Raw genomic sequence first — 107,292 nt, forward strand, 5'->3', positions numbered from 1 at the left:
ATGGCGGATACGCTCGGCGCCGGCCGGCAGCAGCCCGGCCATCACATGGATATGGCGATTGCCGAGGACCTGGGCGTAGTCGATGGCCTGGGCGATGGCGCGGCGGAATTCGGCTTCGCGCCCCGGCAGGCTGGCCAGGCCGCGCTCGCCCTTGTCCCAGTCGCCGGGCGCGGCATTGAACAGCACCTGGCGCAGGCCGTGGTGGTCCAGCCGGGCCTTCAGTTCGGCCGCAGGATAGGCATAGGGGAACAGGTACTCCACGCCCTCGAAGCCGTCCGCGGCAGCGGCGGCGAAGCGCTCGAGGAAGTCGTGCTGGGGATAGAGCATGCTGAGGTTGGCGGCGAAGCGAGGCATCTGGCGCTCCTGGCGGTCGGGGGTTGCGGCGAGCCTTGCACAGCGGAGCGCGGTGACGCCAGCCGTGCGTCGCATGAATCGTTTCAGCTGCCGGGCGGGGGGCCTCATCGCGGTGCAGCCCGCGCGGGACGGGATGCCGACGGTTCCCACGCGAGCCCATCCCCCGCATAATTGGCGCCTTTCCCTGGCCTCTTGCCGGAGCTACCCCTGCCGATGTCCACCCCGCCTTTCCGCGTCGCGCTCAATGGCTATGGCCGTATCGGCCGCTGCGTCCTGCGCGCGCTGCACGAGCGCCCGGAACAACTGGGCTTCGAGATCGTCGCGCTGAACGACCTGGCCGACCAGGCCAGCGTCGAGTACCTGACCCGCTTCGACTCCACCCACGGCCGTTTTCCCGGCGAGGTGAGGGTCGATGGCGACTGCCTGCACATCAACGGCGACTGCGTGAAGGTGTTACGCAGCCCCACCCCGGAAGCCATCGACTGGCAGGCGCTGCGGGTCGACCTGGTGCTGGAGTGTTCCGGCCAGTACACCAACCGCGCCCAGGCCGAGCGCTTCCTGCGCGCCGGCGCGCCGCGGGTGCTGTTCTCGCAGCCGATGGCGAGCGAGGCGGACATCGACGCCACCATCGTCTACGGGGTCAACCAGCAGGACCTCAGCGGCCGCGAGACGCTGGTCTCCAACGCCTCCTGCACGACCAATTGCGGGGTGCCGCTGCTCAAGCTGCTGAACGAGGCGATCGGCCTGGAATACGTGTCGATCACCACCATCCACTCGGCGATGAACGACCAGCCGGTGATCGATGCCTACCATCACGAGGACCTGCGCCGTACCCGTTCGGCGTTCCAGTCGGTGATCCCGGTGTCCACCGGTCTGGCGCGCGGCATCGAGCGTCTGTTGCCGGAACTTGCCGGCCGCATCCAGGCCAAAGCCATACGCGTGCCCACGGTGAATGTCTCGGCGCTGGACATCACCCTGCAGACTTCCCGCGACACCTCCGCCGCCGAGATCAACCGGGTGCTTCGCGAGGCTGCCGAAAGCGGCCCGCTGCGCGGCCTGCTGGCCTATACCGAGCTGCCGCACGCCAGTTGCGATTTCAACCACGACCCCCATTCGGCCATCGTCGATGGCAGCCAGACCCGCGTTTCCGGGCCCCGCCTGGTCAATCTGCTGGCCTGGTTCGACAACGAATGGGGATTCGCCAACCGTATGCTCGACGTCGCCGGACACTACCTGCGCGCCGCCGTGCCTGATCAACAAGTACCCAAGGACTGATTGTCATGACCGTGTTGAAGATGACTGACCTCGACCTCAAAGGTAAGCGCGTGCTGATCCGCGAGGACCTCAACGTTCCGGTGAAGGACGGCCAGGTGCAGAGCGATGCACGGATCAAGGCCGCCCTGCCGACCATCAGGCTGGCCCTGGAGAAGGGCGCGGCGGTGATGGTCTGCTCGCACCTGGGCCGTCCGAGCGAGGGCGAGTTCTCCGCCGAGAACAGCCTGAAGCCGGTGGCCGAGTATCTGTCCAAAGCCCTGGGCCGCGAAGTGCCGCTGCTGGCCGACTACCTCGACGGCGTCGAGGTCAAGGCGGGCGACCTGGTGCTGTTCGAGAATGTGCGCTTCAACAAGGGCGAGAAGAAGAACGCCGACGAGCTGGCGCAGAAGTACGCCGCGCTGTGCGACGTGTTCGTGATGGATGCCTTCGGCACCGCCCACCGTGCCGAGGGTTCCACCCACGGCGTGGCCAGGTTCGCCAAGGTCGCCGCCGCCGGCCCGCTGCTGGCCGCCGAGCTGGACGCGCTGGGCAAGGCCCTGGGCAACCCGGCGCGGCCGATGGCGGCGATCGTCGCCGGCTCCAAGGTGTCCACCAAGCTCGACGTGCTGAACAGCCTGGCCGGCATCTGCGACCAGTTGATCGTCGGCGGCGGCATCGCCAACACCTTCCTTGCCGCGGCCGGTCACAAGGTCGGCAAGTCGCTGTACGAGGCCGACCTGGTCGAGACCGCCAAGGCCATCGCCGCCAAGGTCAAGGTGCCGCTGCCGGTGGACGTGGTGGTGGCCAAGGAGTTCGCCGAGAGCGCCGTGGCGACCGTCAAGGCCATCGCCGAGGTCGCCGACGACGACATGATCCTCGACATCGGCCCGCAGACCGCCGCGCAGTTCGCCGACCTGCTGAAGACCTCGAAGACCATCCTGTGGAACGGTCCGGTCGGGGTGTTCGAGTTCGACCAGTTCGGCGAGGGCACCCGTACCCTGGCCAACGCCATCGCCGACAGTGCGGCATTCTCCATCGCCGGCGGCGGCGATACCCTGGCGGCGATCGACAAGTACGGCATCGCCGAGCGGATCTCCTATATTTCCACCGGTGGCGGCGCGTTCCTCGAGTTCGTCGAGGGCAAGGTCCTGCCGGCCGTGGAAATCCTGGAGCAGCGCGCCAAGGGCTGACGCAGACGGGGCAAACCATTCGCCGTCCTCGGGGGTCACACCCTTGAGGACGACGAAAAAAGGAGGTGCCCCATGCGAACCCTGACCCTGCCGCTCCTGCTGTTCTGCCTGGGCCTGGCCGCCTGTGGCGGCGATGGCGGCCGACGCCCGAGCACCTGCGAGGTGATCAGCCCGCCGGACGTGATGGTGCCGACCGAGGAGAATCGCCAGCGGGTCGAGCAGCAGAGCAGCGGCGACCCGACCGCCGGACAGAAGCCGGTGGAATGCCCGTAATCGTTTTCCGCCAGTTTCTACGGAAAGGGCTGGGGATTCGGCGGCGTACGCAGTAGCATTGCGCCTTTCCCGTGGCAGGCGAGGCCAGGCGGCCGCCGCGCGAGCCGCTTGCGGCCCGGCGAGGCGCGGCGGTGCCTTGCGCACGGATGGAGGATGCAACATGAACTACCCGCGTTTCGCCCTGTTCGGCGGCCTCGCCGCCGCGGCCCTGCTGGCCGGCTGCTCCGGCTCCTCCGGCAAGCCGGGCGGCAGGGACTGGACCCGCTGGACCTGCGACAGCAAGGCGGTGATCGAATGGCGCTATATCGACGGCAGCAAGAACATCGTCGACCTGCGCCTGAAGGACGAGGACGACGTGGTCCACCACCTGGAGCAGGAACCTGCGGCCGTCGGCGCTTTCTATAGCGACGGACGCCTGGGCTTCCACCTGGAGAACGACGAAGGCCTGGTGTACTGGGTCGAAACCGACGACCTCATCGGTCGCGGTTGCAAGGCGCGCTGAGTAGCGCCGGCAGGGGCGCGGCGCCGTGACCGCTCCTCGCAAGGAACTTGAACCGGGCCTGCCCCTGCGGCAGGCTTCTGAATCACTGAACGACCCCGCGATTGGGAGATACGAGAACCATGGCACTCATCAGCATGCGCCAGATGCTGGATCACGCCGCCGAATTCGGCTACGGCGTGCCGGCCTTCAACGTCAACAACCTCGAGCAGATGCGCGCCATCATGGAAGCGGCCGACAAGACCGATTCTCCCGTGATCGTCCAGGCTTCCGCCGGTGCTCGCAAATATGCCGGCGCACCCTTCCTGCGCCACCTGATCCTCGCCGCGATCGAAGAATTCCCGCACATCCCGGTGGTCATGCACCAGGACCACGGCACCAGTCCCGACGTCTGCCAGCGCTCCATCCAGCTGGGCTTCAGTTCGGTGATGATGGACGGCTCCCTGCGTGAAGACGGCAAGACCCCTGCCGACTACGACTACAACGTCCGCGTGACCCAGCAGACCGTGGCGTTCGCCCATGCCTGCGGCGTGTCCGTGGAAGGCGAGCTGGGCTGCCTGGGTTCCCTGGAAACCGGCATGGCCGGCGAGGAAGACGGCGTTGGCGCGGAAGGCGTGCTGGACCACAGCCAGTTGCTGACCGACCCGGAAGAAGCCGCCGACTTCGTGAAGAAGACCAAGGTCGACGCCCTGGCCATCGCCATCGGCACCAGCCACGGCGCCTACAAGTTCACCAAGCCGCCGACCGGGGACACCCTGTCGATCCAGCGCATCAAGGAAATCCACGCGCGCATCCCGGACACCCACCTGGTGATGCACGGCTCTTCCTCGGTACCGCAGGACTGGCTGGCGATCATCAACGAGTACGGCGGCGAGATCAAAGAGACCTACGGCGTGCCGGTCGAGGAAATCGTCGAGGGCATCAAGTACGGCGTGCGCAAGGTGAACATCGACACCGACCTGCGCCTGGCTTCCACCGGTGCCATCCGCCGCTTCCTGGCGCAGAACCCGAGCGAGTTCGACCCGCGCAAATACTTCGCCAAGACCGTCGAGGCCATGCGCGACATCTGCATCGCCCGCTACGAAGCCTTCGGCACCGCCGGCAACGCTTCCAGGATCAAGCCGATCTCCCTGGAAGGCATGTTCCAGCGCTACGCCCGCGGCGAGCTGGATCCGAAGGTCAACTAAGCGCCTTCGTTCGAACGGGAGCCCCGCTGGTCGGGGCTCTTGCACATCCGGCCGAAGGAAAATCACATGCGCCGCTGGATCCTGCTCCTGCCCTTCCTGCTGCTGGCCGGTTGCGCCGGCCTGCACGCGCCGTCCCGCGATGCCGTCGAAGCCCCGGCGCCGAGCGTGGCGCGCGATCCCGCCGATCCGCAGGACTGCCTGGCGCGCAGCGACTGCACGACCAAGACTTCGCGCACCCTGCTGTTCGTCTTCGACTATGCAGAGGCCGGCGGCGAACTGGTGGTGCGCGACGGTCGCCGGCTGGAAACCCCGCCGGCGCCGCCGCGCTCCACCTGGCCGGCGTTGCGCATCCAACTGGCCGAACCGGTCAACGGCCGCTTCGAATTCGCGAGCCCCTGCCTGCGCAGGAGCGGCAAGGGTTGCCGCTACAGCCAGGCTATGCTGCTGAAGGTCTACCGCAGCTACCTGGCCGGCAAGCCTTGCTCGCTGCTCAGCCCGCGCGCGGTGAAACGCTGCGTCGACCCGGCGGCGACCGCCACGCGGCGCTGAGTCAGGGCTGCAGGTCGAACAGCGCCTTGCCGTCCATGTCGAACGGCGCCGAGAAATGCTCGTGGACCACCCTCCACTGGCCATCCTGCTTGCGGTAGCCGGCGCTGACCCGCATCCACGAGGAGTGCGGCTGGCCGTCCGGGCCGGTGCCGCCGCAGTGGCAGAGGTAGTGGGCGAAGGCGACCTGCTGGTCGGCATGGATCTGCAGTTCGGCGATATCGAAGGTCATCGGCCCCTTGCACATCTCGGTGCAGGCCTGCCAGTGCTCGCGGTAGGCGTCGCGCCCCTTGAATTGCAGTTGCAGGATGGCGTCGAAGGCGACGATGTCCTCCGCGTAGTACGAGACGATGCGCGGCACGTCGCTGGCGCGCACGGCGGTTCGCCAGTCCTCGATCAGTTGGCGGATGGCGCTGACTTCGTTGTTCATGGCTGACTCCTTGTTATGACGGGGGGACACCGGCGCATGCCGGAAACGTTTCCCCCTGGTCGTCGGACGGGGCTCCGGATCGACAATAACCCCTGCCCGGCGATCCGCCCGAAGCCCCTGACCAATGGCTGCGAGCCACGCCGCTCAAGGCGTGTGGCCGTTCGTCGGATGCCTCGGGAAAAGTCCGCTGTGCTATACCCGGGCTTTCCCTGCCGCCCAGGAGGCCTGCCATGTCGTCCGTACATACCGCCGCCCAGCAAGGTTTCAGCGCCGAGGCCCGGCGTTACGCCGAGGGGCGGCCCGAGTACCCGGAAGCGCTCTCCGGCTGGCTGCGCGATGCCCTTGGCCTGCGTCCGCAAACCGTCGCGGTGGACCTCGGCGCCGGCACCGGCAAGTTCACCCGCCTGCTGGCCCATACCGGCGCGCGGGTGGTCGCGGTGGAGCCGGTGGATGCGATGCGCGCCCAGCTCGCCGAAGCCTTGCCGCAGGTCCGGGCGCTGGCCGGTAGCGCCCAGTCGATTCCGCTGGCCAACGGCTTCGCCGACGCCCTGGTGTGCGCGCAGGCCTTCCACTGGTTCGCCAGCGAAGAGGCGCTGGAGGAAATGCGCCGCGTGCTGACGGCGGAAGGCAGGCTGGGGCTGGTGTGGAACGTGCGTGACGAGTCGCTGGACTGGGTCGCCGAGATCACCCGCATCATCACCCCCTACGAAGGCGATGCGCCGCGCTTCTACAAGGGCGACTGGCGTCGGCCGTTCGAGCGCGCGCCCTTCGGACCGCTGCGACTGTCCACCTTCGTCCATGAGCATGTCGGCCCGCCGGAGCAGGTGATCGTCTCGCGCTTCCTTTCGGTGAGCTTCATCGCCGCCTTGGCGGAGACGGAAAAGAACGCCGTGGCGACGCAATTGCGCGAGCTGGTCGCCAGCCACCCGGCGCTCAAGGGGAAGGAGCAGGTAGCGCTGCCCTATCGCACCGAGGCCTATCTGGCCGAGGCGCGCTAGGCGTACTGCCCCGCCGCGTAGCCCGAAGCCCAGGCCCACTGGAAGTTGAAGCCACCGAGGTGGCCGCTGACGTCCAGTACTTCGCCGACGAAATACAGCCCCGGCGAGCGCTGCGACTCCATGGTCTTCGACGACACTTCGTCGGTGCTCACCCCGCCCAGGGTCACTTCGGCGGTGCGGTAGCCCTCGGTGCCCGAGGGCGTGACCCGCCAGGCCGAAAGCTGCCCGGCGATACTCGCCAGTTCGGCCGGGGTGTACTGCTTCATCGGCTTGGAGGCGAACCAGCGGTCGGCCAGCAGTCCGGCGAGCTTCTTGGTGAACAGCTCGGCGAGCAAAGTCTTCAGCTCGCTGTTGGGACGCTCGCGCTGTTGCTGCGCCAGCCATTCGCTGGCGTCGTGGTCTGGCAGCAGGTCGATCTCCAGGGTATCGCCCGGTTGCCAGTAGGAGGAAATCTGCAACATCGCCGGGCCGCTGAGGCCGCGGTGGGTGAACAGCAGGTTCTCGCGGAACACTTGGCCGTTGCAGCTCACCCGGCAATCCACCGAGGTGCCGGAAAGCTCGGCGCACAGCTCCTTCAACTGGTCGGTGATGGTGAACGGCACCAGCCCGGCGCGGGTCGGCAGCACCTCATGGCCGAACTGGCGCGCCACCTGGTAGCCGAAACCGCTGGCGCCGAGGGTCGGGATCGACAGGCCGCCGCTGGCGATCACCAGCGACTCGCAGCGCATCTCGCCGGCGCTGGTACGCAAGCGGTAGCCGGCGTCGTCGCGGGCGATCTCTTCGATCGAGGTGTCCAGCAGGATTTCCGCTCCGGCCTCGGCGCATTCGCGCAGCAGCATCTCGAGGATGTCGCTGGACTTGTTGTCGCAGAACAGCTGGCCGAGTTTCTTCTCGTGGTACGGCACCTGGTGCTTGGCCACCAGGCCGATGAAGTCCCACTGGGTGTAGCGGGCCAGCGCCGACTTGCAGAAGTGCGGGTTGCGCGAAAGGAAGTTGGCCGGCTCGGTGTACAGGTTGGTGAAATTGCAGCGCCCGCCACCGGACATGAGGATCTTCTTGCCGGCCTTGTTGGCGTGGTCGAGCACCCGCACGCGGCGCCCGCGTCCGGCCGCCGTCATCGCGCACATCAGCCCGGCCGCGCCGGCGCCAACGATCAGCACATCTGTACTTGCCACTGTCCCACCCCGCTCATCGGAAACGGCGCGCATCTTACCCGAAGCGGCGGCCGGCCGCCGGAGCTCCCGACGCGGTACACTGGGCGTTTTCCGCGAACCGCCGGACCCGCGCATGACCCCGCTCAAGTATCTCCAGGCCTACCCCGCGTCGCTGCAGGACCAGGTCCGCCAACTGATCGCCGAGAACCGCCTGGGCGAGTACCTCGAGCGGCGCTACCCGGGGCGTCACGATGTGCAGAGCGACAAGGCGCTGTACGCCTACACCATGAGTCTCAAGCAGGAACACCTGCGCAACGCGCCGGGCCTGGACAAGGTGCTCTACGACAACAAGCTCGACGTGGTCCAGCGTGCCCTCGGCCTGCACACCGCGATCTCGCGGGTGCAGGGCGGCAGGCTCAAGGCGAAGAAGGAAATCCGCGTGGCCTCGCTGTTCAAGGATGCCGCCCCGGAGTTCCTGCGGATGATCGTCGTCCACGAACTCGCCCACCTGAAGGAAAGCGAGCACAACAAGGCGTTCTACCAGCTCTGCCAGTACATGCTGCCGGACTATCACCAGTTGGAGTTCGACTTGCGGGTGTACCTGACCTGGAAGAGTCTCTGACGCCCGGTTACGGCGTTCCCAGCGCCACACGGCTCTCGCGGCGCAGGCGCGCCACGGTCTCCGGCAGTTCGCGCATGTGCTCGACGATGGCGATGGCGCCCAGCTCGCGCAGTACATCGGCGTGCCCGGCGGGAATGTGTCCGGCGCCGACGAAGCCGATCACCCGCATCCCCGCGGCGAGGGCGGCGCGGGTGCCGGTGCTGCTGTCTTCCACCACCAGGCAGCGCTCGGGCGCGACGCCGAGCAGGCTGGCGGCGTACAGGTAGACGTCCGGCGCCGGCTTGGGCAGGGCGACCATGTCGGCGCTGGCCAGGCGCTCGCCGATCAGTTCGCTGAGCCCGGCGCGCGCCAGCGAGCGCTCCAGGCTATGGCGGCGGCTGTTGGAAGCCACCGCGACGGGCAGGTCCAGGGCCAGCAGGGCGTCGCGGGCGCCGGGGATGGGCTGGACCTGGGCGACCATCTCCTCGCTGCGCTGGCGCACCTCGCGGTTGAAGCTGTCGGGGATGCGCAGGCCGAAGTGCTTCTCGACCCGATCGAGGATGTCGCGGCTGGTCAGGCCGAAGGTGCCTTCCAGCAGGCGCTGCAACTCGTCCAGCGGCGCGTAGGCGCTGAGCGCCTCGTACATCACGCGTTCGGCGATGACCTCGCTGTCGACCAGGACGCCGTCGCAATCGGAAATCAGTGCGTCGATGGGGTGGGGCATGGGCTACCTCGCTGCGGGCGTGGGCGCAGGGCGCCGGAGTGGGAGCGAGGCATTCTAACCCCGGGCAGGGGCGGGAAGGGAAACCGGGAAGGGAGAACGCCGGGCCGTGCGGCCCGGCGGGAAGGAATCAGGCGATGCCTTTCGGGTTCTGGCCGTACTGGTTCTGGCCGGCGTCGCTGTCCTTGGCCAGCAGGTAGATCAGGTACAGGCCGACGATCGGGATCAGCGCGATCAGCATCCACCAGCCGCTCTTGTTGATGTCGTGCAGGCGGCGGGCAGTCACGCCCAGGGCCGGCAGCAGCACGGCGAGCGAGTAGAGGTTGGCGATCGGCAGGAGTTTTTCACTGATCAGGCCGAGCACGACGCTCAGCGCGACGGAGATGATGATGTTCACCAGGGTGAACATCCAGTATTCCTTGCGACGGGCACGCCCGTTGAAGTCGAAGTAGTGTTCCTTCACGCATTTCAGAAACCATTCCATGTTTGCCTCCTGGGCGTACTGGTAAAGCGGGAGAGTGGGTGCCGCGACAAGTACCCCCGCGCCTCCTTGCCGGGAAAGCACAGTGTAGCCGTACTGTCAGTGAATTCGTACAGGATGTTGCGAAAATCATTCACATTGCATAGCAGCGGATCGCCGAAATGTGCGCCGGTAGCGCTTTCAGCGAGAAGCGTCGGCCTGGCGGCGGAAGCGGCCGGGCGATTCGCCGAAGGCCTGGCGGAAATTGCGGGAAAATGCCGCCTCCGACTGGTAGCCGGTCTCGGCGGCGATATCCAGCAGGCTCATCTGTGTCTGTCGCAGCAGGCCGCGGGCCTTTTCCATGCGGATCCGGGTCAGCAGGCTCCATGGCGAGGTGCCGGCCAGGGCGGAGAAGGCGCGGACGAAACTGGCCCGCGACATCGCCGCCTGTTGCGCCAGTCGTTCCACGGTCCAGGCTTGCTCCGGGCACTCCAGCATGACCTGCAGGGCCCTTCCCAGACGGGCATCGCCGAGCAGGCCGAACAGGCCGTCGCCGAGCGGCTGGCGATCCAGGTAGGCGCGCAGGGTCAGGGCGAACAGCGCGGTGGCCAGCGCGTCGATGATCGAGCGGGCGCCGCTGCGGGTGCTCTCGGCCTCCTGGCGCATCAGGGCGATCAGCGCGCGCAGGGGCTGCTGGGTCGATTCGTCCATGTGCACCAGCAGGCGCTCGGGAAGAGCGCCGAACAGGCTGGCACCGGCGTGATAGCGGTAGCTGCCGCAGAGCATGTCGAGGGCTTCGCCGGGGCCGTTCAACTGGTACAGCGGAATGCTGCCCTGGCGCTCGACCGTGGGTTCGCAGGGGGGCGCCGGGCTGTCGCTGCGCAGCAGGTGCGGGGTGCCGCGCGGCAACAGGATCAGGTCGCCGGGGTGCAGGTCGAGGCGACTGCCGTCGAGGAATTCGCAGTGGCAGGTGCCGGCCATGACGATATGGAAGGTCGCCTCGCCGGGCACCGCCTGCGGGTGCTCCAGCGCCCAGCTGCCTTGCAGCTGGCAGCGCTGGTCGAGACGGCCCTGCAGGTTGGCGAGCTGGATGAGCCGGTCGAGTGGGTCCATGGGATGAGCCGATCAGGTCGAAAGTAGAGACGCATGGGCAGGCGTCGCGGGCCAGACTGGTCGAGACTGGTAACCCGACGCGCCACTCCCGGCGCGAAAGCAACGGAGAATATCACCATGCTGAACAACTGGACCGAGTTCGTCCCCGCCGTGAAGAAAGCCTTCGGCGCCCTGGGCAAGCAGCACCCGAAGATGCTCGCCGCCTACGGCGCGCTGGAGGAAGCCAGCGCCGAGGGCGCCCTGGACGCCAAGACCCGCGAACTGATTTCCATCGCCGTGGCCATCACCACCCGTTGCGACGGTTGCATCGGCGTACACACCGAGGCCGCGCTGAAGGCCGGCGCCAGCGAGGCGGAAATCGCCCAGACCCTGGCCACCGCCATCTCCCTGAATGCTGGCGCCGCCTACGTCTATTCGCTGCGCGCGCTGGAAGCCTACGACCAGTTCAAAAAGTGAGACCGTACAGGCGCTGCAGGTAGAACAGCAGCGCCAGCCAGCCCGCCAGCGCCAGCCAGCCGAGCACCAGCAGGCCCCGGCGCAGCAACGCCGAGGGTCTGCGGTGGAGCAGGTCGATCAGGCCCAGCACGCCGCCGAGCAACAGCGTGCCGAGCAATGCCTGGGCGTATCGGGCGAAGCTCGGCGACAGGGCCTCGTCGCCGTGCGCCGCGTAGTTGTACAGGTTCCAGGCGCAGATCAGCGCCGTCGGCAGCAGGCTCAGCAGGGCGCCGAGCCAGCGCCCGCGCACATGCAGGAGAAAGCCGGCGAGCAGGCCCACCAGCCCGGTGCCCAGTGGCAGAAGGGCCAGGCCCTGGCTGAGGTAGACCAGGTCGGCACCGTCGGCCAGCGGCAGCGGCGTGACGAAACGGTAGCTGCCGCTGGCGCAGAGCAGCACCGAGAGCAGCAGCAGGGCGTAGCCCGGCAGGTACGGCCAGAAGGCGGGGCGCGGGGACAGGTCGGACATGAAGATTCCTTGCGGGACGACCGCTCGCATGAGCGTAGGCGCAAGCGTACTGCCGCGCGCGGCGAACGGCGAGTGCCGTTGCGGTTGAACCCTGCGCGATCGTCGGGAGTCAGTCATAGGGTGACGCGAAAGAACGCCGGCTCATACGCCGGATATCGTATCGATCCCTGGACCAAGGAGTTCCGTGCATGGACCTGATCCGCATCCTCATCGCCATCCTCCTGCCGCCGCTGGGCGTATTCCTGCAAGTCGGCTTCGGCGGCGCCTTCTGGCTGAACATCCTGCTCACCCTGCTCGGCTACATCCCGGGCATCGTTCACGCGGTGTACATCATCGCCAAGCGTTGAGGCTCCTGCTCAGGCGTAGTTCCATGGCTCCTTCGCGGTGAAGTCCCGCCACGGGTCTTCGCCGTGGAAGGGACCGACATAGAGCACCTCGCCGCCCCTGACGATCCATTCCATACCGTGTTCGCGATCCCATTCGCAGTTCAGCGACAGGTGGATCACCGGTTCGTCGCCGTGTTCCGGGTCGGGTACGATCAGCTCGCCCGGCTCGACCCGTGCCAGCACCGCGCGCGCCGGCGCGACTTCCTCCGCAGGCTCGCCCAGCCGCTCCAGGCGCGCGGCGCGGTAGCGCAGGCTGGCGGCACAAAGCCGCTCGACCACGGCGTCGTCCAGTTCGTCGAGGGCGCGGGCGCAGCGCCAGGCATAGGCGTCGTCGGCCTCGTTCTCGATGAACAGGCTGATATAGCGCCGGTACAGGCGCCAGTACACTTCGCCCATGTTCGCCTCGTCCAGGTTGCGGATCAGTTCCATGCGCGGTCTCCTGCTCAGCAGTGTTCGGTGAGGGCGATGGCGCGGCCGTCGCCGAAGCCGTCATGCACATGCAGCCACAGCGGGACCGGCCAGGCCCAGCCGCCGGCCTTCCACCAGCACTCGGCGAACCAGGTTTTCGCCGTATCGGCGAGCAGGTCGACGCCGCCGAAGCCGGCGGCGAAATAGGCCTCGTCGAAATCGGCAAGCGCTCCCAGGTCGAGCGCCAGGTCCAGCGCCTTGCCGGGAAACAGGCGCGGGTCGCTGGCATCCACCCGGTTGCTGGCGCCGCGCAGGTACAACCAAGCGTCCGGTGTGTCGCGGCCGTCCTCGCCGAGGAACAGCTGGACCTCGCCGTCGCGCACCCCTTCCTCGAGCGTTTGGCGGAGCAGTTCGCGCAGGCGCTGGATCACGCCCGGCGCGGCGCGCTGCAGGTCGCGACGGTAGCGCTCGCGGAATTGTTCGGGGCTGAGGCCGAAAGGAATCATGGGCGTTTCTCCGTCATTCGGGTAGACAGGGCCCGGCTTCCAGCCAGGCCGCCAGGCTGGGTGCCAGGGATTCGAAGCAGTCCGGCGTCAGCGCGCCCTGATCGACCAGGAACAGCGCCTGCCGGTGGTCGTCCAGCGCCATCATCACGGCGCGGCCGCCGCTGTCGTCGCCGATGGCCAGGTAGCCGGGGCAATAGAGATCGGTCTCGAAGGTCCGGTTGCGTTCCAGCAACTCGTCGGCGGCGTAGAGCAGCAGGCCCGGCTCGACGAGACGACCGCCGTGCTGCTCCAGCGCGGCGACGAAGGCAGCCGGCAACGGTCGTCCGAGCCAGGCTTCGAGGGCATCCAATTCAGGCTTCATCGGTTTCGTCCTGGGCGAACAATGCATGACGGCGGGCATGGGCCAGCAGGCGTTCGCCAAGCGCATCGGCCAGGGCGTAGAAGCGCGTGTCCAGCGCATCCAGGGCCGCTTCGCAGTTGCGGTCGGGTTCATCGGCCCAGGTCGGCATGCGCAACTGGCGTTCGGCCTGGGAGACTGGCACCGGAGCGTCGCCGAACAGCAGGGCGGCGGCTCGCTCCAGCAGGGCCAGGGCGTCCTCCGCCTCCAATTCGCGCAGGCCCGCGCGTGCCGCCTGGTAGTGGTCGCCGGAGGAGTTGCCGAAGTACTGGTCGAAGCCGCCGTTGTGCACTTCGCCGCTGAGCACGCTTACCGCGTAGTAGGTCCGCTCGGCCGGCGACAGCCCGGCGAATCCCTCGCGGCCGTCGTAGACGCGATTCACCAGTGCGCTCCAGCACAGCGTCTGCGGACTCGCCAGGTAGCGCCGTCGGTCCTCGTGGAAACGCTTGCCATCCTCGATGTTCTGCCGGTAGCCGCCCTTGCAAGGCATGCACAGTCCGTCGTTCCTCGCCGCCGTGGTCGGGAGGATGAGATGGCCGCAGGCGCGGCAGGGAAGGCGGTCGGTCATGAGCGGTCCTTGCTGGTGGAAGGGGCTCATTATTGCGCAGGTGGGTGGCAGGTAGGGCGGGAGTGGGATTTCGGCCTTGCATACCGGAAGCACGGCATTGCTCGCGGGCACGGCCGAACCCCTGTCCCTTCAGGGAGAAGGCGGCGCGAGGTCTGGCTCGGAGCCAGCGCCACCGCGCCGCGCCAGTCCCCCTTTATCTACGGCTCAGGGAAACGGCCACGCCGGCGACCCCTGGCTCATGTCCAGAAGCTTCACCGTGCTGTATTCGTTGGTCCGGTTGTTGGCATAGAAGAACGCCGGCTGCTCGGCGAAACCGTAGGCCGCCACCTGCGCCTGGGCCGTGGCCGAGGTGCGGATGCCCCACAGCGCGAAGGTCGGCCGCTGGTCGCGCTGGGTCAGCCAGGACAGGCCGATCAGCAGGTTGTCGTTGCCGTCGGTGCTGCTGGCATCGCCGCTGTTGCCCGGGCGCTGCGCATAGGTGCCGTAGCCGAGGGCGGCCTTGCTGGCGTCCCAGTTGGCCTTGTCCACCTGGCGCTGGTGCAGGTAGAGCAGGGTCCAGATATCCCAACCCTGCAGCGGATCGTTCTTCAGGTCGGCCCAGTAGTGCACCCACTGGGTATAGAAGGCCATTCGCTCGCCGTTCAGCGAGTAGGTACCCGGGTCGTTCCACAGGCGCTTGTACACGCCTTCCAGCGGGTCCGCCTCGGCGCGCCCGGCGACGATCAGGTTGTAGGCGTTGCGGTAGTTGACCCGGGTATCCTCCAGGTTCTGCCCGAACTCGCGGAGCACCCGCCAATCCTTGTGCAGCGGGAATATCTGGTTCGACACCTCGCCCGAGCGGCCGCCATAGACCTTCAACCGGTTCACCTGCAGGTTGTGCCCCAGTTCGTGGCTTTCGCCCCAGCCGCGCGGGTTCAGGCCCCAGGTCTGGTCGTAGGGGTTGCCGCTGCAACCGCCGCCGCACTGGGCGTACTGGTCGACGTTGATGTGCTGGGTGCCAGGCAGCTTGTGCAGGGCCTCGCTGTCGCAATCCCAGCCGCGCGCCGCGCATTCCTGCCGGATCGCCGGAGTCTTCGCCTGGTTGGGAATGGCGAAGCCGGCCAGGGTGTAGGCGTCGTCGATGAACACCTCGTTCAGCTCGCGGATGAAGCGCTGGATATCGCCGCCGTAGTCGTTGTCGATCGAGCCGCGGACCTTCTCCACCTTGGCGTGGACCTCCACCGAGCCGCTGCGGATCTCCAGCCAGTCGGCCTGGTCGGCATCCAGCGCCTGGATGAAGTCGGCGATGGCCTGGCTGTTGTCCTCGCCCGGCTTGATGTCGAGGAACGGCTGGCTGGCCGCGCCGGATACCTTGACGGTCACCGTCTGCCCCGGCGTGGCGCCGCTGTAGACCAGTTGCAGCAGGCCGCCATAGGGCGACACCAGGACCACCGGCTGGCTCGCCGGGAGCTTGATGTCCGGGCTCTTGAGGAAGCGCGGGCGGTCGTACTGGCGGCTGTTCCACAGTCGTGTGGAACCGGTGCGCTGGGTGTTCAGGCCGACCGCCAGGCTGGCCTGGCCGGCATCCTCGACGCGGATGCTCAGGCGCTTGCCCGGTGCCGCCATGCGTCCGATGGCGGTGGAACCCTGGGCCGACGGCAGGGTAAGGGTCAGGGTTTCTTCGCTGCTCGATACCGGCATCGACTGCTGGCGCTGGCCGGCGTAGCTGCCCAGCTCCTTCTGCGCCGCGCCGGCCTCGCGCACGTAGCCGACGATGGCGTCGGCGACGAAGGCTTCCTGGAAGCGCGCCGCGTCGGCAGCCTTGTCCATGGGGTAGCGGACGTTCTGCCGCACCGCGTCGGCCCACAGCAGCCAGAGCCGCAGCGAGGTGGTGCCGGGCACGGCGAAGAGGTTCTGGGCCTTCTGGTTGTAGGTGTCGAAGGCGCCTTTCAACACGTCCACGCGCTTGCTGAAGTCGTTCAGCCCCGGCACGTCGTCGCAGCTGGTACGGCCAACGAAGGTCGTGCACTTCGACCAGTCGTAGTCCGTGCGCCAGCTGCCGTCGACGATCTGCTGCAGCAGCGCCGGGTCCTGGCCGTAGGCGCTGGCCAGCTCAACCGAGCGTGCCCGGGTCCGGCTACCTGGCACCTTGTCATTGTCCCAGTAGTTGCCGCCGTAAGGGCCTTCCTGCAAGCCCAGTCCGGCGAGGATCTGCTGGCCGGTGGCGTTCTGGCCCCAGCCGCTGGTATGCACGAAGAGGATCGGCAGGCCGGCCTGCAGGCGTGCGCGCACCGTGCTGCTCAGGTTGCCGGCGCTGGCACCGTTGCCGAGCACCAGCAGCTTGCTGGAGCTGGCGCAGTTGGCATCGGTCAGCGCGTTGCAGGCGGCGTCCGCCGGTTGCAGGCCGGCGCTCTTCAGGCCGTTGAGGGTGGAGGTCTTGTCCACCCCGACCACGCTGATCTTGAAGTCCGGGGCCGTGGCCACGTCCGGATCGCCATTCACCAGCCACTGCACCGCCCGTTTCAGTAGCGGCGCATGGGCGGCATTGGTCCCGCCCAGTTGCGTGAGTACGTTGCTCCCGTAGGCCAGGCCGCGACCGCCTGCTTCCAGGCTCAGGCTGGCCAGCACGCGTCCCTTGTCGCCGACCAGGAAGGGCAGCGTGCTGTCCGGGTTGGCCGGCACGATCCACTGGCTGGAAGCACCGGGAGCGTAGGCCTGGCTGAGGTCCTGGTAGAGACCGTCGAGCAGTTGCGTGCGGCTCTGGCGAATGCCTTCGACCTGCCGTTGCAGGCGCAGGGCGACCAGGTGGCTGTCGGTCAATTGCGAGGAATCTCCGCTGACCAGCGCCGCGTCGAGGATCTCTTCCTGGGTGGCCGCCTGGGCAGACAGCGCGCCCGCCAGGCAGACGCCGGCCAGTAGCGCACGTTGGCGTGTCGTGGGTGAGCGACTCATGTTCTCTCCTTGCCGTGAGGGATATGCAGTGGTGGACAGGCTCACTTCTGGCGCTGTTGGCCCGCGAAAGGCGCGCGGATTGTTATGGGGCGCCGGGTATCACGTCGAACAGGGAATGCGCCTCGGGCAGTGCCGGGAATACGCGCGGACGACCCGTTGCGTCGAACGAGTCAAGGCGAGGGGAGCATGTTGGGAAAGGTGGAGAAACTATCTGTTCTAGTTGTTTTTGAACTGCGTCTGATTATTTGGATTTTATTTTTATCGATTGTTCGAAGCGCTCTGGAACAGGTGCTCCAGCGTTTCCTGTGACGAAACGATCCAGACTTTGGTTAGGGGCTTGGAAAATACCGAGGATGTATTCCAAAGCTGTCGGTAGAGTTGGAAGTTGCAGTTTCATGAAGGTTTAGGTACTTCGAAGTTACCGCGTTGGCGATGGAGTCGATATCGTCCGCACTTCGGAAGTTTCCTGATAAGCGCGCCTTCCTGACCTGGGCGACTATCGGGCTGTAATCCATTTTCTTCCTTGAGCCGAGCTGCTTGATGGAGAGGCGAGCAGGCGTGCCGAAATCCAGATGCCTGGCACTTAGCCGATAATGGCCAATTGCTTTCGAGTGCTCAAGGGGATCGCGACCATTGTCCTATAGCACGATGACGCATCAAGGGCTGATGAGCCCGGTGCAGGCGCTCAGCGTGCTATCTGGTAACGGGTGCTACGCCCTCCGCCGGGCAGTCGCTCGATGCAGCCCTTTTCCAGCAGGTCGCTCAAGTGACGGGTTGCGGTGGCTTTGGATACCTTGGCCACGGCTTGGTACTGCGCCGCGCTGATACCGTTCTCGAAACCCTTTTCGCCGCCATCGAGCAGGCGGTTCAGCACTTTGATCTGCTCAGTCGATAGGGTTTGGCTGCGGTGGGCCTGCCAGAAGCGCGCCTTGACCAGCACGCGGTCTATACGGGCAAGGGCTTGCTCCAGGCTCTTGAGCAAGGTTTCGAGAAACCACTGCAGCCACTTGGTGATATCCAGCCCGCCTTTCTGACTGGCTTCTAGGATGTGGTAATAGCCGGCGCGGTCGTCCAGGATGCTCGCAGACATGGCGTAGAAGCGAATGGCTTGCTGCTCGCCCTGAGCCAATGCCAGATCGGTGATAGCGCGGGTGAGGCGACCGTTGCCGTCGTCGAAGGGGTGCAGGGTCACGAACCAGAAATGGGCGATACCGGCGCGCAGAAACGGGTCGAGGCTGGCATCGCGGCGGCTGCTCTCGAACCAGGCGAGAAAGTCCGCCAGTTGCGCTTCCAACCCTGCGCGGGGAGGGGCTTCGAAATATACGGTAGGGCGGTCTATCCGACCCGAAACTACCTGCATGGGCTCTTCGCCGCGCAGTGCGCCGATGTGTAGTGGTCGAGCCAGAAGTTGGTCATCGGTGGGGAATAACCAACTGTGCCAGGTGAACAGTCGTTCTTCGTCTAGCGGCTCTTGATGTGCGTGGGTGGCGTCGAGCAGCAGTTCCGCCAGGCCTTCGGAGCGAGAGGTGGTTCGACCTTCTTCGTGCAATCCCAGTCGCCGTGCCAGTGATGAGCGCACCGAACCGACATTCAGTTGCTCTCCCTCAATGGCTGAAGAGGTGACGATGTTCTGCAGCATGGCATCCAGGCTGCTCTGCACTTCGGTGTCACTCCCCACGGCATCGAGCATTCCTAACAAACGACCCTGAGCCTGGCTACAGGAGCGCAGCAGTGGTGCAAGCGCTCCGGCTTGCCAATTGAACTGCGGCCAGTCGGGCTGCTGCCAGATCCAGAGTGGGTCGTTCATAAGGGATATTCATCTTGAGCCGATTAGAGAGCCTATTCGGCTCATTTTATGAGCCGATAATGCCAACTATTCGGCTCACTGTCTAATTCTCAAACGGGGTTGATAGCTTGATGAACATGCCTGTTCAGGGTGACTGAGTCAGCTAAAGCGCCTGTTTCAGCACTTCAGAAACCTTGTGGACAGAGGTCGGCCGTACCCCTTGGGCATCGATAAAATTTGGTGCAGGGACATGTAGCTCTCGGGCTACAAAATGGGGGCAGGTCACATGCGCTCGGAGCCGCAGTGCTGGATGTACACGCCGCGTACCATCTTGTCTTCGGTGCGGCGTGCCCAGTCTTCGGCGTCGCGCTTGGTGCGGAAGGTTTTTTCGTTGGTTGGCCAGCCCGTTTTGCGGACCACGGGAAGGGCCATCAGGTAAGGACTCCAAAGGCAGACTGGCGAACCAGTACTGTACCGATCTTGTACCTTTTGGCCATGGAGCCGTTTATGAGGCCACTACCCTAGAAAGCACAAAGCCGCGCAGTGCGCGGCTTTGAAGGTGGTGGGCCCACACGGACTCGAACCGTGGACCAAAGGATTATGAGCCCGAAATCAAGGCGCATCCCGTCGTGGAAAATGTAGGAATAACAGGTTCTTACGGGATATTTTCTGCCCATTTCCGGCAATGTTACCGGTGGCTGTGGACGTAATGTGGACACGCAGGAACTGTACCTGCTTCATTCCTTCACAATTCCTTTCACAGTGTGAAACGGCTCCTGGGCTCTCCAGGCCCAGCAGGGGCGCGTCCTGGGAGCCTGGTTTCATCTCACTCCGGGTTTCACGATTTCCACGACACACGGCTCGTCGGCGGGAGGGGGATAAGTGCGTTTTCACGAAGATTTTTTGGGGAAGATTGATTTTTCTGTAATATGCTTTATTGGCTTTAGCTTTGGGATGCATAAATAAGTTTTCAGCTTTTGAAGGTAGGAACATGCCTGTTTGTAATTTGTGCCTAAAGGAAAGTGAGCTTTCTCAGTCCCATATTATCCCTAGGGCTTTTTTAAAAAGGCTTAAGAAGAACTCGCCGCAGCTTATAAAAATTCGGGATGCTCCGGGGGTTAAGCCAGTAAAAGAAAATGCTGACTGGAAGGAAAGGCTGTTGTGTGGTGAGTGTGAAGTGTTTATTAATAAGAGTTATGAGCACGGGCAGATTTTGTTTCTTAGGGGAAGGGGTAATGTTTCTAAAAGTCATGATAAAATAACTTTTAGAAATTTTGACTTTGAAAAATTTTATCTATTTCTGCTTTCGATCCTCTGGCGTGCTTCGATCTCAAGTCATGAGGCGTTTGAGGTTGTAAAGCTTCCTCCGGAACTACAAAATGTCTTCCGACTAGCGCTGTTGAATAGAGAGGATAAGATAAATAATTCTGTAAGGATTTCGGATGTTTTAAAGATAGGGATTGTAAGAATAACAAATCGTCCTTATATGACGGAGGAAGAGACTAAGTCTATTATCTCTCACTTCAATTTGAGGCATTCGGAAGAGGGGCATATTTATTATTTTATGGTTGAAGGATTTTTGGTTTCATATTGCTGGCCAAAAACAAGTAAAAGTGAGTTTCCTAGAGATCTTGGAGTGTTCAAGGATAGCTTTTTTCTACGTATGCCAAAGATTCAGGTTGAGAAGTCTGCGGTATTAGCGGAAATGTATAATGGGATGATTTCGAAGGCGATAGAATTTTCTACAGAACTTTGGTGATGTGAGCCCGCCATCTAGTGGGCTTTTGCTATGCGGTGATCGGCTTCAGTTTCGCGGCCAGGTTGGCCGCCTGGGCCGCGTCGGCGGTGAAGTCGCCTGCGTTCGTGGGGGGCCCTGCAGGCGGGTGGACGTGCCCGGCCAGTTGGGTGTTCATCTGCTCCACCAGGTCGAGCAGGTCGCACAGCACTTGCAGGACGTTCACGCCCGCGGATCCGACCCAGGTCGTCGGCGCCTGCAGGCGCTGGGCGACGGCCGCCACGCTCCGGCGCATTCCCTGGATACGTTCGTCCATGTCGGCGCCGATGGTGGCGTTGTAGCTCTGGCCGGCGACCAGGTTGAGGTCGCGGCCGGTGCCCAGGTGCAGGTCGTCCACAGCGGCCAGGCTTGCGGATCCGCCGGATAACAGCTTGAGCGCACCCAGCGCCTCGATCCGCTTGACGCCGCCCACCTGCTCGGTCGCGTGGTCCTCGATCTCGACTCGGCTACCTTGGTAGCGCTCGACGTTCTCCAGGGCCTCTACCTCGCGCTCCATGGCCTGATCGCGGATCCGCCCGTCCGTCTGCCTCGTCCAGTTCCCCGCGCCGTCTACGCGCTGCAGCGCGGCTTCGCTGTGCTGCCACAGCTGATCCTCTTTCGGCAGCTTCGGCAGGCTCTGGCCGTGAGGCAGGATCTGCAAAATGAACGGCTTGTTCGGCATGCCGTAGGCGAAACCCAGCACCACCATGGTGCCTTCCTCGGGGAACGCCAGGAACCCGCGTTCGCCGCCGCCGTTGGGCAGGGGCAGCGGTACGCCAGGCATGGGCGGTAATGTCGGGTCGGGCTCGCCGTTGGCGTCCAGGACCTCCAGGTCTACGGCGTAGCGCGGGCGAAACTCGTCGCAGATCCCGTTTGCCGCCGGCGGATCCGCCACGGCGGTGACGCGGGCGAAGCGCGGCAGGTGGTAGCCGCCGGAGAGTTCGGGGAATTGACGCTCTACGATGCGGGTTACGGCTTCTTCCATTTGATGGCCATCTGAGTGCCGGTGAGCGTCACCGAGGTGATGCGCTCGCCCTGGTTGATCGTTGCCCCGGGACGGATCCCGGGGAGTGCTGCGATGACAGCGGACTGCCGCCCCTGGTAGCTGTCGAACAGCTCGGCTTCCAGCTGGATGGGCGCCCGGGCGCCCCAGTAGCTGTCCGTCCAGCTGCCGGCGTAGACCTCGCCGTTGCCCTGCTGATGCCAGACGAAATCCGGGATCTGGAACACCTGGGCCAGGCTGTCCATAGCCTGGTAGCCGGCGGCGAGCGAGTAGAAGTAAGGGGCCTTCGTCCTGGAGTAGTCGGCGTCGGGGACGCGGAACGAAAGCCCGGTCTGGCGGCACACGTCCTCCAGAACCTCGCGCAGATCCACATGGCGTAGCCCCATGGGCAGGGGCTGGGCCAACACGGCGGCCAGCTCGCGGCAGAACAGGACCTGTTCCGTCGCGTTCGCCGCGCTGCAGCGCTCGACGTAGCCCAGGAAGTGCCGCTGCAGCGGGCGGTCGTTGTAGCCAATGTCTAGGGCGACCAGGCCGCGTACCGGCTCCGCCGCCGGCGCCTTGATGGTGAACGACGCCCGCCCGGGCGTGCGCAGATCCAGGCGGACTTCGCTCTGGACCAGCGGCACGGCCTGGCCGTTGATGGTGAGTACCTGGTGAAGTTTCATCAGGCGCCCCCGATGGCATCGTCTACGCGCTGCAGGATCTTTTCGAACCCGGTCAGCTCTTGGCCTGACTTGCCGTCGCCGCCGGCGGCGGGATCCGCGACCGGCGCGCCGGCGCCGACCTGCTGCTGGACCGGTTTCCCGGGCCGGCGCGTCTCCACGCGCTCGGGGTTGGACAGCTGTTCGGTCAGGGTGAACTGGATCCGCCAGGCCCGCAGAATGTCATCTTCCCGGACACTGAGGTTGTCGCTGAACTGAACCTGGCGCACGCCGAACGCGGCCGCTGTCTGGTTCACCACCCGATAGGTGTGCAACTGGCCGCCGCCGGCGGTCGCCTCGGCCATCCGCACCAGCTCGACCAGGTGCACCTGGTCCACGTAGGGAATCATCAGGCTGACGGTCAGCCCCTTGGGCTTGAAGCCCTTGTGCGCCTTGGCCGTGTTGCTGGTCTGCCCGGACAGGTCAGCGCTTTCGATCCGCAGATTGGCCGTCACCTGCAGGCCCTTTCCATGGACCTGCTGGCCATCGAGGAGCAGCGTCATGGATCCAGCCCCACCAGCTCGCGCACGAACGCCAGGCCGGAGAGGGAGCCGACCAGTGCCAGGCCGGCGCACAGGACCCATTCGTGGCCCGGGGCCTCGCCCTGGAGCAGTTGCCGGCGCAGCTCGACGGCATTGCCCGGGCCGACCAGGCGGGCCTGCATCGTGCCGTCCGCCACGCCGTTGGCCAACTGCTCGCGCAGCGCCTGCAGTGCGTTGTCCTTGCTCGCCTGCAGTGCCTGCTTGCGCTGCGCCAGGGCGCCCAGCTCGGCCATGGGCGAACTGTCGGCGGTGTAGCCCTCCAGAACCGCCAACTGGCCGGACAGGCTCTGCTGGGCGGCGCGGGTGATGGTGCAGCGATCCAGCGGCAGGTCCTGCCAGCGCGGTCCGGGCGTGGTCCTGGGCATGATCCACTTTTCCAGTTCCAGGCGGGCCAGGCTCGCGGCGCGGCGCTCGGCGCGCTGCAGGTCAGGGACCGGCAGCAGGGCATTGAAGCGGGCCAGCGTCGCGGCCAACTGGTCGTAGCGGGTGCCGAGGAACAGCAGGACCAGGGCGTACTGTTCCTGGTCGTCGCGCTGCGGCTGCAGCAGCTTGTCGGCCAGTTGCTGCAGCAGGTTCGGCGCGGACAGGAATCGCTGGTTGCCCTGGCCTTGGCCGACGCCGGCGAGGAACGGCGTTACCGCGAGGCACGCCGGTACCTCGCCCAGTGTGCTGGCCATGGCGCTGCGCCCGGCTGTGATGGCCGCCTTGGCGGCGCCGGCGACCGGCCCCGGGTTGGTGGTGGCCAGGTCCTGGAGCCCGCGCAGGCGCTCGGCGGTGCCCGCCAGCTCGCCGCTGGCGAGCTGCTGGGCCGCGCCCAGGTCGTCCAGCCAGCGGGTCGTCTGTGCGGGCCAGCGCATGGTGACGGGTGCCCATGTCATGCCGGAATGCTCCAGGTGATCGCCTCCAGGCGTTCCAGATCCTGGGCGGCCAGGGCGGCGTCCAGTTCGTCCTGCAGGCGCTCGACCTGCTGCTGGCCAGCCTGGCGATGTTGCACCAGGTCCACGCCGACCTGGCGCAGTTGATTGGCCGTGTGGCGGCGCCACTCGCGGTTCTGCTCGCCGCCGGCGGCGCACGGATAGTCGGCGCTGATGCCCAGGGCGGCCAGGCTGGTGACGTTCATCTGATCGCTCAGGCTGCTTGCGTAGAAGTGCGGGTTGCCCAGGGCGCTGGAGTAGAAACCGCCGTCCAGGAACGCCTGGCCGGCGGCGCGGATCTCCAGGGTCTTCCGCTTGTGGGCGGCGGCGAGCAGGCCGGGCAGATCGTCTACCCAAGCGCCGTCCTTCCAGACCTGGTTCGGCCCGGGCTGCTGCAGGGTGTAGCCCTCGGGGAGCGGTTCCAGGCCCTGCAGCACCAGGGGCGAGCCGTCGCGGGTGCTGTAGGTGGTCACGCCGTCGAGCCAGTCCACCAGCTCCCAGTCGGATCCCGTCCAGCGTGCGCGCTTGCCCTTCGGCTCCTTCGGTGGGGCCAGTTGCACGCAACCGGCGGGAATCAGGAACACGCCGGGCTCCAGAGGCGATTCATCGGCGTCGGTGGGGCCGACGTACAGGCCCAGGGCGTTGGTTTGGTAAACGGTCAGGGTGGTCATGGGGGCGGGGGCCTCAGTACTTGATACAAATGAGGACGGAGACGTTACGCGGGCGGGCCTCGCTGCCGCCGCTGGACTCGACGTAGATCGTGTGGTTGTGGGTGCCTTCGAGTGCGGCGACACCAGTGACGGCGTGGGTGTGATCACCGGCAACGTCTGTCGTACTGTTGGACGCATTCCCTACCAGCGTTGCCAGGCGTGTGCCGCTAACCAGTGCGGTGGCGTTCACCGAAGCAATGCTGTGGCTGTGCGCGCCTGCTGCCGCAGCGGTCCCGGTTACGGTGTGCGTGTGGCCGCCATTGCCGCTACTGCTCGCGCCGTGGGTATGAGCCAGGTTCTGGCTCGACTGGAGAGTGCCCAATTGGCGCCCCAGGTCGAGTCCCCGACCGTCGTCCAGTGCGCGCAAAAATTCGCCGCGATAATCCGGCAGGTTGAACGTCGTCGATCCATCTCCCGCGCCGTAGTAGGTTCCGATAGTGGCGAACAGAGCGGCGTAAGCGGTACGGCTGACGGCGGCGCCGTTGGCCTTCAGGTAGCCCGCCGGTGGGCTGTACATGGCGAATGCCACGACGGCGCCGGCGGGTACGATGGCCTGGGGGTTCAGGTTGCCGCTATGCCAGATTTCCAGGAACGGGGCCCAGGTGTAATTGCCAGAGCGGAACATCAGTTTGTTTTCGGGGCTTTGCCCAAAAAACAGTTGCGACGCACGGGTTTCTCGCTCGCTGTAAGCGAACGTCGCGACGACGCCGTAGCTCATGCCGAAGATCTCGGGAACGTATTCGGTCGCCGGGGTGAACTTGGTAACGGATGATTCATAGATGTTCACTGAGGCGGCGACCGGACTGTCATTCGTTCCCCAGCCGAATGCGCCGACCTCGAGGAGGTCGCCGGCGTCGGTGCCGACGTCTCGCCGTGCGGCAGTCCCCAGGCTCTTGGCAAGGTCGTCCAGATCCTGGGCGGCCCGGAGCTGGACGGCCCGGGTCGCCTTCGTCGTGGCCAGCACGTCGCCGCGATCCAGGGCCGGGTCGTCGCTGATCGCGTTCGGGATCTTGTCCAGCCCGACGTCCGTCTTTGTCGTCGCCCGGGCGCGCAGCTTCGGATAATCGCCGACCTGGGCGGCCCAGTGATCCACCAGCGGTCCGGTGATGGGTTTCGGCAGGCGCCGGTCGGCCACCAGATTGCCGCCGGCGTCGAGATCCGCGAGCGGGACCAGGTAGTGACGGACGCCGGCGCTGTCGGTGTAGTCGGTCTGGTTGGTGCCCCAGGCGATGGACCAGGACGCCACGACGTCGGACTGGCTGCGCTGCAGGCGCACATCGAGCCAGGCCGTGTTCGGCAGCGACGGTGCGGCGATACTGACGTCCTCCGGCGCGTGAACGCGGATTCCCTCGACGTAGGCCAAGCCCGCCTTCAGGCGGTAGTTCGTGCTTGCCTTCTCCAGCAACAGACCGGTCGAAAAGAACGTACCCCGGCCGAACATATCGCGATTGGCCAGGCGCTCGCGCTCGTCGATCCCGGCCAGGCGGACGGTGAAATCGTGCTGCCAGGTGCTGGCATCGATCGTTATCCCGGTCAGTTCCTGGGCACCGTCGAACGCCACCAGGAAGTTGCGCGTCACGTTGTTGCCGATCTGCAGCGGCGGGCGGTTCTTGCGCTTCTGCTGGACAGGCACGTATGCGACCGCCAGCAGGACCTTTTCCGCCGTCTCCAGGCCGATCCAGTTCCAGTCGAAGTCGCCCACGTCCGAACCCATCATGAGGCTGTAAACCACCTGGTTGGGGTTGACGTAGCCGGCCTGGGTGACGGGCGCAGTGTGGACGATCTGCTGCGCCGGCGGCAGGGCCGCGTCGCGATCCACAGGGCTGGTGGGATCCAGCCCGGGGACCAGGGCGAGCACGAAGCGGCTGACCTCCAGAATCTTCTTTTCGCCCAGCTTCTGGGCAATCAAGCGTTCGCCGGCGGCGGTAATGCGTGCCATGTGTTCGGCTCCTAAAGGGTCGCGACCAGGGTCTGTTGGTCGTCGTTGAAATCGACGGCGACGACGTGCAGCGTCACCGGGGTGATGGTCTGGAAGTCGTAGCGGCGGCAGGTGCGCCCGTACTGTTGCACCAGGACGCGCAACAGCTCGGGATTCGCGGACAACTGCGAGTCGGTCAGCGTCAGCAGCACGACGTCCCAGTCCCGACCGGGCATGCGCTCCTCGATCTCGACATAGCCGACGCCGAGGCGCTGCAGGATCCGCTTCACGCCAGCGACGGAGCCGGCATCCACGGCGTTGACGAATGCGTGCTTCACGCGCAGCCGGTAGAGGGGTTCCGGCTCGCCGCGAAACCGGCTGATATCCCGCTGCCAGGCGAGCAGATCCAGGATCGTGAGGTGGCAGGTTTCCGCGTCGAGCTGCAGCAGCGGCCAGCGCAGCCAGCCCTCGGCCCGCTCCCACCAAGCCTGCGCGGCGCGGCGCAGCTTGGCCAGCTCGGGGCCGTCCAGCCAGAAGGGCAAGTGCAGCTTAATCATGGGCGACCACCTGCAGGCTCTGGAGCCGGGGGATATTCAGCTGCGACAGAATGTCGGTGTTGTCGAAGTGCAGGGACTCCAGGCGCGGGAACTGCTCGTGCAGCTCCTCGGCCAGGCGGCTGAAGCTGAAGCGCGACTGCGGGTAGGTCAGCGTCGGCTGGTAGTCGCTGGCCGTGCTTTCGCGGAAGGCGGCGCGGATGAACTGCTCCACCTGGGTTTTCAGCTCGGCGCGCTGCTCGATGCTGAGGTTAGCCCGGGGCCAGATCTCGACGCGCACCTGGTGCAGCGTCTCGGGCATGACGAACACCTGGAGATCGTCGCCGTGGCCGTGGTTGCCCTGGTCGCGGATGTAGGCGTTGATCTGCTGCAGGTACTCGTCCGCCGGCACGCCGGCGTCGAACAGCACGAACGCATTGGCTGAGCCGGGGCCGCGCGGGGCGCCGTGCTCGAAATAGACGCCATCCGGGCGCACGCCCTGGAACCCGGAAATCATCGCCCGATACACGGCGTCGGTGTGGTACTGGTTGACCGCTGAAAACTGGTTGCGCACGCGCAGGCGCAGCTGGCTGTCGGGCTCCGAGTCGGCCCCGGGCTGGGTCAGCCACCCATCCGGGTTGACGACTTGGACGATGCCGGGGACCGGCACGGGGAGAATGGCGTAGTAACCGGGCGCCAGGTTGAACCCGCTGCCCGGCTCGACGGCCTGGACGGGGATGGCCACCTGGGTCTGTCCATCGTTGAACAGCCCCGGCTGGGTTGTCTCCAGCTCGTAGACGTGGCCGTTGATCGCGGCGGATTGCACCCGCGTGCCGGCGGGCACTTCCAGCGTGCTGGCCGGCGCGGCGCGGGTGAACAGCAGCGAGCCCAGGGCGCGGGTCGCCGGCTTGCGCTCGACGTCCACTGCCCAGGCCAGCATGTCGAGCCAGGCGCCGCCGGCAGTCTGAACAAAGAAGTTCGGCAGCACGGTGCCGGCGACGAACTCCAGCAGGGCCAGGACCGGCTTCGTCACCAGCGCGGTGACGATGCGCCAGAACGGCGAATAGGCGCTGGTGTTGGACAACAGCGAGCCCTGGGCCTCGACTTCCTTTTCCCACGCCTTGCGCAGCTCGGCTTCGGTGGTGGGGATGCCGGCATCGCGCAGTGCGGCCTTGAAATCTACAGTCACAGCGTTACCTCGATTGCGCCGAATTCAACAGTGGTGGCCGTGACCAGGTAGCGGCCCGGCCCCTCTTCGATAATCCGTACTGTGCCCGGCACCAGGCGTTCGTCGGACTCCACCAGCAGTTCCAGCTGCTGGATACAGTCACGCTGCCTTAGCCGGCTGCGCTCGGCGACCAGCGTGACCAGCAGGCCGCTTTCGCGGATCAGGTGGGCGATGTCCTGAGCGATGCTGGCCCGGTCGTCGACCAGCCGCGGCTGGTGGGACGGGTCCAGGTCCAGGTCGTTGCCGACGATCAGGAGATCGATATAAAGGGCAGTCATCCGGCCATCTCCAGCAGCCCTTCCAGTTCGTGCGGTGTCAGCGGCTTGTCCGTGCGGATCTCGACTTTCTCGATGTGCGTCCCTCGGTCGGTGCGGTTGCTGTTCTGGATCGTCTGCAGCAGCCCGCCGCGCGGCACGCTTGCGGGCTGGCTGGGGCTCAGGCTCGGGATCGCTCGGTTGATCGCCTCGCGGGCGCGCTGGGCGGCGTCCATCCGTTCTGTGGCCACTGGCGCCGGCGGGACGGTGGCCTGGGGCAGCGCCTGCAGCGCTGGCACGTCCGGCAGCGGTGCGACCTGGGGCAGCAGGACCAGCGGCTGCGCGGGGATCCGTGGCGCGGTGGCGTGCTCGAGCACGGGCGCGACCGACTGCTGCAGCGCCGGCAGCTCGGCCGGCTGAGGTGCTGCCGGCAGATCGCCAAACTCCGCGTCGATGCTCACCCCGGGAATCAGGTTCAGCAGCTGGATCAGGCCGCGCAAGGCCTTGCCCAGCATGCCCAGCGGGGTCAGGTTGGCCAGCACCTTGAGCAGCCCGCCCCAGGCATCAGTGGCGCCGGCGGTGCTTTCGCTGAGCAGGCCCAGCGACTGGGCGAACTTCACGCCCATGTCCCACAGCTGGGCGAACTTGTCCCACAGCAGGCCGAGCAGCGCGCCGAGGATCCGGAACAGCAGCACCACCGGCGTGACCATGATGACGATGGCCTGGAACCAGCTGGTGTCGCCGAACGCCGCCCGCAGCTCGTCCCAGTAGACGATTGCGCCGACGACGGCGGCGGCCAGGGCGATGAACGCCAGCACCAGCAGCGCGACGGGGCTGACCAGGACGGAAAACAGGCTGAGCAGGCCGCCCAGCACGGTCAGCATGCCGGCGGCCGCGACCAGGCCGAGCACGCCGAGGGTGATATAGCCGAGCCAGCGAGCGATGTTCGGGAACATGACAAGCCAGCGCTGGAACGTGTTGCCAGCATCGCGCAGGCCTTCGATCAGTGGGTTGAGTACCGGGAGCAGGACCATCCCGAAGGAGATCCGGATATTCTCGATCACGCTGTCGAGCTGCTGCCAGGGATCGACCATCGCCCGCGCCATCTGCTCGGCGCGCTCCATCCCCTTCACTTTTCCCAGCTGGTCCAGGTTGTTGGCCAGGGCGCCGGTGTCCTTCAGCAGGGTGACGATCATCCGCGCCGCCTCGCCGCCAAACGCGCCGGTGATCGCGTCCAGGTCGCTCTGCTTGGTCAACTGGCCGAACTTCACCTGCAGCTTGTCCAGGATCTGCATGATGGGCAGCAGCCGGCCGCCGGCGTCGGTGAACTTCATGCCCAGCTTGTCCTGGGCGGCGCTGACGTTTTCGAAGAACGCTTTGTAGAGCCCGCCTGCCTCGCCGCCTTCCATGGTCTGGCTGAGCGTGCCCAGGACCGCCATCTGCTCCACCAGGTCGGCGCCGGCGGCCGAGGCGCCAATGCCCACGGCCTTGAATGCGTCGTTCATCTGCGCGCCGGACGTGCGGAACAACTGGACGGCGCGGGCGGTCTGCCCGGTCAGTTGCTCGACCCACTTTGCCCGGCCCATCGCATCGGCCTGGCCCTGGAACAGGCCGTACATGGTGCCGATGTAGGTCGTCATGGTGTCGGCGTCGGCCTTCGTGGCCTTGGCCAGCACGTTGGACGCGCTGGTGATGCTGGCCAGCTCGCTGCCCACCAGGCCCTTGATGGCGCCTTCTACCTGGTAGGCCGAGCGCACGAACGCCGAGGCGTGTTCGCCGTAGTTCGCGGCGAACTCCATCGACGCCTGGTTCAGCTCGTCCAGGGCGTCCTGGGCGACGCCCAGGGACTGGATCTCGCCCAGGGCGCCGGTCTGCTCAAGCGCCGGGGCGAGCGATTGCCGGAATGCCATCAGCGAGCCGACCACGCCGGCGATGCCGGCGCCCACCTGCATGAACCCCCGTTTGCCGACCTCGGCCACGTCCATCAGGCTTTTGCTGACCTTCGCGGCCGGGGCCGTCACCTGGTCGATCAGGCGTAGCACAAAGTCGAGTTTCGCGGTGCTCTTGGTGCTCATGTGGTGGTCCTAAATCAGCCTTTCAGGGCCTTGGCGATGCCGTTTGCCACGGCGATTTCCATCCGCCGCCAGTGCTCGTCCTCCAGCCACTTGGCCGTGCCCAGGTTGTCTGCCGTGGGCGCGGCGCCAGGTAGCCAGCGCTCGGCCAGGGCCATAAGTTGGCCAAGGCCGTCGTCGGTCAGTCGCTCGGCTCGGTCGAGCGCTTTTTTACGGTGACTTCAACGTCGGGGGCGTACTCCTCGAGGAGCGCGCCGGCGAGCTTCATGACCGTCATGGGGTTGGCCAGGTGCGGGCGCAGGGACGCCAGTTGCTCCTGCTTGACGGTGCTGCGCAGGAGGTTGTTCGACGGCGCGACCTTGTTGTTCTGGGTCACGGCGTTGAAATAGCGGGTCACGTCCGCCGGGGTCAGGGTGAACAGGAATTCGGTGTCCTGGATCTCCAGGGTGATTTCGGTGCGTTCGGTCATTGCGTGGATCCTTGGGGTTGGGTGGAAAAGGAGCGGGAGCAGCTGCGGGCATAGTCCTGCAGGGCCAGCACCATGCGGCGGGTCAGGGCGAGATCGTCGCGGAGGGCGTAATAATCCTGTCGAGCCGTTCTATCGAGTTCGGCGGCTCCTGCAGCAGCCAGGCCGGCGGCGCCGGCATCGGTGGGCACAGGGGCGGGGCAGGTGGCCTTGACGTGCAGCCGCTGACGGCCAGCGTCAACAGCAGCGCGCAGGCGCTCGTTCGCGTTGCGTTCATCGTTCAGTTCCTGGGTGTGCTTGAGGTCGAGGGCATCGCGGGCGGCCAGCAGCTCGCCGGCGACCTGCGCGGCCTGCTGCAGCCCGGCGACCTCGCGGCGGGCGTCCTGCAGGTCGCGGGATGCCCGGTCGTTGGTGCGCTGCAGACAGCCGCGCTCGATCAGCAGCGCGACAAGGCAGGCGACCAGGGCGAGTAGGACGCGGCTCATAGACCGATCTCGCACAGTTCGCGCTCTGCTGCGCGCCGGCGAACCAGGCCGCCGAGCTTCTTCCCGCCGGCGTAGACCCAGCGCGACAGCTCGGCGCAGGCGCCGCGCACGTCGCCGGCGTTGAGCTTGCGCAGCAGCGTCGAGCGGGCCAACTGGCCTTCGCCGACGTTGTAGACGAACGAGCCCAGGGCGGCGCGGCGGGTGTCGGGCAGCGGCACCAGGACCTGGCGGTCCACGGCATCGACGGCGCGCTGCAGCTCGCGTTCAAGCAGTGCATCGCACTCGGCCGGGGTCGCCCTGTCGCCCATGCGCACGCCGGCGGTGATGCCCTCGCAGATCGTCGGGATTCCCACTGGGTCCAGGTAGGCCACCAACGAACGCCCCTCGAACGGCGCAACCAGGGCGGCGGCCAGTGCCAGCACGCCGCCGCCGGCGGCCAGCTTGGGCGGCAGCTTCATGGCATCACCCCGCGCAGTAGGTGTGGTGCGACCATCTGGATAACGGCCCACAGCGCGCTGGCGACGCCCAGTGCCCAGGCGATCTTCCGGCCCAGGCCGTCTACGGTGACGGCCAGTTTCTGCTGGCCCTGGTTCAGTTCGTCGAGCTGGTCGGTGACGTGCTCGAACTGTTGTTCCAGGCGGGTCAGCCGGGGCGGTACGTCGCGGTTCAGGCGCTCGACGTCGGTCAGGCGGTGATCGATGACGGCCATGTCACGCTCCAGTTTGCCGAGGCGGCCGGCAGGCGTAGTGCGGTTGCCCATCAGCGGCCCCCTTTCTCGAAACGGGCCTGGCACGGCGTGCAGCGGATGATCCCGCCCAGGGCGCGGCGCGCCTCGGGGATCTGCTCGCCACATTCCTGGCAGTGGGTCAGGCTCGGCCCGCTGGGCCGGACGCGCACCTGGTGCGCCTGCAGGGCCAGTTCGCGGTCCTGCAGCTCGCGGGCCTGGGCGCGGTCGAAACAGTCGGCCATCAGCGCAGGTCCTCGGTTTCGCTGGCGTCCAGATACGGCACGCCGTTGATGCGGATGAAGTCGGGGCTGGTGACGTCGAAGGGCACCTTGTGGGTGGTCTTGCTGCCGCCCTTGGGGTCGATATCCAGCAGGCTGGAAACCTTCAGCTTGCAGCCGAAGGCCTCTACGCGGACTTCGCTGTCGCCCGCCTTGGCGTAAAAGAGGGAATCGACCGGCTCCAGCTTGCGGAAACTGCCGGCGCGCTTGGCCGCCTCGATCAGCAGGGCGAAGTTCGCGGCGTCCAACTCGTATTCGCCGCTGGCGGTCACGTCGCCGTCTACGAATCCATCCGGCACGCCACGGGTCTGGGCTACCGCGCTGTTGTCGGTGATATCCAGGGTCGCCTTCTCGACGTGGACCTGCAGGTCCCCCAGGGTGATATCGAAGTTCATTCCAGAGATGCGGGCCACGGCTTACTCCTCGTCGCCGCCGGACAGATCCAGCGCGATGTTTGCGGTCAGGGTTTTCGGGCAGTTGTAGGGGCGGACCCGGATGAACGCCTCGATCTCGGTGCGGCTCTTCCAGGTCAGCACTACGTCACCGTCCAGCGGCGGCTGGATCTCGCCGGGGAACACAAGGCCGGCAAAGGTGGTGCTGCGGCTCATCTCGCGTAGCGGGCGCATCAGCGCCGAGGCGGTGGCCGCCATGCTCGCGGGGGTGTTGTTCACGCGGCGATCCGCGACACGCTGAATCAGCAGGATCCGCACGCGGCGGGCGGCCTTGTCGGCGACGCGCAGGTTCTCCACGACGTTGAAGTCGCTGCCCGGGGCGTCGAGCATGTTGCCGTCACCCCAGAACACGCCCGGATAGTCGGGGTAGGTCTGCGGGACCGAGTAACGGGCCTTGTCCAGCTCGGCCAGGGTCGCCATGTCCAGCGGAACGCCGTCCTTGTCCTTGGGCGTCTCGCCCAGGGCGAGCACGGCGCCGGTGGGGACGCGCATGGGACTGTCCGCGATGCTGGCTTCGTCGGTGGCCAGGCGCCCGGCGAGGACGCCGAGGTTGTTGCCGTGCAGCTGCGGCACGCACAGCACGCGAGGCGCTGCCAGATCCGCGACCAGGGCGCGCGCCTGGCTCAGGTAGGTGGCCCAGTCCTGACCCTCGACCAGGCCGGCAACGGCGGCCATCACGAACACGCGGCGGCCGTAGCGGTTGCTCAGCTCCACAGCGGCGGCGTGCATCTCCTGCAGCTCGGCGGCGGTGGCCACCGGACGGGTGATGACCACCGCCTCGACCGACACGCCCTGCTGTTGCGCGGCGGCCAGGGCGTCCTGCCAGCGGCCGTCGGCGCCGATGGGCGCCGCCATGCACGCCCAGCGCGGGCCACCGTTGGCGCGTGCGGCCGCGATCTGGCGTTTCAGGTCCGCGTCCGGGATCCCCAACTGAACGTCCAGGTCGGACTGGGTGTTGAGGGCCAGGAATTTGCCGACGTTCTTCGACGCCGGGCCGATGAAAAGGAAATAGCGTTCGATAGCCGTCACTGGGCCTTGGCCGAGGTTGAGGTTATTGACGCTGACGCTGCCTAGAGCCATGTGGGGCCTCGTTATCGGGGTGAGTTCAGGATTTGTTCCAGGAGCTGGGCGACCAGACGCCCGGTTTCGTCCTGGGTGATGCCGAGAAACGTCCGCTTGGGCAGCGTGATTTCCCAGCTCTGTGGCCCGGGCTGCTCGTCGCGCAGGACGCGGATCAGCAGCCCGGCCTGGAGAAACCCGACGTGCTCCTGGATCCACGGCACGGACGGGCGCGACAGCCCGCGCTTGCCGGCCTGGCGCACGCGAAACCCCAGCCGGCGCAGGCGCTTGGCCTGTTTCTCAGTGCATGCTTGGTTCGGCTGGACGCGGTTCCAGCGGCGCATCTGCGCGGCGGTGCGGCGCTCGGTGTAGCCGTCCTGGTGCTGCCCGGCGATATGGCCCATCAGGCCGTTCCGCCAGCCCAGGACGCCCTGGTCGGCGTTCAGTTGGGTGACGTTCAGGTGCTTGGGCTTGACCAGGCCCGCAAGCATCTTGCGGCGGCCCTTGCGCTTTCGCGGTTCAAAGGGCGTACCGTCCGGGCTCTGCTGGCCGGAGACGTTGCGGCGGGCCTGGGCGCGTACGCGCTTTAGCGCGTTGTTCAGCAGACGCCGGCGCAGCTGCGGCGGCAGCGTCGCCAGCGCCAGCTGGGCACGCACGCCGAGCAGGCCGCGCAGGTCGAGATTCAGCGGCTCAGCCATGGCGCACCTCGCCATGTTCGGCAATCCACAGATCGAACGGCACGAACGCCCAGCGCCGGCCGAACGCCTCGATCTCGCCGGCGGAATCCTCTGCCAGGTGGACCGGCTCGACGAACTCCACGGCCAGCTCGACGTCGGCCAGGTCGCGGTCCATCTGCTCGACGTCGAACACCGGATCCGGCAGGCCGTCGCGGTCGGGGTCGTTGTTCTCAAGCCAACTGCCGACCAGCGCCATCAGGCGTGCGGGGTGGTCTGCCAGCCGCTCCAGGATGATGACGGCGCGATAGCGCATGTCGCCCAGGCGCAGGCCGCGTTCCTCGGGCTTCCAGACCAGAGCCAGGTTCACCTGCTCGGCGAACGAATCCAGCTGCTCGGCGGGGACCAGACGGCGTTCGATCAGGTACGCGGTCAGGGCGCGCAGCTTGTTCATATCAGATCAGCTCCGCCGTGATGCGCGACCGGCCCTGGATCAGGCGGACGGCCTGCTGGCTGTACGAAAGGAACAGCTCGCGGGTCTGTTCGGCTTCTTTCGCCAGGTTCTCGGCTTCGGGACGGCGGTTGACCGTTGCGAACTGGCCCAGCAGCTGAGCCTTGGCGCGGCAGTAGACGGCGCGCTTGTAGTGCGCCACGTACTCGGCGCGATCCGGCAGCACCTGCGGATCTGCGGTTTCCAGCCGAGTGACCCCGGCGGTCTGCCAGGCGCGCTTGCGCTTGGCCAGGTCCTGGTTCACCTCTGCCCGGGCGGTGGTCACGCCGTCCACCAGCAGATCCAGCAGGTATTCCGCCGGCATGCGGTACAGGCGCTGGAACTCGGCGACGTCCAGGTCCGGCCAGAAGCCGTCGTTGGGGATGGCCTGCTGGATCACGTGGGTGGGTTTGCCGGAAAAGCTCATGCGTGACACTCGAATAGGGCGGGGCTGACGCCTTCGGGTTGAGCGGACTACAGGTAGCCGTCTCGCCTGGGCGCGCCCCGCTGCGGGGGGTAGTCGGTTATGGGGTGGGCGGGGGCTCGTCGCCCTCGTCGCTCTGCTTTGCCGCCTCGGCCTTGGCCAGCGCCTTGGCGGCGGCAGCGCGGCGGGTGCCGACGCCGATTTCCGGATACAGCTCCACGGCTCGGTCCAGGTGCTCGATGGCCTGCGCCCATTCCTCGTTGTCCATCGCCAACTGGCCCAGGAGCTTGTGGTAGCGGGCGGGGATCCGCTCGAACAACTGCCACTGGCCGTCCACCAGCGGCAGCAGGTTCGAGACGTAGGGTTCCGGCGCGCGGCCGGCCTTGTACTCGGCTTCGGCCCAGTCGATCACCTCATCGGCGACGAACGTCTGGACGTCGCGGCGCTTGAACCGCTCGGGCATCTCCTGGCCATCCCCGATGGCGAACAGGGCCAGTTCCAGGCCGGCTTCGAACTGCACAGTGTCGAACAGCCAGACCAGCACCTGGACCAGGACCGGATTCGGGTAGACCAGGCCGGCGGCGCGGTAGCGCTGCACATAGTCCAGATACTTGGGCAGCAGCTCGTCGCGCTTCAGGCGCTGGCGTTCCTCGCGGCTGTTGATCGCGCTGATGCGCTCCAGGTCGCCATCCAGGGCGGTCAGCATCAGGGCCAGGTGCTTCTGCGCGTTCGCTGGGCTGTTCAGGGCCTCGCTCGGGTTGTAGGCCGGGACGGTGGCGGCACCAGCCGCCACGCCCTCGGCCAGAATCCGGCGCTTGTGGGCCAGGGCCAGGCTCACGGCGCAAGCTCCACGGAATCGGATTCCAGCGCAGCGAACTTGCCCAACTGCTCGATCACGTAACCTTCATTGCGACCGTTGTAGTCCTCGACGCGGGAGCGCTTGGGGTTCTCCAGCAGATGGCGCCGCCAGCTGGTGTCCTGGAAGTAGATCGACAGGTTGTCCCAGCTCGTGACCATGATTCCCTTGACCGGGAAGAACGGCACCAGGAAGGACGGCAGGCCGCCATAGGTGGCGATCACCTGGGCTTCCTCGATCCGCTCTTTCTCGGTCGGGGTCTGCCCCTGCGCGGCATACAGCTTGCCCTTGTCGTATGCCAGCAGGTCGGAACCGATGATCGCCACCAGGTCGCCTTCGTCACGGAACACAGGGTCGATCATCTGCTTGACGTCGTGCACAGCCGCGTCGAGGTTGGCATAGTCGCCACCCTTGCCAATAACGATTTTCTTGGCCGGGTCGGCAGATTTCAGCACCTGTTCCGGGATCAGCTCGCGGGCCAGTTGCAGCCAGCCTTTGTTCACGTCCTGGAGCATCGGGAATTGCTGAAGGTCGGTCTGCTTGGCCGCATGGGTGCCGTGGAAGCCGATCAGGATCCGGTCCAGGGCGATGCGGCGCTGAACCGCCGCCAGGTAGCGGTCGGCAAAGTCCGGGAACTTCGCCCAGCTGTCGATGGTGGCGAACTTCAGGGCCACGTCCGTTTCGGTGTGGAAGAGTTCGTATTCGTTGTTCTTCAGGTCCAGCAGGTCGCGGGGCTCGCGGTCCTTGGTGCTGGTGTCGGTGCGGCTCGACGCAGGTCCGTTCAGGCCCAGCAGAACCTTTTCGCCCTTGATCTCGCTGACCGGGACGACGTTGATGCGACCGAGGAAGTCGGCGCGCTCGGTGATCTGGTCGTTGAGTTCCTGGGCGTGGGTGGGCTCCACTGCGAAGGTGCGGGCGGTGTCGTGGACGTTATAGGCCTCGGCCATGTCCTCTTGGAGTTGCTGGTACTGCGCCTGGGCGCGTTCGCTGAGGGCTCCCATTAGCGCAGCCCCTTACCGCGAGCCTTGGCGGCGGCGCCAGTGGTGCGCGGGATCTTGCGCCCCTGGGCGGTGTTGAGCAGCTTGGCCATGGTGTCCTGCAGCTCATCCATGCGGGCGCTGAGTTCCTTGGTTTCCTTGCCTTCCTTGCCCTTCTTGCGCTTGAAGTCGCGTTCTTCGTCGGCCTGGTCCACCACGTCCTGGACGGCGGCGCCAACGGCATCGACTTGTTCCTGGGTGTCGCTGGTGTCCACGTCTTCGACGACGGGTTCGATCACTGCCTGGAGCCCGGCCAGGATGATAACCAGTTGATCGTAAAGGGCCTTGAGGGCCTTGGCGGTGGCTTCATCCATTGGTTCTACCTCGTCGGATGATGGGTTTTCGGTGGGGGTGTTGGGGACGCTGAAGAGCTTGAACACGCGGGTTAGCGAGGCGATCAGGCCGCGCACCTCGGGCGCGGTCGCGCCGTCGTCTTCGCGCAGGTTGCTGAGGGGGTGGGAATTGGTGAAGAAGCGGACGCCAGCGCCGTTGGGGCGGCGGCGGGAGAAATACAGTTCCTGGGTGCGGGTGCTTGCCGGCTCGTCGGTGACGGCCATCCCGGAGAGGTAGCAGCGGCCGGAATTGCGGAAGTTCGGCCAGATCTCGATGCTGGAGAACAGACCTTTGCCCTGGTCGTTCAGGGCCAGCAGGTCGTCGTTCGGGCGCAGGCGGGCTTCCAAGCTGACCTGGCCGGGCTCAAGTTCCGGGTCGTCCTTTGCTTCGACCAGGCGCACTTCGTAGACCGTGCCGTGGGCGCCCCTCCAGCGATCATGTTCGGCCCAGATCGTCGCCGTGTAGAAACTGCGGTCGTAGGTTTCCGCGCAGTCGCGCAGTTCCTGCTCGGTGATGACGCGCCCGTCTACGGTGTCGCCGCTGACGGCCACGCGCTTCCACGGTGAAACAAGGGAACGGGGCATTCGTGGTGCTCGGTTGGTGTCGTTGAGCGCCACGATAGGGAGCGGAGAAGGGCCAAGAAAGCGGATCCACTGCGCGTTCCTGCGATCTGATTTCGTTAGTAAAAACAGGCAGTTGCGGAGCGCGTTAGGGCGATTTTCGGCGCATAGACTGCGCCCCATGTCGTACTCAATCGAAGTGAAGGAAGCCGCCAAGCGGCTGTATCTCCGGCGGGCGAAGCCGAAGGAGATACAGGCCCAGCTGGGCCTGCCCAACGTCCGCATCGTCTATTACTGGATCGCCCGGGGCGGCTGGGACGAACTGCTGACAGATGAAGAACCCCTGGCCGCGATCAGCCGGCGGATCACGCTGATTGCGGAGAAGCCTGGGGCGTTGTCGAAAGCAGACCTGGACGAACTGGACCGACTGACCTCGATCCGCGAGCGCCTGCAGAAGCAGGCGGCCAGGCCTGCGCCGTCACCTGCAGGCGAGCCCGCACCGGAAGCCCGCGCCGAGCGCGGCCGGGAGCGCGGCGAGCGTCCGCCACGAGAGGGCAAACGCAAGCCCAAAAAGTTGAAGAATGACGTCTCCGGCGTGACCGAAATCGACTTCCTGGACAAGTTCACGTCGCGGATGTTCGGCTACCAGCTGGAGCTGTTCGCGGCGAAGAAGAATCCGCTTACGGCGCGGATCCGCCATATCCTGAAGTCGCGCCAGATCGGGCTGACTTACTACTTCGCCGCCGAAGCGTTCATGGACGCGGTGCTGACCGGGGACAACCAGATTTTCCTGTCCGCGAGCCGCGCCCAGTCCGAAGTGTTCCGCAGCTACATCGTCGCGTTCGCCGCGCAATGGTTCGATATCGAGCTGTCCGGCAATCCCATCATCTTGAGCAAAGACGGCAAGCCGTGGGCGGAACTGCGGTTTCTCTCGACGAACAGCAACACGGCGCAGAGCTACCACGGCCACGTCTACATCGACGAAGTGTTCTGGATCCCCAATTTCCAGAAGCTGCAGACGGTGGCCAGCGCGATGGCCTCGCATGCAAAGTGGCGCCTGACGTACTTCTCCACGCCCAGCGCAGTAACGCACCAGGCGTACCCGTACTGGACCGGCGAGGAGTTCCGCAACAGCAAGCGCGGAAAGAAGGCCGGGCCGTGGCCCAGCGAAGCGCAGATCCACGCCGGCGCGTTGTGCCCGGATGGGCAGTGGCGCAAGGTCATCACGATTCAAGACGCCATCGCCGGCGGCTGCAACCTGTTCGACCTGGAGCGCCTGCAACTGGAGTACGACGAAGAGCGCTTCGAACAGCTGTTCATGTGCAAGTTCATCGACAGCACCCAGGCTGCATTCGCCTTGGCCGACCTGGAGCGCTGCTATTCCGACTTGGGCCTATGGACCGACTACGACCCGGACAGCCCGCGGCCGTTCGACAACCGCCCGGTCTGGCTCGGGTATGACCCCAGTCGAACCCGCGACGACGCGACGTGCGTTGTCGTTGCTCCGCCCCTGGAGCCGGGCGGCAAGTTCCGGATCCTGGAGAAGCACAGCTGGCGGGGGACGTCGTTCACGCATCAGGCAAAGCAGATCGAGAAGCTGTGCGAGCGCTTCAACGTCCAGCACATCGGCATCGACATTACCGGCGTCGGTTACGGGGTGTTCGACCTGGTGAAAGACTTCTTCCCCCGGGCTACTCCGATTCACTACAGCCTGGAGGCGAAGAACGCCCTGGTGCTCAAGGCCCAGGACGTGATCCAGGGCAAGCGCATCGAATGGGATGCCGGTTGGACCGAGGTCGCGGCGGCGTTCCTGTCGATCAAGCGCGGCACCACGGCCAGCGGCCTGATTACCTACAGCGCGTCTAGGACTGAGGCAACCGGCCATGCCGACGTCGCATGGTCGATCATGCACGCGCTGGCTCATGAACCCCTGAACACCAACAAGCGGCGGCGCAGCCGCTATTCCCTCAGCAGCTCGACACAGGCGACCCATGGCAAAGCGAAAACCACGGCAGCAGGCACAACAGCGCAACGGCGCGCGCGCGTTCTCGTTCGGCGCACCGGAACAGGTGCTGACACAGAATATCGGCGAGTACCTGGGCGTCTTCGCCAGCGAGTGCGGGCGGATCTACCTGCCGCCCGTGTCGCGCCAGGGGCTGGCCAAGCTGCTGCGTGCAAACCCCCATCACGGCGCCATCGCACCGTTCAAGCGCAACCTGCTGTTGCGTGACTTTCTCCCGTCCCTTGGGCTCAGCGTGCAGACGATGCGCTGTGTAGGCCTGGACCATATGGTGTTCGGGGAATGCTTCCTGTACCTGCGCGAGAACATCGCCGGCCAGGTCCTGGAGCTGGAGCACCTGCCGGCGATCAACATGCGTTGCCGATTGGACGGCGGGTACACCATGTTACTGCCGCATGCTGAGGAACTGGAGTTTGACCAGGACGAAGTGCTGCACCTGAAAGAATACGACGTGGAGCAGAACATCTACGGGATACCCGACTACTTGGGCGGGCTCCAGTCGCTGCTGTTGAACGAAGCGGCGACACTGTTTCGCCGGCGCTACTACAGTAACGGCGCCCATGCCGGATATGTGTTCTATACGAACGACGAGAACTTGTCGGAAGAAGATGAAGAGAATCTGAAACAGCAGATTGCGGCAAGTAAGGGAGTCGGAAACTTTCGCTCTATGTTCGTCAACATCCCAGGCGGCTCTGAAAAGGCGATCCAGATAATCCCGGTCGGCGATTTCCAGGCGAAGGACGAACTGGAGAAGGTCAAGAACATAACTCGGAATGATGTTATCGCCGCGTGGCGAATGAACCCGGCGCTGGCGGGAATTATTCCGGAGAATAGCGCTGGATTCGGTGACATTGAGAAGATCGACCGGGTGTACATGAATAACGAGATTCGTCCGATCCAACAGCTGTTCCTTCAGGTGAATGAAGTGCTGCGGGAGGATCGCCGGATTGCGTTTAAGGAACCTGTATCGGGCTAGCTGTTATGGCAGAATGGGTTCCTATAACGGAACCATGGGGGCGAAATGCGAGTTTATTGCAAGGTGTGCGGAGAGAAGGCGCGGATTGCTACGCGAGAGGACATCACCCCGGAGTTCGCCAAACTCTATTGCCAGTGCCTGGACGCGAAGGGCTGCGGGCATAGGTTCGTCATGAACCTGTCTTTTTCGCATACCTTGGTTCCGGCGGCGGAGCCTCTGGACCGGCTGCTGTTTGACCGGCTCCGGGAGTTACCCCGCCACCTGCAGGTTGAGCTATTTAATCAGCTCGGGGCCTTGCGGTCCTGAACCAGGAGCGTGGACGCGGTATCGTTCATGCGTTGGTCTAGCCACTCCATGACGATCTGAGCGCCCAGCCGCTCTTCCACGCCTAACTGGCCATGGCAAACGGCAGCACCAATAAATTTCATGACATACCTACTATCGTCCAGGCCTTCGCGGATTGACGTTAGGTTGACTGTCTGAAATTCCATGAAAACAACTCCCTTACTGCGTGTTTTCCTAACTTTACTTTTATGAAAATTACATAGTCAAGTGTGAGGGAGATAAGCGGAAAAGTTAGAATTAATGTAGTATGTCTGATGATTTTTTCTTTAATATTTTCGCGTCAAGATTGGGGCTTTTATGGCGAATTTATTCGGTAATAGAGTGCCGTGAGGGCTGAAAGGTTCTAAGGGTTGGGGATGGTTTTTATTTTATGTTCGTGATTTTGGATTGCTATGTTTCATATTCTTGAGGTTAGCGGCTTCTGCTTATTTTGATCTCGAATACAACTATCACTATAGATAGGGGGTAATAGGAAAGGGCGCCGAGGCGCCCTTTTCTATTTGGCTACTGCTGTTCCCCCCATCCCTCTTGGTCGTCGAGTCCGTCAAAGCGCACAACGCCGAAGCGTCGAGCGCCGACAGGATCCTGCAGGCCCACCAGGAACTCGCCTTGCGGCAGGGGCACTTGGACCACGCCCAGGCCGGTAAAGTAGTTCAGGACGCCGGAGGCCTCGAAGATCACGAAGCTGGGCGGTAGGCCTAACTGGGCCTGGGCCTGGCGGTTACGCTCCGGGCTGACGTTGAATACCTGTCGCTCCTGGACGTGAACGGGGGCGCCGTTGCTCATGCTTTCTTCCTCCTGTGCTGGTCGCAGATCGCCGTCCTGGTGGTGACGAAACCGCCCCGGTCGCAGTGGTGGACGGCCAGTGTGGCCGCACCTGGACAAGCTGCTGCCGGGGCTTTCTCGGTGCGCAGGTAACAGCAGTTGCCGCACTCCGGGCGTTCGTTCACGTCCTGCCAGCGCAGCGCGTAGCGTTTCTGTTCTTCCAGAGTGCCGTGGCGGTCAGCTTTCATGCGGGGCCACCCTCTGCCATCAGCTCGGAACGGCGCAACTGGGCGCGGGCATTGAGCCAGGCGCGGCAGTCCCCCGGGGTGCTGCTGCAGAAAACTGGAGGCCGCCCGGGCTTGGTGAATTTCAGGTGCAGCCGCTTGGTCTGCTGGACGGCGTAACCCATTGCCCTGGCCAGCTTGCACAGCTGGCGGATCTCGTCGTTACGAACGCGCATCTGCGACCTCCCGGACGTGCCGTCCGCCTTTGAACAGAGTGCGCCGGCCGCAACAGTAGGGATGCGGCGCATCCTTCGTGATTAGCACCAGGTGTGTCTGTCCGCAGTCGGGGCAGAGGTGGCAAAAGTGGGTGAACTCGCCGGGCACCAGCTCGATTGTCTGGAAGATCCAGCGCTGGTCCAGATGCTCCCGCAGTTCCAAGGTCTTGGGGTCCATGCCCAGTTTCTCGGTCAGTCGCTCGGCGGCCCGGCAGGCGTTTTCGGTGCAACTGGCTGTCTGCTTATGGCCCTTCGCCCGGGCAACATAGGTGCCGGTCGAGAAGCGAACGCTGATGGTGAGCGTATTGGGCCGTGGGGTGGTAGTCTCAGCGGCGCCGCCGCCTTGGGTTGCTACTGTCATTGGTGTGTCCTCGGTTGGTGGTCGGCGTCGGGGAGCGGCAACTCCTCGACGCCTCTTCTTCATGCCGTCAGGCGTTCGGTTTGCGGGGCGCCCACATGCTGCTCAGCAGAGCCCAGACCAGGCGGCCGTCCGCGTCCTTTTCCACGCGCTGGCGGACGTTAAGCCGGCCTGCATGATCGACGGCGAGGATCTGCAGGCAGGCATCCAGTTGCACATGCTCCAGGCGGCGCAGATCGTTCAGGTTGAAGGGGTGTCCGGCTCCGTCGTCCAAAGCGAGCAGGAAGCGTCCGATCACGCTGCCCTTTTCGGTGTGACACAAGGCCGCTGGTACCAACTGTTTCAGCGCGGCGGTGGTGGCTCTCTCGATTAGAGCTGTCACCAGTACGGCTTCCAGGGTCTGGCGTGGCGTCTGTTCGTTCTGCATAGTGCTTCTCCTATCTCAGTTGCTTGGGGTTTCGCGGTGGTGGGCCAGCAGGCCGACCACCACCTGGAACACTTCATTTCCGAGTCTGCAGGCGGCCAATTGGCCGAACTCCAGACCCACTTCCTGACTGAGCCATGCCGACCGCTTGAAGCCGGCCAGGCTGAGCATGGTCAGCAGCAGTACCTGGCGGGACGTGTCCAAGGTCCGAAAGGCCTTGAGCAGTTGCGGTAGGTGCGCGTCCTCGATCACGGGTATTTCCCAATGCCTCGCCGGTGGTAGTTGCAGCAGCGGCAGGCCCAGCAACTTGGCGCCACGCCGCCAGCAGTGCAGAAAGTCCTGGTGCGCGGTGGTGCTTGCCAGGTCGAACGGGCCGCAAACGCGGGCCAATTCATGGGTGAGCGGTTGGCTTGCGTTCATTCCTGCGGATCTCCTTCTGTTGCTCGTTCAGTCGCTTGCGCATGTCTTCGCGGTATTCCTCCGAGTGCTTCGGATCGGCCAGCCATTCGGTGATCTCTTCGCGCCTCCAATGGCGCAGAACGTGGCGGGCCAGGCAGTCGCGGCGGTATGCGATATCGGCGGGCAGGCTCATGCGATCCCCCGTAAGAAGGTCTGCGGCGCGTACTCCCCCGGAACGTCTGGAAGGAGTGGAAGGCCGTGGCGGCGGCACCTCTGGAACCCGCGTGGTTGCTGGGCTGATTTTTTTGGGGCTCCTTCCACCTGGGGTGGAAGGTGGTGGAAGGTTGTTGCATGCCGGTAGGGCTGTAGGCCACGCGGCTCTAGGCCTCCAGCCGACTCTGCCGAAAAGCCCGAAAGTGGAAGGTTGATGGAAGGTAGTGGAAGGAAAAACCTTCCAGGGCCTTCCGCTGGTACGCGGCTTGCTTTATCGGTGTAACTGACTGTATTCATTGAACTATTCCTATTCCTTCCAGATATTCCAGATATTCAGGGTGAGTACACAGAAAGCCTTTCCACTCACCCACGAACCCATCCCGGAAACTCTCCAGGCCACGGAAGACTGGCTATCCAGCCCTTTTGAAGATCCAGCAGTTGATGGAGCGCTGTTCCAGGCGGGAATGGCACTTGCGAGTCTCGATGAAGGTGTGCGTGCGGCTTTGCCTCAGGTAGCGTTGGAGCAGGGCCGTAGGCAGCACCTCCTGGCCGGCAGCGCGGCAAGCCTGCTGGAAGTGGTTCAGGTTGACGGCGATCAATCCCTTTTCCGTGCTGTGGTTCAGCGTCTCGCGGATCTCGTGGTGGGTTTCGCCATCGCTGTCCGTCACGGTGACGGTCTGCTCGTTGAGGTAGTGGTAGATCTGCCAGAACTGGGCGGCGGTCTTGTTCTCTGCGGTGCAGCTCTGTTGCCGATCTAGGGCGCGGGCCTCCAGATGGCGTGCCAGGGATTCCAGATCACGATCGGTCCAGGCCGGGAACAGCGATTGAGTGGCCTTGGCCGCCGCCATGACCTGGGCGTGGCAAAGCACGATCCGGCTGTGACTGACGCCGCTCTGGGACATGAACCGCTGTTCGTAGTGAGGAAAGGCCTCGAAATAGCGCTGCAGCCAGGCGTTCTCTTGGCACAGAACAGCACGCAGGTAGCCCGCCAGTTGCTCGACCGGGATAGCTTTCAGGCGGTCGGCCAGGGGCTTGAGGTCGGGGCTATGGTGGTCCAGCGTCATGTGCAAATAGACGATCCTGGTCAGGATCGCTTCCGAGCCGTCCACCATGGTGTTCTGTGAGATACAGACCGCCCCCCGGAAAATCAGCGCCTCCGTATCGCTGTTGCCCGACTTCACGCCGGTGACACGCAGCTTGGCGTTATGGTCGAACAGCGGTTTGATTTCATCCCAGCTGTATTGCTCAGTCAGGGTGCGCCCCATGGCGTCGGTCTTTTCCCGGTCGGACTCTAGGAGCACCACGGGCATGTTAGAGACGGCAGACATGGCGCGGAGTAGACCGATGCCGGATGCGCCGTTGCCGCTGGGCTTGATGCCTTCCTCGTCCTTGCGGCCAATCAAGCGCCAGAGGAACCGAAGCAAGGTGGTCTTACCGGACCCGGCGACGCCGGTCAGTTCCAGGAAAGGCCAGGAGGACTGCGCGCTGCGGATCTGCTGGGCAAACAGGGTACCGGTCCACCAGGACAGCGCCGCCAGGCCGTTGAGGCTGAACACTGCGCGGAAGTCTGCGAACCAGGACGGGTCGAAGGCCTCGCCCTGGAAGACGGGGTAGCTACGCGCCGAGGTCTTCAAACCGTCGCCGCCAATGTCCAGAAAGCCATGGTCGTTGGTCATGATTTCCTTGCCTTTGTGGAAGCCGAAGGAGGGGTAGCAATAGGCGCCAGTGGCTTCGTCGTAGCCAATGAAGGGCAACGTGCGAACGGTGCTGGGGTTGCGTAGCCACTCGCTTTTGAGCATGGCCAGCACCCGTTCGCCGCCTTCGAACATGCCGCCTGGGGTGCGCTCCAGTAGAGCTTTCGTGAAGCCTCGCGGCTCGGTTATCGCGCTCGGCGGCAGCGGCTCTTTGCAGTTCAGGCGGGAGTTCGGGAAGTCGAACTGGAAGAAGTAGCGCTGCTCGCCGGTGATCGCATCGCGCTCGATGTATTCGAAGCGCGGGACACAGTTGGCCACCTGGCTGATGGTTGTGTGTTTGGCGAACTCGGGCTGGTGTCCGTCCACGTCGTCGCCATCCAGATCTTTCTGCAACTCGGTGAGGTTCACCCGGGCCGAGTACAGGCAGTTGTCGAACTCGACCAGGAAGAACGGGCGCGGTCGCTTGATGTACAGCAGATAAGCCTTCTTCATCGGCGACGTGGCGCAGAACAGCCGGCCCCGGTAGCACGCTTCCTGCAGGAATGCGTCGTCCAGCTGGCCGTCGCGGTACACGTCGTCCCAGTCGCGCTTCTTCCCGTCGGCCCGCTGCCCGGCTAGGGCTACCCAGCCGATTTCCCCTCGCTTGCGGATCCCTGCCAGGTACTTAGGAATCACTGCATGGGCAGCTGGGTCATCATCCAGGGCGATGATCCAGGTAATGAGTTTCCCTTTGTTCTCTTCGAGGATTCGCCACGGGAAGTTGTTGGCCGAGATCGAGGCGATCACCTTATAGCCGGCGAGCCACAGCGCGATGGCGTGGAAGATCCCTTCCACGATGTACACCCGGTCGTTCTTCTCGTAGGTCTGGCCAGTTGGCTCCCAGCCATCGCCCTTGTACGTCATCCCTTTGCGGATCCCGGCCTTGTCGCCTTCGTTCGCGGCCACGGCGCGGGCGTCGATGATCCGTTCCCAATAGCCATTGCAGAGCGGGAAACGCACTGTGTCCGCCCAGGATCCGTTCGCCATCGGCCGGCGGCCCTGGGTGTACCAGCCCGCGATCTTGGAAATGTCGAAGCCGCGGCTGCGCTGCAGGTAGGCGTCGGCGGTGGCGTTGGGGTTCTCCGGCGTCGAAGGGAAGCGCTCGCTCAGATTCTCGAAGAGGTGGCGGTAGCGTTCGCGGGTTTTCTCTTCGTAACCACACTGGTTCAACCGGTTGCATTTCAACTGGTAGGGCTTGCTCTTGCTGATGTACAGCGAGCGCTTGCCGCAGCCCGGACATTGCCCTTTGTTCAGGTACTCGTCCGAGGCTTCGTGCGGTTTGAAGTCCAGTTCTCTGTCGTTCTCCAGGGCCGGGATCACGTCCTGGCGGTAGATATCTTCGAACTGCTCTTGGGTGCTGCGTGCGGTCATTGCCGGCCCCTTACTGCTTACCGGCCTTGCCGTTCGCTTTTTTCTCGGCGCGTACCCGTTGCGCCTGCTCGGCGGCCTCCATGGCCAAGTCGATCATGTTGATGAAAACCGTTCCTTTGGCTTCGCCTGGCCACTTTGGGCGGATCAGGAATTCGCCGCGCTCGATCTTGTTTCGCACGGTGCGTTCGTTGAGGCCAGCACGCCTCGCAAACTCGTTTGGCGTCACATACGGCGTGTCGATGGTGATCTGCATTCTGCTAACCTCCGCAGGGATATTTTCGGAATAAGTTCCTTACGCGGAACCTATGTTGGTTCCTTAAGTGGAACCTGTCAAGAGAGGGGAAGAATGGATTTGCCAGCGAAGTTCAAGGCGATACGTGCCAAGGAAAAGCTCACTCAGGCGGAGTTCTGTGCCTTGGTGGAGATCAGCATCAGCAGTTGGAAGAAATACGAGGCATCCATAATCGACATGGGGGCCACTCCCCTCCTGAAAGTCACCAATCACCCCCGTTTCCTGAAGTACACGCTGTGGCTGATGACAGGGACCACGGCTCCAGCGTGCGGCCAGGTGAGCCCGGAGTGATCCCGTGACGATCAGGAAGCTGGACGATGGCCAGTGGCTTGTGGATTGCCGGCCCGAGGGGCGCTATGGCCCCAGGATCCGGAAGAAACTACGGACCAAGAACGAAGCACTGAACTTTCAGAACAGGATCATGGGCGACGGGGCCCGGGGCGAGTTCGAGAAACGCCCGGCCCGCGACGAACGCCGGTTGTCTGAGCTGGTGCGGCTGTGGTTCTCATTGCACGGCCAGAACCTGAAAACGGGGGCCGAGCGGCTGCGTCTGCTGGAAGCGATGGCCGAGCGCATGGGCGATCCGAAGGCCTACCGGTTCGATGCGGCGATGTTCGCGCAGTATCGCGCCGAGCGTGCCGAGGGCCAGCACGTTCGATCCAGCGTCGGCAGGGGCCGGCGCAAAGGGGCGGCGGGTAAGGGCGTCGGTGCAAACACTCTGAACCATGAACTGGCCTACCTCAGCGCCGTTTTCAGCGAGTTGAGCCGGCTTGGTGAGTGGCGGGGTGACAACCCGCTGGCCAGCGTGCGCCCGCTGAAGTTCGACGACGCGGAGATGGTGTGCTTGGAGCTTGACCAGGTTGATGCGCTCCTGGACGAACTCAACACCCGGGACTCAGCGGCGGGGCTGATCGCCGAAGTCTGCCTATCCACGGGGGCGCGCTGGGGTGAGGCCGAGTCCCTGCAGGTGCGCCAGGTGCATGGCGGCATGGTGCATTACAGCCGCACGAAGTCGAGTAAGAACCGCTCTGTCCCGATCTCCAAAGACCTAGAGCGCCGCCTGTTGGCCGCGCTGCCATTCCGGAGCGGTTACAACACGTTCCGCCGGGCTGTTGAGGCTGTTGGATTGGATCTGCCGGAAGGGCAGCTTACACACGTCCTGCGGCACACGTTCGCGAGCCACTACATGCGCAACGGTGGCGACATCATCACGTTGCAGCGGGTCCTGGGCCATGCCTCGCTACAGATGACCATGCGCTATGCCCATTTCAGTCCTGGCCACATGGCCGAGGTGGTCCACCTGCACCCGCTCGCTGGACGGTGTGGACCTTTTGTGGACCAAGGTGAGGAAATGAAATCGGAAGGAGGGGCTATTTCGGTGGGCCAGAAAGGCGAAAGCCGCGCAGTGCGCGGCTTTGAAGGTGGTGGGCCCACACGGACTCGAACCGTGGACCAAAGGATTATGAGTCCTCTGCTCTAACCGACTGAGCTATAGGCCCCCAGAAGGTCGGCGGATTATACCGGCGCTTCGCGGGGAGCGCCAATCGGCTGGCGCGGTTTGAGGAACTTGCTGGCGAACAGCTCGGCGGGCAGCGGCGGGCTGAGGACGAAGCCCTGGATCTGCTCGCAGCCTTCGTGGGTGAGGAAGCTCTGCTGGCCCTCGGTTTCCACCCCTTCGGCGATCACCGTGAGCTGCATGCTGCGGCCGAGGGCGATGATGGCGCGGGTGATGGCGGCGTCGTGGGGGTCGTCGGGAAGGCCGCGGATGAACGACTTGTCGATCTTCAGGATATCCAGCGGCAGGCGCTTGAGGTAGCTGAGCGAGGAGTAGCCGGTGCCGAAGTCGTCGATCGCCAGTTGTACGCCGAGATCCTTGAGGCCGCGGAGCACGCCGAGGGCTTCCTCGGTCTGGTTCATGATGAAGCTTTCGGTGATCTCCAGTTGCAGCCGCGAGGGCTCCAGGCCGGACTGTGCCAGCAACTGGCGGAGGCGCTCGATCAGTTGCGGCTGGCCGAGCTGGGCGCCGGCGAGGTTCACCGACAGCGGGCCGAACGGTGCGTGCAGCTTCTGCCAGTCGCCCATCTGCTGGCAGGCATGTTCCAGCACCCAGTCGCCGAGGGGCAGGATCAGTCCGCAATCCTCGGCGAGGGGGATGAAGCGTTCCGGGGAAATTTCCCCGAACAAGGGGTGGTGCCAGCGCACCAGCGCTTCGGCGCCGACCAGCAGGCCGCTTTCCAGGCTCAGCTTGGGCTGGTAGTAGAGCAGCAGTTCGTCGCGTTCGAGGGCGCGACGCAGTTCGGTTTCCAGGGCCATGCGTTCGGTGGCCAGGAAGGTCAGCTCGCGGGTGTAGTACTCGATGCGGCTGCGCCCGCGGGACTTGGCGCGGTACATGGCGGCGTCGGCGTTCTTCACCAGGGTCGGCGCGTCGTCGCCGTCCTTGGGGAACAGGGCGATGCCGATGCTGGCGCTGACGAAGAACTCATGGCCATCGGCCTGGAATGGCGCGGTGAAGGCGTTCAGCAGCTTGCGTGCGACATGCTCGGCATCGCTTTCCTGGTGCAGGCCGGGGAGCAGGATGATGAATTCGTCGCCGCCCAGCCGGGCTACGGTATCGACATCGCGCAACTGGTCGCGCAGGCGCTCGGCGATGGCCTTGAGCAGCAGGTCGCCGGTGGGGTGGCCGAGGCTGTCGTTGATGTGCTTGAAGCGGTCCAGATCGATGAACAGCACGGCGCCGGGACGGCTTTCCTCGCGCGCCTCGTCGAGGGCGTGGTCAAGGCGGTGCTCGAACAGCAGGCGGTTGGGCAGGCCGGTGAGCGGGTCGTGGTGGGCCTGGTAGTCGAGCCGCGCCTGGGCGTACTTGAGGGTGGAGATATCGGCGAAGACCCCGACGAAATGGGTGATCTCGCCCTGCGGATTGTGCACCGCGCTGATGGTCAGCCACTCGGGATACAGCTCGCCGGTCTTGCGCCGGTTCCAGATCTCGCCCTGCCAATGGCCCTCGCGTTCCAACTGGTTCCACATGGCCAGGTAGAAGGCACGGTCGTGCTGCCCGGAGGAGAGCAGGCGCGGCGACTGGCCGAGGGCTTCCTGCTCGCTGTAGCCGGTGATCTCGCTGAAGGCGCGGTTGACCGCGGTGATGCGCTGGCGGGTATCGGTGATCATCACCCCTTCGGCGGTGCTTTCGAAGACGGTGGCGGCCTGCTGCAACTTTTCCTCCATGAGCTGGCGCTCGGTGACGTCGCGGGCGATGGTCAGCACGCAGTCCTCGCCGCCGATGCTGATCTGGTGGGCGGACATTTCGCATTGGCGGATGCTGCCGTTGCGGATCAGTACGGGGGCGGTGAAACCCTGGGTCAGAGTATGGTGGCGCACCAGCGACATCAGGCGCTTGCGGTCCTCGGGGTCGACCCACAGGCCGAGTTCGAGGGTCGAGCGCGAAGTGACTTCGTCGCGGCGGTAGCCGGTGAGGCGGCTGAAGCCTTCGTTGACGTCGATCAGCGTGCCGTCCTCCAGGCGGCTGATCAGCAGACCGTCGGGCGAGGCGTGAAAGGCGTTGGCGAATTTTTCCTCGGAGATCCGTAGCAGCTCCTGGGTCTCCAGCAGGCGGGTGATGTCGCGGATCACCACCACCAGCGCCGGGCGCTGGTCGAGGGTCACGTGCTGGGCGCTGAGCAGGGCACTGAAGGTATCGCCGTCACGGCGCCGCAGCGGTACCTCGAGGTTGGCGAGGTTGCCCTGGGCGAGTTTTTCCAGTACCTGCGGGCCGAGCCCGGGGGCGCCCCAGATGCCCAGTTCGGTGGCGGTCTTGCCGAGAGCCTCCGTGGCGGCGATGCCGATCTGCTGCTCGAAGGTGCTGTTCACCGCGAGGAAGCGGCCATCGGCGCCGTTGGCCAGCACCACCATGTCCGGGCAGTGGTGGAACACCGAGGCGAATTTCTGCTCGGACAGGCGCAGGGCCTGTTCGGTGTGCTTGGTCTCGGTGATGTCGATCATCAGGCCGCGCAGGAGCAGCTCATGGCCCTGCCCGATCAGTGTGACCAGGTCGCGGATCCACACCACCCGGCCGTCGGCGGCGAGCATCCGGTAGTCGAAACTGTGGTCGCGGCCGGCCTGGCTTTCGCTCAGGCAGTAGTCGATGGCGTGTTCGGCGTCGTCGGGGTGCAGGGTGCGTTGCCAGAAGCCTGGCTCCAGCCACTCGGCCAGGGGATAGCCGAGCAGGCGCTCGGCATGTGGCGAGACATAGGTGAAGCGGTTTTCCGTCAGGCGCATCTCCCAGGCGATGGCGTTCAGGCTCTCCACCAGGCCGCGGTAGTGCTGCTCGCTGTCGCGCAGGTCCTGTTCCAGCTGGCGGCGCCGGCTTACCTCGCGGCGCAGGCGGCGGTTCATGGCCAGCAGCACGGCGACCGAAACCAGGATCAGCAGGGCGACAGGAATGCCGTAGCGGGCCAGCGCGCCCCAGGCCGGCCGCCGGTCGAGCAGGCCGCCGACCCAGGGCGCCTGGAGCCGATCGATTTCCTCGGCGCGGAGGTCGGCGAACACCTTGTCGATGATCCCGGCGAGGATCGGCTCGCCGCGCGGCACGGCCATCGCCAGTTGGTAGCGGTAGGGCGTCTCGCCGCTGATCTCCAGGCCGCTGAGCTTGAGCTGGCGCAGGTTCCACACGCTGGAGGCGAAGTCGCCGACGAACGCGTCGGCCTGGCCGGTGGCCAGCGCCTGCAGGGCGGCGGCGACCGACGGCAGCGGCAGCAGGGTGAGGTCCGGGTGTCGGGCGACCAGTAGCTCGTGGGGGGCGTAGTGATCCACCACCGCGACCTTGAGCCCGTAGAGCTCGTCGATCCGTTTCGGCAGCGGCCCGTTCTTGCGCGCCAGGATGATGATCGGGAAATCCAGGTAGGGACGGGGGAACGTCAGGTATTCCTGGCGTTCCGGAGTGGCCATGATGCCGGGCAGCAGGTCGAGCCGGCCGGCCCGGGCCTGCTCGAGGACCTGTGTCCGGCTCCTTGGCTCCACAGGCGTCATGCTGACCCGCAGGCGCTCTTGCAGCAGGGCGATGTAGTTGGCGGCCAGTCCTTGGTAATGGCCCTGGGCGTCGCGGAATTCGAAGGGCGGCCAGGAGGTGCCGATGCCCAGGCGGAGCTCCGGATGTTCGGCCAGCCAGGCCCGTTCCTCGGGCGAGAGCGTGAGGGCGGTGGCCAGCCCTGGCCAGCAGCAGGCCAGACACAGGAGGAGCACGGCCTGCAGACGCTGCATGAGGCGGTCTCGCGATGGAGGGGGGTATAAGCGGAAGTGTAGACGCCGAACGGCGAGACGAGCGGCAAAGAAAAACCCCCGGCTTTGCGGGCCGGGGGTTCGTTCGTCACTCGTCGAGGAAGGAGCGCAGGTGCTCGCTTCGCGAGGGGTGGCGCAGCTTGCGCAGCGCCTTGGCTTCGATCTGGCGGATCCGCTCGCGGGTCACATCGAACTGCTTGCCGACTTCCTCGAGGGTATGGTCGGTGTTCATGTCGATGCCGAAGCGCATGCGCAGCACCTTGGCTTCCCGGGCGGTGAGGCCGGCGAGCACTTCGCGGGTGGATTCCTTGAGGCTCTCGCTGGTCGCCATCTCGATCGGCGACTGCATGGTGGAGTCCTCGATGAAATCGCCCAGGTGCGAGTCTTCGTCGTCACCGATCGGGGTTTCCATGGAGATCGGCTCCTTGGCGATCTTCAGTACCTTGCGGATCTTGTCCTCAGGCATGTCCATGCGCTCGCCAAGCTCTTCCGGGGTGGGCTCGCGGCCCATTTCCTGAAGCATCTGGCGGGAGATGCGGTTGAGCTTGTTGATCGTCTCGATCATGTGCACCGGGATGCGGATGGTGCGTGCCTGGTCGGCGATCGAACGGGTGATCGCCTGGCGGATCCACCAGGTGGCGTAGGTGGAGAACTTGTAGCCGCGACGGTATTCGAACTTGTCCACCGCCTTCATCAGGCCGATGTTGCCTTCCTGGATCAGGTCGAGGAACTGCAGGCCGCGGTTGGTGTACTTCTTGGCGATGGAGATGACCAGGCGCAGGTTGGCCTCGACCATTTCCTTCTTCGCCCGGCGAGCCTTGGCTTCGCCGATCGACATCGCGCGGTTGATTTCCTTGATCTCGGCGACGGTCAGCTCGACTTCGCTTTCCAGGGCCGCCAGCTTCTGCTGGTTGCGCAGGATGTCGTCGCGCAGGCGCTCGATGGCCTCGGCGTACTTCGGCTTGCTCTTCAGAACGCTGTCGACCCACTTCTCGTCGGTCTCGTGGTTCGGGAACAGGCGCAGGAAGTCGGCTCGCGGCATGCGCGCGTCACGCACGCAGAGCTGCATGATGGCGCGTTCCTGGGCGCGAACGCCTTCCAGGGCGGAGCGCACGCGGGCGACCAGGGCGTCGAACTGCTTGGGCACCAGCTTGATCGGCATGAACAGCTCGGCCAGGCCGGTCAGCTCGGCGGTGGCCTGCTTGCTGCCGCGACCGTGCTTCTTCAGGGCCTTCTTGGCCTTGTCGAGCTGTTCGGAAACGGCGGTGAAACGCAGGCGGGCTTCTTCCGGGTCCGGACCGCCGTCACCTTCGTCGTCGCTATCGCTGTTGTCGTCGCTTTCCTCTTCCTCATCGTCCTTCTCTTTCGAGTCGGCGGAATCGTCCTTCAGGTTGACCGGCTCCACCTCTTCGGCGGGCAGGCTGCCATCATCGGGATCGATGTAGCCGCTGAGGACGTCGGACAGGCGTCCGCCCTCGGCGACGATGCGGTTGTAGTCGGCCAGGATGCTGTCCACCGTGCCCGGGAACTGGGCGATGGCGCTCATCACTTCGCGGATGCCTTCCTCGATGCGCTTGGCGATTTCGATCTCGCCTTCGCGGGTCAGCAGTTCCACGGTACCCATTTCGCGCATGTACATGCGCACCGGGTCGGTGGTGCGACCGATGTCGCTTTCCACCGCGGCCAGGGCCGCTGCGGCTTCTTCCGCTGCGGCTTCGTCGGTATCCGCCTCGGCCAGCAGCAGGGCATCCGCATCCGGGGCTGTCTCGAATACGTTGATCCCCATGTCGTTGATCATGCGGATGATGTCTTCCACCTGTTCCGGATCGGAAATATCCTCCGGCAGGTGGTCGTTGACCTCCGCGTAAGTCAGGTAACCCTGCTCACGACCGCGGGCGATCAACTCTTTCAGACGAGATTGCTGTTGCGCTTTTCCGGACATAACACCCTATCCACTGAAGGTCTTGGCGGGCAAAAAATAAGCAGAGGATTATACCTGATGCCTGGGCTGAGGCGCCAGTTCAGCTCTGGGAAGGCGATGAAGCGGCAAGACTGTAGTGCTCTCTGAGCAAGGCTTTCTCTTCATCGGTCAATTCACTGTAGCTCTTCTGCATGACGCTGCGTAAACGCTCCTCCCGTTCGCCGAACCGCTGGCTCTCGGAGAGTTTAGTAATGGTGTCGAAGAACTGCTTTTCAAGGTTCTCCTGGACGATCAGCCATTCCTTCTCGCCCAGGGCTTGCAGCAGGCGGCCCTGGGGCGTGCCGTGCCAGCGCGCGATGAGCTGCATCGAGCTCTGCCGCGGGTTCTTCTGCAGGGCCTCGAGCAGCGACACCAGCAACTGGGCATAGGTGTCCTGCTCCCTGGCCAGCGTGCCCGCGTCGTCGACCTTCAAGGCCAACTGCGGATGGTGCAGCAGGGTGCGCAGGGCGTTGAGGGTGGTCGACTCGACGCTCACCGGGGTTCGCTGCGGCGCCTTGAAGTCGCCGCGGCCGCCCTTGTCCCATTTCTTCCGGCCATCCCATTTCTTGCCGTCCCAGGGTTTCCTGTCCTTGTTCCAGGCCTTGCGCGGCTGCGCGTCGGCGTAGCCCGGCGCGCTCTCGAACGGTGCGTGGGAGGGCTCGTTCTCGTAGTAGGCGCTGGCGGCGAAATAGTCGTCGCCGTCGAAGGCGCCAGTCGTCCCGTGATCCATGGCGGGCGGCGGGCTCTGCTGCGCCAGTTGCCCGATATTTTCGCCAGAGAGGCCGGTAATTTCCGACAGCTTCTGACGCATAAGCTGTCGGAGGTTGTTGCCGGGGATCTTTTCCAGCAACGGCGCGGCAAGGGTCGCCAGATGCGCCTTGCCCTCCAGCGTGGCGGGGTCGGCTTCCGCCATCAGTTGCTGGAAGAAGTACTCGGCCAGCGGTTGGGCCTGCTGGGTGATGCGCGCGCGGAAGGCGTCCTCGCCCTCGGCGCGTACCAGGCTGTCCGGGTCCTCGCCTTCGGGGAGGAACAGGAAGCGCACGCGCTTGCCGTCCTGCAGGTTCGGCAGTACCGATTCCAGCGCGCGCCAGGCGGCCTTGCGGCCGGCCTGGTCGCCGTCGAAGCAGAACAGGATGCTCGGCACCAGGCGGAACAGGCGCTTGATATGCTCCTCGCTGGTCGCCGTGCCGAGCGTCGCCACCGCGTTGCGGATGCCTTGCTGGGCCAGGGCGATGACGTCCATGTAGCCCTCGACCACCATGATCTCGTCGAGGTCGCGGTTCTTCTGCCGGGCCTCGTAGAGCCCGTAGAGCTCCTGGCCCTTGTGGAAGACCGGGGTCTCCGGGGAGTTCAGGTACTTCGGCTTGTCGTCGCCGAGCACCCGGCCGCCGAAAGCGATGATTCGCCCGCGGCTGTCGCGGATCGGGAACATCACGCGGTCGCGGAAGCGGTCGTAGCGCTTGCCGCTGTCGCTGTTCTCCACCAGCAGGCCGGCATCGAGCATGGCCTTGAGCTGCAGATTGTCGCCGCCCAGGTGCTTGAGCAGGTTGTCCCAGCCGGGCGGGGCGAAGCCGAGGCCGAAGTCGCGGGCGATTTCGCCGGTCAGGCCGCGGCCCTTCAGGTAGTTCACCGCGGCCTTGCGCGCGGGATGGCTTTTCAGAGCCTGCTTGTAGAATTCGGCGGCGGCGGCGAGCAGCGGGTAGAGCGGCGAGTCGCTCGGCTGGCGCGGCGTGTGTCCGCGTCCGCCACGCTCCTCGCGTGGCACGTCCATGCCGGCGCGTTTGGCCAGTTCCTCGACCGCCTGGGGAAACTCCAGCTGGTCGTGGTCCATGACGAAGCCGAGCGCGTTGCCGCCGGCGCCGCAGCCGAAGCAGTAGTAGAACTGCTTGTCCGGGCTGACCGTGAACGAGGGGGTCTTTTCCTTGTGGAACGGGCAGCAGGCGCTGTAGTTCTTGCCGGTCTTCTTCAGCTGGATGCGCGAACTCACCACCTCGACGATGTCGGTGCGGTTCAGCAGGTCATCGATGAAGCTTTGCGGGATCAGGCCGGCCATGGTGTTCTCGAAAACGACGGCGCGTGGGCGCAGAGCGGCAGCATAGCAATTATCGCCGGGCCGATCAGGCCGGCGCGGTGGTTCAGGAGGAGAGGCGCGCCTTCAGGCGCTGGCTGACCTGCGCCATGTCGACCCGGCCCTGGACCTGCGGGCGCAGGAGGTTCATCGCCTTGCCCATGTCCTGCGGGCCCTGGGCGCCGCTGTCGACGATGCTGCGCTCGATCAGGGCGTCGATCTCATGGTCGTCCAGGGGCTTGGGCATGAAGTCCTGGAGCACGAGGATCTCGGCGGCCTCGACCTCGGCGAGATCCTGGCGGCCGGCGTCGCTGAACTGGCGCTGGGCGTCGCGGCGCTGCTTGATCATCCGGTCGAGGATCAGCAGGGCGCGGGCGTCATCCACCTCGATGCGTTCGTCGACCTCGACGCGCTTGATGTCCGCTAGGGCCAGGCGCAATGTGGTCAGACGCGGCTTGTCCTGGGCGCGCATGGCGACCTTGACGGCGTCGAGAAGGCGGGACTTGATTTCGCTCATATCGGAAAGCCGAAAGCCCGGCCGGGGCCGGGCTGGGCATGATCACTGACGCGCAGGCGTCGGTGGATCAGTACAGGCGCTCGCGACGGCGCTGTTCGCGCTGTACTTTCTTCGCGTGGCGCTTCACTGCGGCAGCGGCCTTGCGCTTGCGCTCGGCAGTGGGCTTCTCGTAGAACTCGCGGCTGCGAACTTCAGCCAGTACACCTGCTTTTTCGCAGGAGCGCTTGAAACGACGCAGGGCTACGTCGAAGGGTTCGTTCTCTTTTACTTTGACGGCTGGCATCCAGGTCGTACCTTCACTGATTACCGGGGGTTGAACGTACTCCGGCAAGTGGGCGCGGATACGTCGGTTTTCAAGGGTTGCGGATATTAACGGTTCGGCCGGAGGAATGCAAAGCCTCCGATCGAAAAACACTGGTCTGGCGCAAAGCCGCCGATTATCATGCGCGGCTTCGTATTTGCCAAGCTCTAAGGCTCAAGCCCATGCGCGTGCTGGGACTGGAAACGTCCTGCGACGAAACCGGCGTCGCCCTTTACGACAGCGAACGCGGCCTGCTGGCCGACGCGCTGTTCAGTCAGATCGACCTCCATCGCGTCTACGGCGGCGTCGTGCCCGAGCTGGCCTCGCGCGACCACGTCAAGCGCATGCTGCCGCTGATCCGCCAGGTGCTCGACGAGTCCGGCTGCAAGCCGGCGGACATCGACGCGATCGCCTACACCGCCGGCCCAGGCCTGGTCGGCGCGCTGCTGGTGGGCGCCTCCTGCGCCCAGGCGATGGCGTTCGCCTGGGGCGTGCCGGCGGTCGGCGTGCATCACATGGAAGGCCATCTGCTGGCGCCGATGCTGGAGGAGCAGCCGCCGCGCTTCCCGTTCGTCGCCTTGCTGGTGTCCGGCGGCCACACCCAACTGGTGCGGGTGGACGGCATCGGCCGCTACCAGTTGCTCGGCGAGTCGGTGGACGATGCCGCTGGCGAAGCCTTCGACAAGACCGCCAAGCTGATCGGCCTGGGTTACCCCGGCGGCCCCGAGATCGCCCGCCTGGCCGAGCGCGGCACGCCCGGCCGCTTCGTGTTCCCGCGGCCGATGACCGACCGGCCCGGCCTGGACTTCAGCTTCAGCGGGCTCAAGACCTTTTCCCTGAACACCTGGCAGCGCTGCGTGGAAGCCGGCGATGACAGCGAGCAGACTCGCTGCGATATCGCCCTGGCATTCCAGACCGCGGTGGTCGAGACCCTGGTGATCAAATGCCGGCGCGCATTGAAACAGACCGGCCTGAAGAACCTGGTGATCGCCGGCGGGGTCAGTGCCAACCAGGCGCTGCGCGGCGGCCTGGAGAAGATGCTCGGCGAGATGAAGGGGCAGGTGTTCTACGCCCGCCCGCGCTTCTGCACCGACAATGGCGCGATGATCGCCTATGCCGGCTGCCAGCGCCTGCTCGCCGGCCAGCACGACGGCCCGGCGATCGCCGTTCAGCCGCGCTGGCCGATGGAGTCGCTGCCGGCGGTCTGAGTGCCCGCCAGGTCGCAGCCAGGCAGGCGTCGGTGAAGCTCCTGGGCCAGACTGCGTGAAGTTTTTTCCTTTTTTGGATTAGAAATGCCGTTCGCGGCCGGCGAACAGATCGCGTAAGTTGGCCCGGTGCCGCCAGACGATCAGCGCGGTGAGCACGGTCATCGGCAGCAACGCTCCGGGTTGTTGCCAGGCCAGCAGTGGGAGGGTCAGCGGAGTGGCGACCAGCGAGGCGAGCGAACTGGTGCGCGACAGCTTGAAGGTCAGCAGCCAGGCGGCTGCGGCCAGCAGCACGGCCGGCGGGTAGAGGCCGAGGAGCATGCCGGCGGCGGTGGCGACGCCCTTGCCGCCGCGGAAGTTGAAGTACAGCGGGTACAGGTGGCCGATCACGGCGGCGATGCCGACCCAGGCCTCCTCCATCACGCCGAGCCCCAGCCAGCGGGCGACCAGCACCGGCAACAGGCCTTTGCCGACGTCGCCGAGCAGGGTCAGGATGGCGAGTTTCTTCCCGGCGACGCGCAGCATGTTGGTCGCGCCGGGGTTGCCGGAGCCGCTGGCGCGCGGGTCCTGGGTGCCGAACCAGCGGCTGAGCAGGACGGCGAAGGAGAGGGAACCGAGCAGGTAGGCGAGGATCGCCAGTAGCCAGACCATGGATTCCACCGAGGACGAGGATGTCCTCGATTCTAACGGGGCGGCGCACGCTTGTCGTGGCATCCCTTGGAGCGGGTAGCGAAGTGGACAGAGTTTTTATCGAAGGCTTGGAGGTCGACACCGTCATCGGCGTGTACGACTGGGAGCGCGGCATCCGTCAGTGCCTGCGCCTGGACCTGACGCTGGGCTGGGACAACCGTCCGGCGGCCGCCGGCGACGACATCGCCCTGGCGCTGGACTACGCGGCGTTGTCCGAGCGGGTCCTGCAGTTCGCCCGGGAGTCGCATTTCCAACTGGTGGAAACCTTTGCCGAGCGCCTCGCCGAGGTGCTGATGGACGAGCGCGGCATTCCCTGGCTGCGCATCCGCGTCACCAAGCCCGGCGCGGTGCCGGCGGCCCGCGGGGTTGGCGTGGAGATCGAACGCGGATGTCGCTGATCCCGGTCTACCTCGGCCTCGGCAGCAATGTCGAGCGCGAGCGCCATCTGCATGCCGGCCTCGACGCGCTGGCCGGCTTCCTCCATGACCTGCGTTGCTCGCCGGTGTTCGAGAGCGAGCCGGTGGGGATCAGGAGCGGCCCGTTCTTCAACCTGGTGGTATCTGCCCGCACCGATCTGCCGCTGGCCGAACTGAGCCTGCGGCTCAAGCACATCGAGGCCGACAATGGCCGCTATGCGCCGGAGCGCAAGGGGCTGCCGCTGGATATCGACGTGCTGCTGTACGGCGACCTGGTCGGCGACTTCGATGGCCTGGTGCTGCCGCGCGCCGAAGTGCTGAAGAACGCCTTCGTGCTCTGGCCGCTGGCCGAGCTGGCGCCGGAACTGGAGCATCCGCTCGCGCGCCGGGCGTTCGGAGAGCTCTGGCGGGAGTCGCGGATCCCGCAGAAACTCTGGCCGGCGCCCTTCGAATGGCGGGGCCGGGCTCTTACCCCCGAGGCGCTGCTTCAGGCCTTTCCGCGCTCTTCCTTGTAGGCCTTGAGCGCGGCGAGGCGCGCACGCTTCAGCGCCTCGCCCAATTCCGCGCCCTTCAAGCCCTTTTCCACCAGCGGTTTCACACTGACCGCCCGCGCGGCCTGCGCCGCGCCGAGCAGGTAGGCGGCCTGCGGGTAGTCCCGCTGCTCCAGGCCGTGGCGGCCGCGCGCGTCCATCTCGCTGGCGGCGACGAATTCCTCGAAGCGCTGCGGACGACGATAGACGTCGAAACTCTGCAATAGCTCCAGCAGGGTGGTCGGCCGCAGCTCCAGGGCGCGATGGGCGTGGGTATGGTACTCGCCGACCAGACGCGCCAGCTCCTGGCAGTCGCGCGGAACCCTGAAGCGCCGGTTGATCGCATCGATCAGCGGCAGGCCGCGTGTTTCGTGGGCGATGTGGCGTGGCCAGTCGGCTTCCCGGGTGAGCCCCTTGCCCAGGTCGTGGAGCAGGCAGGCCCAGCGCACGGTCAGCGGCTGGTGGTGGCGGGCGCATTGCTGCAGGACCGACAGGACATGGACGCCGGTATCGATTTCCGGGTGGTGCGCCGCCGGCTGCGGCACGCCGAACAGCGCCTCGACTTCCGGCATCAGTTCGGCCAGCGCGCCGCAATCGTGCAGGACCTGGACGAAGACCTCGGGGTTGGGTTCCATCAGGGCGCGGGAAATTTCCTTCCAGCTGCGCTCCGGGGTCAGCGCCTGCAATTCCCCGGACCCGGCCAGCTGGCGCATCAGCGCCAGGGTCTCGGCGGCGACACGGAAGCCCAGGCCGGCGTAGCGCGCGGCGAAGCGGGCGACGCGCAGGACGCGCAAGGGATCTTCGGCGAATGCCGGGGACACGTGGCGCAGCAGGCGCGCCTCAAGGTCGGCCTGGCCGCCGTAGGGGTCGATCACCCGACCCTGTTCGTCCTCGGCCATGGCGTTGATGGTCAGGTCGCGGCGGGTCAGGTCTTCTTCCAGGGTGACGTCGGGGCTGGCATGGAAGGTGAAGCCGCCGTAGCCGCGTCCGCTCTTGCGTTCGGTGCGCGCCAGGGCGTACTCCTCGCCGCTCTGCGGGTGGAGGAAGACCGGGAAGTCGGCGCCCACCGGGCGATAGCCGCGGGCGAGCATTTCCTCGCTGCTGGCGCCGACCACCACCCAGTCGATATCGGTGACCGGGCGGCCGAGAAGACGGTCGCGTACCGCGCCGCCGACCTTGTAAATCTGCATGGAAACCTCCGCGTGTTAGGCGGAAGTCTACCCCAGGGCGCTCTAGCGGGCGCGCGGAAGCTGCTGGAGCAGGGCGCCGACCGCTCGTTCGAGCTGTTCCGGATTGGCCCTCGCCGGGCTGAGACCGGTGCTGGCGGTGCCCTCCCAGAGAATGCGCTCTTCCAGGTCGACCAGGCGTACGCGCAGGGTGCCGGTTTCGTCGCGCAGGCGGTGGATCGCCAGGTAGGGCCCCATGCTGGACGTAGGCGGAAGGTCGGGGCGGAATTCCAGCGCTGCGTCGCGCAGCGCCAGCCAGTAGTAGACGCGGAACTGCGGGGTGGCGCTCTCGTGGTAGCCGTGGGCCGCCAGTCCCTGGCGCAGCTCTGCGTTGATCAGCGGATAGCGGCTGCGGTAGGGCAGGGCGTCGACCGCCCGCTCCGGCGGCATCAACTGGAAGCCTTGCAGGCCGGGCAGTTCGGCACTGGCCGGATGCGTCAGCCGGACGCCGGGAGGATGGTCGGCGCAGGCGCCGAGGGCAAGGCAGAGCAGGATGGTGGCGAACAGGCGCATGGCGGCTCCCTGGACGGCCGGCTTCTTGTTCTGGTGTGGGGCGGCCCCGACCGTGCCGGCATGCTGTCCGGCGGCCGGGGCGGGCGTCAACCGATCAAATGGGCGGGATGATCAGGTCCAGTCGCGGATAGCCTTCCTCGCCCTCGCTGACACCCTTGGGCGGCATGTGGTGGGTCTGGATCAGCTGGTCGCCCTGCAGGGTCTCCAGGTGGATGTCGAAGCCCCAAAGGCGATGCAGGTGCTTGAGCACGTCGGCGGTTGAGTCGCTCAGGGGCTGGCGGTCGAACTGCTGGTGACGCAGGGTCAGCGAGCGATCGCCGCGGCGGTCGACGTTCCAGATCTGGATGTTCGGCTCGCGGTTGCCGAGGTTGTACTGCGCTGCCAGGGTCTCGCGGATAGTGCGGTAGCCGGCCTCGTCGTGGATCGCGGCGACCAGCAGGTCATCCTTCTGGTCGTCGTCGAGGATGCTGAACAGCTTCAGGTCGCGGATCACCTTGGGCGAGAGGAACTGCAGGATGAAGCTCTCGTCCTTGAAGCTTTTCATGGCGAACTTGAGCGTGGCGAGCCAGTCGCTGCCGGCGATGTCCGGGAACCAGCGGCGGTCCTCCTCGGTGGGCTCCTCGCAGATGCGGCGGATGTCGCGGTACATGGCGAAGCCCAGGGCGTAGGGGTTGATGCCGCTGTAGTAGGGGCTGTCGAAGGATGGCTGGAAGACCACGCTGGTGTGGTACTGCAGGAACTCCATCATGAAGCCGTCGTTGACCAGGCCTTCGTCGTAGAGGTCGTTGAGCAGGGTGTAGTGCCAGAAGGTGGCCCAGCCTTCGTTCATCACCTGGGTCTGGCGCTGTGGATAGAAGTACTGGGCGATCTTGCGCACGATGCGGATCACCTCGCGCTGCCAGGGCTCCAGCAGCGGTGCGTTCTTCTCGATGAAGTAGAGGATGTTCTCCTGCGGTTCGCTCGGATAGCGCGCGGTGGATTGTTCCTTGTCCTTGCCGCCGGTGCGCGGGATGGTCCGCCAAAGGTCGTTGACCTGCCGCTGGATCAGTTCCTCGCGCTCCTTCTGCCGCTGCCGCTCTTCCTCGGCGGAGATCGGGTAGGGTCGCTTGTAGCGGTCGACGCCGTAGTTCATCAGGGCGTGGCAGGAGTCGAGCAGGTCTTCCACCGCGTCGATCCCGTAGCGTTCCTCGCATTGCATGATGTACTGCTTGGCGAACACCAGGTAATCGATGATCGAGCTGGCGTCGGTCCAGGTGCGGAACAGGTAGTTGCCCTTGAAGAAACTGTTGTGCCCGTAGCAGGCGTGGGCGATCACCAGCGCCTGCATGCACTGGGTGTTTTCCTCCATCAGGTAGGCGATGCACGGGTCGGAGTTGATCACGATCTCATAGGCCAGGCCCATCTGGCCGCGCTTGTAGTTCTTTTCCGTGCTGAGGAAGTGCTTGCCGTAGGACCAGTGGTTGTAGCCGATCGGCATGCCCACCGAGGCGTAGGCGTCCATCATCTGCTCGGCGGTGATCACCTCGATCTGGTTCGGGTAGGTATCCAGTGCGTAACGCTCGGCGATCCGGCTGATTTCCCGGTCGTACTGCTGGATCAGCTCGAAGGTCCATTCCGAGCCGGTGGCGATGGGCTGGCGCTTGCTCATGCGACGAGCCTCCTCTGGAACAGCTCGCGGAACACCGGGTAGATATCCGACGCCGACACGATCTGCTGCTGGGCGAAGCTGTCTTCGAAGGCTTCGCGCACGCGCTCGTACTCGAACCACAGGGCCTGGTGTTCGCGCGGGGTGATCTCGACGTAGGTGTAGTACTGGACGAACGGCATGATCTGCTTGAGCAGGATGTCCCGGCACACCGGCGAGTCGTCGTTCCAGTTGTCGCCGTCCGAGGCCTGGGCGGCGTAGATGTTCCACTCATGGGTCGGATAACGCTCGGCCATGATCTCCTGCATCATCTTCAGCGCGCTGGAGACGATGGTGCCGCCGGTCTCGCGGGAGTAGAAGAACTCCTCCTCGTCGACCTCGCGGGCGCTGGTGTGGTGGCGGATGAACACCACCTCGATCTTCTCGTAGTTCCGCTTGAGGAACAGGTAGAGCAGGATGAAGAAGCGCTTGGCGATGTCCTTGGTCGCCTGGGTCATCGAGCCGGAAACGTCCATCAGGCAGAACATCACTGCCTTGGAGGTGGGGTTGGGCTGCTTGACCAGCAGGTTGTACTTGAGATCGAAGGTATCGAGGAACGGCACCCGGTCGATGCGCGCGCGGAGTTTGGCGATTTCCAGCTCGAGTTCCTGGATATCGCCGAGGTTGTCCGGCTCTTCGCGCCTGATCCGCTCCAGTTCCTTCAGCGCCGCGCGCAGCTTGGCCCGGCTGCCGCCGGACAGCGCGATGCGCCGCGCATGGGCCGAGCGCAGGGTGCGGACGATATTGATGCGCGACGGGTTGCCGTCGTTGCTGATGCCGGCGCGGATGGTCTTGAAGGTATCGGTGCCGGTGATGTGGCGCTTGACCAGGTTGGGCAGTTCCAGGTCCTCGAACATGAAATCGAGGAATTCCTCCTGGGTGATCTGGAAGACGAAGTCGTCCATCCCCTCGCCGCTGTTGCTGGCCTTGCCGCCGCCGCGACCGCCGCCGCCGCCGGAGGGGCGGGCGATGTGTTCGCCGGCGGTGAATTCCTTGTTGCCCGGATGGACCACCGTCTGCCGCCCGCCGCGGCCATGGTGCAGCACCGGTTCGTCGATATCGCGCCCGGGAATGCTGATCTGCTCGCCGTGCTCCATGTCGGTGATGGAGCGTCGGCTGACGGCCTCCTCGACGGCCTTCTTGATATGCTCACGGTAGCGCCTCAGGAAGCGCTGGCGGTTCACCGTGCTCTTGTTCTTGCCGTTCAGACGCCGGTCGATGACGTAGCTCATGAATGCTCCTCAGGGCCTGTGGCTCCCCGCCGGAGCGGAGGCGCCGAGGTCCGAATGCGACGGCGACCGGTACGGCCGAAACGACCGTACCGATGGCAGACTACTGCGACTTGCGAACCCGCAGGTACCATTCCGACAGCAGGCGGACCTGCTTCTCGGTGTAGCCGCGCTCGACCATGCGTTTGACGAAGTCGTTGTGCTTCTGCTGGTCCTCCTTGCTGGCCTTGGCGTTGAAGCTGATGACCGGCAGCAGGTCTTCGGTGTTGGAGAACATCTTCTTCTCGATCACCACGCGCAGCTTCTCGTAGGACAGCCAGCTCGGGTTCTTGCCGTTGTTGCCGGCGCGGGCGCGCAGCACGAAGTTGACGATCTCGTTGCGGAAATCCTTCGGGTTGCTGATGCCGGCTGGTTTCTCGATCTTCTCCAGTTCCTCGTTGAGGGCGGCGCGGTTGAGGATCTCGCCGGTTTCCGGGTCGCGGTATTCCTGGTCCTGGATCCAGAAGTCGGCGTACAGCACGTAGCGGTCGAAGATGTTCTGACCGTATTCGCTGTAGGACTCCAGGTAGGCCGTCTGGATTTCCTTGCCGATGAACTCGACGTAGCGCGGCGCCAGGTATTCCTTGATGAAGCGCAGGTAGCGCTCGCGGGTTTCCGGCTGGAACTGTTCCTGCTCGATCTGCTGTTCGAGGACGTAGAGCAGGTGCACCGGGTTGGCCGCTACCTCGTGCGGGTCGAAGTTGAATACCTTGGAGAGGATCTTGAAGGCGAAGCGGGTGGAAAGCCCGGCCATGCCTTCGTCGACCCCGGCCGAGTCGCGGTATTCCTGGATCGACTTGGCCTTGGGATCGGTATCTTTCAGGTTTTCCCCGTCATATACCCGCATCTTCGAGTAGATGTTCGAGTTTTCCGGTTCCTTCAGTCGCGACAGGACGGAGAACTGCGAGAGCATCTTCAGGGTGTCCGGCGCACAGTGGGCGTGGGCCAGCGAGCTGTTGATCAGCAGCTTGTCGTAGATCTTGATCTCATCGGCGACGCGCAGGCAGTACGGCACTTTGACGATGTAGATGCGGTCGATGAACGCCTCGTTGTTCTTGTTGTTGCGGAAGCTGTGCCATTCCGACTCGTTGGAGTGAGCCAGGATGATGCCGCTGTAGGGCAGGGCGCCGAGGCCTTCGGTGCTGTTGTAGTTGCCTTCCTGGGTCGCGGTCAGCAGCGGGTGCAGGACCTTGATCGGGGCCTTGAACATCTCGACGAATTCCATCAGGCCCTGGTTGGCCCGGCAGAGCGCGCCGGAATAGCTGTAGGCGTCGGCGTCGTTCTGCGGGAATTCCTCCAGCTTGCGGATATCCACCTTGCCGACCAGTGCGGAGATGTCCTGGTTGTTCTCGTCGCCCGGTTCGGTCTTGGCGATGGCGACCTGGTTGAGGATCGAGGGGTACAGCTTGACCACGCGGAACTGGCTGATGTCGCCGCCGAACTCGTTGAGACGCTTGGTCGCCCAGGGCGACATGATCGAGCGCAGGTAGCGCCTTGGGATGCCGTAGTCCTCCTCGAGGATGGCGCCGTCTTCGTCCGGGTTGAACAGCCCCAGCGGCGATTCGAAGACCGGCGAGCCCTTGATCGCGTAGAAGGGCACCTTCTCCATGAGTTGCTTGAGTTTTTCCGCCAGGGAGGATTTACCGCCGCCGACCGGGCCGAGCAGGTAAAGGATCTGCTTCTTCTCTTCCAGGCCCTGGGCCGCATGGCGGAAGAACGCGACGATCTGGTCGATGCATTCCTCCATGCCATGGAAGTCGGCGAACGCGGGGTAGCGACGTATCACCTTGTTGGAAAAGATCCGCGACAGCCTGGAGTCCACCGAGGTGTCCAGCAGTTCCGGTTCGCCGATCGCCATCAGCAGGCGCTCGGCGGCGGAGGCGTAGGCTGTCTTGTCTTGCTTGCAGAGATCGAGATATTCCTTGAGGGAATACTCCTCTTGGCGGGTCGCTTCGAAGCGTTCCTGGAAGTGACTGAAAATGCTCATGACGTCTCCTCGCTCGATGCAATGAGCCGGCGCGGGATCGGTCGTGCGGGTGCGGGAGGGCCGCCAGCCAGGCCGGCGAGAATCCCCCAGACTCCGACGCTGCACGGTGCTTCCCTTTTCCGCCAGCGCTCCTAACGGTCACAGCCGATGGCCCGGAAGCCGGTGTGCCGGCTCTCCCCTGTTTTGGATGGCCTGAGGAAAAGAATAGTTCGTTCTGGGCGGAGTAAAGGAAGAAAGGCGAGAGAAGTTACAGTTTTTTTGGGGTAGCCCGCGGGGTGGCCTACTCCGCCTCGCCGGTGCTGGTATCCGCGGGATAGACGCTGCGCCACAGCTCGAAGCCGCCGTCGAGGCTGTAGACGTCGCTGAAGCCCTGCTGGATGAAATAGGCAGCGGCGCTCTGGCTGGAGTTGCCGTGGTAGCAGACCACCACCAGCGGCGCATCGAGGTCGGCGGCGGCGATGAAATCCACCACCGAGTGGTTGTCGATGTGCCGCGAGCCGCTGATATGGCCAAGGGCGTAGCTCTGCGGGTCGCGGATGTCGACCACCTGGGCGCCGTTTTCGCGGAGTTGACGGGCCTGTTCGGGGGCGATGCGCTGGAAGGTGTCGCTCATGACGGGATACCTGTGTGCAGGGCGTCCGGCGGACGCCGTGGGTTCATGCCGGTGGGCCGGCGGGCTTGGCCGAGGCCTGCTGTCCGGCGCAGTCGCAGCTCAGGCGTTCGCCGCTGTCTACGTTCAGCAGGGTCATCTTCGCGCCCCAGACGCAGCCGGTATCCAGGGCGAACAGCCCGGGCTCGTCGCACTGGCCTTCGAGGGCCGCCCAGTGGCCGAAGATGATCTTCTCGCCGCGGGTCTTGCGCGAGGCGAAGCTGAACCAGGGGGCGTAGCCGGGTGGCGCGGTGTCGAGGCCTTCCTTGCTCTTCAGGTCGAGCCGGCCGTCTTCGGTGCAGAAGCGCATGCGCGTGAAATAGTTGGTGATCACCCGCAGGCGCTCGATGCCATGCAGCTTCTTGTCCCATTTGGCCGGTTCGTTGCCGTACATGCCTTCGAGGAACAGCGGCAGGCGCTGGTCGTCGCGCAGCGCCTCCTCGACCTCGGCGGCGCGCAGGCGGGCTTTTTCCAGGCTCCACTGCGGCGGGATGCCGGCATGCACCAGGGTGACCTGGCGTTGTTCGTCGTAGTGCAGCAACGGCAGGCGTCGCAGCCAGTCGAGAAGTGCTTCGCGATCGGGCGCCTCGAGGATTTCCCGCAGCGTATCGGACTTCTTCAGGCGCTCGGACCTGTGCGCCACCGCCAGCAGGTGCAGGTCGTGGTTGCCCAGCACGCTGACCACCGCCTCGCGCATGGCATAGAGGAAACGCAGGGTCTCCAGCGACTGCGGTCCGCGATTGACCAGGTCGCCGACCAGCCACAGGCGGTCCTTGGCCGGGTCGAAGGCGACACGTTCGAGCAGGCATTTCAGGGGTTCCAGGCAACCCTGCAGGTCGCCGACCGCATAGACCGTCATCAGTGCAGCGCTCCCGGCACGGCCAGGCGGAACACCGGAATCGCGGCGTCGAAGGCGACACCGTCGCTGCCAAGCATCTGGTAGCTGCCGCGCATGCTGCCGACCCGGGTCGCCAGCACCGTGCCGCTGGTGTAGGTGTGTTGCGCGCCGGGGGCGATCAGCGGTTGCTCGCCGACCACGCCGGCGCCACGGACTTCCTGGGTGCGGCCGTCGCCGTCGGTGATGATCCAGTGACGCGACAGTAGCTGGGCCGAGACCTCGCCCCGGTTCTCGATGGTCACCGTGTAGGCGAAGGCGAAACGGTTCTGCTCCGGCGCGGACTGCTCGGGAAGATAGCGGGTGTCGACCCGGACGTTGACCTGGTGCTGGGTGTCGCTCATACGGCTTGCCTGATTCCTGTCGGGTGTTCTTTCAGACTAACGATTGCCTTGCAGCTCGGCCAGCCGGTTGGCCAGGCGGACGAACGCGGCCAGGTCGAGCTGCTCCGGGCGCAGGGTCGGATCGACCGCGGCGGCTTCGATGTCTTCGACGCTCAACAGGGGCTTGAGGGTGTTGCGCAGGGTCTTGCGGCGCTGGTTGAAGGCCTCGCGGACCACCCGCTCGAGCAGTTTCGGATCGCGTGCCGGATGCGGCGGCTCGGCGAAGGGGGTGAGGCGGACGATCGCCGAGTCGACCTTGGGCGGCGGGTTGAAGGCGCCGGGGCCGACGTTGAACAGGTGTTCCACCCGGCAATGGTACTGGACCATGATCGACAGCCGGCCCCAGTCGCCGCCGCCCGGCGTGGCCGCCAGGCGTTCCACCACCTCCTTCTGCAGCATGAAGTGCATGTCTTCGATCACCGGCGCGTGCTCGAGCAGGTGGAAGATCAGCGGCGTGGAGATGTTGTAGGGCAGGTTGCCGACCACTCGCAGCTTCTCGTCGCTCTCCACCAGCGAGGCGAAATCGAACTTGAGGGCGTCGCCCTGGTGCAGGCTGAAACGCGGCTCGAGGCCGAATTTCAGCTTCAACAGGGGGATCAGGTCCTGATCGAGCTCAATCACGTCCAGGCGCGCGCCGCTGCCCAGCAGGCCTTCGGTCAGGGCACCCTGGCCGGGGCCGATCTCCAGCAGGCGCTGCCCTTCGCGGGCGTGGATGGCACGGAGGATGCGGTGGATCACCCCGGCATCGTGCAGGAAGTTCTGGCCGAAGCGCTTGCGCGCGCGGTGTTGGTAAAGCTCGGACATCGGGAACGGTTCCAGGCTGCGGGCCCCAGGCCAAGGCGGGAGGCGCGGATGCGAAAGGGCGCCATTTTAGCAGCGATGCGCCGGGCCGGCAGGGCTAAACGATGGCCGACCGGCCTCAGGAGCGGCTGACGGCCATCTGGTAGGCGGTTTCCAGGGCCACCTGCAGGCTGCCGCTGTCGATGCGACCGCTGCCGGCGAGGTCGAGGGCGGTGCCGTGATCGACCGAGGTACGGATGATCGGCAGGCCCAGGGTCACGTTGACTGCGGCGCCGAAGCCCTTGTACTTGAGCACCGGCAGGCCCTGGTCGTGGTACATCGCCAGCACCGCGTCGCAGTGCTCCAGGTGCTTGGGGGTGAACAGGGTGTCGGCCGGCAGCGGGCCGACCAGGTCGAGACCTTCGTCGCGCAGGCGTTCGAGGCAGGGCTCGATCACCTCGATCTCTTCCCGGCCCAGGTGGCCGCCTTCGCCGGCGTGCGGGTTGAGGCCGCAGACCAGGATGCGCGGGCGGGCGATGCCGAACTTGTCGCGCAGGTCGGCGTGCAGGATGCGAGCGACCCGCTCCAGACGCTCGGTGGTGATGGCGTCGGCGACCTCGCGCAGCGGTAGGTGGGTGGTCGCCAGGGCCACGCGCAGGCCGCGGGTGGCCAGCATCATCACCACCTGGCGGGTGTGGGTGAGGTCGGCGAGGAACTCCGTATGCCCGGAGAAGGGAATCCCGGCTTCGTTGATCACGCCCTTGTGCACCGGGGCGGTGATCATCCCGGCGAAGTGACCGTCGAGGCAGCCCTGGCCTGCGCGGGTCAGGGTCTCCAGGACGTAGGCGGCGTTGGCCGGGGTCAGCTGGCCGGGGCGTGCTGGCGCGGCCAGCGGCGTATCCCAGACATAGAGTTGGCCGGCCTTGGCCGGGGCGCCGGGCCAGGCGGCGGGGGAGGCGTCGAGCAGGTCGATCGCCAGGCCGAGTTGGCCCGCGCGCTCCTGCAGGAGCGCGCGGCTGGCGATGGCGATCAGGGGGTGGGGCTGGGCGGAGCGGGCGAGCAGCAGGCACAGGTCGGGACCGATGCCGGCCGGCTCGCCGGGAGTCAGCGCGAAGCGCAGGCTCACTGCTTGATTTCCACGTAGGCCTCGTCGCGGATCTGCCGCAGCCAGGCTTGCAGTTCCTCGTCGTACTTACGGTTGCGCAGCACGCTCACCGCCTGCTGTTCGCGGAACTTCTCGCTGCTGTCGGTGGCGCGACGGCCGAGGACCTGCAGGATGTGCCAGCCGAACTGCGAGCGGAACGGCTTGGACAGCTCGCCCTGCGGGGTATCGTTCATCACCTGGCGGAACTCGGGCACCAGGGCTTCCGGATCGATCCAGTTCAGGTCACCGCCGTTGAGCGCGGAGCCCGGATCCTCGGAGAAGCTCTTCGCCAGTTCGCCGAAGTCCTCTCCGGACTGGATGCGTTCGTAAAGCTTCTGCGCCAGCTTCTCGGTCTCGGCGTCGCTACGAATCTCGCTGGGCTTGAGCAGGATATGGCGGACATGCACCTCGTCGCGGACCATCTTGCTGCCGCCGCGCTTCTCTTCCAGCTTGAGGATGATGAAGCCGCCCGGGGTGCGAACCGGCTCGGTGACGTCGCCGACGGCCAGCGAGCCGATCATGCTGTCGAAGGGCTGCGGCAACTGGGCGGCCTTGCGCCAGCCGATCTCGCCGCCTTCCAGGGCGTTGTCGCCGGCCGAGCGGGAAATCGCCAGTTGGCCGAAGTCGGCGCCCTGCTTGAGTTGCTGATAGAGCTCCTGGGCCTGGCGCGCGGCGGCCTGGATCACGTCGGAGGACGCGGCTTCGGGCACCGGGATCAGGATATTGGCCAGGCGGTACTCTTCGGAAAGCTGGATCTTGCCCATGTCCGAGGCGAGGAAGTTCTTCACTTCCTGCTCGCTGACCTGGATGCGTTCGGCCACCCGACGCTGGCGCACGCGACTGATCACCATCTCGCGGCGAACCTGGTCGCGGGCATCGGCGTAGGAAAGGCCGTCGCGAGTCAGCGCAGCCTGGAACTGCTCCAGGCTCATGCCGTTGCGTTGGGCGATGGTGGCCATCGCCTGGTTCAGCTCTTCGTCGCTGATGCGGATGCCGGAACGGTCGCCGATCTGCTGCTGGATGTTCTCGATGATCAGGCGCTCCAGCACCTGCTGGGTCAGCACGTGCTCGGGCGGCAGCGGCGCGCCACGCTTGAGCAGCGTCTGGTGCACTTCACGCAGGCGCTGGTCGAGCTGGCTCTGCATGATCACATCGTTGTCGACGATGGCGACGACCCGGTCCAGTGGTACCACTTCGGCATGCGCGAAGGAGCAAAGGAGTGCTGCGCCCAATGCAAGGGGGCGCAGCCGGTTACATAGCTTGGTCTTCACGTTGACGATAACCTTGGATGCCTTTGTCGAGGAACATTTCCGTCTTGTTGCCCACGATGCCGCCGAGGCCCTTCAGGACGATCTGCAGGAAGATGCCGCGGTCGGCCTTCTCGCTCTGCACGAGGAAGGCATCGTCGTCCACGTCCAGCCAGTAGCGGTTGATCAGACGCAGCTTCCAGCAGCAACTGTCGTATTCGAAGCCGCCGAAGGCCTCGAGGGTGCGGTTCTTGTTGTAGTCGTACTGCCAGCGGGCGAGCACCGACCACTGCGGCACCAGCGGCCAGATGACCGAGAAGTCGTGCTGCTTGATGATGTCGTCTTCGCGGCCGTACATGAAGCGACCTGTCGAACTGTTGAAGCGACGGGTGTCTTCGCGATAGCGATAACCCGCATTGACAATTTTGTTTGGGTTCGCTTCTGGTTGATAATGGAACATTGCGCTACCCGATTCGGTACGCTTGGTGCTGGGGTTCCAGTTGAAGTCGGAAGTAACGTTCCAATCTCGATTGAAGCGATACAAGCCTGCCAGCGCATATGGTGAGCGCCAACTGTCGTTGTCAGGCTCCTTGATATCCATATTTGGATTTTCTTGTTTTAAGCGAGCTAAATCTTTTTCTGTCAGGCCGGGCAATTGTACACGTCTGTCGCGGAAGTAATAAATTTGGCCGGCACTCAAAGTTGCTCGCTCGAAGCCATTAGGCTCGATGAAGCGGCTAGTTACACCCAGCGAAAGCTGATTGGCGTCACCAACACGATCTCGCCCAGCGAAGCGGTTTTCTCGCCACAAATAGTCATAACTAAAGGTATGTTCGCTGGTGTCAAAAACAGGAATGTTGTCCTGGTCCTTATAAGGAACATAGAGGTACATAGCCCTTGGTTCCAATGTTTGCCGGAACTTCGTTCCAGCAAAGGCTACGTCTCGATCAAAGTACAACCCGCCGTCAACTTTTACCAGAGGTAGTGAGCGATCCTGGCTACTGTTGAACTTTTCATCGTAAACCTTGAGACTAGTCTTGCCCTTGCTATCCAGATCGAGGTCGTACTTAGTGTAAAGATACTTCAGCGACGGAGTCAGATAGCCCCAGCTGCGTGTCATCGGCAAGCTCATGCTTGGCTCGAGGTGAATGCGGTCGCCAGTCGAACGGGCTAAGCCTTGAAGCGAAGCATCTGGGCGAAAACCCCGCACGGTGCCATCATCGTTAAAGTAGACATTTTCGTCTAGGTCACGATCAAAGCGGACAAACTCAGTACTGTAATTAAGTTTTAGACCGCCTGGACTGTAGGGTAGAAAACCGTCAAACGTAATTTGAGGAAGGCGATCATATGGGGTTACATCGGTTGTAGTCGCCAGTTGATAGGATTGAGCATTCAATCGGCCCGTGAAAGTATCGCCGCGGTAGGTCAAGGTTCCCCGCTGATTGAGATAGGTAGTGCTACCTACACCTAAATCACTATCCAGATCTTGGAAATAGTAAGGATCGCTGATGCGTGTGTAGTCGACCTCGGCCAGCCAGCGTGAATCGAGGCCGGTAGTATTCTTGATGCCGTACAGCCAGCGGTCCTTGCTGTAGTCCGGGAAGTTCTCGCGGTGATCGTCCTTGTCGTTCAGGTAGGCGGCGTTGATGGTGCCTTCGCTGCTGTGGGTCAGGTAGCGGAACTCGCCTTCCAGCATCATGCCGCGCTTGGCCATGTAGCGCGGGTACAACGTGGCGTCGTAGTTCGGCGCCAGGTTGAAGTAGTATGGGGTGACCAGGGTGAAACCAGTGTCGCTGGTGCTGCCGAAGCTCGGCGGCAGGAAGCCGGACTGGCGGCGGTTGTCGATCGGGAAGTAGATGTACGGGGTGTAGAACACCGGGAAATCTTTGACCCGCAAGGTCGCGTTGGTCGCGGTGCCGAAGCCGGTGGCCGGGTTCAGCTTGACGTTGTTGCCCTTCAGGGTCCAGGCGTTGCTGCTCGGTTCGCAGCGGGTGTAGGTGCCATCCTTGAGCATGATGATGGCGTTCTCGCTGCGCTTGGCGTACAGCGCGCTGCCGCGGGCATGGGCCTTGTGGATCACGTATTCGGCGTTGTCGACCTGGGCCTCGCCGTTGTCCAGCTGGACCTGGGCGTGGTCGCCCACCACCAGCATGCCCTTGTCGCGCAGCTTGACGTTGCCGATCAGTTCGCCGCGGTTTTCCAACTGGTGCAGGTTGGCCTCGTCGCCCTCCACCTGCATGCTGCCCTGGCGCAGGACCACGTCGCCGGCGAGGGTGGCGATCTGCTTGTCCTGCTCGTAGCGCGAGGCCTTGGCCGAAACATAGGTCGGGCTCTCGTCGTTCGGCGCGCCATCGTTCATGCCCGGACGGACCGGTTCGATGTAGGAACCGCCGCAATAGGGGCCGATTTCCGCCAACTGGGCGGCGGTCAGCTTCTCCCGCGGAATCCAGTCGAGGTGCGAGTAGTCGGCGCTGCGCGACTTCAGGGCACGGCCGCCGGACTCGGTGACCAGGCGTTGGGCCGGTTCGGCCTCGACCGTTTCGCCGCCGCCGGATACGCTGCCGCCCGCTGCGGCGGTGCTGACCGAAGTCGCGGTATGCGCGGGGCGTGGCGGCAGGTTGGCATTGGCGTTCTGCAGCGGGGAGCAATCCCAGCCGCCGGTGGCCGATACCTTGCAGTCGAACTGATCGGCGGCCTGTACAGTCAATGCTGCGACCGGCTGCAGAGCCAGCAGGCTGCCGGTGACCAGCAGGGGAAACTTTCTTCGAAACACGAGGGATTTCACTGCCATCTTGTTAATCCGGGCTTCCTGCGCGCCATCGGCCCGGTGGGCCGCACGCCTCTCGATGGGCTGAAAAAGATGCTGGATAATAAAGCATGACCTGCGCAACGGCTAGGGCCGTGGAGAACCCTGTAAATGTCTGATGATGCCCGTTTCCAGCAGCTGAATCGCTGGTTGGACTCTTGTTTGCCCGAGTTGTTCGTTGCCGAAGGTTGGGGGGAAGTGCCTCCCGCCGAACTGATTCCAGCCAGTAGCGACGCCAGCTTCCGCCGCTATTTCCGTTGGCAGGGGGGAGATCGCAGCCTGGTGGTGATGGATGCGCCACCACCCCAGGAAGACTGCCGACCCTTCGTCGAGGTCGCCGGCCTGCTCGCCGGCGCCGGCGTGCATGTGCCGAAGGTTCTCGCCCAGGACCTGGACAACGGTTTCCTCCTGCTCAGCGACCTTGGCTGTCAGACCTACCTCGACGTCCTGCATCCCGGCAACGCCGACGAATTGTTCGAACCGGCCCTGGATGCGCTGATCGCCTTCCAGAAGGTCGATGTCGCCGGCGTCCTGCCGCCCTACGACGAAGCGGTGCTGCGCCGCGAACTGCAACTGTTCCCCGACTGGTACCTGGCCCGCCACCTGGGCGTGGAACTGGAAGGCGAGGCCCTGGCGCGCTGGCGGCGCATCTGCGACCTGCTGGTGCGCAGCGCGCTGGAGCAGCCGCGGGTGTTCGTCCATCGCGACTATATGCCGCGCAACCTGATGCTCAGCGAGCCGAACCCGGGCGTCCTCGACTTCCAGGACGCCCTGCACGGCCCGGTCACCTATGACGTCACCTGCCTGTACAAGGACGCTTTCGTCAGCTGGCCGGAGCCGCGCGTGCACGCCGCGCTCAACCGCTACTGGAAGAAGGCGGTCTGGGCCGGCATCCCGCTGCCGCCGAGCTTCGAGGACTTCCTTCGCGCCAGCGACCTGATGGGCGTGCAGCGCCACCTGAAGGTGATCGGTATCTTCGCCCGGATCTGCCACCGCGACGGCAAGCCGCGTTACCTGGGCGACGTGCCACGCTTCTTCCGCTACCTGGAGACCGCCGTGGCGCGGCGTCCCGAACTGGCCGAACTGGGCGAGCTGCTGGCCTCGCTGCCGCAAGGGGCCGAGGCATGAAGGCGATGGTCCTGGCGGCCGGGCGTGGCGAGCGCATGCGGCCGACCACCCTGCATACGCCCAAGCCGCTGATCAAGGCTGCCGGCGTGCCGCTGATCGAGCGCCAGCTGCTGGCGCTGCGCCAGGCCGGGATCGATGACTGGGTGATCAACCATGCCTGGCTCGGCGAGCAGATCGAGGCCTACCTCGGCGACGGCTCGCGCCTGGGCGGGCGGATCGCCTATTCCGCCGAAGGCGAGCCGCTGGAAACCGGTGGCGGGATCTTCCGCGCTCTTCCGCTGCTCGGCGAGCAGCCCTTCCTCCTGCTCAACGGCGATGTCTGGAGCGACTTCGACTACACCCGCCTGCGCCTGGCCGACGGCGACCTGGCGCATCTGGTGCTGGTCGACAACCCGGCGCACCACCCCGCCGGCGACTTTCACCTGGACGCCGCCGGCCGGGTGGGCGAAGCCCGCGACGCGGGCGGCAACCTGACCTACAGCGGCATCGCCGTGCTGCACCCGGCGCTGTTCGACGGCTGCGCGCCGGGCGCCTTCAAGCTGGCGCCGTTGCTGCGCAAGGCGATCGCCGCGGGGCGGGTAAGCGGCGAGCACCATCGCGGGCATTGGGTCGACGTCGGTACCCACGAACGCCTGGCGGAAGTCGAGCGATTGCTGGCGGAGCACGCCTGAGATGCTCTGGCCCGCCACACTGATCGGCGCCGGGGCAGGCTGGGCCCTGGCCAGCATCCCCGGGGCCCTGCTCGGCGGGCTGCTGGGGCAACTGCTCGACCGTCGGTTGCGCCTGGAGTCCTGGCGCAGCCTGCTGGCGCGCCTGCGGGGCAGGGCGGTGAGCGACGAGGATGACTTGCTGTTCCAGCTGCTTGGCTACCTGGCCAAGAGCGGCGGGCGGGTCGATGAGGTGCATATCCAGCAGGCGCGCCAGGAAATGACCCTGCGCAGGCTCGACGCCCGTGCCCGGCACCGGGCCATTGCCTCCTTCGGCAAGGGCAAGGCGGGTGTCGCCCACCTGCAGGAGGAGGTGGCGCGGCTCAAGGGGGAGCGTGCCGAGGCGGTATTGCTTGCCTGCTGGCGGATGGCCTGGGCCGGCGGCGTGCTCAGCCAGTCGGCGCGGCAACTGGTGCTGCAGTGGGGGCGTTGGCTGGGCTGGTCGGCGGAACGCACCGAACGCCTGTCGGCGCGGGTCATGCCGCGGCGCGCGCGGCCAGTCGCCCAGGACAGCTATCGCGATGCACTGCTCCTGCTCGGTGTGGAGGCCGGAAGCGAACCGGTAGCGATCAAGCGCGCCTATCGCAAGCTGATCAGCCAGCACCACCCGGACAAGCTGGCGGGTGCCGGCGCCAGCGCCGAACGTGTGCGCGCTGCTACCGAGAAGACCCGCCAGTTGCAGGCGGCCTACGCCTTGATCCGAGAGCGCGAGGGCTTCCGCTGATCACTCCATGGGCTTCTGCGCAGCGGCTTGCAGGTGGAGGCCGAGCCAGCCGCGGATACGCCGGTAGAGCTGTTCCTGCTCGGCCTCGGGATCGGCCGGCAGGGCCTGCATCGCCACCTGGATGTAGGCCGGATGCTTCTGCCGCTTGCCGGCCTGCATGCGCAGCCTGGCGGCGTCCCGGTCGGCGCGGGTATCGCGGTAATAGAAGTCGCCGGTCGCCAGTTTCAGCTTCGGCACCATGTCTTCCAGTGGCGGGCGGAAGTCGCGCGGTAGCTCCGGCGCGACCAGCAGCAGGTTGTGGATTTCCGAAGGTTCCTTTTCCGCCAGGTAGCGTGCCGCCCAGTAGGCGCCGGTGCCGTGGCCGAGCAACACCACGCTCTTCGGTTCGTGCTGCAGGGCCAGGTCGATGGTTGCCTGCAGTCGCGCCATGACCCGCTCGGCATGCGCCTTGCGCTGTTCGACCGGATCGATGGCCGGTGGCGTGGGTCGCTCGTCGCTTTGCGCCGGCTCGCCGCTGCCGGCTTCGGCAGTGCTTTCCGCCGCCGGGGCGTTGCCACTTTCGCCTTTCACCTCGGTTTTGCTGGCGCTGTCGATGGCGCTGGCATCCTTGTCGGCACTGGCGCTGGCGGCGGAGCCCGCCGGGCGGGTGACCGGCGCGCTGCTCTGCGGGTCGGGCAGGGCCAGGCTCAGGGTCTGCCAGCCGGCGTCCGGCAGTTTGCGCCGCAGCGGCCCGATGACCTGGGGCCAGTCCGGACTTTCGCCATCGCCCGGGACCAGGATCACCACGCCCTCGGGTTCGGCGCTGTTGGCCGGCAGCCAGAGGGTGAGGAAACTCTCGTCGCCGGCCTTCAGGATCTGCTGGCTCTCTTCCGGCAACTGGCGTTCCAGGCCCCTGGCCTCGTCCTGGCTGCGTTCGCTGACCGCCGGGCGCTCCATTGCCGGCGGTTGCTCCTTGGCGCTTTCTTCCTCGGCATGGGCGGCGGCCGGCCACAGCAGCGAGGTGGCCAACAGCAGGGCGAAGGGCTTCGGCGGGTGACGGAGGACCGGCATCGGAGATTCCTGATAGCTTTTTCAGAAGGGCAGCCTAAACCCTGGCCTGTTCTTTGTCAGGCCGAGCCTTCGCATGGTTCGCCACCCGCGCTCGCGGTAAGGTATGCCCGCTTTCCCTTTCGAAGCGCCGTTTCCGCGGGGTGTCGTCGGCATGTTGCGTCGTTTTTGCGTGTTTTTCTGCTGCCTGCTGCTGAGCCTGTCCCCGCGCGCCGAGGAGGCGCCGCCGGGCCTGCCGCTGACGGCGGAGCTCCAGGCCTGGCTGGCGGGGCACCGCGAGTTGCGCGTGGGCGTCGTTACCGAAGTTCCCTACGCGCAGTACGACCGCCGCCTGCAGCGATACTCCGGAGCCAATGTGGAACTGATGGGCTGGCTGGCCGCGACCATGCAGGTGACTCTGCAATGGCAGGGGTATCCCGACCAGGCCGCGCTCGACGAGGCCCTGCGTGACGGCCGCGTGGATATCGCCCCCGGCCTCAGCCAGACACCGTCCGGCCTGCGTCTGTGGCTGTTTTCCGATCCCTACCTGCGCGTCTCGCGGCTGGTGGTGGGGCGACGCGAAGGCAGCGGCAGCGTCGAGCTGGAACAACTGGAGCGCGACACGCCGGTGGCCGTGCGCGGCCACGGCTCGGTTGCCGGCTACCTGAGCGGCACCTACAGCGGTCTGCGGCTGCTGCCGGCCGATTCCGAGCGCGAGGTGCTGCGCGCGGTGCTCGCCGGCCAGGCGCGCTACGCGGTGATCGACGAGGCGCAATTCAGCCGCCTGACCCGCGAACCGGAGTTCGCCGACCTCGCGGTGGTTGGCGACATCGGCTACCCGCAGCTGCTACGGGTGGCGACCCGGCGCGACTGGCCGGAACTGGCGATGGTGGTCGACCAGGCGCTGCGCGCATTGCCGCGCAAGTCCCTGGACCAGTTGCACGAGCGCTGGCTGCAACCCAGGTATCCGCGTCTCGGCGAGTCGCCGGGGTTCTGGCAGAACCTGTCGATCCTCCTCGGCCTGCTGCTGGCCGGCGCGCTGGCGGCGGTGTTCCTCCAGCGGCGCCAGCAGCAGGCCCTGGAAGCCCGGCTGTACGGCGCCCGCCGGGACCTGGAGTTGCGCCAGGCGGCCGAGGAAGCGCTGCGCCTGACCCAGTTCTCCGTCGACCACAGCACCCTGGGGATCCTCTGGGTCAACTGGGACAGCCGCGTGCGCTACGCCAACCGTGCCGCCGAACAGGTGCTCGGCTACGCCGACGGGCAACTGGTGGACCGCCCGCTGGTCGACTTCGAGCCCGGCCTGGACATGGACCGCTGGCTGACCCTGTGGCGCCGCGCGCGCAACAGCGAGGAAGGCCCGCTCAGCTTCGAGACCCGCTGCCTGCGCGCCGACGGCAGCTGGCTGCCGGCGGATGTCTCGCTGAGCTTCCTGCGCTTCGGCACGTCCGAGTACCTGGTAGTGTTCCTCAGCGACGTCACCGAGCGCCGCCGTGCCCGCGAGGCATTGCAGGAAAGCGAGGCGCGGATGAAGGGCATCGCCTCCAACGTGCCGGGCATGGTCTTCCGCCTGGAGCGGCCGCGGGCCGGCGCGTTTTCCGACTTCGCCTATATCAGCGAGGGCAGCGAGGCGCTGGTCGGCTACAGCGCCCGCGAGCTGATCGAAAGCGGCCGTGGCATCCGCGGCCTGGTCCATCCGGATGATCGCGATGGCTACTGGTCGAGCCAGATGGCGGCCCTCGAGGAGGATCGCGACTGGCATTGGCAGGGGCGCATCCTCACCCGCCGGGGCGAGCTGCGCTGGGCCGACATCAAGGCCTCCGCGCGCTGCTTCGAGGATGGCCGCGCGGTATGGGACGGGGTGGTCTGGGACATCACCGCGAACAAGCAGATCGAACTCGAGCTGGGCGAATCGCGTGCGCAGTTGCGCGAACTGTCGGCGCACCTGGAGTCGGTGCGGGAGGAGGAGAAGGCGCGCATCGCCCGCGAGGTACATGATGAACTCGGCCAGGTGCTGACGGTGCTGAAACTGGAAACCTCGATGTGCGAACTGGCCTACGCCGACGCCGAGGACGGCCTGCGCGAACGCCTGGGCAACATGAAGAAGCTGATCGCCCAGCTGTTCCAACTGGTGCGCGACGTGGCCACCGCGCTGCGCCCGCCGATCCTCGATGCCGGCATCGGTTCGGCGGTGGAGTGGCAGGCGCGGCGCTTCGAGGCGCGCACGCAGATTCCCTGCCTGGTGGAGGTGCCGGAGAATCCGCCGCAACTGGCCGACGCCAGGGCCATCGGCCTGTTCCGCATCCTCCAGGAAGCGTTGACCAATGTCATGCGGCATGCCGAAGCGCATACTGTACAACTGCGGCTGGTGCGCGAAGGCGAGGAGCTGTGCCTGAGCGTCAGCGACGACGGGCGCGGGTTCGATGTCGCCACGGTGGGGCGTGGCAGTTCCTTCGGCCTGGTCGGCATGCGCGAGCGGGTGCTGATGATGGGCGGCAGGCTGGACATCGACAGCGCACCGGGCGAGGGCACCACGCTCAGCGTGAGGATTCCGCTGGGCGTGTCGGGCCCGTCATAAGAACAACCGCCGGCAAGGCGGAACAGCGTGAGGCAGCGAAGAGTGGTGATCCGTGTCCTGGTCGCAGAAGACCACACCATCGTCAGGGAAGGCATCAAGCAACTGATCGGCATGGCCAAGGACCTGCAGGTGGTCGGGGAGGCCACCAATGGCGAGAAATTGCTGGAAACCCTGCGCGGCACGCCGTGCGAGGTGGTCCTGCTGGACATCTCCATGCCCGGCGTCAACGGTCTCGAGGCGATCCCGCGGATCCGCGCGTTGAGCGAGCCGCCGGCGATCCTGGTGCTGTCGATGCACGACGAGGCGCAGATGGCCGCCCGTGCGCTGAAGATCGGCGCCGCCGGCTATGCCACCAAGGACAGCGACCCGGCGCTGTTGCTCACCGCCATCCGGCGGGTCGCCGGCGGTGGCCGCTACATCGACCCGGACCTTGCCGACCGGATGGTCTTCGAGGTCGGCCTGACCGACTCGCGCCCGCCCCACGCACTGCTTTCCGAGCGTGAGTTCTCGGTGTTCGAGCGGCTGGTGCAGGGCGCCAACGTCAACGAGATCGCCCAGCAACTGGCGGTCAGCAACAAGACCGTCAGTACCCACAAGGCGCGCCTGATGCAGAAGCTCAACGCGCATTCGGTGGCCGACCTGGTGCGTTACGCGATGGAGCACCGGCTGCTCTGAGGCGGTCGGCGCTGCCGGTTTTGCCTGCGGCCTGTGCGCCAGGTCCGGTTTTCGCGATCTGCCCCCTACCTGGCGTCCGCGTGGCAGGGAATGATGCGTGCCGGCCAACACGATAAGGAGAAGAAACGATGTTGCCAGCCATGAGGACGGGCCTGCTCTGCGCCCTTCTCGGAGTCAGCGTGCCCGCCTGGGCCGAATACGTGACCGTGATTTCCTTCGGTGGCGCCAACAAGGAGGCCCAGGAAAGCGCATTCTACAAACCCTTCAAGAGCGCCACCGGCAACAGCGTGGTGCATGGTTCCTACAATGGCGACCTGGCCAAGCTCAAGCGCATGGTGGAGATCAGCCATGTGTCCTGGGACGTGGTCGAGGTCGAGGCGCCGGAGCTGGCGCGCGGCTGCGAGGAAGGGTTGTTCGAGAAGCTGGACATGGCGAAGGTCGGCGATCCCGCCGATTTCGTTCCCGGCGCGGTGCAGCCCTGCGGGGTCGGCATCTTCGTCTGGACCACGCTGCTCGCCTACAACCGCGACAAGGTCGCCGGCACGCCGCAAGGCTGGGCGGACTTCTGGGACGTGAAGAAGTTTCCCGGCAAGCGCGGCCTGCGTTGGGGCGCGAAGTACAGCCTGGAGTTCGCCCTGATGGCCGATGGCGTGGCGCCGAAGGACGTCTACCCGGTACTGGCGACGCCAGCGGGCGTCGAACGGGCGTTCCGCAAGCTCGACGAGCTGAAGCCCTATATCCACTGGTGGAAGTCCGGCCAGGACCCGGTGCGCGACCTGTCCGACGGTACGGTGGCGATGAGCTCCGCCTACAACGGCCGGATCGCCGCGGCCCAGGCCGAGAAGCGGCACCTGTCGATGGTCTGGAGTGGCGGTGTGTACGACTTCGATTTCTGGGCGTTGCCGGCCGGGGTGTGGAAGAAGCAACTGGCCGAGGATTTCATTCGCTTCGCCAGCCAGCCGGAGCAGCAGAAGGCCTTCGCCGAGAACATCGCCTACGGTCCGGCCAACCGCAAGGCGGTGGACTTGCTCGATCCCGGGGTCGCCGCCAACCTGCCGACCGCGGCGCAGAACATGAAGAACGCGGTGGGCATGAACGTGGCCTTCTGGGCGGAACATGGCGAGGCCCTGGAGCAGCGCTTCCAGAACTGGGTCAAGCGCTGAGGGAGCCTCCGCGCGTCGATCGGCGGTGGGGTGGCGCAAACCTTTGCGTCGCTTGAAAGCCTTGTTGCAGAGCGCCTCGAACCGTTTCGGGGCGTTTTTTATTCTGTAGGGCAATTCCTATAGATGGCTTTCCCTTCCCCTGATAGCAAACTCTCTCCCCGGCCGATTTGCGCCGCGCTCGGGGTTCTCTAGGCTGTCCGCACAGCATCCATAAAACGAACAAAGGTGCGGTTATGGCCGAGACTCAAGGCGGCGATGTGCTGGTCAGCTTCCGTGGCGTGCAGAAGAGCTACGACGGCGAGACCCTCATCGTGAAGGATCTCAACCTGGACATTCGCAAGGGCGAATTCCTCACCCTGCTCGGCCCCTCCGGGTCCGGCAAGACCACCAGCCTGATGATGCTGGCCGGTTTCGAAACCCCCACTGCCGGCGAGATCCTCCTGGCCGGTCGCTCGATCAACAATGTCCCTCCGCACAAGCGCGACATCGGCATGGTGTTCCAGAACTATGCGCTGTTCCCGCACATGACCGTGGCCGAGAACCTGGCCTTTCCCCTCAGCGTCCGCGGCATGGGCAAGACCGACGTGAAGGAACGGGTCAAGCGCGCGCTGTCGATGGTCCAGCTCGATGCCTTTGCCGGGCGCTACCCGGCGCAGCTCTCCGGTGGCCAGCAGCAGCGCGTGGCGCTGGCCCGCGCGCTGGTGTTCGAGCCGCAGCTGGTGCTGATGGACGAGCCGCTGGGTGCGCTGGACAAGCAACTGCGCGAGCACATGCAGATGGAGATCAAGCATCTGCACCAGCGCCTCGGCGTGACCGTGGTCTACGTCACCCACGACCAGGGCGAGGCGCTGACCATGTCCGACCGGGTGGCGGTATTCCACCAGGGCGAGATCCAGCAGATCGAGCCGCCGCGCAACCTCTACGAGCATCCGCGCAACACCTTCGTGGCCAATTTCATCGGCGAGAACAACCGCCTTTCCGGGCAACTCCTCAGTCGCGACGGCGAACGCTGCGTGGTGGGCTTGCCGCGCGGCGAGAAGATCGAGGCGCTGGCGATCAACGTCGGCCAGCCGGGCGAGCCGGTGACCCTGTCGATCCGCCCCGAGCGGGTGCGCCTGAACGGCGCCAGCGAGGCCTGCGCCAACCGTTTTTCCGGCCGCGTGGCCGAGTTCGTCTACCTGGGCGATCACGTGCGCGTGCGCCTGGAGGTCTGCGGCCGCGAGGACTTCTTCGTCAAGCAGCCGATCGCCGAGCTGGACCCGACGCTGAGCGTCGGCGATGTGGTTCCGCTGGGCTGGCAGGTCGAGCATGTGAGGGCGCTCGACCCCCTGCCGGCGGCGTGAGCGCCGGCCGTCCCGAACCGTACCGAAGCAACCCTGCACTGTGGAGAGAACAATAATGTCGAAATCCCTGAAAGCGGCCAGCCTCAAGTTCGCCACCCTGGCGGCGGGCCTGGCCTGCGCGGCCCAGGCCATGGCGGTGGACCTGACCGTGGTGTCCTTCGGCGGGGCCAACAAGAGCGCCCAGATCAAGGCGTTCTACGAGCCCTACCAGAAAGCCACCGGCAACAGGATCGTCGCCGGCGAATACAATGGCGAGATGGCCAAGGTGAAGGCCATGGTCGATACCAACAGCGTGTCCTGGGACCTGGTGGAAGTGGAGTCTCCGGAGCTGTCGCGCGGCTGCGACGAAGGCCTGTTCGAGGAACTCGACCCGGCGCAGTTCGGCAAGACCGAGGACTTCGTGCCCGGCGCCATCCAACCGTGCGGCGTGGGTTTCTTCGTCTGGTCCACGGTGCTCGCCTACAACGCCGACAAGCTGAAAAGCGCGCCGACCAGCTGGGCGGACTTCTGGGACATCAAGAAATTCCCCGGCAAGCGCGGCCTGCGCAAGGGCGCCAAGTACACCCTGGAATTCGCCCTGATGGCCGACGGCGTGGCGCCGAAGGACGTCTACAGCGTGCTTGCCACCAAGGAAGGCCAGGATCGCGCCTTCAAGAAGCTCGACGAGATCAAGTCGAGCATCCAGTGGTGGGAGGCGGGCGCACAGCCGCCGCAGTACCTGGCTTCCGGTGACGTGGTGATGAGCTCGGCCTACAACGGCCGGATCGCCGCGGTGCAGAAGGAAAGCAACCTGAAGGTGGTGTGGAACGGCGGCATCTACGACTTCGACGCCTGGGCCATCCCGAAAGGCGCGAAGAAGCAGGAAGAGACCCTGAAATTCATCGCCTTCTCGGTACAGCCGCAGCAGCAGAAGACCTACTCGGAGAACATCGCCTACGGCCCGGCCAACAAGCAGGCGGTGCCGCTGCTGGACAAGGCCCTGCTGAAGGACATGCCGACCACTCCGGAAAACATCCAGAACCAGGTGGCAATGGACGTGACCTTCTGGGCCGACTACGGCGAGCAACTGGAACAGCGCTTCAACGCCTGGGCGGCCAGGTAAGTCACGCCCATCCTCCCCGGAGGGCTGGAGGGTGCGCCGTCCGGCGCACCCTCCCATGGTTCCATCCTTTCCAGGGCCGCGCCCGACGGCCCGTTTTTTCCGGAGTTCGCTATGGCCACAGCTGTGCCCATGTCCCAGGCCGCCGGCAGCACCCTCAAGCAACGCCTGGCGCGCGCCGAGCGGATGAACCGCCTGAAGTCCCAGGCGCTGATCCTGCCCCTGGTGGCCTTCCTGGTCCTGACCTTCCTGGTGCCGATCGCTGCCCTGCTCTACAAGAGCGTGTCCAACCCTGAAGTGGTTCGCTCGTTGCCGCTGACGGTGGAGGCCATCTCCGCCTGGGACGGCAAGTCGCTGCCGGCCGACGCCGTCTACAAGGCGCTCAGCCAGGATCTCGCCGAGGCTCGTCGCAACCAGACCATCGGCGATCTCTCCAAGCGCCTGAACATGGAGCTGGCCGGCTATCGCAGCCTGCTGGCGAAGACCGCGCGCAAGCTGCCGTTCAAGGAGGAGCCCGCTTCCTACAAGGACGCCATGGAACAGCTCGACGAGCGCTGGGGTGACCCCGCCTATTGGCAGGTGATCCGCCGCAATGCCAGCAGCTATACCCCCTACTACCTGCTCGCGGCCCTCGACCACCGCATCGACGACCTTGGCGAAGTGGCCCGCGCCACCCCGGACCAGGCCATCTACCTGGACATCTTCGCCCGCACCTTCTGGATGGGCGCGGTGATCACTGTCGTCTGCCTGCTGCTCGCCTACCCGCTGGCCTACCTGCTGGCCAACCTGCCGACGCGCAAGAGCAACCTGCTGATGATCCTGGTCCTGCTGCCGTTCTGGACTTCGATCCTGGTCCGCGTCGCCGCCTGGATCGTGCTGCTGCAATCAGGCGGCCTGATCAACGGCGCGCTGCTCAAGCTCGGCCTGATCGACCAGCCGCTGCAACTGGTGTTCAACCGTACCGGGGTGTACATCGCGATGGTGCATATCATGCTGCCGTTCATGATCCTGCCGATCTACAGCGTGATGAAAGGCATCTCGCCGAGCTACATGCGCGCTGCGATTTCCCTGGGCTGCCATCCGTTCGCCAGCTTCTGGCGGGTGTACTTCCCGCAGACCGTCGCGGGCGTCGGCGCCGGTTGCCTGCTGGTGTTCATCCTGTCCATCGGCTACTACATCACCCCGGCGCTGCTGGGCAGCCCGAACGACCAGATGGTCAGCTACTTCGTCGCCTTCTATACCAACAGCACCATCAACTGGGGCATGGCCACCGCCCTCGGCGGCCTGCTGCTGCTCGCCACCCTGGTGCTCTACATCGTCTATAGCTGGCTGGTAGGCGCCAGCCGACTGCGCCTGGGATAAGGCGTCTTCGAGGAAGGCCCCTGCCCGGCCCTCAGGGCCGGGCAGGGGCCGCACGAAACACATTGGAGAGCGAGTCATGCTTAGTCCCTACATGTCCCCGGTCGAGCGCCTGTGGTTCTACTCCCTGCGCATCCTCTGCGGCCTGGTGCTGCTGTTCCTGGTATTGCCGGTGCTGGTCATCGTGCCGCTGTCGTTCAACTCCGGGACTTTCCTGGTCTACCCGTTGCAGGGCTTTTCCCTGCGCTGGTACGCCGACTTCTTCCAGTCCGCCGAGTGGATGCGCTCGCTGACCAACAGCCTGATCGTCGCCCCGGCGGCGACCCTGCTGGCGATGGTCTTCGGCACCCTCGCGGCGATCGGCCTGACCCGCGGCGAGTTCCGCGGCAAGGCACTGGTGATGAGCCTGATGATTTCGCCGATGGTGGTGCCGGTGGTGATCATCGGCGTCGCCAGCTACCTGTTCTTCGCCCCGCTCGGACTGGGCAACAGCTACCTGTCGCTGATCGTGGTGCATGCGGTGCTCGGCGTGCCGTTCGTGATCATTACCGTCTCGGCGACCCTGCAGGGTTTCAACCACAACCTGGTGCGCGCCGCCGCCAGCCTCGGCGCGCCGCCGCTGACCGCCTTCTTCCGGGTGACCCTGCCGCTGATCGCTCCCGGGGTGATTTCCGGCGCGCTGTTCGCCTTCGCTACCTCGTTCGACGAAGTGGTGGTGACCCTGTTCCTCGCCGGTCCCGAGCAGGCCACCCTGCCGCGGCAGATGTTCAGCGGCATCCGCGAGAACCTCAGCCCCACCATCGCTGCCGCGGCGACCCTGCTGATCGGCTTTTCCGTGCTGCTGTTGCTGACCCTGGAATGGCTGCGCGGACGCAGCGAGAAGATGCGCACCGCGCAACCCGGCGCCTGAGGCGCAGGCCGCGCCCGGCTTCGTCCGGGCGTCGGCTGCTGCGGCGAAAGGTCGTCATTTTCACCGCCAAAAACCGATAACGGCTACAATGCGCGCCTTCCGTGATCCCCTTTGAGGTGCGCCATGCAACCCTTCGCCATCGCTCCGTCGATCCTTTCCGCCGATTTCGCCCGCCTGGGCGAGGACGTGGACAAGGTGCTCGCCGCCGGTGCCGACATCGTTCACTTCGACGTGATGGACAACCACTACGTGCCGAACCTGACCATCGGTCCGATGGTCTGCTCGGCGCTGCGCAAGTACGGCGTGAGCGCGCCGATCGACGTGCACCTGATGGTCTCCCCGGTGGATCGCATCATCGGCGACTTCATCGAAGCTGGCGCCACCTACATCACCTTCCATCCGGAAGCCTCCCAGCACATCGACCGCTCCCTGCAACTGATCCGCGACGGCGGCTGCAAGGCCGGCCTGGTATTCAACCCGGCCACTCCGCTGGACGTGCTGAAGTACGTGATGGACAAGGTCGACATGGTCCTGCTGATGAGCGTCAATCCCGGCTTCGGCGGGCAGAAGTTCATCCCCGGTACCCTCGACAAGTTGCGTGAGGCACGCGCCCTGATCGATGCCTCCGGTCGCGAGATTCGCCTGGAGATCGATGGCGGCGTCAACGTCAAGAACATCCGTGAGATCGCCGCGGCGGGTGCCGATACCTTCGTCGCCGGCTCGGCCATCTTCAATGCCCCGGACTACGCCGAGGTCATCCGCGCCATGCATGCCGAACTGGCCCAGGCGCACCCGTAATGAGCGCCGCGGAGCCGTTCTTCGCCACGCGCCTGCCGCGTCTGGTGATGTTCGACCTGGATGGCACCCTGGTCGATTCCGTTCCCGACCTCACCGCCGCGGTCGACAGCATGCTCGCCAGCCTCGGGCGGCCGCCGGCGGGCATCGAGAAGGTCCGCCAGTGGATCGGTAACGGCGCGCGCGTGCTGGTGCGTCGCGCCCTGGCCGGAAGCATCGAGCACGACGGCATCGGCGAGGAGGAAACCGAAGCCGCGCTGGCGCTGTTCATGGAGGCCTATGCCGACAGTCATGCGCTCACCGAGGTCTATCCCGGCGTCGTCGATACCCTCAGGTGGCTCAAGCGCAACGGCGTGGAAATGGCGCTGATCACCAACAAGCCGGAGCGCTTCGTCGCGCCGCTGCTGGACGAGATGAAGCTGGGCCGCTATTTCCGCTGGATCATCGGCGGCGATACCCTGCCGCAGCAGAAGCCCGACCCGGCGGCGCTGCTGTTCGTGATGAAAATGGCCGGTGTCGAGCCGGAGGACGCGTTGTTCGTCGGCGACTCGCGTAACGACGTGCTCGCCGCCAAGGCCGCCGGCGTGCGCTGTGCGGCGTTGTCCTACGGCTACAACCACGGCCGGCCGATCGCCGAGGAAGCGCCCACCCTGGTCATCGACAACCTGCGCGACCTCCTGCCTTGCGCCGACCGGGCTGCTGCGATAGTGTTGCCGGACGACTCCCTTTCCCCCACCGACCAGCGAGATCAAGCCGTGGCGGTCAGCAAACTCTGGATGAAGGTCATCAAGGCCCTGGCGCGTTGGCGCTGGCGCGCCTGACATCATCCTCCGCCGGATAGCCGGCGCGCGTTTGCACCCTGTTGACCGTTCTCTCCTCCCACGAGGCTGATCATGAATCGCGAAGAATTCCTGCGGCTGGCCGCCGATGGCTACAACCGCATCCCGCTGTCCTTCGAGACCCTTGCCGACTTCGACACGCCGCTGTCGATCTACCTGAAGCTGGCCGACGCGCCCAACTCCTACCTGCTGGAGTCGGTGCAGGGCGGCGAGAAATGGGGGCGCTATTCGATCATCGGCCTGCCCTGCCGCACGGTGCTGCGGGTCTACGGCCACCAGGTCCGGATCAGCGTAGACGGGGCGGAGACCGAGCGCTTCGACTGTGCGGACCCGCTGGCCTTCGTCGAGGAGTTCAAGGCGCGCTACCAGGTCCCCACCGTGTCCGGCCTGCCGCGTTTCGATGGGGGCCTGGTCGGCTATTTCGGCTACGACTGCGTGCGCTACGTGGAAAAGCGCCTGGCCAGTTGCCCGAACCCCGACCCGCTGGGCAACCCGGACATCCTGCTGATGGTTTCCGACGCGGTGGTGGTGTTCGACAACCTGGCCGGTAAGATCCATGCCATCGCGCTGGCCGATCCCGCCGAGGAGAATGCCTACGAGCGTGGCCAGGCCCGCCTGGAGGAACTGCTGGAGCGTTTGCGCCAGCCGATCGTCCCGCGTCGCGGCCTCGACCTCGAGGCGGCCCGGGGCGGTGAGCCGGCGTTCCGCGCCAGCTTCACCCGCGAGGATTACGAGAGCGCGGTCGAGCGCATCAAGGACTACATCCTCGCCGGCGATTGCATGCAGGTGGTGCCGTCGCAGCGCATGTCCATCGCCTTCAGGGCCGCGCCGATCGACCTGTATCGCGCGCTGCGCTGCTTCAACCCGACGCCCTACATGTACTTCTTCAACTTCGGCGATTTCCATGTGGTGGGCAGTTCGCCGGAAGTACTGGTGCGGGTCGAGGACGGCCTGGTCACCGTGCGCCCCATCGCCGGCACCCGCCCGCGCGGGATCAACGAAGAGGCCGACCTGGCGCTGGAGCAGGACCTGCTTTCGGATGCCAAGGAGATCGCCGAGCACCTGATGCTCATCGACCTGGGTCGCAACGACGTGGGGCGGGTTTCCGATATCGGCGCGGTGAAGGTCACCGAGAAGATGGTGATCGAGCGTTATTCCAACGTCATGCACATCGTTTCCAACGTCACCGGCCACCTGCGCGAGGGGCTCGGTGCGATGGACGCGCTGCGGGCGATCCTGCCGGCGGGCACCCTGTCCGGCGCGCCGAAGATCCGCGCCATGGAGATCATCGACGAGCTGGAACCGGTCAAGCGCGGCGTCTATGGCGGCGCGGTCGGCTACCTGGCATGGAACGGCAACATGGATACCGCCATCGCCATCCGCACCGCGGTGATCAAGGATGGCGAACTGCATGTGCAGGCCGGCGGTGGCATCGTCGCCGATTCGGTTCCGGCCCTGGAATGGGAAGAAACCATCAACAAGCGCCGTGCGATGTTCCGCGCCGTGGCGCTGGCCGAACAGAGCGTCGAATAAGACGGCGCGAGGCGGAAGAACAGAAGGCGGATGGCGTTTGCGTCATCCGCCTTTTTTGTGCCCGGCTGGACCCACGCATGGGCTTCGCCTTACGCGGAGTCGCTTTCGTGGGGCGAATATCGCGGCGCGATATCCGCCAGAGGGCAGAACGCCGAACCCGCCTCGAGATGAAGTGATCGAGATGTCCGGTTGGCGGATAACGCCTTCGGCATTACTTGCCTATGCAGAAGGCGCCGGGCGGAGCATGGTGTCGCTCCCAAGATGGAGGCAACGGGGCAGGACGCTCAGGATGCGACGCTGTCCGTGCCTGGCTGCGCTCGGCGAGCGCTCCCGGCCTGGCTTGCGCGCTGGTCGACATAGGCGGCCAGGTGATCGAGGGCGACGAACTGCATGGCCTTGTGGCTATCGTCCAGGGTCGTCACCGGCAGGGCGATACGCCCGCAGGCCAGGGCCTTGCTGAAGTTTTCCTTGTTCAGGTTGCGGAACCAGCGTTCGCGGACCTGCTCCAGTGGCACCAGGACGTCGCCGAAGATGCGGTAGACCAGTTCCACGGTTTCCTGGCGCGGTACATGGGTGATGGGGGCGATGGATGGCTGCACGGTATTCCCTCCTGCGCGGCTATGCGTCGATGGAGAAAATATAGCCCAGGTTGTTTTCTGATTCAATAGCATAAGTTGTAACGGGCCGGCAGCGGCGCGTTCACCTGACCAGGGACGGGCCGCGCCGATGGCGTACGGTGGACCACCAGAAGACCCAGCCGATCATGCTGATCTGCCGGCTGCGCATATCTTCGGGCGAGTACTCCTCGTCGGGATATTCTTCGCGATTGAAGCTGCGCAGGCGGATGCCGCCGCCGGGCAGGCGATAGACGAATTTCACCCGCAGCATGCCGTCGTGCTCGAGGGCATAGATCTCGCCGTCGGTGATGTGGGTGGTGGCGGTGTCCACGCCGATGGTGGAGCCATCCATGATCAGCGGCTCCATGCTGTTGCCGGTCAGCTGGGCGCAGATCGCCGCCGACGGATCGACACCGGAGGCGCGCAGCGTGGCATACGAAAAGCGCAGCTTGCGCCCCTCTATCTCGCGGACCGCGGTGCGGCCGGCACCGGCCGACATTTCCACCTCCTTGTACAGCGGCAGTTCCACCTCGTCCTCGTCCAGAGGGGTCTCGCTGTCCCACGGATGCAGCGGTTCCAGCACCAGCGGACTGCCATCCGCCACCGGCACGGGGCTGCGCGCGGCGGGCGCGCCTTCACCGGTCTGCAGCCAGACCGGCGAGACGCCCAGGGCCGCGGCGATCTCGATCAGCTTGCGAGTGCTCTGGGCCTTGCCGGAGGTCAGCTTGTGGATGGTGTTCTGCGAAACCCCGGCCGCTTCGGCGAGGGTCTCCTGCTTGAGGTTGCGCATCGCCATGGCCTGCTTGAGGCGGGCGGCGAAGCTGTCGGGCGGGATCTGGGTGCTCTTGTCCATGCTCGGCAATCTACAGACCGATGGATTTTCTGTAAAGAGCCTAGGCGTTGACTATAAATAGCCTTGGTTGTAATTTCTCTTCCGTCAGAAAGCGGAAGGGGTGAGTTTCACAACTTCCCACCCGCCTTTCAGAGATTTCACATGGGTGCAGGGACGCACCCGGTTGTCGGCGGCCGACGATGCTGGCGCCGACTGCTTGGGTGCCGGGGCCATGGGAAAGCGCTCCGGCACCTGGAGGGCCGGAGCGCCGTCCATGCAGACGCTCCGTCCCGCTCATTCATTCTGTCGCCGGCCTGCTTCAGGTACGGCGGCGTCGTACAGGGAGTCATTGCCATGTCGCGAGATACGCACGCGCCATTTCCAGGCGGGGGAGCGCAGTCCGCCGAAGCGGAGTCGTCCATCCGCCATGTTCTATCCGTCCAGCCGCCCGGCGTCGGGCCCGCCAGGGAGGCTTTCCATGGCTGATCTCGCCGACCGCGCCAATGAACTGGTCCTGGCTCGCCTCGACGGCCTCCTGGCGGCGCGCCCTGCGCTGGTAATCCGTGAGTCCGCCGAGGAGTGCCAGGACTGTGGCGAGCCCATACCCCAGGCGCGCCGCCAGGCGGTGCCGGGCTGCAACCGTTGCATCGATTGCCAGGCACGCCACGAGCGCCGCTGAACCACATCATGCCGGCCCCTGCGGGCAGTGAAAGGAGACACGACCGTGATCAAAGCCATCGATGAAATGCTCAAGCTCTGGGCCGAGGAAATGCACACGCCGGGCAGCAACGGCGGCGGTTACGCCGGCGGCAACCTGATCGCCATGCTGATCGCCAGCAAGGGCGAGGTGGTCCGCGGCCACCGTGGCAGCCGGGTGATCCTCGACCGTGTGGCGGAGGTCGATCGCCTGGTCAATCGCCTACCCGAGGAACTGAAGAACGTGGTGGTGGAGCACTATCTCAATCGCGACAGCTTCCCTGAGCAGAAGTACCGTCACTGCGGTTGCAGCCGCAACACCTTCTATTTGCGCCTGCACGTGGCGCACCAGGGTATCCAGGACGGCCTGCTGCGGCGGGCGGCCTGAGCGCTTTCCTCCACACCTGTCCCCTGGTGTTTTCCAACCGGCCTTCGGGCCGGTTTTTTTATGCCTGTCGCCCGCGGAGGCGGCGAATCCAACGCACGGCAGCGGTCCTTGCACGACAGATGCGAAGTCTGGCCGGCGGAGCCGGCCTTTTCCTCAGTCGATGCCGGGCTTTTCCCTATCGGAAGTTGGTAGACGCTTACCCGGATGCCTGGCGAATGCTCCCAGGATGGTATATCACCCTCATATCGTGGTGCGTCTCCCTCCTATTGCAGTGGATTGTCGAGAAGGCATTGCCGGGCTGGGAATCGGGCGGTAAAAAGTAGTCATTCTTGTAAAGGTGCGTCCCCAGGGAGGCACTCGTGAAGCACCGGAACCCGGCCCTGGCGCCGGGTTTTTTATTGCCCGGGAAACGTTCGTGCGGAGGTTTCCGGCGCAGCCTGCCAAGGAGGGACCCATGGGCAACGAACCGCAGACACTGACGGAGATGCCGCTCTGGGTGCTGATCCTGCTCGCCGCGCTAGGCGGCGTCAGCGGCGAGATGTGGCGTGCCGACAAGGCCGGCCTCGGCGGCTGGGCCTTGCTCCGGCGCCTGGCGCTACGCTCCGGCGCATCGATCGTCTGTGGCGTGGCGGTGATGCTGCTGGCGCTGGCCTGCGGCGCCGCGCTGCTGTTCGCCGCGGCGCTGGGCAGCCTGACTGCCGCGGCCGGCGCGGAGATCGCCGTCGGTCTCTACGAACGCTGGGCCGCGCGGCGCCTGGGCGTATGCGAACTGCCGGAAGACGAGCCGCGCGAACGCGGCCCGTATTGAACCCGATCGAAGGAGTCAACCATGCCTGAACAGGCTGTAACGCTCGAGGCACTGTACGTGGCCATCGAGCAGGTCCTGCGCGAGCGCCTGCCGGAAGTCACGCTGATCGGCTTCTGGCCGGGCGTGCCCGAGCGCACCCCAGCGGTGGCCCTGGAGGTGGCCGAACTGTTGCCCGAGCGTGACCCCGGCACCGGCGAGAGCGCGCTCTCGTGCCGCCTGCAGGCTCGGGTACTGGTGCCGCTGGACGCCGACCGGCAAGCCGTGGCGCTAGCCGGCGAGATCGTCCGGGCACTGCGGGGCCAGACCTGGGGACTGGCGCTGGAGCCGGCGCGCTTGGTGCGCGCTACCGTCGATAGCAGCCGCGAGGAACTAAAGGGCCTGCGCGCCTGGTTGGTGGAGTGGACCCAGGCGCTGCGTCTCGGCGAGCCGGAGTGGGCCTGGGAAGACCAGCCGCCTGGCAGCCTGCTGCTGGGCCTGGATCCGTGGACCGGTCCCGGCCACGAAGCGGATTACTTCGCGCCGGAGGACTTGCCATGAGCTATGTCAGCGCGGAACACGATCGCATGCTCGCGGCGATGATACTGCCCTGCGTGGTGGTCGCCGTGGACCTGGCGGCGGCCCGCGTGCGGGTGCGTTGCGGCGACTGGACCAGTGGCTGGCTGCGCTGGCACGCCCAGGCCGCCGGCCAGGCGCGCCACTGGCGAGCGCCGAGCCTCGGCGAGCAGGGCGTGCTGCTCAGCCCGTCGGGGGCAGTGGCGATGGGGACCTTCATTCCCGGCCTGTACGGCGATGCCGGCGCGGCGCCGGACAGCAGCGCCAGTCGCGAGACCTGGCGGTTCGACGATGGCGCCTCGCTGAGCTACGACTGGTCCGCACACCGCTACCGCATCGAGGTGCCCAGCGGCACGGTCGAGGTGAAGGCCGGTGCCAGCCGGGTGCTGGTCAGCGATGCCGAGGTTCGCGCCGAGGCGGCGAAGATCAGCCTCCAGGGTGCGGTGGAGATCGCCGGGCCGCTGAAGGTCAGCGGCGACATCCTCGGTGGCGGCTCGATCATCGACACCTCCGGCAACAGTAACCACCACACCCACTGAGCACGGGGCGGGCGCTTCCGGGCGCACCGCCGTCCTTTCAATCCGGCCCGCGCGAGCGGGCCTTTTCATTTGCGGAGTTCGCCATGGGCAACATCCACCGCCGCGCCGGGCAAGGCACGGCGCGGCACGGCCGGAGCGGGAGGGCGGGGCGATGATCGGGATGGATCGCCGCAGCGGCCAGCCTTTGTCCGGCCTGGCCCATCTGAAACAGTCCATCGAGGACATCCTGACCACGCCCCTGGGCAGCCGGCGCATGCGCCCCGAGTACGGCAGCAAGCTGCGGCGGATGGTCGACCTGCCGCTGAGCGAGGGCTGGAAAAGCGCGGTGCAGGCCGAGGTGGCCCGCGCACTGGGGCGCTGGGAGCCGCGCATCGCCCTGTCCTCCGTGCGCGTCGTGGCGGTCGTCGAGGGGCGCGTGGGGCTGCTCCTGAGCGGCGTCTTCGAAGGAGAAGACATCAACATGGAGATATCGGCGTGATCATCGATCTTTCCCAACTGCCGGAACCCGAGGTCATCGAGAGCCTCGATTTCGAGGCGATCTACCAGGAGTTGCTCGGCGACTTCCGCGCAGCCATGGCCGGCGAGTGGACGGCGGAGCTGGAGTCCGATCCGGTACTGAAGCTCCTGCAACTGGCGGCCTATCGCGAACTGTTGCTGCGAGCGCGGATCAACGACGCGGCGCGGGCGGTGATGCTGGCCTATGCCAGCGGAGCGGATCTTGATCAACTGGCGGCCGGCTACAACGTTCATCGTCTGGTCGTGCAGAAGGCCGACCCGGACGCCGTTCCACCGAAGGAAAGCATGCTGGAGAGCGACGACTCGTTGCGTAATCGCACCCAGTTGGCTTTCGACCAACTCTCCGTAGCGGGTCCAAGAAACGCATACATCGCCTATGCGTTGGGCGCCGACGGAAACATCGCGGATGTCTCGGCGATCAGTCCGGCTCCTTGCGAGGCTTTGGTGTCAGTACTGTCCACGGAGGGCAACGGAGTGGCTGGCGAACCGCTGTTGGAAGCGGTGCGGCGGGCTCTGAACGACGAGGACGTACGCCCGGTGGGTGACCGCGTCACCGTTCAGTCAGCGCGAATCGTGGACTATCGGGTCGATGCAGTGCTCTATCTTTATCCTGGGCCGGAGGCAGAACTGATCCGCAAGGCAGCCGAGGCCTCGTTGCAGGGCTATATCGCCACCCAGCGGCGCCTGGGTCGTGATATCCGGCGTTCCGCACTGTTCGCAGCATTGCATGTGGAAGGCGTACAGCGTGTCGAATTGTCCGCACCTGGCCAGGACATGGTGCTGGACGAAACCCAGGCAGCCTATTGTACGGGCTACTCGATCCGCGTGGGGGGCTCCGATGAGTAGCCGCCTGTTGCCGAACAATTCCACCGTGCTGGAGCGTGCGCTGGCCAGCGTATTGCCGAGCGATCTGCCGGTGCCGTTACGCGAACTGATGAATCCGCAGCGCTGCCCGGTCGAATTGCTGCCTTACCTGGCCTGGGCATGGTCGGTGGATCGCTGGGATGAACGATGGAGCGAGGGAGTCAAGCGCAAGGCGATCGCCGCTGCATTCCACATCCACCAGCACAAGGGCACGATCGCGGCGTTGCGGCGAGTGATCGAGCCGCTGGGTTACCTGATCGAGGTACTCGAATGGTGGCAGAGCGACCCGCCGGGGCCGCCAGGAACCTTCCGCTTGCGCATCGGAGTGCTAGAGAGCGGTATCACCGATGTCATGTTCGAAGAGGTGGAGCGGTTGATCGACGATGCCAAGCCGCTTACCCGCCATCTGGTCGGCATGGATATCAGCCTTGAAACCCAGGGATGGATGCATATCGGCTCCGGCCACTATGACGGCGACATCCTCACCGTTTACTCCTATCTACCCGAGGTGATCGAGGTGGCGGGCCTCTATGGCTCGCCCGGGCACGATCACATCATCGACAGCATGAGCGTCTATCCATGGCCGTGACTTATTACGCAATCCTAACCAATATCGGTGCCGGGAAGTTGGCCAATGCCACTGCCCTGGGCACTACCCTGAAAATCTCCCACCTGGCGGTAGGCGACGGTGGCGGTAGCCTACCGACTCCGGACGCCTCGCGCACCGGGTTGGTCAATGAAGTTCGCCGAGCTCCGTTGAACAGTCTCAGCGTCGATCCAAAGAACGGCTCACAGATCATCGCTGAGCAGGTCATTCCGGAAGACGTCGGAGGCTGGTGGATCCGTGAAATGGGCTTGTACGACGACAGCGGCGCCCTGATCGCCTATGCCAACTGCGCGCCTTCGTACAAGCCGCAATTGTCCGAGGGTAGCGGTCGTACCCAGACGGTGCGAATGGTGCTGGTGGTCAGCAGCACTGGAGCGGTGGAGCTGAAGATCGATCCGAGCGTGGTGCTGGCGACGCGAGAGTATGTCGACTTGCGCATGAAATCCTATGCACCGCTGGACTCTCCGTTTTTTGTGGGTAACCCAAAGGCGCCAACTTTATCAGTGTCCGATAGGTCTTCCTCAATCGCAACCACCGAGTTTGTGAGAAGGGCGCAGGGAAGTTGCTCGGGAACTGCCTACTTTCTTGGTGATGCGATACTCGAGGCCGCTGATATCGGTAAAGTTATTGTCGCGGGTGCCAGCCCTGCTGCTTCGACCTGGACACCTCCCGATATGGATTCGTTGCCTGTCGGAAGTTCTTTCGAAGTCGTTAACTTCAGTGGCTTCCCAGTGAATCTGGTGCAGCGTCGTGATGGCGATGTCTATTTGAGTCCCGAGAATACGCAAGGGTCTGCGAAGAACTATCTGGTGGCGAATGGAACCTCGGTTAAAGTTACTAAATATCAAGAAAAAATGTGGGTGGTGAGCAGCGTCTCGCCGGCCTACCCGAAATCATTTTCTCCAGCCGGATATGTCAAGCAGCCGAGTGGTTTGATTATTCAGTGGATGGCGGTTGGTTTGGAGTCTCCGTACTCCGATTCAGAGGTATTGCTACCCATTGCCTTTCCGAATGCAGGTCTTTCTGTCGTGGCTAGCTATGTCTCCTCGCTGGGACGGTACGCTGGACGTTGTGGGGCCTCGTTTGTCGGCCTATCGAGACTGAAAGTGTCCAATGCAGTCCCGGAACTTACCGGAATACAGACTTTGAATATAATTGCTATAGGATATTGATAAATGCCTATATATTATAGTGACTCCTTGTCGGGATTTATTGACTCTGATTTGCAAAGCGTTCCTGTAGATGCTGTTCCTGTTGATCAAGAGACCCATAAAGCCCTTCTGTGTGGACAGTCTGGTGCTAATGAGATATCGATGTCTGCAGGTGGAGTCCTTTCTCTAAAGGAAAGGAGTCGAAGTCCTCTCGATCTTGCTGCTGGCGAAAGGGCATGGAGGGATGGAGAACTTTTGAAAACAGACTGCTTTACTATTCGGCATCGTGAAGAACTGGAGCTTGGGGTAAAAACCACCTTAACGAGTGTGGAGTTTCATGAGCTGCTTTCCTATCGCCAAAGGCTCCGTGAGTGGCCGGAGACTGAAGACTTTCCGATGGGCAGCGAGCGACCGCAAACACCATCATGCATTTCATCAGCCTTTGAAGAAACAGTCTGAATACCACATCAACCGCTGCGGCGGTTTTTTTATGTCTGGAGAAAATCAATGAGCTTCTTTCACGGCGTTACCGTGACCAACGTCGATATCGGTGCCCGCACCATTTCGCTGCCTTCTTCGTCAATCATCGGCCTGGTTGATACCTTCATTCCCTCCGCCGACCTAACTGCCATCCCCGATGTGCCAGCACTTATCACCAGCGAGCGCGAGGCGGCTGCGGCGTTCGGTGTCGGCTCGTCGATCTACAAGGCCTGCAAGGCCATCTATAGCCAAGCCTCGGCGGTGATCGTCGCGGTCGGAGTGCTCAAGGTCGAAGAGGCTAACGAGCAGGCGTCCGCTATCATTGGCAGTGTCACCGCCGCTGGCCAGCGCACCGGTCTTCAGGCCTTGCTGGATGGCAAGAGCCGTTTCAACGCTCAGCCCCGCCTGCTGGTCGCACCGAAGCATTCGGCGAGCCAGGCGGTGGCCAGCGCCATGGTCAGCCTGGCCGAGAAACTGCGTGCCGTGGCGATCGTAGATGGCCCGAACAGTACCGACGAAGCAGCAATCGCCTACGCCAAGAACTTCGGCAGCAAACGCCTCTACCTGGTCGACCCGGGCGTCCAGAGCTGGGATGTCCAAGCCAATGGCAGCGTCGATGCCCCCGCCTCGGCCTATGCCGCCGGCCTGTTCGCCTGGACCGACGCCGAGTACGGCTTCTGGTCCTCGCCGTCGAACAAGGAAATCAAGGGCATCACCGGCACCGCCCGCCCGGTGGAATTCCTCGACGGCGACGAGAGCTGCCGCGCCAACCTGCTGAACAACGCCAACATCGCCACCATCATCCGCGATGACGGCTACCGTCTGTGGGGCAACCGCACGTTGTCCAGCGACAGCAAGTGGGCCTTCGTCACCCGCGTGCGGACCATGGACCTGGTGATGGACGCGATCCTCGCCGGGCACAAGTGGGCGGTCGACCGCGGCATCACCAGGACCTACGTGAAGGACGTCACCGAAGGCCTGCGCGCTTTCATGCGCGACCTGAAGAACCAGGGGGCGCTGATCAACTTCGAGGTCTACGCCGACCCGGACCTGAACACTGCCAGCCAGCTGGCCCAGGGCAAGGTGTACTGGAACATCCGCTTCACCGATGTGCCGCCTGCCGAGAACCCCAATTTCCGTGTCGAGGTGACCGATCAGTGGCTCACCGAAGTTCTGGACGTCGCCTAAGGAGCGCCCGTGATGATTCCGCAAACCCTGACCAATACCAACCTGTTCGTCGACGGCGTGAGCTTCGCCGGTGACGTGCCGTCGCTGACCCTGCCCAAGCTGACCGTGAAGACCGAACAGTACCGTGCCGGTGGCATGGACGCGCCGGTCTCCATCGACATGGGGCTGGAGGCGCTGGAGGCTAAGTTCTCCACCAACGGCGCCCGCCGGGAGGCCCTGAATTTCTTCGGCCTGGCCGACCAGAGCGCCTTCAACGGCGTATTCCGCGGCTCCTTCAAGGGCCAGAAGGGCGCCAGCGTGCCGGTCGTGGCCACCTTGCGCGGCCTGCTCAAGGAAGTCGATCCGGGCGACTGGAAGGCCGGCGAGAAGGCCGAGTTCAAGTACGCCATCGCGGTCAGCTACTACAAGCTGGAAATCGATGGTCGCGAGGTCTACGAGATCGATCCGGTCAATGGCGTCCGCGCGATCAATGGCGTCGACCAGTTGGCCGGCATGCGCAACGACCTCGGCCTGTAAGAGGAGCTCCGGACATGACCCAAGAGAATCGACAGCCGGGTTGGCTGACGCTGGATGCCGATGCCGCCATCGTTCGTCTCTCGCGTCCGGCTCAGTGCAACGGGGTCAGCGTCGACACGCTGACCCTGCGTGCACCCACCGTGCGTGACATCCGCCTGGCCGGCAAGGTGGCCGGCGACGACGCCGAGGAACGCGAACTGCAGTTGTTCGCCTCGCTGGCGCAGGTCAGCCGCCAGGACCTGGAGGGGCTGAAGCTGAGCGACTACCAGCGGCTGCAGGGCGCCTACTTTCGCCTGGTGCAGGAAGACCCGGATGACGCCTTCGCGTATGCGCCAGCTGGCGAGGCGGCTGGCCACTGAGCTGGGCTTCCAGGCCAGCGAGCTGGAGCGCATGACCCTGGGCGACCTGCTCTGGTGGCTCGCCGAGGGCGAGGACTGAGTCGCTGGCGCCGCCTGCCCTGGCGAGCGGCATCAGCGCTTCTTCACGAGGCCCACGCAAGCGGGCATCGACAGACAGACGAGACGAATCGTCATGAGTAAAGACATTGACCTGGTGGTTTCCATCGGTGGCATCGTTGATCCGTCCCTGGGCAAGGCCTTCGATACCGTCAAGGCGCGGGTCGACAGCCTCCAGGAACGTTCCCGCCAGGCGGCCAGCCTGAGGGATCTCCTGGGCGACGCCATACGCCTGGAAAAAGAGCTGGTCGATATGCGCAAGGTTGGCGACCGAGGCGTGGCAGAGCATGACCGGCAGCTTCGCGAGCGCCAGGCGCAATTGAAGCGGCTCGGCATCGAAGCCAGGGAAGCGAGCGCCGCCTACGCCCAACTGGACGATATGCAGCGTGGCCTGGACATGCAGGTGCGTGGCCTGCAACGACTGGAGCAGGCCAATTGGGCGCTGCCGCTGGCTACGGCGTTTTCCGGGGTGGTCGTGGCCGCGAGCAAGGCGGCTGCCGGCTATCAGGCGCGGCTGCGCGATCTGGCGATCCGCAATGGCCTGGATGACATCCAGGAGAAGAAGCTCGCCAGCCGGGTGCAGGAGAGCGCAGGTAAAACCGGACTGGGGCGCGTGGCGGCGCTGAACCTGCTGGAAGACCTGAACGCGACCGGCATGGGTTTCGCTGCTGCGCAGCAGAATCTGGGGCTGGCCGGCCGCTTCGGTTTCGGGCAGAAGATCGCACCGGCGGTAACGGCGGGCCTGGTTCGCGCCTTGCAGCTGGCCCAGGGCTCGGACAGCCCGGAGCAACTGTCAGCGGCCCTCGATCGCCTGGTCACCCTGGGCAAGGGGCGGATCGGCAGCGAAGTGCTGGCGCAGCGTCTTCCGGCGCTGTTGCCGGCTTTGGCGCCAGCGGGGAAGGTCGAGTCCGGCGATATCGACGCCCTGGGTGCCTTGCTGGAAATCCAGGCCAAGAGCGCCACGCCGGACCAGGCGGACGCCCGGGCCAAGGCATGGCTGGAGTTCGTCCGTAGCGGCAGCCTGGAGCGCGCCTATGGCAAGGACTACGAGCAGGAGCTGGAAGCTCTGCGCAAGGATGGGGCGAGCTCGCTGGAGGCCAGCCTGGAGCTGGCTGCGCGTTATCGGGACCGGGGTGGCGAGCTCCGCGCCGGCTCGGCTTCTCCGGCACTCGAAGCCTATCGTGCGTCGCGTGGTGAATTCCAGGCACTGCTCGAGAACCAGACATCTTCCTCCGGCTCTTCGGAGCGGGATGCAGAGCGTCGCAAGGACTCGTCGGAGGAGTTGTGGAAGTCCTCCGACGAGCGTTGGGGGAGGGCGCAGACTGCATTGGGCAGCGCCCTGAATCCGTATCTCGACAGCGTGGCCAGGTGGAGTGCGAGGCTCGGAGATTCAACTGCCGGGCTGCTCGAGGCGCATCCACAGGAAGCGGCCGGCCTTACCGCCGGCGCGGGCGCGGCGTTGTCCGGTTACCTGCTCTACAAGGGCGGGCGCGGGGCCATCGATGTGCTGCGCGGCGGTCGGCTCGGACGCCACGCAGCAGGAGGCGTCGGCGACCTTCTCGGTCGGGCCGCCGGTAATGTGGGCGGTAGCGAGGCGCAGCGGGTGTTCGTGACCAACTGGCCGCTGTCGAGCATGGCTGGCGTCCAGCCGAAGCAGCCAGATTCCGCAGGTAAAAGACAGACGTCGCGGAAGCAAGGGCAGGCGCTTCGCCAAAGGAAAGGCAAGGGCGGCGGAATCAAGGCCCGCTCCACTCCTTCCTTCGGCTTCGCCGCCGAGCGGAGTGGGTACTCCTCGCTGGGGCGTTTGTCGCGCCTGCCGGTCCGCAACGCGCCGTTGCAGGTGGCGTCGTCGCTGCTCGATGTAGCGGATATCTATTCCAGCGATATGTCCGCCAGCGAGAAAACCGTCGCCTACAGCGAAACCGGCGGCTCCCTGGCCGGCTCCCTGGCTGGTGCCGCGCTGGGCGCGAGCATTGGCTCGGTGGTGCCGGTGGTGGGTACCCTGATCGGTGGTCTGGTTGGCGGCGCCATCGGAGCCTGGGGGGGCGGCGCACTGGGCGCTAGCCTGGGGCGCAGCCTGGCTGGCGAGCCGCCGGCGTCGCCGCTCGACAAGGCCGGGACGGGCAACGAAGCCCAGGTCGCTGTCGCGACGCAGCCAGCGCCTGCCGCGCCGATACCCAACTGGACCTTCGCCCCGCAGATCAACCTGACGGTGCAAGGCAACGTGCACGAACCGCGTCGCCTGGCCGAGGAACTGCTGCCCTACCTGCAACGAATGCTCGCCGACTTCGCCGGCGAACAGCAGCGACGCAGCCTCTACGACCCGGCGATGGTGGTGTAAGGAGTCCCCATGGCTTACCTGGAACAATTGCAGGCCGGCCTGAAGCACCTGGGCCGGGCCGGCGAGTCCGGACGCAAGAATCTGGACAAGGTGGTCGCCCCGGTGAATGGCGCGATCAGCGAAATCCGTGGCGCTGCCTCGGAACTGGAGAACCTGCCCGGCGTGTCGCCGGAGATGGCCGCCAGGCTACAGCGCGCCATGCGCGGCATCGGCCAGGCGCAGGGCAAGGTCAACCGGGTGGTTTCCACCTACAACCGGGCAAGCCGGGCGCTGCTGGGCGTCGATGAGCGTCTGGACGCGCTGAAGGTACAGGTGAACAGGGCGACCCAGGCGGTCGGCAAGGTCGCCGGTGCCGTCAGTCCGACCCTGGCCGGGGTGCTGCCGTCGTGGCTGCTCGCCCCGACCGCGACCCCGCCGAGCGAGAGCGTCGCACCCCTGCCGCACCTGCTGGTTCTGCAGCCGCTGACCGCCAATGGCCAGCCGTTCTACTTCAACCTGGATACCGCGGCTTTCGATACGTTGCAGCGCACCAGCGCCTACAACTGGAGCGCGCAGGCGCGCCTCGGGCGGCGGCCGGCGTTGCAGAGCGTCGGCCTGGGCGAGGAGAACATCCTGCTCAAGGGGGCGGTGTTCCCGCTGCGTCGGCAGGTGGGCGAGCAGAAGGTCGTCGGCCTGGAGCAGCTCGAGGCACTGCGCAAGCTGGCGGAGCGGCGTGAACCGCTGGTCCTCAGCAGCGGCTACGGCGAGGTCCGGATGGGCCTCTGGTGCCTGGTGCGGATCAGCGAGAGCCAGAGCGCCCTGCTGGGCAATGGCGCTCCCCGCAAGCAAACCTTCGACCTGGAGTTCAAGCGCTATGGCGACGATCTGCCGAACCGCTGACGGCGACCTGCTGGACAGTCTCTGCTACCACGTATACGGGCACCTGCCGGGTTGCGTCGAGGCGACCCTCGAGGCCAACCCCGGCCTGGCCGACGAGGTCCAGCCGCTGCGCGCCGGCCTGCTGATCCGCTTCCCCGACATGCCGCTGGTCAACTCCGCGCAGGTACGCCTGTGGGACTGACCGGACGGCCTCCCGCAACCCCGCCCGGGCGGGGTTTTTCTTTTCCGGAGAGACCAGGTGCAACCGAGTTTTCGTATCGTCGCCGACGGTACCGATATCACCGCGCGACTGAATGACCGCCTGCTCAGGCTGACCTTGCTGGACAAGCCTGGCATGGAGTCAGACACCCTGACCCTGAGGATCGACGACCGCGACGGCCTGGTGGCGTTGCCTCGGCGCGGCGCGGTGCTGGAGGTCTACCTGGGGTACGCCGGCGAAGCGCTGATGCGCATGGGCCGCTACACCGTGGATACCCTGCGGTGGTCCGGCCCGCCGGATACCCTGAACATCACCGCCAAGGCCGGCGACATGCGCGGCAGCGGCAAGAGCACGCGCAGCGGCGGCTGGGAGAACACCAGCCTGGCGCAGGTCTGTCGCGATGTCGGCGCGCGCAATGGCTGGCGGGTGGAGTGCCCGTTGCAGGTGGCGATCTCCCGGGTCGACCAGATCAACGAGTCCGACTACCACTTCGTCACCCGCCTGGCGCGGCAATACGACTGCACCGCCAAGCTGGCCGAGGGCATGCTGCTGGTGCTGCCGCGAGAGAGCGGACAGAGCGCCACGGGGCGGCTGATCGAGCCGCTGGTGCTGGGCCGGAGCGATGTCGGCAGCTTCGACGTCACCTATGACGACCGCAGCCTGATGAAGACGGTGAAGACTCGCTACCAGGTGCCCGGCAGCGGCGAGGTGCAGAGCGTCGAACTGAAGAACCCCAAGGCACCGGCCACGGCCAGGGGAGAACACGTCGAACGTCATCTCTACGCCAGCCGCGGCGAGGCCGAGCAGGCGGCCAGGGCGCGCCTGGCGGGCTTCAACCGCTCCAGTGCCGGCGTGCGTCTGGAACTGCCGGGGCGCGCCGATCTGTACGCCGAGCGGCGCATCGTGCTGCAGGGCTTCAAGGCCGGGATCGACGGCGAGTTCCTCGTCGACTCGGTGGAGCACACCTACGACGCCGGCGGCTGGACCATTACCGTGCAATGCAACGGCGGGCGCGGCGGCAAGGGTGACGGCTGAAACCATCGAGCGGCAGGAGAGCCTATGAAACTGACCGAGCAGCAGCTGCTGCGCATTCTTCCCAACGCCCGCCTTGTCGCGGGCGTTTTCGTTCCGGCGCTGCAGGCGGCCATGGCCGAGGCGCAGATCGACACCCCGGCGCGGGGCGCCGCCTTCATCGCCCAGGTCGGCCACGAGAGCGCCCAGCTGACCCGCCTGGTGGAAAACCTCAACTACAGCGCGCGGGGCCTGGCGGCGACCTGGCCGGGCCGTTATCGCGGCGCCGATGGCCAGCCCAACGCCCTGGCGCTGCGCCTGGCGCGCAACCCGCAGGCGATCGCCGATAACGCCTACGCCGCGCGCAACGGCAATGGCGACGAAGCCTCCGGCGACGGCTGGCGCTTCCGCGGGCGTGGCCTGCTGCAAGTCACCGGGCGCGCCAACTACCGGGTGGTCGGCGAGGCCCTCGGCGAGCCGCTGGAGGCCGAGCCCTGGCGCCTGGAGCAGCCCGTGCCGGCGGCCCGCAGCGCCGCCTGGTGGTGGGCCGGCCATGGCCTCAACGAACTGGCCGAGCGTGGCGAATTCGCCGCCATTACCCGGCGTATCAATGGCGGCCTGAATGGCCAGGCGGAGCGCCTGGCGTTGTGGCGGCGAGCCCGCGCGGTGCTGTCGTGAGCCGGCTTGGCCTGCGCCTGCTGGCGCTGTCTCTGGTGCTGCTGGTGGGCGCGTTGCTCGGTGGCGGCGTGACCGCCCGCCATTACCGCTCGCAACTGGACGAGGCGCAGCGCCAACTGGCTGCCACGCGTACCGCCAGTGACCAGTTGCAGATGCTGCTGGACGAGCAGCAGCGTACCCTGTCGGCGCTGCGGACGAGCGCCGAGGTGCGTGCGAAGGAGGCCACGCAGGCCCTCAACGACGCCCGGGCGCAGGCCGCGGAGCAATATGCCGCGGCGGTCCGCCTGCTGCAGGCGCGCGACGCGGGGGAAGACTGCCAGGCGGCGCGTGTGGCGATCGACCGGGAGCTGGGGCTATGAGCCGCCTTCTCCTGTGTCTTTGCCTGATCCTCGCCGGTTGCGCGGGCTCGCCGCCGGAGCCCCGCCCGCTGCGCGTCGAGATGCCGCTGGCGGTGCCCTGCCGGGTACCCGAGGTGCGTCCGCCGAGCTGGGCCGGCGCCACGCTGAAGGCCGGCGATTCGCTGCAGACCAAGGTCCGCGCGCTGCTCGCCGAACGCCGCCAGCGCCAGGGCTACGAACTCGAGTTGCAGGCGGCGCTGCGGGCCTGTCGCTGAGAGCGAGCATTCCGGATCGCTATGCATCGGCGTCGATTGTCGTGCGTCCGTCGCACATTGCCGCGTATTGCTCGCACCGCGTTGCCGCACCGGGAATCGGACGGTACAACGTAGTCATGCTTGTACAGGTGCGTCCCCGGGGACGTCGCCTGCCACCACCGAGCCCGGCCAGTGCCGGGCTCTTTCGTTTCCATCCGACAATGGCGCGGGACGCGGGGCATTTCGCCGGCCGCGTGTCGTGCCACGGCCGTCCATTCCGGACGGGGCCGGACGACCCGCCTCGTGCGGGTTTTTTTGTATCCATCAAGGAGAGTTTTCCATGTCCATTCTGACTCAAG

121 protein-coding genes, 1 tRNA gene and 3 pseudogenes (2 of these 125 running past the window's edge) are annotated in these 107,292 nt (G+C 65.4%); 55 read left to right on the top strand and 70 right to left on the bottom strand.

Annotated features, from left to right (window positions below; all coding sequences use genetic code 11):
• On the bottom strand, positions 1-354 hold the start of the coding sequence (otnI, locus tag PSPA7_RS03110) for a 2-oxo-tetronate isomerase (RefSeq protein WP_012074105.1). Its footprint begins 444 nt before the window's first position; only the first 354 of its 798 coding nucleotides appear in the window; it begins with the start codon at positions 352-354; its stop codon lies beyond the left edge, outside the window.
• 213 nt (positions 355-567) lie between these two features.
• Between otnI and epd the strand changes: the two genes are divergently transcribed.
• The 6 genes from epd to PSPA7_RS03140 all read left to right on the top strand — a co-directional run bounded on the left by epd (position 568) and on the right by PSPA7_RS03140 (position 5,306).
• Positions 568-1,629, top strand: coding sequence for an erythrose-4-phosphate dehydrogenase (gene epd, locus PSPA7_RS03115; RefSeq protein ID WP_012074106.1), 1,062 nt, complete (start codon positions 568-570; stop codon positions 1,627-1,629).
• A gap of 5 nt (positions 1,630-1,634) precedes the next feature.
• On the top strand, positions 1,635-2,798 hold the full coding sequence (locus tag PSPA7_RS03120; RefSeq protein ID WP_012074107.1) for a phosphoglycerate kinase: 1,164 nt from the start codon (positions 1,635-1,637) through the stop codon (positions 2,796-2,798).
• A 72-nt stretch (positions 2,799-2,870) separates the two neighbouring features.
• The gene (locus PSPA7_RS03125) at positions 2,871-3,071 is read left to right on the top strand and encodes a hypothetical protein (protein WP_003155163.1); all 201 of its coding nucleotides are present in this window, start codon (positions 2,871-2,873) and stop codon (positions 3,069-3,071) included.
• Between the two features lie 160 nt (positions 3,072-3,231).
• A complete protein-coding gene (locus PSPA7_RS03130; RefSeq protein ID WP_003155165.1) occupies positions 3,232-3,573 on the top strand; it encodes an MliC family protein in 342 nt (113 codons plus the stop codon).
• Positions 3,574-3,692: 119 nt separating this feature from the next.
• Complete coding sequence (fba, locus tag PSPA7_RS03135; protein WP_003155167.1) at positions 3,693-4,757, top strand: class II fructose-bisphosphate aldolase; 1,065 nt, start codon at positions 3,693-3,695, stop codon at positions 4,755-4,757.
• A 66-nt stretch (positions 4,758-4,823) separates the two neighbouring features.
• Entirely contained in the window at positions 4,824-5,306 is a 483-nt protein-coding gene (locus tag PSPA7_RS03140) for a hypothetical protein (RefSeq protein WP_012074108.1), read from the top strand.
• A gap of 1 nt (position 5,307) precedes the next feature.
• On the opposite strand, the gene PSPA7_RS03145 is transcribed toward PSPA7_RS03140, so the two are convergent.
• Complete coding sequence (locus tag PSPA7_RS03145; RefSeq protein WP_012074109.1) at positions 5,308-5,733, bottom strand: YybH family protein; 426 nt, start codon at positions 5,731-5,733, stop codon at positions 5,308-5,310.
• A gap of 230 nt (positions 5,734-5,963) precedes the next feature.
• Here PSPA7_RS03145 and PSPA7_RS03150 point away from each other — a divergent pair, with 230 nt between their 5' ends.
• A complete protein-coding gene (locus PSPA7_RS03150) occupies positions 5,964-6,731 on the top strand; it encodes a class I SAM-dependent methyltransferase (protein WP_012074111.1) in 768 nt (255 codons plus the stop codon).
• On the opposite strand, the gene PSPA7_RS03155 is transcribed toward PSPA7_RS03150, so the two are convergent.
• Complete coding sequence (locus PSPA7_RS03155; RefSeq protein ID WP_012074112.1) at positions 6,728-7,906, bottom strand: BaiN/RdsA family NAD(P)/FAD-dependent oxidoreductase; 1,179 nt, start codon at positions 7,904-7,906, stop codon at positions 6,728-6,730. The two genes, PSPA7_RS03150 and PSPA7_RS03155, sit on opposite strands and share 4 nt — an antisense overlap.
• Before the next feature lie 112 nt (positions 7,907-8,018).
• On the opposite strand from PSPA7_RS03155, the gene PSPA7_RS03160 reads away from it, so the two are divergent.
• Positions 8,019-8,507 carry a M48 metallopeptidase family protein gene (locus PSPA7_RS03160; RefSeq protein ID WP_012074113.1) on the top strand — a complete coding sequence of 163 codons (489 nt, stop codon included), beginning with the start codon at positions 8,019-8,021 and terminating at the stop codon, positions 8,505-8,507.
• 7 nt (positions 8,508-8,514) lie between these two features.
• On the opposite strand, the gene PSPA7_RS03165 is transcribed toward PSPA7_RS03160, so the two are convergent.
• From PSPA7_RS03165 to PSPA7_RS03175, 3 genes are all read right to left on the bottom strand, one after another.
• Positions 8,515-9,210 carry an HAD family hydrolase gene (locus PSPA7_RS03165; protein WP_003155176.1) on the bottom strand — a complete coding sequence of 232 codons (696 nt, stop codon included), beginning with the start codon at positions 9,208-9,210 and terminating at the stop codon, positions 8,515-8,517.
• Positions 9,211-9,337: 127 nt separating this feature from the next.
• Complete coding sequence (locus PSPA7_RS03170; RefSeq protein WP_003084974.1) at positions 9,338-9,691, bottom strand: DUF805 domain-containing protein; 354 nt, start codon at positions 9,689-9,691, stop codon at positions 9,338-9,340.
• Positions 9,692-9,868: 177 nt separating this feature from the next.
• On the bottom strand, positions 9,869-10,780 hold the full coding sequence (locus PSPA7_RS03175; RefSeq protein WP_012074114.1) for a cupin domain-containing protein: 912 nt from the start codon (positions 10,778-10,780) through the stop codon (positions 9,869-9,871).
• 117 nt (positions 10,781-10,897) lie between these two features.
• Here PSPA7_RS03175 and PSPA7_RS03180 point away from each other — a divergent pair, with 117 nt between their 5' ends.
• Positions 10,898-11,236, top strand: a complete 339-nt coding sequence (locus PSPA7_RS03180; protein ID WP_003084980.1) for a carboxymuconolactone decarboxylase family protein — start codon at positions 10,898-10,900, stop codon at positions 11,234-11,236.
• Here PSPA7_RS03180 and PSPA7_RS03185 read toward each other — a convergent pair.
• The gene (locus PSPA7_RS03185) at positions 11,226-11,741 is read right to left on the bottom strand and encodes a hypothetical protein (protein ID WP_012074115.1); all 516 of its coding nucleotides are present in this window, start codon (positions 11,739-11,741) and stop codon (positions 11,226-11,228) included. The two genes, PSPA7_RS03180 and PSPA7_RS03185, sit on opposite strands and share 11 nt — an antisense overlap.
• A 188-nt stretch (positions 11,742-11,929) precedes the next feature.
• Here PSPA7_RS03185 and PSPA7_RS03190 point away from each other — a divergent pair, with 188 nt between their 5' ends.
• Entirely contained in the window at positions 11,930-12,088 is a 159-nt protein-coding gene (locus PSPA7_RS03190) for a YqaE/Pmp3 family membrane protein (RefSeq protein WP_003084988.1), read from the top strand.
• Positions 12,089-12,097: 9 nt separating this feature from the next.
• Here the strand turns inward: PSPA7_RS03190 and PSPA7_RS03195 are convergent, their stop codons facing one another.
• The 7 genes and pseudogenes from PSPA7_RS03195 to PSPA7_RS03225 form a co-directional block, all read right to left on the bottom strand.
• Positions 12,098-12,556 (bottom strand): DUF6985 domain-containing protein, encoded by a 459-nt coding sequence (locus PSPA7_RS03195; RefSeq protein WP_012074116.1) that lies wholly within the window; start codon positions 12,554-12,556, stop codon positions 12,098-12,100.
• A gap of 14 nt (positions 12,557-12,570) precedes the next feature.
• Positions 12,571-13,041, bottom strand: coding sequence for a hypothetical protein (locus PSPA7_RS03200; RefSeq protein WP_012074117.1), 471 nt, complete (start codon positions 13,039-13,041; stop codon positions 12,571-12,573).
• 13 nt (positions 13,042-13,054) lie between these two features.
• A complete protein-coding gene (locus tag PSPA7_RS03205) occupies positions 13,055-13,402 on the bottom strand; it encodes an SMI1/KNR4 family protein (protein WP_012074118.1) in 348 nt (115 codons plus the stop codon).
• Positions 13,392-14,006, bottom strand: coding sequence for a DMP19 family protein (locus PSPA7_RS03210; RefSeq protein WP_041025281.1), 615 nt, complete (start codon positions 14,004-14,006; stop codon positions 13,392-13,394). The genes PSPA7_RS03205 and PSPA7_RS03210 overlap by 11 nt, the downstream gene beginning before the upstream one ends.
• A 204-nt stretch (positions 14,007-14,210) precedes the next feature.
• Entirely contained in the window at positions 14,211-16,982 is a 2,772-nt protein-coding gene (locus PSPA7_RS03215) for an ImpA family metalloprotease (protein ID WP_041025282.1), read from the bottom strand.
• Positions 16,983-17,622: 640 nt separating this feature from the next.
• Entirely contained in the window at positions 17,623-18,744 is a 1,122-nt protein-coding gene (locus PSPA7_RS03220) for a Fic family protein (protein WP_012074122.1), read from the bottom strand.
• A gap of 264 nt (positions 18,745-19,008) precedes the next feature.
• Positions 19,009-19,155 (bottom strand): annotated as a pseudogene (locus tag PSPA7_RS03225) (integrase); the annotation flags it as partial.
• Positions 19,156-19,714: 559 nt separating this feature from the next.
• Between PSPA7_RS03225 and PSPA7_RS31925 the strand changes: the two are divergent.
• Entirely contained in the window at positions 19,715-20,482 is a 768-nt protein-coding gene (locus PSPA7_RS31925) for a hypothetical protein (RefSeq protein ID WP_128571712.1), read from the top strand.
• 28 nt (positions 20,483-20,510) lie between these two features.
• On the opposite strand, the gene PSPA7_RS03230 is transcribed toward PSPA7_RS31925, so the two are convergent.
• From PSPA7_RS03230 to PSPA7_RS03345, 24 genes are all read right to left on the bottom strand, one after another.
• Complete coding sequence (locus PSPA7_RS03230; protein WP_012074125.1) at positions 20,511-21,482, bottom strand: hypothetical protein; 972 nt, start codon at positions 21,480-21,482, stop codon at positions 20,511-20,513.
• Positions 21,467-22,165, bottom strand: a complete 699-nt coding sequence (locus PSPA7_RS03235; protein ID WP_012074126.1) for a hypothetical protein — start codon at positions 22,163-22,165, stop codon at positions 21,467-21,469. The genes PSPA7_RS03230 and PSPA7_RS03235 overlap by 16 nt, the downstream gene beginning before the upstream one ends.
• Positions 22,165-22,704, bottom strand: coding sequence for a baseplate complex protein (locus PSPA7_RS03240; protein WP_012074127.1), 540 nt, complete (start codon positions 22,702-22,704; stop codon positions 22,165-22,167). Before PSPA7_RS03240 ends, PSPA7_RS03235 begins: the two co-directional genes overlap by 1 nt.
• A complete protein-coding gene (locus PSPA7_RS03245) occupies positions 22,701-23,621 on the bottom strand; it encodes a hypothetical protein (RefSeq protein ID WP_012074128.1) in 921 nt (306 codons plus the stop codon). The genes PSPA7_RS03240 and PSPA7_RS03245 overlap by 4 nt, the downstream gene beginning before the upstream one ends.
• A complete protein-coding gene (locus PSPA7_RS03250) occupies positions 23,618-24,328 on the bottom strand; it encodes a hypothetical protein (protein ID WP_012074129.1) in 711 nt (236 codons plus the stop codon). The genes PSPA7_RS03245 and PSPA7_RS03250 overlap by 4 nt, the downstream gene beginning before the upstream one ends.
• Positions 24,329-24,341: 13 nt before the next feature.
• Positions 24,342-26,306 (bottom strand): phage tail-collar fiber domain-containing protein, encoded by a 1,965-nt coding sequence (locus PSPA7_RS03255; protein WP_012074130.1) that lies wholly within the window; start codon positions 26,304-26,306, stop codon positions 24,342-24,344.
• 11 nt (positions 26,307-26,317) lie between these two features.
• A complete protein-coding gene (locus tag PSPA7_RS03260; protein ID WP_012074131.1) occupies positions 26,318-26,842 on the bottom strand; it encodes a phage tail protein in 525 nt (174 codons plus the stop codon).
• Positions 26,835-28,007, bottom strand: a complete 1,173-nt coding sequence (locus PSPA7_RS03265) for a baseplate J/gp47 family protein (protein WP_012074132.1) — start codon at positions 28,005-28,007, stop codon at positions 26,835-26,837. The genes PSPA7_RS03260 and PSPA7_RS03265 overlap by 8 nt, the downstream gene beginning before the upstream one ends.
• Positions 28,004-28,324, bottom strand: a complete 321-nt coding sequence (locus tag PSPA7_RS03270; protein ID WP_012074133.1) for a DUF2590 family protein — start codon at positions 28,322-28,324, stop codon at positions 28,004-28,006. Before PSPA7_RS03270 ends, PSPA7_RS03265 begins: the two co-directional genes overlap by 4 nt.
• Complete coding sequence (locus tag PSPA7_RS03275) at positions 28,321-30,375, bottom strand: phage tail tape measure protein (RefSeq protein ID WP_012074134.1); 2,055 nt, start codon at positions 30,373-30,375, stop codon at positions 28,321-28,323. The genes PSPA7_RS03270 and PSPA7_RS03275 overlap by 4 nt, the downstream gene beginning before the upstream one ends.
• Positions 30,376-30,389: 14 nt before the next feature.
• Positions 30,390-30,530: a DUF6890 family protein gene (locus PSPA7_RS32345; protein WP_012074135.1), complete on the bottom strand. Its 141-nt coding sequence runs from the start codon at positions 30,528-30,530 to the stop codon at positions 30,390-30,392.
• A 23-nt stretch (positions 30,531-30,553) separates the two neighbouring features.
• Positions 30,554-30,841 (bottom strand): putative phage tail assembly chaperone, encoded by a 288-nt coding sequence (locus PSPA7_RS03285; RefSeq protein ID WP_012074136.1) that lies wholly within the window; start codon positions 30,839-30,841, stop codon positions 30,554-30,556.
• Positions 30,838-31,323, bottom strand: a complete 486-nt coding sequence (locus PSPA7_RS03290) for a lysis system i-spanin subunit Rz (protein ID WP_012074137.1) — start codon at positions 31,321-31,323, stop codon at positions 30,838-30,840. Before PSPA7_RS03290 ends, PSPA7_RS03285 begins: the two co-directional genes overlap by 4 nt.
• A complete protein-coding gene (locus PSPA7_RS03295) occupies positions 31,320-31,781 on the bottom strand; it encodes a lysozyme (protein ID WP_012074138.1) in 462 nt (153 codons plus the stop codon). Before PSPA7_RS03295 ends, PSPA7_RS03290 begins: the two co-directional genes overlap by 4 nt.
• A complete protein-coding gene (locus tag PSPA7_RS03300) occupies positions 31,778-32,083 on the bottom strand; it encodes a hypothetical protein (protein WP_025297585.1) in 306 nt (101 codons plus the stop codon). Before PSPA7_RS03300 ends, PSPA7_RS03295 begins: the two co-directional genes overlap by 4 nt.
• Positions 32,083-32,292, bottom strand: coding sequence for a TraR/DksA family transcriptional regulator (locus tag PSPA7_RS03305; protein WP_012074140.1), 210 nt, complete (start codon positions 32,290-32,292; stop codon positions 32,083-32,085). Before PSPA7_RS03305 ends, PSPA7_RS03300 begins: the two co-directional genes overlap by 1 nt.
• Entirely contained in the window at positions 32,292-32,741 is a 450-nt protein-coding gene (locus PSPA7_RS03310; protein WP_012074141.1) for a DUF2597 family protein, read from the bottom strand. The genes PSPA7_RS03305 and PSPA7_RS03310 overlap by 1 nt, the downstream gene beginning before the upstream one ends.
• Before the next feature lie 3 nt (positions 32,742-32,744).
• A complete protein-coding gene (locus PSPA7_RS03315; protein ID WP_012074142.1) occupies positions 32,745-33,860 on the bottom strand; it encodes a DUF2586 domain-containing protein in 1,116 nt (371 codons plus the stop codon).
• 11 nt (positions 33,861-33,871) lie between these two features.
• Complete coding sequence (locus PSPA7_RS03320; protein WP_012074143.1) at positions 33,872-34,537, bottom strand: phage virion morphogenesis protein; 666 nt, start codon at positions 34,535-34,537, stop codon at positions 33,872-33,874.
• Positions 34,530-34,967 carry a phage tail protein gene (locus PSPA7_RS03325; RefSeq protein ID WP_012074144.1) on the bottom strand — a complete coding sequence of 146 codons (438 nt, stop codon included), beginning with the start codon at positions 34,965-34,967 and terminating at the stop codon, positions 34,530-34,532. Before PSPA7_RS03325 ends, PSPA7_RS03320 begins: the two co-directional genes overlap by 8 nt.
• 1 nt (position 34,968) lies before the next feature.
• Complete coding sequence (locus PSPA7_RS03330; protein ID WP_012074145.1) at positions 34,969-35,430, bottom strand: head completion/stabilization protein; 462 nt, start codon at positions 35,428-35,430, stop codon at positions 34,969-34,971.
• A gap of 97 nt (positions 35,431-35,527) precedes the next feature.
• Positions 35,528-36,265, bottom strand: a complete 738-nt coding sequence (gene gpM / locus PSPA7_RS03335; protein ID WP_012074146.1) for a phage terminase small subunit — start codon at positions 36,263-36,265, stop codon at positions 35,528-35,530.
• Complete coding sequence (locus PSPA7_RS03340; RefSeq protein WP_012074147.1) at positions 36,262-37,284, bottom strand: phage major capsid protein, P2 family; 1,023 nt, start codon at positions 37,282-37,284, stop codon at positions 36,262-36,264. Before PSPA7_RS03340 ends, gpM begins: the two co-directional genes overlap by 4 nt.
• Positions 37,284-38,237, bottom strand: a complete 954-nt coding sequence (locus tag PSPA7_RS03345; protein ID WP_034019549.1) for a GPO family capsid scaffolding protein — start codon at positions 38,235-38,237, stop codon at positions 37,284-37,286. The genes PSPA7_RS03340 and PSPA7_RS03345 overlap by 1 nt, the downstream gene beginning before the upstream one ends.
• Positions 38,238-38,394: 157 nt before the next feature.
• On the opposite strand from PSPA7_RS03345, the gene PSPA7_RS03350 reads away from it, so the two are divergent.
• The 3 genes from PSPA7_RS03350 to PSPA7_RS03360 are packed head-to-tail and all read left to right on the top strand — an operon-like array spanning position 38,395 to position 41,515.
• The gene (locus PSPA7_RS03350) at positions 38,395-40,443 is read left to right on the top strand and encodes a terminase large subunit domain-containing protein (RefSeq protein ID WP_012074149.1); all 2,049 of its coding nucleotides are present in this window, start codon (positions 38,395-38,397) and stop codon (positions 40,441-40,443) included.
• Positions 40,355-41,209 carry a phage portal protein gene (locus tag PSPA7_RS03355; protein ID WP_034019547.1) on the top strand — a complete coding sequence of 285 codons (855 nt, stop codon included), beginning with the start codon at positions 40,355-40,357 and terminating at the stop codon, positions 41,207-41,209. The genes PSPA7_RS03350 and PSPA7_RS03355 overlap by 89 nt, the downstream gene beginning before the upstream one ends.
• Before the next feature lie 45 nt (positions 41,210-41,254).
• Positions 41,255-41,515, top strand: a complete 261-nt coding sequence (locus tag PSPA7_RS03360; protein WP_023122741.1) for an ogr/Delta-like zinc finger family protein — start codon at positions 41,255-41,257, stop codon at positions 41,513-41,515.
• Here PSPA7_RS03360 and PSPA7_RS32350 read toward each other — a convergent pair.
• From PSPA7_RS32350 to PSPA7_RS03405, 10 genes are all read right to left on the bottom strand, one after another.
• A complete protein-coding gene (locus PSPA7_RS32350) occupies positions 41,491-41,700 on the bottom strand; it encodes a hypothetical protein (protein ID WP_012074151.1) in 210 nt (69 codons plus the stop codon). The two genes, PSPA7_RS03360 and PSPA7_RS32350, sit on opposite strands and share 25 nt — an antisense overlap.
• A gap of 358 nt (positions 41,701-42,058) precedes the next feature.
• The gene (locus PSPA7_RS03370) at positions 42,059-42,340 is read right to left on the bottom strand and encodes a hypothetical protein (RefSeq protein WP_012074152.1); all 282 of its coding nucleotides are present in this window, start codon (positions 42,338-42,340) and stop codon (positions 42,059-42,061) included.
• Positions 42,337-42,567, bottom strand: coding sequence for a hypothetical protein (locus PSPA7_RS30710; RefSeq protein ID WP_012074153.1), 231 nt, complete (start codon positions 42,565-42,567; stop codon positions 42,337-42,339). Before PSPA7_RS30710 ends, PSPA7_RS03370 begins: the two co-directional genes overlap by 4 nt.
• On the bottom strand, positions 42,564-42,779 hold the full coding sequence (locus tag PSPA7_RS03375) for a hypothetical protein (RefSeq protein ID WP_012074154.1): 216 nt from the start codon (positions 42,777-42,779) through the stop codon (positions 42,564-42,566). Before PSPA7_RS03375 ends, PSPA7_RS30710 begins: the two co-directional genes overlap by 4 nt.
• Positions 42,766-43,179, bottom strand: a complete 414-nt coding sequence (locus PSPA7_RS32355) for a hypothetical protein (protein WP_034019545.1) — start codon at positions 43,177-43,179, stop codon at positions 42,766-42,768. The genes PSPA7_RS03375 and PSPA7_RS32355 overlap by 14 nt, the downstream gene beginning before the upstream one ends.
• A gap of 67 nt (positions 43,180-43,246) precedes the next feature.
• The gene (locus tag PSPA7_RS03385) at positions 43,247-43,603 is read right to left on the bottom strand and encodes a DUF7673 family protein (RefSeq protein ID WP_012074155.1); all 357 of its coding nucleotides are present in this window, start codon (positions 43,601-43,603) and stop codon (positions 43,247-43,249) included.
• Positions 43,604-43,618: 15 nt separating this feature from the next.
• Positions 43,619-44,020 carry a hypothetical protein gene (locus PSPA7_RS03390; protein ID WP_012074156.1) on the bottom strand — a complete coding sequence of 134 codons (402 nt, stop codon included), beginning with the start codon at positions 44,018-44,020 and terminating at the stop codon, positions 43,619-43,621.
• Positions 43,992-44,192, bottom strand: a complete 201-nt coding sequence (locus PSPA7_RS03395) for a hypothetical protein (protein WP_012074157.1) — start codon at positions 44,190-44,192, stop codon at positions 43,992-43,994. The genes PSPA7_RS03390 and PSPA7_RS03395 overlap by 29 nt, the downstream gene beginning before the upstream one ends.
• Before the next feature lie 430 nt (positions 44,193-44,622).
• Positions 44,623-47,316, bottom strand: a complete 2,694-nt coding sequence (locus PSPA7_RS03400; RefSeq protein WP_012074158.1) for a toprim domain-containing protein — start codon at positions 47,314-47,316, stop codon at positions 44,623-44,625.
• 10 nt (positions 47,317-47,326) lie between these two features.
• A complete protein-coding gene (locus PSPA7_RS03405) occupies positions 47,327-47,569 on the bottom strand; it encodes a hypothetical protein (protein WP_012074159.1) in 243 nt (80 codons plus the stop codon).
• A gap of 93 nt (positions 47,570-47,662) precedes the next feature.
• Here PSPA7_RS03405 and PSPA7_RS03410 point away from each other — a divergent pair, with 93 nt between their 5' ends.
• On the top strand, positions 47,663-47,899 hold the full coding sequence (locus tag PSPA7_RS03410) for a helix-turn-helix domain-containing protein (RefSeq protein ID WP_012074160.1): 237 nt from the start codon (positions 47,663-47,665) through the stop codon (positions 47,897-47,899).
• 130 nt (positions 47,900-48,029) lie between these two features.
• Positions 48,030-48,869 (top strand): annotated as a pseudogene (locus PSPA7_RS33110) (phage integrase); the annotation flags it as partial.
• Between the two features lie 161 nt (positions 48,870-49,030).
• On the opposite strand, the gene PSPA7_RS03415 reads toward PSPA7_RS33110, so the two are convergent.
• The 6 genes from PSPA7_RS03415 to rpsU all read right to left on the bottom strand — a co-directional run bounded on the left by PSPA7_RS03415 (position 49,031) and on the right by rpsU (position 57,707).
• Positions 49,031-49,107, bottom strand: a tRNA-Ile gene (locus tag PSPA7_RS03415).
• A gap of 16 nt (positions 49,108-49,123) precedes the next feature.
• Entirely contained in the window at positions 49,124-52,861 is a 3,738-nt protein-coding gene (locus PSPA7_RS03420; protein ID WP_012074162.1) for a bifunctional diguanylate cyclase/phosphodiesterase, read from the bottom strand.
• Positions 52,862-52,967: 106 nt separating this feature from the next.
• Complete coding sequence (rpoD, locus tag PSPA7_RS03425) at positions 52,968-54,821, bottom strand: RNA polymerase sigma factor RpoD (RefSeq protein ID WP_012074163.1); 1,854 nt, start codon at positions 54,819-54,821, stop codon at positions 52,968-52,970.
• Positions 54,822-54,900: 79 nt separating this feature from the next.
• Entirely contained in the window at positions 54,901-56,892 is a 1,992-nt protein-coding gene (gene dnaG, locus PSPA7_RS03430; RefSeq protein ID WP_012074165.1) for a DNA primase, read from the bottom strand.
• A gap of 82 nt (positions 56,893-56,974) precedes the next feature.
• Positions 56,975-57,424, bottom strand: a complete 450-nt coding sequence (locus tag PSPA7_RS03435) for a GatB/YqeY domain-containing protein (RefSeq protein ID WP_003085042.1) — start codon at positions 57,422-57,424, stop codon at positions 56,975-56,977.
• A gap of 67 nt (positions 57,425-57,491) precedes the next feature.
• Positions 57,492-57,707: a 30S ribosomal protein S21 gene (gene rpsU, locus PSPA7_RS03440; RefSeq protein ID WP_003085057.1), complete on the bottom strand. Its 216-nt coding sequence runs from the start codon at positions 57,705-57,707 to the stop codon at positions 57,492-57,494.
• Positions 57,708-57,907: 200 nt separating this feature from the next.
• Here rpsU and tsaD point away from each other — a divergent pair, with 200 nt between their 5' ends.
• Entirely contained in the window at positions 57,908-58,933 is a 1,026-nt protein-coding gene (gene tsaD / locus PSPA7_RS03445; protein ID WP_012074166.1) for a tRNA (adenosine(37)-N6)-threonylcarbamoyltransferase complex transferase subunit TsaD, read from the top strand.
• A 78-nt stretch (positions 58,934-59,011) separates the two neighbouring features.
• On the opposite strand, the gene plsY is transcribed toward tsaD, so the two are convergent.
• Positions 59,012-59,581: a glycerol-3-phosphate 1-O-acyltransferase PlsY gene (gene plsY, locus PSPA7_RS03450; protein WP_012074167.1), complete on the bottom strand. Its 570-nt coding sequence runs from the start codon at positions 59,579-59,581 to the stop codon at positions 59,012-59,014.
• Positions 59,582-59,664: 83 nt separating this feature from the next.
• On the opposite strand from plsY, the gene folB reads away from it, so the two are divergent.
• Together folB and folK are read left to right on the top strand one after the other, a co-directional pair.
• Positions 59,665-60,018, top strand: coding sequence for a dihydroneopterin aldolase (gene folB, locus PSPA7_RS03455; RefSeq protein ID WP_003149641.1), 354 nt, complete (start codon positions 59,665-59,667; stop codon positions 60,016-60,018).
• The gene (folK, locus tag PSPA7_RS03460) at positions 60,009-60,551 is read left to right on the top strand and encodes a 2-amino-4-hydroxy-6-hydroxymethyldihydropteridine diphosphokinase (RefSeq protein ID WP_003149639.1); all 543 of its coding nucleotides are present in this window, start codon (positions 60,009-60,011) and stop codon (positions 60,549-60,551) included. Before folB ends, folK begins: the two co-directional genes overlap by 10 nt.
• Here folK and PSPA7_RS03465 read toward each other — a convergent pair.
• From PSPA7_RS03465 to lptD, 12 genes are all read right to left on the bottom strand, one after another.
• Positions 60,524-61,756, bottom strand: a complete 1,233-nt coding sequence (locus tag PSPA7_RS03465) for a multifunctional CCA addition/repair protein (RefSeq protein WP_012074168.1) — start codon at positions 61,754-61,756, stop codon at positions 60,524-60,526. The two genes, folK and PSPA7_RS03465, sit on opposite strands and share 28 nt — an antisense overlap.
• 42 nt (positions 61,757-61,798) lie before the next feature.
• Complete coding sequence (locus tag PSPA7_RS03470) at positions 61,799-62,305, bottom strand: DUF4136 domain-containing protein (RefSeq protein WP_012074169.1); 507 nt, start codon at positions 62,303-62,305, stop codon at positions 61,799-61,801.
• Between the two features lie 94 nt (positions 62,306-62,399).
• Positions 62,400-63,953, bottom strand: coding sequence for a SpoVR family protein (locus PSPA7_RS03475; RefSeq protein ID WP_012074170.1), 1,554 nt, complete (start codon positions 63,951-63,953; stop codon positions 62,400-62,402).
• Entirely contained in the window at positions 63,950-65,221 is a 1,272-nt protein-coding gene (locus PSPA7_RS03480) for a YeaH/YhbH family protein (RefSeq protein ID WP_012074171.1), read from the bottom strand. The genes PSPA7_RS03475 and PSPA7_RS03480 overlap by 4 nt, the downstream gene beginning before the upstream one ends.
• Before the next feature lie 100 nt (positions 65,222-65,321).
• Positions 65,322-67,244, bottom strand: a complete 1,923-nt coding sequence (locus PSPA7_RS03485) for a PrkA family serine protein kinase (protein WP_012074172.1) — start codon at positions 67,242-67,244, stop codon at positions 65,322-65,324.
• Between the two features lie 280 nt (positions 67,245-67,524).
• Positions 67,525-67,857, bottom strand: coding sequence for a thiosulfate sulfurtransferase GlpE (gene glpE, locus PSPA7_RS03490; RefSeq protein ID WP_003149627.1), 333 nt, complete (start codon positions 67,855-67,857; stop codon positions 67,525-67,527).
• Positions 67,858-67,900: 43 nt separating this feature from the next.
• Positions 67,901-68,752, bottom strand: coding sequence for a symmetrical bis(5'-nucleosyl)-tetraphosphatase (locus PSPA7_RS03495; RefSeq protein WP_012074174.1), 852 nt, complete (start codon positions 68,750-68,752; stop codon positions 67,901-67,903).
• Entirely contained in the window at positions 68,752-69,132 is a 381-nt protein-coding gene (gene apaG / locus PSPA7_RS03500) for a Co2+/Mg2+ efflux facilitator ApaG/CorD (RefSeq protein WP_012074175.1), read from the bottom strand. Before apaG ends, PSPA7_RS03495 begins: the two co-directional genes overlap by 1 nt.
• Before the next feature lie 36 nt (positions 69,133-69,168).
• Complete coding sequence (gene rsmA / locus PSPA7_RS03505; RefSeq protein ID WP_012074176.1) at positions 69,169-69,975, bottom strand: 16S rRNA (adenine(1518)-N(6)/adenine(1519)-N(6))-dimethyltransferase RsmA; 807 nt, start codon at positions 69,973-69,975, stop codon at positions 69,169-69,171.
• Positions 69,976-70,090: 115 nt separating this feature from the next.
• Positions 70,091-71,077, bottom strand: a complete 987-nt coding sequence (gene pdxA, locus PSPA7_RS03510) for a 4-hydroxythreonine-4-phosphate dehydrogenase PdxA (RefSeq protein WP_012074177.1) — start codon at positions 71,075-71,077, stop codon at positions 70,091-70,093.
• Positions 71,074-72,366: a peptidylprolyl isomerase gene (locus tag PSPA7_RS03515; protein WP_012074178.1), complete on the bottom strand. Its 1,293-nt coding sequence runs from the start codon at positions 72,364-72,366 to the stop codon at positions 71,074-71,076. The genes pdxA and PSPA7_RS03515 overlap by 4 nt, the downstream gene beginning before the upstream one ends.
• Positions 72,347-75,133, bottom strand: a complete 2,787-nt coding sequence (lptD, locus tag PSPA7_RS03520) for an LPS-assembly protein LptD (protein WP_003152145.1) — start codon at positions 75,131-75,133, stop codon at positions 72,347-72,349. Before lptD ends, PSPA7_RS03515 begins: the two co-directional genes overlap by 20 nt.
• 126 nt (positions 75,134-75,259) lie before the next feature.
• Between lptD and PSPA7_RS03525 the strand changes: the two genes are divergently transcribed.
• The 3 genes from PSPA7_RS03525 to PSPA7_RS03535 are packed head-to-tail and all read left to right on the top strand — an operon-like array spanning position 75,260 to position 77,707.
• A complete protein-coding gene (locus tag PSPA7_RS03525; protein ID WP_012074180.1) occupies positions 75,260-76,276 on the top strand; it encodes an aminoglycoside phosphotransferase family protein in 1,017 nt (338 codons plus the stop codon).
• The gene (murU, locus tag PSPA7_RS03530) at positions 76,273-76,947 is read left to right on the top strand and encodes an N-acetylmuramate alpha-1-phosphate uridylyltransferase MurU (protein ID WP_012074181.1); all 675 of its coding nucleotides are present in this window, start codon (positions 76,273-76,275) and stop codon (positions 76,945-76,947) included. Before PSPA7_RS03525 ends, murU begins: the two co-directional genes overlap by 4 nt.
• A 1-nt stretch (position 76,948) precedes the next feature.
• Positions 76,949-77,707 (top strand): DnaJ domain-containing protein, encoded by a 759-nt coding sequence (locus PSPA7_RS03535; protein WP_012074182.1) that lies wholly within the window; start codon positions 76,949-76,951, stop codon positions 77,705-77,707.
• Here PSPA7_RS03535 and PSPA7_RS03540 read toward each other — a convergent pair whose 3' ends face one another.
• On the bottom strand, positions 77,708-78,757 hold the full coding sequence (locus PSPA7_RS03540; RefSeq protein ID WP_012074183.1) for an alpha/beta hydrolase family protein: 1,050 nt from the start codon (positions 78,755-78,757) through the stop codon (positions 77,708-77,710). It abuts the gene before it with no gap.
• Positions 78,758-78,908: 151 nt separating this feature from the next.
• Between PSPA7_RS03540 and PSPA7_RS03545 the strand changes: the two genes are divergently transcribed.
• The 10 genes from PSPA7_RS03545 to trpE all read left to right on the top strand — a co-directional run bounded on the left by PSPA7_RS03545 (position 78,909) and on the right by trpE (position 91,024).
• Positions 78,909-81,308, top strand: coding sequence for a PAS domain-containing sensor histidine kinase (locus tag PSPA7_RS03545; protein ID WP_012074184.1), 2,400 nt, complete (start codon positions 78,909-78,911; stop codon positions 81,306-81,308).
• Between the two features lie 42 nt (positions 81,309-81,350).
• Positions 81,351-81,983, top strand: a complete 633-nt coding sequence (locus tag PSPA7_RS03550) for a response regulator (RefSeq protein WP_012074185.1) — start codon at positions 81,351-81,353, stop codon at positions 81,981-81,983.
• 128 nt (positions 81,984-82,111) lie between these two features.
• Complete coding sequence (locus PSPA7_RS03555) at positions 82,112-83,146, top strand: ABC transporter substrate-binding protein (RefSeq protein ID WP_012074186.1); 1,035 nt, start codon at positions 82,112-82,114, stop codon at positions 83,144-83,146.
• A gap of 233 nt (positions 83,147-83,379) precedes the next feature.
• Positions 83,380-84,489: an ABC transporter ATP-binding protein gene (locus tag PSPA7_RS03560; protein WP_012074187.1), complete on the top strand. Its 1,110-nt coding sequence runs from the start codon at positions 83,380-83,382 to the stop codon at positions 84,487-84,489.
• Positions 84,490-84,544: 55 nt separating this feature from the next.
• Entirely contained in the window at positions 84,545-85,591 is a 1,047-nt protein-coding gene (locus PSPA7_RS03565) for an ABC transporter substrate-binding protein (RefSeq protein WP_012074188.1), read from the top strand.
• Positions 85,592-85,702: 111 nt separating this feature from the next.
• Positions 85,703-86,950 carry an ABC transporter permease gene (locus PSPA7_RS03570; RefSeq protein WP_012074189.1) on the top strand — a complete coding sequence of 416 codons (1,248 nt, stop codon included), beginning with the start codon at positions 85,703-85,705 and terminating at the stop codon, positions 86,948-86,950.
• 76 nt (positions 86,951-87,026) lie between these two features.
• Positions 87,027-87,857: an ABC transporter permease gene (locus PSPA7_RS03575; protein WP_003152154.1), complete on the top strand. Its 831-nt coding sequence runs from the start codon at positions 87,027-87,029 to the stop codon at positions 87,855-87,857.
• Between the two features lie 123 nt (positions 87,858-87,980).
• Positions 87,981-88,655 carry a ribulose-phosphate 3-epimerase gene (rpe, locus tag PSPA7_RS03580; RefSeq protein WP_012074190.1) on the top strand — a complete coding sequence of 225 codons (675 nt, stop codon included), beginning with the start codon at positions 87,981-87,983 and terminating at the stop codon, positions 88,653-88,655.
• Positions 88,655-89,473 carry a phosphoglycolate phosphatase gene (locus PSPA7_RS03585; protein ID WP_012074191.1) on the top strand — a complete coding sequence of 273 codons (819 nt, stop codon included), beginning with the start codon at positions 88,655-88,657 and terminating at the stop codon, positions 89,471-89,473. Before rpe ends, PSPA7_RS03585 begins: the two co-directional genes overlap by 1 nt.
• Before the next feature lie 72 nt (positions 89,474-89,545).
• On the top strand, positions 89,546-91,024 hold the full coding sequence (gene trpE, locus PSPA7_RS03590; RefSeq protein ID WP_012074192.1) for an anthranilate synthase component I: 1,479 nt from the start codon (positions 89,546-89,548) through the stop codon (positions 91,022-91,024).
• Positions 91,025-91,308: 284 nt separating this feature from the next.
• On the opposite strand, the gene prtN is transcribed toward trpE, so the two are convergent.
• Positions 91,309-91,623, bottom strand: coding sequence for a pyocin genes transcriptional regulator PrtN (gene prtN / locus PSPA7_RS03595; RefSeq protein WP_003152158.1), 315 nt, complete (start codon positions 91,621-91,623; stop codon positions 91,309-91,311).
• A gap of 100 nt (positions 91,624-91,723) precedes the next feature.
• Positions 91,724-92,494: a transcriptional regulator PrtR gene (prtR, locus tag PSPA7_RS03600; RefSeq protein WP_003152159.1), complete on the bottom strand. Its 771-nt coding sequence runs from the start codon at positions 92,492-92,494 to the stop codon at positions 91,724-91,726.
• 457 nt (positions 92,495-92,951) lie between these two features.
• Here prtR and PSPA7_RS03605 point away from each other — a divergent pair, with 457 nt between their 5' ends.
• From PSPA7_RS03605 to PSPA7_RS03705, 23 genes and pseudogenes are all read left to right on the top strand, one after another.
• Entirely contained in the window at positions 92,952-93,152 is a 201-nt protein-coding gene (locus tag PSPA7_RS03605; protein ID WP_003152160.1) for a TraR/DksA C4-type zinc finger protein, read from the top strand.
• Between the two features lie 45 nt (positions 93,153-93,197).
• Positions 93,198-93,557, top strand: a complete 360-nt coding sequence (locus PSPA7_RS03610; protein ID WP_003152161.1) for a PA0613 family protein — start codon at positions 93,198-93,200, stop codon at positions 93,555-93,557.
• Between the two features lie 454 nt (positions 93,558-94,011).
• Positions 94,012-94,365, top strand: coding sequence for a phage holin family protein (locus tag PSPA7_RS03615; protein ID WP_003152162.1), 354 nt, complete (start codon positions 94,012-94,014; stop codon positions 94,363-94,365).
• Positions 94,366-94,386: 21 nt separating this feature from the next.
• Positions 94,387-94,902, top strand: a complete 516-nt coding sequence (locus PSPA7_RS03620) for a hypothetical protein (RefSeq protein ID WP_003152163.1) — start codon at positions 94,387-94,389, stop codon at positions 94,900-94,902.
• Complete coding sequence (locus PSPA7_RS03625) at positions 94,899-95,456, top strand: phage baseplate assembly protein V (RefSeq protein ID WP_012074193.1); 558 nt, start codon at positions 94,899-94,901, stop codon at positions 95,454-95,456. Before PSPA7_RS03620 ends, PSPA7_RS03625 begins: the two co-directional genes overlap by 4 nt.
• 151 nt (positions 95,457-95,607) lie before the next feature.
• The gene (locus PSPA7_RS03630) at positions 95,608-95,934 is read left to right on the top strand and encodes a GPW/gp25 family protein (RefSeq protein ID WP_004366794.1); all 327 of its coding nucleotides are present in this window, start codon (positions 95,608-95,610) and stop codon (positions 95,932-95,934) included.
• Positions 95,931-96,818, top strand: a complete 888-nt coding sequence (locus PSPA7_RS03635; RefSeq protein ID WP_004366796.1) for a baseplate assembly protein — start codon at positions 95,931-95,933, stop codon at positions 96,816-96,818. The genes PSPA7_RS03630 and PSPA7_RS03635 overlap by 4 nt, the downstream gene beginning before the upstream one ends.
• Positions 96,811-97,425: a phage tail protein I gene (locus PSPA7_RS03640; RefSeq protein ID WP_004366797.1), complete on the top strand. Its 615-nt coding sequence runs from the start codon at positions 96,811-96,813 to the stop codon at positions 97,423-97,425. The genes PSPA7_RS03635 and PSPA7_RS03640 overlap by 8 nt, the downstream gene beginning before the upstream one ends.
• Positions 97,416-97,874, top strand: a pseudogene (locus PSPA7_RS32955) (phage tail protein); the annotation flags it as partial. The gene PSPA7_RS03640 and the pseudogene PSPA7_RS32955, both read left to right, overlap by 10 nt.
• A 423-nt stretch (positions 97,875-98,297) precedes the next feature.
• Complete coding sequence (locus tag PSPA7_RS32960) at positions 98,298-98,615, top strand: gp53-like domain-containing protein (RefSeq protein ID WP_374214367.1); 318 nt, start codon at positions 98,298-98,300, stop codon at positions 98,613-98,615.
• A 3-nt stretch (positions 98,616-98,618) separates the two neighbouring features.
• Positions 98,619-99,053: a phage tail assembly chaperone gene (locus PSPA7_RS30730; protein WP_033999491.1), complete on the top strand. Its 435-nt coding sequence runs from the start codon at positions 98,619-98,621 to the stop codon at positions 99,051-99,053.
• 48 nt (positions 99,054-99,101) lie between these two features.
• Complete coding sequence (locus PSPA7_RS03650) at positions 99,102-100,262, top strand: phage tail sheath subtilisin-like domain-containing protein (RefSeq protein WP_004366801.1); 1,161 nt, start codon at positions 99,102-99,104, stop codon at positions 100,260-100,262.
• 12 nt (positions 100,263-100,274) lie between these two features.
• A complete protein-coding gene (locus PSPA7_RS03655; RefSeq protein WP_004366803.1) occupies positions 100,275-100,778 on the top strand; it encodes a phage major tail tube protein in 504 nt (167 codons plus the stop codon).
• Between the two features lie 14 nt (positions 100,779-100,792).
• Positions 100,793-101,137: a phage tail assembly protein gene (locus tag PSPA7_RS03660; protein WP_004366805.1), complete on the top strand. Its 345-nt coding sequence runs from the start codon at positions 100,793-100,795 to the stop codon at positions 101,135-101,137.
• Positions 101,091-101,216, top strand: a complete 126-nt coding sequence (locus tag PSPA7_RS32790) for a hypothetical protein (protein WP_012074195.1) — start codon at positions 101,091-101,093, stop codon at positions 101,214-101,216. The genes PSPA7_RS03660 and PSPA7_RS32790 overlap by 47 nt, the downstream gene beginning before the upstream one ends.
• Before the next feature lie 93 nt (positions 101,217-101,309).
• Positions 101,310-103,574 carry a phage tail tape measure protein gene (locus PSPA7_RS03665; protein WP_012074196.1) on the top strand — a complete coding sequence of 755 codons (2,265 nt, stop codon included), beginning with the start codon at positions 101,310-101,312 and terminating at the stop codon, positions 103,572-103,574.
• A 9-nt stretch (positions 103,575-103,583) separates the two neighbouring features.
• Entirely contained in the window at positions 103,584-104,453 is an 870-nt protein-coding gene (locus PSPA7_RS03670; protein WP_012074197.1) for a phage tail protein, read from the top strand.
• Complete coding sequence (locus tag PSPA7_RS03675; RefSeq protein WP_004366813.1) at positions 104,428-104,634, top strand: tail protein X; 207 nt, start codon at positions 104,428-104,430, stop codon at positions 104,632-104,634. Before PSPA7_RS03670 ends, PSPA7_RS03675 begins: the two co-directional genes overlap by 26 nt.
• Positions 104,635-104,691: 57 nt before the next feature.
• Positions 104,692-105,687, top strand: a complete 996-nt coding sequence (locus tag PSPA7_RS03680; protein WP_004366815.1) for a phage late control D family protein — start codon at positions 104,692-104,694, stop codon at positions 105,685-105,687.
• 24 nt (positions 105,688-105,711) lie between these two features.
• Positions 105,712-106,341 carry a glycoside hydrolase family 19 protein gene (locus PSPA7_RS03685; RefSeq protein ID WP_012074198.1) on the top strand — a complete coding sequence of 210 codons (630 nt, stop codon included), beginning with the start codon at positions 105,712-105,714 and terminating at the stop codon, positions 106,339-106,341.
• On the top strand, positions 106,338-106,700 hold the full coding sequence (locus PSPA7_RS03690; RefSeq protein WP_012074199.1) for a hypothetical protein: 363 nt from the start codon (positions 106,338-106,340) through the stop codon (positions 106,698-106,700). The genes PSPA7_RS03685 and PSPA7_RS03690 overlap by 4 nt, the downstream gene beginning before the upstream one ends.
• Entirely contained in the window at positions 106,697-106,954 is a 258-nt protein-coding gene (locus PSPA7_RS03695; RefSeq protein WP_012074200.1) for a hypothetical protein, read from the top strand. Before PSPA7_RS03690 ends, PSPA7_RS03695 begins: the two co-directional genes overlap by 4 nt.
• Positions 106,955-107,273: 319 nt before the next feature.
• Positions 107,274-107,292 carry the beginning of a phage tail tube protein gene (locus tag PSPA7_RS03705; RefSeq protein WP_012074202.1) on the top strand. 476 nt of this gene lie beyond the right edge of the window, so only the first 19 of its 495 coding nucleotides appear in the window; it begins with the start codon at positions 107,274-107,276; its stop codon lies off the right edge, out of view.

This window comes from Pseudomonas paraeruginosa PA7, from assembly GCF_000017205.1.
Taxonomy (GTDB): domain Bacteria; phylum Pseudomonadota; class Gammaproteobacteria; order Pseudomonadales; family Pseudomonadaceae; genus Pseudomonas; species Pseudomonas paraeruginosa.

What these genes read in the sequence shown, in the direction of transcription:
- epd (WP_012074106.1), top strand. Translation starts at nt 568, where the DNA reads ATGTCCACCCCGCCTTTCCGCGTCGCGCTCAATGGCTATGGCCGTATC.
- PSPA7_RS03120 (WP_012074107.1), top strand. Translation starts at nt 1,635, where the DNA reads ATGACCGTGTTGAAGATGACTGACCTCGACCTCAAAGGTAAGCGCGTG.
- PSPA7_RS03125 (WP_003155163.1), top strand. Translation starts at nt 2,871, where the DNA reads ATGCGAACCCTGACCCTGCCGCTCCTGCTGTTCTGCCTGGGCCTGGCC.
- PSPA7_RS03130 (WP_003155165.1), top strand. Translation starts at nt 3,232, where the DNA reads ATGAACTACCCGCGTTTCGCCCTGTTCGGCGGCCTCGCCGCCGCGGCC.
- fba (WP_003155167.1), top strand. Translation starts at nt 3,693, where the DNA reads ATGGCACTCATCAGCATGCGCCAGATGCTGGATCACGCCGCCGAATTC.
- PSPA7_RS03140 (WP_012074108.1), top strand. Translation starts at nt 4,824, where the DNA reads ATGCGCCGCTGGATCCTGCTCCTGCCCTTCCTGCTGCTGGCCGGTTGC.
- PSPA7_RS03145 (WP_012074109.1), bottom strand. Translation starts at nt 5,733, where the DNA reads ATGAACAACGAAGTCAGCGCCATCCGCCAACTGATCGAGGACTGGCGA.
- PSPA7_RS03150 (WP_012074111.1), top strand. Translation starts at nt 5,964, where the DNA reads ATGTCGTCCGTACATACCGCCGCCCAGCAAGGTTTCAGCGCCGAGGCC.
- PSPA7_RS03160 (WP_012074113.1), top strand. Translation starts at nt 8,019, where the DNA reads ATGACCCCGCTCAAGTATCTCCAGGCCTACCCCGCGTCGCTGCAGGAC.
- PSPA7_RS03165 (WP_003155176.1), bottom strand. Translation starts at nt 9,210, where the DNA reads ATGCCCCACCCCATCGACGCACTGATTTCCGATTGCGACGGCGTCCTG.
- PSPA7_RS03170 (WP_003084974.1), bottom strand. Translation starts at nt 9,691, where the DNA reads ATGGAATGGTTTCTGAAATGCGTGAAGGAACACTACTTCGACTTCAAC.
- PSPA7_RS03175 (WP_012074114.1), bottom strand. Translation starts at nt 10,780, where the DNA reads ATGGACCCACTCGACCGGCTCATCCAGCTCGCCAACCTGCAGGGCCGT.
- PSPA7_RS03180 (WP_003084980.1), top strand. Translation starts at nt 10,898, where the DNA reads ATGCTGAACAACTGGACCGAGTTCGTCCCCGCCGTGAAGAAAGCCTTC.
- PSPA7_RS03185 (WP_012074115.1), bottom strand. Translation starts at nt 11,741, where the DNA reads ATGTCCGACCTGTCCCCGCGCCCCGCCTTCTGGCCGTACCTGCCGGGC.
- PSPA7_RS03190 (WP_003084988.1), top strand. Translation starts at nt 11,930, where the DNA reads ATGGACCTGATCCGCATCCTCATCGCCATCCTCCTGCCGCCGCTGGGC.
- PSPA7_RS03195 (WP_012074116.1), bottom strand. Translation starts at nt 12,556, where the DNA reads ATGGAACTGATCCGCAACCTGGACGAGGCGAACATGGGCGAAGTGTAC.
- PSPA7_RS03200 (WP_012074117.1), bottom strand. Translation starts at nt 13,041, where the DNA reads ATGATTCCTTTCGGCCTCAGCCCCGAACAATTCCGCGAGCGCTACCGT.
- PSPA7_RS03205 (WP_012074118.1), bottom strand. Translation starts at nt 13,402, where the DNA reads ATGAAGCCTGAATTGGATGCCCTCGAAGCCTGGCTCGGACGACCGTTG.
- PSPA7_RS03210 (WP_041025281.1), bottom strand. Translation starts at nt 14,006, where the DNA reads ATGACCGACCGCCTTCCCTGCCGCGCCTGCGGCCATCTCATCCTCCCG.
- PSPA7_RS03220 (WP_012074122.1), bottom strand. Translation starts at nt 18,744, where the DNA reads ATGAACGACCCACTCTGGATCTGGCAGCAGCCCGACTGGCCGCAGTTC.
- PSPA7_RS31925 (WP_128571712.1), top strand. Translation starts at nt 19,715, where the DNA reads ATGCCTGTTTGTAATTTGTGCCTAAAGGAAAGTGAGCTTTCTCAGTCC.
- PSPA7_RS03230 (WP_012074125.1), bottom strand. Translation starts at nt 21,482, where the DNA reads ATGGAAGAAGCCGTAACCCGCATCGTAGAGCGTCAATTCCCCGAACTC.
- PSPA7_RS03235 (WP_012074126.1), bottom strand. Translation starts at nt 22,165, where the DNA reads ATGAAACTTCACCAGGTACTCACCATCAACGGCCAGGCCGTGCCGCTG.
- PSPA7_RS03240 (WP_012074127.1), bottom strand. Translation starts at nt 22,704, where the DNA reads ATGACGCTGCTCCTCGATGGCCAGCAGGTCCATGGAAAGGGCCTGCAG.
- PSPA7_RS03245 (WP_012074128.1), bottom strand. Translation starts at nt 23,621, where the DNA reads ATGACATGGGCACCCGTCACCATGCGCTGGCCCGCACAGACGACCCGC.
- PSPA7_RS03250 (WP_012074129.1), bottom strand. Translation starts at nt 24,328, where the DNA reads ATGACCACCCTGACCGTTTACCAAACCAACGCCCTGGGCCTGTACGTC.
- PSPA7_RS03255 (WP_012074130.1), bottom strand. Translation starts at nt 26,306, where the DNA reads ATGGCACGCATTACCGCCGCCGGCGAACGCTTGATTGCCCAGAAGCTG.
- PSPA7_RS03260 (WP_012074131.1), bottom strand. Translation starts at nt 26,842, where the DNA reads ATGATTAAGCTGCACTTGCCCTTCTGGCTGGACGGCCCCGAGCTGGCC.
- PSPA7_RS03270 (WP_012074133.1), bottom strand. Translation starts at nt 28,324, where the DNA reads ATGACTGCCCTTTATATCGATCTCCTGATCGTCGGCAACGACCTGGAC.
- PSPA7_RS03275 (WP_012074134.1), bottom strand. Translation starts at nt 30,375, where the DNA reads ATGAGCACCAAGAGCACCGCGAAACTCGACTTTGTGCTACGCCTGATC.
- PSPA7_RS32345 (WP_012074135.1), bottom strand. Translation starts at nt 30,530, where the DNA reads ATGGCCCTGGCCGAGCGCTGGCTACCTGGCGCCGCGCCCACGGCAGAC.
- PSPA7_RS03285 (WP_012074136.1), bottom strand. Translation starts at nt 30,841, where the DNA reads ATGACCGAACGCACCGAAATCACCCTGGAGATCCAGGACACCGAATTC.
- PSPA7_RS03290 (WP_012074137.1), bottom strand. Translation starts at nt 31,323, where the DNA reads ATGAGCCGCGTCCTACTCGCCCTGGTCGCCTGCCTTGTCGCGCTGCTG.
- PSPA7_RS03295 (WP_012074138.1), bottom strand. Translation starts at nt 31,781, where the DNA reads ATGAAGCTGCCGCCCAAGCTGGCCGCCGGCGGCGGCGTGCTGGCACTG.
- PSPA7_RS03300 (WP_025297585.1), bottom strand. Translation starts at nt 32,083, where the DNA reads ATGGGCAACCGCACTACGCCTGCCGGCCGCCTCGGCAAACTGGAGCGT.
- PSPA7_RS03305 (WP_012074140.1), bottom strand. Translation starts at nt 32,292, where the DNA reads ATGGCCGACTGTTTCGACCGCGCCCAGGCCCGCGAGCTGCAGGACCGC.
- PSPA7_RS03315 (WP_012074142.1), bottom strand. Translation starts at nt 33,860, where the DNA reads ATGGCTCTAGGCAGCGTCAGCGTCAATAACCTCAACCTCGGCCAAGGC.
- PSPA7_RS03320 (WP_012074143.1), bottom strand. Translation starts at nt 34,537, where the DNA reads ATGGCTGAGCCGCTGAATCTCGACCTGCGCGGCCTGCTCGGCGTGCGT.
- PSPA7_RS03325 (WP_012074144.1), bottom strand. Translation starts at nt 34,967, where the DNA reads ATGAACAAGCTGCGCGCCCTGACCGCGTACCTGATCGAACGCCGTCTG.
- PSPA7_RS03330 (WP_012074145.1), bottom strand. Translation starts at nt 35,430, where the DNA reads ATGAGCTTTTCCGGCAAACCCACCCACGTGATCCAGCAGGCCATCCCC.
- PSPA7_RS03340 (WP_012074147.1), bottom strand. Translation starts at nt 37,284, where the DNA reads ATGGGAGCCCTCAGCGAACGCGCCCAGGCGCAGTACCAGCAACTCCAA.
- PSPA7_RS03345 (WP_034019549.1), bottom strand. Translation starts at nt 38,237, where the DNA reads ATGCCCCGTTCCCTTGTTTCACCGTGGAAGCGCGTGGCCGTCAGCGGC.
- PSPA7_RS03350 (WP_012074149.1), top strand. Translation starts at nt 38,395, where the DNA reads ATGTCGTACTCAATCGAAGTGAAGGAAGCCGCCAAGCGGCTGTATCTC.
- PSPA7_RS03360 (WP_023122741.1), top strand. Translation starts at nt 41,255, where the DNA reads ATGCGAGTTTATTGCAAGGTGTGCGGAGAGAAGGCGCGGATTGCTACG.
- PSPA7_RS32350 (WP_012074151.1), bottom strand. Translation starts at nt 41,700, where the DNA reads ATGGAATTTCAGACAGTCAACCTAACGTCAATCCGCGAAGGCCTGGAC.
- PSPA7_RS03370 (WP_012074152.1), bottom strand. Translation starts at nt 42,340, where the DNA reads ATGAGCAACGGCGCCCCCGTTCACGTCCAGGAGCGACAGGTATTCAAC.
- PSPA7_RS30710 (WP_012074153.1), bottom strand. Translation starts at nt 42,567, where the DNA reads ATGAAAGCTGACCGCCACGGCACTCTGGAAGAACAGAAACGCTACGCG.
- PSPA7_RS03375 (WP_012074154.1), bottom strand. Translation starts at nt 42,779, where the DNA reads ATGCGCGTTCGTAACGACGAGATCCGCCAGCTGTGCAAGCTGGCCAGG.
- PSPA7_RS32355 (WP_034019545.1), bottom strand. Translation starts at nt 43,179, where the DNA reads ATGACAGTAGCAACCCAAGGCGGCGGCGCCGCTGAGACTACCACCCCA.
- PSPA7_RS03385 (WP_012074155.1), bottom strand. Translation starts at nt 43,603, where the DNA reads ATGCAGAACGAACAGACGCCACGCCAGACCCTGGAAGCCGTACTGGTG.
- PSPA7_RS03390 (WP_012074156.1), bottom strand. Translation starts at nt 44,020, where the DNA reads ATGAACGCAAGCCAACCGCTCACCCATGAATTGGCCCGCGTTTGCGGC.
- PSPA7_RS03395 (WP_012074157.1), bottom strand. Translation starts at nt 44,192, where the DNA reads ATGAGCCTGCCCGCCGATATCGCATACCGCCGCGACTGCCTGGCCCGC.
- PSPA7_RS03400 (WP_012074158.1), bottom strand. Translation starts at nt 47,316, where the DNA reads ATGACCGCACGCAGCACCCAAGAGCAGTTCGAAGATATCTACCGCCAG.
- PSPA7_RS03405 (WP_012074159.1), bottom strand. Translation starts at nt 47,569, where the DNA reads ATGCAGATCACCATCGACACGCCGTATGTGACGCCAAACGAGTTTGCG.
- PSPA7_RS03410 (WP_012074160.1), top strand. Translation starts at nt 47,663, where the DNA reads ATGGATTTGCCAGCGAAGTTCAAGGCGATACGTGCCAAGGAAAAGCTC.
- PSPA7_RS03420 (WP_012074162.1), bottom strand. Translation starts at nt 52,861, where the DNA reads ATGCAGCGTCTGCAGGCCGTGCTCCTCCTGTGTCTGGCCTGCTGCTGG.
- rpoD (WP_012074163.1), bottom strand. Translation starts at nt 54,821, where the DNA reads ATGTCCGGAAAAGCGCAACAGCAATCTCGTCTGAAAGAGTTGATCGCC.
- dnaG (WP_012074165.1), bottom strand. Translation starts at nt 56,892, where the DNA reads ATGGCCGGCCTGATCCCGCAAAGCTTCATCGATGACCTGCTGAACCGC.
- PSPA7_RS03435 (WP_003085042.1), bottom strand. Translation starts at nt 57,424, where the DNA reads ATGAGCGAAATCAAGTCCCGCCTTCTCGACGCCGTCAAGGTCGCCATG.
- rpsU (WP_003085057.1), bottom strand. Translation starts at nt 57,707, where the DNA reads ATGCCAGCCGTCAAAGTAAAAGAGAACGAACCCTTCGACGTAGCCCTG.
- tsaD (WP_012074166.1), top strand. Translation starts at nt 57,908, where the DNA reads ATGCGCGTGCTGGGACTGGAAACGTCCTGCGACGAAACCGGCGTCGCC.
- plsY (WP_012074167.1), bottom strand. Translation starts at nt 59,581, where the DNA reads ATGGTCTGGCTACTGGCGATCCTCGCCTACCTGCTCGGTTCCCTCTCC.
- folK (WP_003149639.1), top strand. Translation starts at nt 60,009, where the DNA reads ATGTCGCTGATCCCGGTCTACCTCGGCCTCGGCAGCAATGTCGAGCGC.
- PSPA7_RS03465 (WP_012074168.1), bottom strand. Translation starts at nt 61,756, where the DNA reads ATGCAGATTTACAAGGTCGGCGGCGCGGTACGCGACCGTCTTCTCGGC.
- PSPA7_RS03470 (WP_012074169.1), bottom strand. Translation starts at nt 62,305, where the DNA reads ATGCGCCTGTTCGCCACCATCCTGCTCTGCCTTGCCCTCGGCGCCTGC.
- PSPA7_RS03475 (WP_012074170.1), bottom strand. Translation starts at nt 63,953, where the DNA reads ATGAGCAAGCGCCAGCCCATCGCCACCGGCTCGGAATGGACCTTCGAG.
- PSPA7_RS03480 (WP_012074171.1), bottom strand. Translation starts at nt 65,221, where the DNA reads ATGAGCTACGTCATCGACCGGCGTCTGAACGGCAAGAACAAGAGCACG.
- PSPA7_RS03485 (WP_012074172.1), bottom strand. Translation starts at nt 67,244, where the DNA reads ATGAGCATTTTCAGTCACTTCCAGGAACGCTTCGAAGCGACCCGCCAA.
- glpE (WP_003149627.1), bottom strand. Translation starts at nt 67,857, where the DNA reads ATGAGCGACACCTTCCAGCGCATCGCCCCCGAACAGGCCCGTCAACTC.
- PSPA7_RS03495 (WP_012074174.1), bottom strand. Translation starts at nt 68,752, where the DNA reads ATGACGGTCTATGCGGTCGGCGACCTGCAGGGTTGCCTGGAACCCCTG.
- apaG (WP_012074175.1), bottom strand. Translation starts at nt 69,132, where the DNA reads ATGAGCGACACCCAGCACCAGGTCAACGTCCGGGTCGACACCCGCTAT.
- rsmA (WP_012074176.1), bottom strand. Translation starts at nt 69,975, where the DNA reads ATGTCCGAGCTTTACCAACACCGCGCGCGCAAGCGCTTCGGCCAGAAC.
- lptD (WP_003152145.1), bottom strand. Translation starts at nt 75,133, where the DNA reads ATGGCAGTGAAATCCCTCGTGTTTCGAAGAAAGTTTCCCCTGCTGGTC.
- PSPA7_RS03525 (WP_012074180.1), top strand. Translation starts at nt 75,260, where the DNA reads ATGTCTGATGATGCCCGTTTCCAGCAGCTGAATCGCTGGTTGGACTCT.
- murU (WP_012074181.1), top strand. Translation starts at nt 76,273, where the DNA reads ATGAAGGCGATGGTCCTGGCGGCCGGGCGTGGCGAGCGCATGCGGCCG.
- PSPA7_RS03535 (WP_012074182.1), top strand. Translation starts at nt 76,949, where the DNA reads ATGCTCTGGCCCGCCACACTGATCGGCGCCGGGGCAGGCTGGGCCCTG.
- PSPA7_RS03540 (WP_012074183.1), bottom strand. Translation starts at nt 78,757, where the DNA reads ATGCCGGTCCTCCGTCACCCGCCGAAGCCCTTCGCCCTGCTGTTGGCC.
- PSPA7_RS03545 (WP_012074184.1), top strand. Translation starts at nt 78,909, where the DNA reads ATGTTGCGTCGTTTTTGCGTGTTTTTCTGCTGCCTGCTGCTGAGCCTG.
- PSPA7_RS03555 (WP_012074186.1), top strand. Translation starts at nt 82,112, where the DNA reads ATGTTGCCAGCCATGAGGACGGGCCTGCTCTGCGCCCTTCTCGGAGTC.
- PSPA7_RS03560 (WP_012074187.1), top strand. Translation starts at nt 83,380, where the DNA reads ATGGCCGAGACTCAAGGCGGCGATGTGCTGGTCAGCTTCCGTGGCGTG.
- PSPA7_RS03565 (WP_012074188.1), top strand. Translation starts at nt 84,545, where the DNA reads ATGTCGAAATCCCTGAAAGCGGCCAGCCTCAAGTTCGCCACCCTGGCG.
- PSPA7_RS03570 (WP_012074189.1), top strand. Translation starts at nt 85,703, where the DNA reads ATGGCCACAGCTGTGCCCATGTCCCAGGCCGCCGGCAGCACCCTCAAG.
- PSPA7_RS03575 (WP_003152154.1), top strand. Translation starts at nt 87,027, where the DNA reads ATGCTTAGTCCCTACATGTCCCCGGTCGAGCGCCTGTGGTTCTACTCC.
- rpe (WP_012074190.1), top strand. Translation starts at nt 87,981, where the DNA reads ATGCAACCCTTCGCCATCGCTCCGTCGATCCTTTCCGCCGATTTCGCC.
- PSPA7_RS03585 (WP_012074191.1), top strand. Translation starts at nt 88,655, where the DNA reads ATGAGCGCCGCGGAGCCGTTCTTCGCCACGCGCCTGCCGCGTCTGGTG.
- trpE (WP_012074192.1), top strand. Translation starts at nt 89,546, where the DNA reads ATGAATCGCGAAGAATTCCTGCGGCTGGCCGCCGATGGCTACAACCGC.
- prtR (WP_003152159.1), bottom strand. Translation starts at nt 92,494, where the DNA reads ATGGACAAGAGCACCCAGATCCCGCCCGACAGCTTCGCCGCCCGCCTC.
- PSPA7_RS03605 (WP_003152160.1), top strand. Translation starts at nt 92,952, where the DNA reads ATGGCTGATCTCGCCGACCGCGCCAATGAACTGGTCCTGGCTCGCCTC.
- PSPA7_RS03615 (WP_003152162.1), top strand. Translation starts at nt 94,012, where the DNA reads ATGGGCAACGAACCGCAGACACTGACGGAGATGCCGCTCTGGGTGCTG.
- PSPA7_RS03620 (WP_003152163.1), top strand. Translation starts at nt 94,387, where the DNA reads ATGCCTGAACAGGCTGTAACGCTCGAGGCACTGTACGTGGCCATCGAG.
- PSPA7_RS03625 (WP_012074193.1), top strand. Translation starts at nt 94,899, where the DNA reads ATGAGCTATGTCAGCGCGGAACACGATCGCATGCTCGCGGCGATGATA.
- PSPA7_RS03630 (WP_004366794.1), top strand. Translation starts at nt 95,608, where the DNA reads ATGATCGGGATGGATCGCCGCAGCGGCCAGCCTTTGTCCGGCCTGGCC.
- PSPA7_RS03640 (WP_004366797.1), top strand. Translation starts at nt 96,811, where the DNA reads ATGAGTAGCCGCCTGTTGCCGAACAATTCCACCGTGCTGGAGCGTGCG.
- PSPA7_RS32960 (WP_374214367.1), top strand. Translation starts at nt 98,298, where the DNA reads ATGTGGGTGGTGAGCAGCGTCTCGCCGGCCTACCCGAAATCATTTTCT.
- PSPA7_RS30730 (WP_033999491.1), top strand. Translation starts at nt 98,619, where the DNA reads ATGCCTATATATTATAGTGACTCCTTGTCGGGATTTATTGACTCTGAT.
- PSPA7_RS03650 (WP_004366801.1), top strand. Translation starts at nt 99,102, where the DNA reads ATGAGCTTCTTTCACGGCGTTACCGTGACCAACGTCGATATCGGTGCC.
- PSPA7_RS03655 (WP_004366803.1), top strand. Translation starts at nt 100,275, where the DNA reads ATGATTCCGCAAACCCTGACCAATACCAACCTGTTCGTCGACGGCGTG.
- PSPA7_RS03660 (WP_004366805.1), top strand. Translation starts at nt 100,793, where the DNA reads ATGACCCAAGAGAATCGACAGCCGGGTTGGCTGACGCTGGATGCCGAT.
- PSPA7_RS32790 (WP_012074195.1), top strand. Translation starts at nt 101,091, where the DNA reads ATGACGCCTTCGCGTATGCGCCAGCTGGCGAGGCGGCTGGCCACTGAG.
- PSPA7_RS03665 (WP_012074196.1), top strand. Translation starts at nt 101,310, where the DNA reads ATGAGTAAAGACATTGACCTGGTGGTTTCCATCGGTGGCATCGTTGAT.
- PSPA7_RS03670 (WP_012074197.1), top strand. Translation starts at nt 103,584, where the DNA reads ATGGCTTACCTGGAACAATTGCAGGCCGGCCTGAAGCACCTGGGCCGG.
- PSPA7_RS03675 (WP_004366813.1), top strand. Translation starts at nt 104,428, where the DNA reads ATGGCGACGATCTGCCGAACCGCTGACGGCGACCTGCTGGACAGTCTC.
- PSPA7_RS03685 (WP_012074198.1), top strand. Translation starts at nt 105,712, where the DNA reads ATGAAACTGACCGAGCAGCAGCTGCTGCGCATTCTTCCCAACGCCCGC.
- PSPA7_RS03695 (WP_012074200.1), top strand. Translation starts at nt 106,697, where the DNA reads ATGAGCCGCCTTCTCCTGTGTCTTTGCCTGATCCTCGCCGGTTGCGCG.